Consider the following 112,411-nt stretch of genomic DNA (forward strand, 5'->3'; position numbering starts at 1 on the left):
GCAGCACGCGGCTATTCCCCCTGAGTCTTGGTATGCGCGAGTAAACCGCGGCCTGCGAGATTGCGCATGAGATCGCCGATCCCGTAATTCCACGGCGCGGCGTCCTTCGACGTGGTCACCGGATTGACCAGTGCGCCGAGCTTCGGGTTCGAGATCGTGACGATATCGCCGACCGCGTGGGTGAAGCCGCGGCCGGGCTCGTCGCGGTCCTGCGTCGGCGCGAACAGCGTGCCGAGAAACAGCACGAAACCGTCGGGATATTGGTGCTCGCTCATTGCCTGGCGGACGAGTTCCTCAGGATCGCGGCTGATCTGGTCCATCGAGCTGCTGCCTTCGAGCCGGTATCCCTCGGCGCCTTCGATCGTCAGCGCGATCTGCGCGGCACGAACGTCGTCCATGCCGAACTTGTCGTCGAACAGGCGGATGAACGGCCCGATCGAGCAGGAGGCGTTATTGTCCTTCGCCTTGCCGAGCAGGAGCGCCGAACGCCCCTCGAAATCGCGCAGATTGACGTCGTTGCCGAGCGCAGCGCCGACGGTCTTGCCGTCCCGGTCGACGATGAGCACGACTTCGGGCTCGGGATTGTTCCAGGTGGAATCGGAGCGGATGCCGATCTCGCCGCCCCAGCCGATCGTTGAAAGCGTCGGGCTCTTGGTGAAAATTTCCGCATCGGGGCCGATCGCGACCTCGAGATATTGCGACCACATGCCGTCTTCGATCAGCGCGGCCTTCAGCGCGGCGGCTTCGGGCGAACCCGGAACGACCGAGCGAATGCTGCCACCAACGCGCTCCTCGAGCCGGGCGCGGACGGCGACCGCTGCGGACGCATCGCCGCGCGCGCGTTCTTCGATCACGCGTTCCAGCGCGGAGACGGCGAAGGTGACGCCCGACGCCTTGACGCACTGAAAATCGATCGGGCTGAGCAGACGGACTTCGGCGCCCGGCTCGGGCGAAAGCGGCAGGTCGTCGAGATGGCCGAGATCGGTGCCCGCGCCGGTGTCGAAATTGCCGCTGGCGATCAGGTCGGCGACGGTCGGCGCTACATAAGACATATCATAGACGCGACCGCCACGGACGATCACCGGGGTCGGGCCGTCGCCGCTGTCGATCCGGCCCAGCAAGGCGGCCTGTTCCCAGTCGGCAGGCAACGCCCACGCCGATGCGAATGCGATCTCCACGATATCCCTCTCCATGTTGTTAGCGGTACCCTATGCGCCGTGACGCGCCCGTCAAGCCCTCGCCGTAACGGCCCGCTGTAATGATCCAACGCCTATGCGATTGCGGATCGGACTTGCGCAATGGCCAAATGCGCGACATTGATCATATAAATCCAACGAACGATCGGAAAGGGCTGCAAGCTCGCCGACGCACAGAGGAGGGCAGGATGGGCAAGCGCAATCTTCGAGCAGCGGCATTCGGCCTTTTAATGGTAACGGTATCATCGGCGACCGTTGCTCAAGAACCGGCGCGCGCGCCTTACGTCTGGCGCAACGCGACGGTCGGCGGCGGCGGTTTCGCGCCGGGCATCGTCTTCAGTACGGCCGAGCGCGGACTCGCGTATCTACGGACCGACATGGGCGGGGCATATCGATTCGATGCGGCCACCGCGCGCTGGGTGGCGTTGCAGGATGGCAATGCGGTATCGAGCTACATGGGCGTCGAGAGCGTCGCGGCCGATCCGGTCGATCCGAACATCGTATATCTGGCGGCAGGGATGTCGTGGCGGAGCGAGGCGGCGATCCTGCGCTCGAGCGATCGCGGTACGAACTGGGCGGTGACTCCGGTGCCGTTCAAAATGGGCGGCAACGAGGATGGGCGGGGGCTAGGCGAACGGTTGGCGATCGATCCGAACCGGACGTCGCGGTTGTTGTTCGGGTCGCGGCACGACGGACTGTGGCGGAGCGTCGATAGTGGCGCGCACTGGGCGAAGGTCGCGGCGTTTCCGCTGGCCGGGCTGGGCACGCCGACGATCGCGCGGACGACGCATGGCGGGTTGTCGTTCGTGCTGTTCGACACGGCGCATCCGGGCCGCGTGTTCGTGGCGAGCGCCGATCCGGGGTCGCGGCACCTGTTTCGGTCCGACGACGATGGCGCGACCTGGGTTGCCGTAGCGGGTGGTCCCGAGACGGCGATGTTGCCGGTCAAGGCCGTACTCGGGTCGGACGATGTCCTGACGATTACCTATGCGAACGGCATCGGCCCCAACGGCATCACGCGGGGGGCGGTGTGGCGGTACGATGTGACGCACGCGCGCTGGTCCGACGTGACGCCCGACAAGCGCGCGGATGTGCCGGTCGGCGGGTATATGGGCGTCGCGGTGTCGGCGCAGGATCCGCGGGTGATCGCGGTGAGTACGGTCGATCGCTACAAGCCGGTCGATACGGTGTGGCGGTCGAGCGATGCGGGCGCGCACTGGGACGAACTCTACACGCGCGGCACGCGCGACGTTGCCGCATCGCCGTTCCTGAAGCTCGCGGGCGATAAAGCGGATTTCGGGCACTGGATCGCGGGGCTGGCGATCGATCCGTTCGATGCGAACCATGCCGCTTACGTCACCGGCGCGACGATGTATGCGACCGGCTCTTTCAGTGCGCGCGGGGCGATGGCGTGGAAGCCGTGGACCGCGGGGATCGAGCAGACCGCGATCATCACGCTGACCAGCCCAACGGGTGGCGCACCGTTGATTTCCGGCTTCGGCGACATTGGCGGGTTTCGGCATGATGACCTGAGCGTGTCGCCGCCGAAGGTGCATACGAACCCGTATCTGACCAACACCAACAACCTCGATTATGCGGGCATGGCACCGCAGATCGTCGGGCGCAGCGGCAATACGCATGCGCGCGAGGCGCCGGTGACGCTGGCTTGGTCGGGCGATGGCGGCACCAGCTGGCAACCGATCGTACCGCCGAGCGTGGCACAGGCCGCCGTAGCGGGGCGCTTGCCGCCGGAGAAAACCGGCGACGCGCCGATCGTGGTGTCGGCGGACGGCTCGACGTTCATAGTTGGAACGCGGCTGGCGTTGCTGACGCGCGACCTGGGGCGGACTTGGTCTGCACCCGCGGGCCTGCCGTTCGAGACGCGGGTCACTGCGGACAAGGTCGATGCACGCAAGTTCTACGCAGTCGATACTGGCCGGCACGCCGTGTTGCGCAGCGATGATGGCGGCGCGAATTTCCGAGTGGTCGGCGGGCGCGGGTTGTCGGCGGACTTGAGCGCGGTTCGGACGACCAATCGCGAACAGCAGAATCCGCTGGTGGCCGTGCCGGGACAGGCTGGCGCGCTGTGGCTGAAGGTCGGTAGCGACCTGTATCGGTCGAGCGATGCCGGCGAGAGCTGGGTCAAGGCCAGTCATGGCTTGGCGGTCGATCTCTACGGCCTCGGCCGCGCGGCACCGGGCGCAAAATGGCCCGCGGTCTACGCGATCGGGCGGAAGGATGGCGTGCAGGCGGTGTGGCGGTCGATCGACGGCGGCGCGGGCTGGCAGCGGATCAACGACGAGCGGCATCAATGGGGACTGCGCTTCCGCGTGATCTCCGGCGATCCGAAGACCTATGGCCGGGTGTATATCGGCACCGATGGGCGGGGGATCGTCTATGGCGACCCCGCTTTTGCAAAACCCGCCTTTGCAAAACCCGGCATCACGAAGAAGGATTGATGATGGTTCGTATGAAACGCGCGCTCGCCGGACTGGCTCTGTCGGCATCGTTGATCGCCGGCGTCGCGTCCGCGCAGACCGCGACCGAGGTTCCGCGGATCGTCGCCAAGGGCGGCAGGCATGCGCTGATCGTCGACGGCGCGCCGTTCCTGATGCTGGGCGCACAGGTCAACAACAGCAGCAACTACGCGGCCGCTCTGCCGCAGGTCTGGCCGATGCTCGACCGCATCCATGCCAACACCGTGGAGATTCCGATCGCCTGGCAGCAGGTGGAGCCCGTCGAGGGCAAGTTCGACTTCTCGTTCCTGCAGACGCTGCTCGATCAGGCGCGCGCGCATGACAAGCGCGTCGTGCTGCTCTGGTTCGGGACGTGGAAGAACACGTCGCCCGGCTACACGCCGGACTGGTTCAAGGCCGACAACAAGCGCTTCCCGCGGATGAAGGCGAAGGACGGCACGGATCATTATGTTCACTCGCCGATGTTCCGCGCGACGCTGGAGGCGGACAAGCGCGCGTTCGTCGAGGTGATGAAATACCTGAAGGCGCATGACCCACAGAACACGGTCATCATGGTCCAGCCTGAGAACGAGGTCGGCAGCTATCGCTCGCCGCGCGATTACGGCGCGCAGGCCAATGCCGTGTTCGCGAAACCGGTGCCGGCGGAACTCGCGAAGGCACTAAAGAAGCCGGGCGGGAACTGGACACAGATGTTCGGCGCGCAGGCGGATCGCGCGTTCAACACCTGGCATACCGCCCGCTTCGTCGACGAGATCGCCGCGGCGGGCAAGGCGATCAAGCCGCTGCCGATGTACGTCAACGCATCGCTTGCCGGGCCGTCGAACGTGCCCGATCCAACCGGCGTCGCGAGCGGCGGGCCGCAGCAGGACGTGCTAGATATCTGGAAGGCGGCGGCGCCCGCGATCGATTTTCAGGCGCCCGATATCTACGATCGCGATGCCGCGCACGTCGCGCTCTACCTTGATGCGTATGCACGGCCCGACAACGCGCTGATGGTGCCCGAAATCGGCAACGCGAAGGAGTTCGCGAGGTTCTTCTGGGCGGCACTGGGGCGTGGGGCGATCGGCTACGCGCCCTTCGGCATGGATGACACCGGGTATTTCAACTACCCGCTCGGTGCAAAGGCGCTCGACGGTGAAACGCTCGATGCGATCGGGCTGAAATACGGCGCGCTGGCGACGATGGGCAGTGACTGGGCGAAGATCGCTTTCGAGCATCCGACCTGGGGTGCGGCAAAACCGGATGATGGCGCGGGTCAGACCACGACGATGGGCAACTGGACGATCGCCACGAGCTATGGCGAATGGCAGTTCGGGCAGAAGGACTGGACCTGGATCAAGTCCGAGCCCCCGGTCTGGGCAAAGGAAGCGGTCGGCGGCGTCGCGGTCGCGCACCTGTCGCCCAACGAGTTCCTCGTGGTCGGCGATCATGTCCGGCTGAACTTCGGCACCGCGAAGGCTGGCCTCAAGAACGGGTCGGTGTTCCGCGTCGAGGAAGGCCGCGTGGTCGATGGGCGTTGGGTCATGAGCCGCATCTGGAACGGCGACCAGACCGATTACGGGATCAACCTCATCACGCCGGTCATCCTGAAGGTGACCATGGGCAGCTACAAGTAACGAGCCTTGCGTTCGACGATTTCAAAGGGATGACGATGACGAAGGCTTTCGGTTTCGCGCTGCTGTTCGCGGGCAGTGCACTTACCCCTGTGTCGGCGATGGCGCAGGCACAGGTCGCCAAGGGCGGTTTCGAGAAGATCACGAACGGCATCGGCGTCGTGCCGTCGAGCGGCCCGGCGGGCTGGGTCGAGGTGACGGTGCACGGCGACGGGATCATCCACGTCGTCGCGAGCCCGACGCGCGTGACGACCGCGCCCAGCCTGATGGTGCCGACTCCACCGATCGCGGGTCAGTACACCGTTACGCAGGAGGGCAAGAGTGTGCTGGTCGCGACGGCACGCGATACCGCCGAGGTCGATCTGAAGACCGGCCGCGTCCGCTTCCTCGACAAGGCCGGCAAGGTCGTGCTCGATCAGGCGGCGGCGCCTGCATTCTTTCCCACCAGCGCGGACGGCAAGCCCTTCGTCGTCGCCTCGCAGCAGTTCAACCGCGGCACCGACGAGGGTCTGTACGGCCTCGGCCAGCACCAGAACGCGCAGATGGATTACAACGGCGAGGACGTCGAACTCGCGCAGCACAACATGGACATCGCCGTCCCGTTCGTCGTCTCGACGCGCAACTACGGGCTGTTGTGGGATAACGACGGCATCACCCGCTTCGGCAACCCCCGGCCATACTCATTGGTCGGCACCGATAGCCTGAAGGTGACAAGCGGCGGCAAGCCCGGCTTCACCGCGCAATATTACCTCGGCGATCCGCTTGCGGTGACGCAGCAGGAAGCGTCGATCAACTACCAGTATATCAAGGATCAGGCGAAGTGGCCCGCCGCCGCCAAGGCGCAGACCGTCGCCGCGACCGGTGGCCAGAACACCGCGGGCAATGCGGTCGAGACGCAGAAGGTGGTGTGGACCGGCGACGTGACGCCCGACGTCAGCGGCGTGCACAAGTTCCAGCTCTATGGCTCGAGCTATTTCAAGGTGTTCGCGGACGGCAAGGAAGTGCTCAACCGCTGGCGCCAGAACTGGAACCCCTGGTACGCGAATTTCGACCTGCCGATGACCAAAGGCAAGCGCGTCGCGGTGCGGGTCGAGTGGGAGCCGAATGCGGGCTATATCGCACTGCTCCACAATAATCCGCTCGCCGCGCCCGATCGCCATTCGGTGTGGTTCACCAGCGATATCGCGAAGTCGGTCAATTATTGGTACGTGCCCGGCAAGGACATGGACGAGGTCGTCGCGGGCTATCGCTCGCTCACCGGCAAGGCCGCGATGATGCCGAAATGGGCCTATGGCTTCTGGCAGTCGCGCCAACGGTACAACACGCAGGACGAGGTCGTCGACGTCGTCAACAAGTACCGCGACCTGAAGATCCCGCTCGATAACATCGTCCAGGACTGGTTCTACTGGCCCGAGAACGCGTGGGGCAGCCACCAGTTCGACGCCAAGCGCTTCCCCGAGCCGCAGAAGATGATCGACAAGATCCATGACATGAACGCGCGCTTCATGATCTCGGTCTGGCCGAAATTCTATCCGACCACGGAGAACTACAAGGAGCTGGCGGCGAAGGGCTATACCTATCGCGGCAACCTCGATTACGCGAACAAGGACTGGGTCGGGCCGGGCTATCTGAACACCGATTACGATCCCTATGCGCCCGAGGCTCGGACGATCTATTGGCGGCAGATCAAGGACAGCTTGGCGAAGATCGGCACCGACGCGTGGTGGCTCGATGCGAGCGAGCCCGACGTGCATTCGAACCTGTCGATCCCCGAGCGGATCGCGACGATGGGGCCGACCGCAGCAGGGCCCGGCGCGCAGTATTTCAATAGCTATCCGCTGGTGCATGTCGGCGCGGTCTATGACGGCTGGCGTCAGTACAAACCGGACGTCCGACCGTTCATCTTGACGCGGTCGGGCTTTGGCGGGTTGCAGCGCGAGGGTGCCGCGGTGTGGTCTGGCGACGTGGCGAGCCGCTGGTACGATCTGCGCGCACAAATCTCGGCGGGCGTGAACATCTCGATGTCGGGCATCCCCAACTGGACGCACGACATCGGCGGGTTTGCGCTGGAGGATCGCTATTCGACCAAGACGCCGACTGCGGCGAACCTCGACGAATGGCGCGAGCTGAACTTGCGCTGGTTCCAGTTCGGCGCGTTCAGCCCGCTGTTCCGCAGCCACGGCGAGGCACCGTACCGCGAGATCTACGAGATTTCGCCCGAGGGCTCGCCGATGCGGCAATCCATGGTGTGGTACGACCAGCTTCGCTACCGCCTGATGCCGTATATCTACACGGTCGCGGCGGACACGTGGTTCAAGGACGGTAGCATCATGCGCGGCCTCGTGATGGACTATCCAAACGACGTGCAGGCGCGGAAGGTGAACGACGAATACCTGTTCGGCGACAGCTTCCTCGTCGCGCCGGTCACCGAATACAAGGCACGGTCGCGGGGCGTGTATCTGCCCGGCGCAACGGTCTGGTACGACTTCAACACCGGCCAGGCGTATCGCGGCGGACAGACCGTGACGGTCGCCGCGCCGTACGAACGCATGCCGCTGTTCGTGAAGGCGGGCGCGATCGTCCCGATGGGCCCGGTCACGCAATATGTCGACCAGAAGCCCGACGCGCCGCTGGCGCTGGCAATCTATCCGGGCGCGAACGGCAGCTTCGCGCTGTACGAGGATGACGGCACCAGCGAGCAGTATCGTGGCGGCGCGTATAGCCGGATTCCGGTGACCTACGACGACACGACCGGGGTGGTTACGCTCGGGGCTCGCGAAGGGCAGGGGTATAAGGCGATGCCGGCGAACCGGACTGTGCGGGTGAAGTGGATGACGGCCGGGCGTCCACTGGATCTGGACGGGGCGGGCGATGCGACGGTGACGTATCGCGGGGCTGCGGTGGAGGTGAAGCGGCCGGCTCGGTGAGGTAAGGGGGTGTTGCGGAGGTTCGACGTCGAACAGCGATAGCGCGCACGTCCTCCCTTCTCCCGTGACCCTTCTCCCCCATCTCGTCACCCCAGCGAAAGCTGGGGTATCCCGCTTGGCGGACGCGGCGGATGCCATGGGAAGATCCCAGCTTTTGCTGGGATGACCGTCTTCGAGCGTTAGATCCCATCTACAAGCAAACCACCCCGGCCTTCGCCGGGGTGGTGTCTTCATGCGGTGGTGCATCTTTGAGGCGGTAGCTCCTTGAGATAGCAGACCACCTCTCTAGACCAGCCCGCGCCCTTCCAGCTTCAACACCGGCACGAACCCGCCGCGCGTATTCGCCGGGATCGTCACGTGCAGCCCTTTCGCATCCTGCCGATGCGCAACCACACCGCCGCCAAGCAACGTAACCCGCTCTACCACGCCGCCATTCACCGTCCGCGCCAGCGACCCGATCGTCGCAGCCCCCTCCGGCCACCCGAGGAACAGCGCGTACAGTGCGCCCTTGTTCGTCGTGAACCGGATGTCCTGCGCCGTGAACGGCTTGACCGTCTCGTTCTGCATGCCCGTCGGCAGGATCGTCGGACCCTCGCCATACCGCCGCCAAGGCCGCGAGCCGAAGATCGCTTCGCCGTTGATCGCGACCCAGTCCGTCATGCCGTCGAGGATGTGCTCGACCTCGCTGTCGATCGAGCCGTCGCCCGGCTGCGGCACCGACAGCAGCAAATTGCCGTTCTTCGATACCACGTCCGCCAGCCGCTGGATCACCTCGGGGGCGCTCTTGTAGCTTTTTTCGCGGAGGCGGGCGACGTTGTAGAACCAGTCGCCGAGGCACGTGTCGGTCTGCCACGGTTCGTCCCAGATATGGTCGGTGTAGCCGCGCTCGACGTCCTGGACCAAGCCGAAGCGCTGGTGCGGCTTCAGTTGCTTGGCGGTGAGGACGACGTCGATCTTGCCGTGCCATTGGATCGAGCGGTTGTAATAGTCGGCGAGCGATTCCAGCCCGATCGGCCCGAACGGCAGTTCGTAATCGTCGAAATAGACCATGTCCGGCTTGTACTTGTCGATCAGATCGGTCTGGCGGAGCAGCCATTTCGCCGCATAGCCCGGCGCGTCCTTCGGGCCGTGCTCCATCCACTGGCCGTCGTTCTTGTCGTGCCAGTCATTCATCGCGACAATGCTGTCGATGCCGTCGGGTGCCGCCATGTGCGCACCGGTATAAAGCTGCTGCGGGTCGAGCCCGTCCCACCATTTGCCTGCACCATCCGCCTTGCGCAGTGTCGACGCGTCATAATGCACGCCCTTCAGCGGCCCGGTCGGATCATAGGCATAGCCGGTCTGGTACCAGTGCCACGCGTGCGCGGCATGGTTCGACACGCCGAACTTCAGCCCGGCTTTCCGCGCGGCCTTTTCCCAAGTGCCGACGATGTCGCGCTTCGGGCCGACGCGCAACGAGTTCCATGCGTGATAGCGGCTATCGTAGCAGTCGAGATTGTCGTGATGGCACGCCAGCGACATGAAGTATTTCGCGCCGGCCTTCTTGTAGCGTTCGATCAGTGCGTCGGGATCCCAGCGGTCCGCGGTCCAGCGGTTCTGGATATCCATCATGCCGGTCTTCGACGGATGGCCGTAGGTCGCCAAGTGATGCTCGTACATCGGATGCCCCTGCATATACAGGAATCGGCCGTACCAATCGCCTTGCTCGGGCACCGATTGCGGGCCCCAATGCGACCACAGCCCGAGCTTCGCATCGCGGAACCAGTCGGGGTAGCGATACGCGTTGACCAGCGACGGCCAGCTGGGCTGAACCGGGCCCGCGGCAAGTCCCATCGGGCTCTGCGCCACCGCACCACGCGCCGCGCCGAGCGCCGCCATGCCGGCAAGAACCGACCTTCTATTGAAATCCATGGTCTGTCCTTATTGCCGGCCGAGCGTCTTGGTGATCGCGGCGAGCGCGAGCGGCTTCATCACTGCATAGCCTTGCGGCGTCGGGTGGACGCCGTCGCTGGCATAGCCCGGCTTCATGCCGCCATCGGGACCGGCAAGCGCGGCGTGATAGTCGACATAGGTAAAGCCGTTCTTCGCCGCATAGGCGCGCAGCCACCCGTTGAACGCGACGATCTGGCCTGCGGGCTTCATCGCCGGGCTCCAGCGGAAGGCGGCGGCCGGGGGCGTCGAGGCAAGGATCACCTTGATGCCATGCGCACGCGCCAACTCGGCCATCGTTTCGATATTGCCCTGCACCGTCTCGATCGTCGCGGCACCGGTGTTGCCGGCGATGTCATTGGTGCCCGCCATGATGTGTACGGCGAGCGGCTTCAGCGCGAGCACGTCGGCGCGAAAGCGGACCAGCATCTGCGGCGTGGTCTGGCCACTGATCCCGCGATCGACGACGCCGTTGGTAAACAGCGTGTCGTCCGCGCCGATCCAGTTGTCCGTGATCGAATCGCCCATGAACACTACGCGGGTCTTCGCGCCTGACGCGCTCAGTGCAGCGTTCTGCTTGGCGTAGCGGCACAGTTGGCCGAAATCGCGCGTCAGCATGTGCAGTTTCCAGCGATCCCAGCCGGCGCCGTCGGTTGGATTCGGATGCGTCGGGCATGGGTCTGCAATGATCCCGACTGGGTCTCCGGCGTACGGGTCCCCCGAGACCGGCGTTTGTGCGGTAACGCCGGTCGCCGTCAAGGCGAGGCACAGTGCGACGCTGGAAAGCGCTCTGATCATATAATGTCCTTCTCCAGGAGCCGGACTTCGCCGGCGAGCCTCGCGGATTACTGATTGTGACGAATTGTGTCCCAAGTTACCGTTACCGCTAGGGGCGTAACGGCAGATCATAACGCAACTGACAATAAATTCTGCTTCACAAGCGTGAACATCGTGGTAGGACAAATCAAGGCCTGTTAGCGCTAACGCGAGACAAAAGGTCGAAGGAGGGGCGGGCAGGGTCGTGAATGATCCACCGTACCATCGAAACTCAGGCGGGTGATCCCGCAATCGGGAAGCAAACGGCACTGACGCGGCGACGCGGCCTGGCCATTCGATGTGTTGAAGGGAAAATACCAATGTTCGTCCGTTCGCAACGCGCCACCGCGCTTCGCGTGCTTGCCGGTTCGTCGGCCGCCGTACTGGCGTTGAGCTTGGCGTCCGCAGCGTATGCACAGGATGCCGCCACGACGCCGGTCGCCGCCGACGCACAGGCAGCGCCAGAAGCGCAGCAGGCAAGCGGTGCCGTCACCGCACCGAGCGGCGACCAAGGCCAGGGCGTCGAAGCCGCCGCCGCTCCGGGTGGCGATGATATCGTCGTGACCGGCGTCCGCGCGAGCCTTCGCAGCGCGCAGGCGATCAAGCGCAACTCCGACCAAATCGTCGACTCGATCGTGGCCGAAGACATCGGCAAGCTCCCCGATCGTAACGTCGCCGAAGCGCTGCAGCGCATCTCGGGTATCCAGATCCAGCGCAGCTACGGCGAAGGCAGCAGCGTCGCGATCCGTGGCCTCACCCAGGTCCGCACCGAGATCAACGGCCGCGATAGCTTCACGGCAAGCGGCAGCAACGGCCTGAGTTTCGAGGACGTGCCCTCCGAACTACTGGCCGGTGTCGACGTCTACAAGAATCCCGCCGCCGACATGATTGAGGATCAGATCAGCGGCACGATCAACCTGCGCACGCGCAAGCCGTTCGACTTCGACGGCTTCCGCGCCTCGGCGAGTGTCACTAACAGTTATTTCGACCTGTATAAGAAGAGCAAGCCGTCGGGCTCGCTGCTGCTCAGCGATCGCTGGGATACGGGAATCGGCGAGATCGGCGTACTGGTCGATGTCGCGTACCAGAAGACCGCGTTCCGCCAGGACGTGATCTCGACCGAGCCGTTCTACACGCTGAACCCCGCGGTTGCCGCAGACGCTGCGACGTTGGCAGCACTCGGACGTACCGGCCAGGTGACGACGCTGCCGCACGGCACCGGCATTGGTCAGACGCTCGGCGATCGTCGCCGTCTTGGCACCGACGTCTCCATCCAGTGGCGTCCGAGCAGCACGCTGGAGTTCACCGGCGAAGTGCTCCGTTCGGATTACAAGTTCCAGTGGCAGGACTATAGCTACTTTGCCTATACCGGTGGCGACGCCATTACGCCCGCGGCTGGTGCGGCGTTCACCTACGCCCCGAACGGCGATTTTCAGAGCGGGACCTTTGCGAATGTTCCGACTGCGTCGAACACGAGCCTGACGCGCCGTCACTCGATCACGACCGACTATTCGCTTAACGGCAAATGGACGCCGTCGTCGAAGCTAACGATCACCGCTGATGGCCAGTATGTGCGCGGCACGACAAAGAATTTGCGCTCGATCGTATCGCTCGCATCGACTCCGGTGACGCTGTACCAGGATATTTCCGGTGCGGTGCCGGTCGTCAACATCACCAACGCGACCACGTTGACCGATCCGAGCCAGTATAGCGTCGGCTATTATCTCGATCACATCGATCGTTCGACCGCTACTGACAAGACTGCGCGGCTTGACGTTGAATACAAGGTTGGCGACGGCTTCCTCCAGTCGATCAAGGTCGGCGGGCGTTTTGCCGATCGCAAGAACAGCACGCAGGATGCCGGGTATCGCTTCGTCTATGTTGGCCGAGCCATCAGCGACGGCGATCAAGAGCAGGCTAACCTGAGCGACTTCTTCCGCGGCAATGCCGATCTGTTCGGCAACGTGCTCGCATTCCCGGCGGCGACGACGCTCGATTACGATGCAACGCTGAAGCAGCTTCAGATCGATTCGAAGGTCGCCTATGTTCCGAGCAGCCTCAATGAGCAGAGCCAGAAGACGTACACCGGCTACGCGACTGCCAAGTTCGCGGCGAATGACCTGTCGATTCCGATCGACGGTACGCTCGGCCTGCGTGTCGTTCGGACCGAGCTGAATACGTCGGGCTTCATTGAGAATCGCACGTACAATCCGACCACCGGTACCAACAACGATCCGACCACGACGCCGGTAAGCTATGACCAGACCTATACGTCTGTGTTGCCGAGCGCGAACATCCGCATCCACCTGACCGACAAGCTTCAGGCGCGTGTGGCGGCATCGAAGGCCATTGCACGTCCGACTTTCAGCCAGCTGAATGCCAGCGTGTCGTTCTCGGAGCCAGGCCGCAATGCCGATGGGACGGTTGTTTCGGGGCCGTACACGGCGACCTTTGGCAACCCGCTGCTGAAGCCGCTGAAGGCGGATCAGCTCGACGGATCACTGGAATGGTATTTCGCCAAGGCAGGTTCGCTGACGGGCGCGGTGTTCTACAAGAAAGTTCGCAACTTCATCCAGACCGTGTCGGTCGACCAGACCATCACCTATCCGAACGGCAACGCGTATGATTACCGCGTGACGACGTCGGCAAACGGCGACAAGGGCACGATCAAGGGCTTCGAAGTCGCGTATAACCAGTTCTTCGACTTCCTGCCGGCACCGCTCGACGGGTTCGGTGTGCAGGCGAACTTCACCTATGTCGACAGCAAGGCACCAAGCCCGCTGGCGGCGGATACCTCGGGTGCCGCATTGTCGGTGCCGCTCGAGCTGCTGTCGAAGTACAGCTACAACCTCGTCGGCATGTACGAGAAGAACAAGTTCTCGGCACGTGCTGCCTATAACTGGCGCAGCAAGTATGTCGTGACGACTGCGGGCAATGGCACGGGGTCGCTGCCGGTGATCAACAAGGGCTTCGGCCAGCTCGACGCTTCGGTGAACTACAACGTCACTGATCACTTCTCGCTCGGCGTCGATGGCACCAATCTGCTCGATACCCGCCGCGCGACCTACTTTGGCGTCGAGACCCGTCCTCGCGACGTGCAGCTCAATGATCGCCGCATCAGCGGGACCGCACGCATCACCTTCTGATCTTCTCTTTCCACGTCTCTCCCACGACTGGCCGGATCTCACGATCCGGCCATTTTTTTTGTGTCTTGTCGGAATGCGGGGGAAAGATTGGCGCGCCCGGAGGGGTTCGAACCCCCGACCGAGGAGGTAGAAGCTCCTTGCTCTATCCAGCTGAGCTACGGGCGCGCGCTGCGGCGACGACTAGCGCGGATTGTGCGGGCTTGGAACCTCGATCATAACGCGTGGATGGATATTGGTACGGCCAAAGATACGGAACTCGGGCAGCCGCCGGCGCCGGTTGCGGCGAGCGCGGTCAGCGGCGCACAGTTTCGCTATTTCGATTTCGTGATGGCGGCGTTCGTCACGATCCTGCTGCTGTCGAACGTGATCGGCGCGGGCAAGCGCGCGGTGATCGACCTGCCTTTCATTGGCGCGTGGCCGTTCGGCGCGGGCATCCTCTTCTTTCCGGTCAGCTATGTGATCGGGGACGTTCTGACCGAGGTCTATGGCTACGCTTATGCGCGGCGCTGCATCTGGGCTGGGTTCGGCGCGATGTTGTTCATGGTGTTCATGTCGGCGGTCGTCGTCGCCTTGCCGCCCGACGCTGGGTGGACGGGGCAGGCGGCGTACGAGTCCGTGTTCGGACAGGTGCCGCGGATCGTATTCGCGTCGATCTGCGCGTTCTGGGTGGGGGAGTTCGCCAACAGCTTCGTCCTCGCGCGCATGAAGATCTGGACGCAGGGGCGAATGCTCTGGACGCGGACGATCGGCAGCACGGTGGTGGGGCAGGCGTTCGACAGCCTGATCTTCTATCCGCTCGCCTTCTACGGCGCGCCGGACTGGCCGGTCGAGGCGATGCTGATGGTGATGGTCAGCCAGTTTTTGCTGAAGGTGTCGTGGGAGGTGTTGCTGACGCCGCTGACCTATTTGGCGGTGGGGTGGCTCAAGCGCCGCGAGGGGGTGGACATGTACGACCGGGGGACGAACTTCTCGCCGTTCCGCACGCGGGTTTGAGGGGGACAACCTTTACGCGTCCGTCTCCCATCCGTCCCTACACCGTTCGTGCTGAGCGAAGTCGAAGCACCTGAGACTCAGGCCCTTCGACTTCGCTCAGGGCGAACGGGGAGGGTGGGGTGAGGCAGTAGGGCTAAGCGCTCACCGCTTCGAGCAAACCTTCGAACAAGCGTCGGCCGTCCGTGCCACCGTGTGCCGCTTCGATACGACGCTCCGGATGCGGCATCATGCCAAGGACGTTGCCCTTGTCGTTCAGCAAGCCGGCAATGTTGCGCGCCGAGCCGTTGACGCTCTCCGCATAGCGAAACGCAACGCGGCCTTCGCCTTCGAGGCGGTCGAGCGTCTCGGTGTCAGCGAAGTAATTGCCGTCGTGGTGCGCGACCGGGAACGAGACGCGCTCGCCTGCGGCGTAGCCCGATGTGAAGGTCGAGCTCGCCGTTTCGACGGTCAGCGCGACGTCGCGGCAGACGAAGTTCAGGCCTTCGTTGCGCATCAGCGCGCCAGGAAGGAGCCCCGCTTCGGTCAATACCTGGAAACCGTTGCAGATACCGAGCACGGGGAGGCCCTTGCCCGCCTGCTCGACGACCGCACGCATGATCGGCGAGCGTGCGGCGATGGCGCCCGAGCGCAGGTAATCGCCGTAGGAGAACCCGCCCGGTACCGCGACCAGGCCGACGTCCGCTGGCAAGTCGGCATCACCGTGCCAGACCATCAGCGGCTTGACGCCGGTCACCGCCTCCAGCGCGACGGCGATGTCGCGGTCGCAGTTGGAGCCGGGGAAGACGATGACCGCAGTTTTCATGCTTTTTCCACGCGGTAGTTCTCGATCACCGTGTTGGCGAGCAGCTTGCGGCACATGCCGTCGATCGTCGCGTCGTCGGTGTCGTCGGCGACTTCCAGTTCGATCAGCTTGCCCTGGCGCACGTCCTGCACGCCGTCGAAGCCGAGGCTGCCGAGAGCATGGTGGATCGCCCGGCCCTGCGGATCGAGCACGCCGGGCTTCAATGTCACGAAAACCTTGAGTTTCATTTACTTGCCCCGGTTCTTGCGATGCTTTTCGAGGTCGAGGACCGAATTGTCGCCACCTTCGGGCAACAGGCCAAGACGGCGTGCAACCTCTTGATAGGCCTCGACTTCGCCGCCGAGATCGCGACGGAAACGATCCTTGTCCATCTTCTCGTTGGTTTCCATGTCCCACAGGCGGCAGCCATCGGGGCTGATCTCGTCGGCAAGGATGATGCGGCCGAAGTCGTTGTCGAAGATGCGGCCGAACTCGAGCTTGAAGTCGACGAGGCGGATGCCGACGCCGGCGAACAGCCCGCACAGGAAATCGTTCACGCGGATCGCGAGGTCGGCGATGTCGTGCATCTCCTCCTGGCTCGCCCATCCGAATGCGGCGATGTGTTCGTCGGAGATCATCGGATCGCCGAGCGCATCGTCCTTGTAGTAATATTCGATGATCGTGCGGGGCAGCTTGGTGCCCTCCTCGATCCCCAGGCGCGTCGAGATCGAGCCCGCGGCGACGTTGCGCACGACGACTTCGATCGGCACGATCTCGACCTGGCGGATCAACTGCTCGCGCATGTTAAGGCGGCGGATGAAGTGCGTCGGCACGCCGATATGATCGAGCAACGTGAAGATGTGCTCGGAAATCCGGTTGTTGAGCACGCCCTTGCCGTTGATCGTGCCCTTTTTCTGGGCGTTGAACGCGGTCGCGTCGTCCTTGAAATACTGGATCAGCGTGCCTGGCTCGGGACCCTCGTAGAGGATCTTGGCCTTGCCTTCGTAGATCTGGCGGCGGCGAGCCATGCGCGGTCCCCTGGAAATTAGCGGCGAAAAATCGAGCGGCCCCAGCCTACGCGCTATGCACCGCGAAGCCGAGGCCGGAATAGGCCGCGCCTATAGGCGAAGGGTGCGGGGGGTGCAATCGCGGCTTAGCCCGGTGTTAGGTGACAGCGAGGCGCTCGGCGAAGGCGGGGTCTCGCCAGGCTTCGGTTTCGAGCGTTTCGCGCAGAATGTCGCCGGCGCGCCAGACGTCCTGGTAGCTGAGGTACAGCGGCGTGAGGCCGAGCCGGAGGATGTCGGGGTCGCGGAAGTCGCCGATGACGCCGCGGGCTATGAGGGCTTGTGTAAGTTCGTAGGCGTGCGGATGGCGGAAGCTGATGTGGCTGCCGCGTTTGGCGGGGTCGCGGGGACTGACGCAGTCGAGGCCAAGGGCATCCCCGGCTGCCGCCAGGATGTCGAACAGTTGCGCGCTCTTGGTGGCGACGGCGTGCTGGTCGATGCCGGCCCATAGGTCGAGCGCGGTTTCGAGTGCGGCGGTCGAGAGCATCGCGGGGGTGCCCGCGAGCCAGCGCTTCATTCCAGGGGCGGGGCGGTAGGCATCCTCGAACGCGAACGGTGCGGCGTGGCCCATCCAGCCAGACAGCGGGCTGGCGAGCTTTTCCTGCCAGCGTTTGGCGACGTAGAGAAAGGCAGGCGCGCCGGGGCCGCCGTTGAGGTATTTGTAGGTGCAGCCGACGGCGAGGTCGGCATTCGCAGTCGTCAGGTCGAGAGGAACGGCCCCGACGCTGTGGCTGAGGTCCCAGAGCATGATCGCACCGGCGTCGTGCGCGCGAGCGGTCCAGGCGGGCATGTCGAAGCGGTCGCTGGTCTTGTAGTGGACGTGGGTAAGCAGGAGCACGGCGGTATCGTCGTCGAGCGCTGCGGCGAGGTCTTGGCGGGCAACGATCTTGAGGCGCGCGCCGGGTACGCAACTCACCGCCCCCTCGGCGATGTGAAGGTCGGTCGGGAAGTTACCAGCCTCGCTGAGGACGGTATGGCGTTGAGGATTGCTGCGAAGGGCAGCAACCAACGCTTTGAAAAGATGTGTGGACGTGGTGTCGCCAATGATGACCTCATCCGCTGCCGCACCGATCAGCGGCGCGATCTTGGCGCCGATCCGCTGCGGCGCGTCGATCCAGCCCTCGTTCCAGCTGCGGATCAGGCGATCGCCCCATTGGCGGGTGGCGACGTCGGCAAGCACGGCTGGCGTGGCCTTGGGCAGCGCGCCAAGCGAGTTGCCGTCGAGGTAGATCACGCCCTCGGGCAGCGCGAATTGCTCGTGATAGTGCGCCAGCGGATCTGCGACATCGAGCGCGCGGGCATGTTCGAGGGTCACTTGGCATGCCCGAAGTCGGTGAGGATAAGGCGCTTCGCCTCCGCCCAAGCCGCGGTTTCCGGTGCGATCAGCTCGACGTGACCGGTCGCGGGAATGGTGTGGAGCGTAACGCTGTCGCCGGCCGCCTCTGCCTTGGCGACATAGTCGGTCGCCATGACGAAGGGGATGATGTGGTCCTCGTGCCCGTTGATCAGGTCCTGCTTCACGCCCAGCGGTAGGAGGCGTGGCACGGACGTATCGGCATATATGTCGGGATGCTCCGCCGCGGGCTTGCCGACCAGTCCCGCGACAACTTCGGTACCGCAGCCATTGTCGGGACTTGCCGCCGTCGCTTCGAGATCGGGAAGTCCGCCGAGGCTGATGACATGCGCGATACGCAGCGGATGCGGGGTATGGAGCGGGCTGGTCGCCGGAAGCTTCGCACGGGCGGCGAGCCACAGCGCGAGATGTCCGCCCGCGGAATGGCCGACGGCGACGATCCGACGCGTATCGAGATTGAACTTACGAGCGTTCTCCGTGAGTTGGTCTGCGGCCTTCGCAGTATCCGCGAACGTGCCGGGATAGCCGCCGCCAGCGCGGTCGACGCCGCGATAGTCGATGTTCCAGACGGCGATGCCGGACTTGCGCAGGTCGTCGGCGATCCAGTTCATCAGGCTGCGATCGGCGATGCTGCTCGTCCAGCAACCGCCATGCACCATCACGACCACCGGGAACGGCCCTTTGCCACGCGGCAGCCAGACGTCGATCTTCTGCATATCGTCGGTGCCATACGCGATCGTCGCGTCGGCGATCGGCTTGGGGCGGGCGGTGAGCACGGACCAAGTCAGCAGGTCGGCAGAGGCCGGTGTCGACAAGGCGACGAGCGAGAACAGGGCGGCGGTGAGGAAAGAGCGCATTTGCGGATGCTAGCCGAGCAAGTATGCGGCTGTCGCGCGCGGCAACGTCCCCGTGCGAAATTATACCGATCGTAACGTCGCTATCGGCATAGGATGATACGGGCGAGCGCGGGCTACGGGGTGGGCGATGAAGATCTTGGTGCTGTCGAGCCTGTACCCGAACGACGTGCAGCGGCGGCATGGCATCTTCATCGAGCACCGCGTCGGTCACGTCGCCCAGCCCGAGGACGAGGTGCGCGTGGTAGCGCCGATCCCGTGGTTTCCCAGCAGCCGTCCGATGTTCGGCCGATATGCCGAGTTTGCCACCGCGCCGCACGAGGCGGTTCGGCGGGGGATCCCGATCACCTATCCCCGGTACCCGGTTCTGCCCAAGATCGGCATGACGGTGGCGCCTTGGCTGATGGCGGCCGCGCTCTACCGTCATATCGCGCGAATTCGGCGGACGTTCGATTTCGACGTGATCGATTCCTATTATCTCTATCCCGACGGCGTGGCGGCAGGATTGCTGGCCCGGCGCTTCGATCGCCCGTTCGTGATGAGCGCGCTGGGAACCGACGTCAGCCTGATCCCGCAGCATCGGGCGGAACGGGCGATGATCCTGTCCGCGATCGACCACGCCAGCGCGACGACGGCGGTTGCGGCGGCATTGCGCGACGAACTGCTGGCGATCGGTGCGGCGCCGGACAAGGTGTGTGTGGTCGAGCATGGTGTCGACCTGGAGTTGTTCTCGCCGCCTGCCGATCGCGCGGCATTGCGGGCGCGGATGGGTATCGCGGCGCCGACGGTGCTGTCGGTTGGGCATCTGATCGATCGCAAGGGGCACGACTTCGCGATCCGCGCGATTGCGACACTGCCCGACGTGCGGTTGATGATCGCCGGCGACGGACCGCGAGAGGGCGCCCTGCGCGCGCTGGTCGATAGCCTCGGCATGTCGGGGCGAGTCGATTTCCTCGGCCATGTCGACCAGCATCGCTTACCGGACCTGTACGGCGCGGCTGACGTCACGGCGAGTTGTTCGGACCGTGAGGGGATCGCCAACGTGCTGCTCGAATCGCTGGCGTGCGGAACGCCGCTGGTGGCGACACCGGTATGGGGATCGCCGGAGGTGGTGCGCGTGCGCGAGGCGGGCGTGCTGACCGCGGATCGCTCCGATGCGGCGATCGCGGACGGGATCGCACGGCTGCTCGCCGATCTGCCGGATCGTTCGGCGACAAGGGCTTACGGGGAACGGTACGACTGGCGTGAGACTGGCCGGCAGCACCGTGCGCTGCTCGTCGCGGCGGTGGCCGAGCACAGGTCCAGGCGGCGATGAGAACAAAAGGTGACGATAGCGCGCAGGAAGCTTTGATCGTTACGCGCGCGGCTGCTATCGATGCCCGCAATGGCCAGTAGCGACTTCAAAGATCCCTTCGACAGTATCGTCGACGCCCCCTTCGATAGCGCGCTCAGCGAGCGGTATCTGGTCTACGCGTTGTCGACGATCACCGCGCGGTCGCTGCCCGACGTTCGCGACGGGATGAAGCCGGTGCATCGGCGGCTGCTCTGGGCGATGCGGCTGCTGAAGCTGGACCCGGCGCAAGGGTACAAGAAGTGTGCGCGCGTCGTCGGCGACGTCATCGGCAAATACCATCCGCATGGCGACCAGTCGGTGTACGACGCGATGGTCCGCCTCGCGCAGTCGTTCGCGATGCGCTATCCGCTGGTCGACGGGCAGGGCAATTTCGGCAACATCGACGGCGATAACGCGGCTGCTTACCGGTACACCGAGGCACGGCTGACGCAGGTCGCGATCGACCTGATGGACGGGCTCGACGAGGACGCGGTCGCGTATCGCCCGACCTACAACGGCGAGGATCACGAGCCCGAGCTGTTCCCCGGACTGTTCCCGAACCTGCTGGCGAACGGAGCCAGCGGCATCGCGGTCGGCATGGCGACGAGCATTCCGCCGCACAACGCCGCCGAGTTGCTGGAGGCGGCGATCGTGCTGATCGATACGCCCGACGCTGACGACGCGGCGATCCTGGAGCATGTGAAGGGGCCCGACTTCCCGACCGGCGGACTGGTCGTCGACCCGCCTGCGGTTATCCGCGAATCCTATGCGACCGGGCGGGGCGGCTTCCGCGTCCGGGCGCGTTGGGAGACCGAGCGGGAGAAGGGCGGCGGATGGCAGCTGATCGTCACCGAAATCCCGTACGGCGTGCAGAAGGGCAAGCTGATCGAGCAGATCGCCGATCTGATCAACGCCAAGCGCCTGCCGATCCTCGCCGACGTGCGCGACGAGTCGGATACCGAGATCCGCATCGTACTGGAGCCGCGCAGCCGCACGGTCGATCCGCAGATCCTGATGGACGGACTGTTCCGGCTAACCGATCTCGAGACGCGGATCAGCCTCAACCTCAACGTGCTCGACAAGGATCGCACGCCGCGCGTGATGAGCTTGCGCGAGGCGCTGGCGGCCTGGGTCGATCATCAGTTTGTCGTGTTGCGCAGGCGAACCGAGCACCGGCTGGCGAAGATCGCCGACCGGGTCGAGCTGCTCGACGGCTATCTGATCGCGTATCTCAATCTCGACCGCGTGATCGAGATCATCCGCACCGAAGACGAGCCGAAGAAGGTGATGATCGCCGAGTTCGCGCTGACCGATCGTCAGGCCGAGGCGATCCTCAACATGCGGCTGCGCAGCTTGCGGCGCCTGGAAGAGTTCGAGATCAAGACCGAGCGCGACAAGCTCGACAAGGAGCAGGCGACGCTGGCGGCACTCCTGGCGGATCCGAAGAAGCAGCGCGCGCGGATGAAGCGCGACATGGCGAAGATCCGCGATCGCTATGGGTTGGAGACGGTGCTCGGCAAGCGGCGCACGACGATCGAGGAGGCTGCGCCGACCCGCGACATTCCGCTCGAGGCGATGATCGAACGTGAGCCGATCACCGTGATCCTGTCGCAGCGCGGCTGGATCCGGGCGATGCGCGGCCATAACGATCTCGCGAGCCCGGAAGCGCTGAAGTTCAAGGAGGGCGACGGCCCGGCGTTTGCGTTCCATGCGCAGACTACCGACAAGTTGCTGCTCGCGGCCGAGAACGGGCGGTTCTACACGCTGGCGGCGGACAAGCTGCCGGGTGGGCGTGGCTTTGGCGAGCCGGTGCGGGCGATGATCGACCTCGACGGCAGCGTCGGGATCGTCGCGTTGTTGCCCGCGAGCAAGCATCCCAAACTGCTGGTGGTCGCGACCGATGGGCGTGGTTTCTCGGTGAGCAGCGCGGAAGTGATCGCCGAAACGCGCAAGGGCAAGACGGTGGTGACGCCGCGACCAGGCGCGCAGTTGAAGATCGTCCGGCCGATCGGCCCCAACGACGATTACGTCGCGGCGATCGGCGACAACCGCAAGATGCTGGTGTTCCCGCTCGCCGAGCTGGTCGAGATGACGCGCGGGCAGGGGCTCCAGCTGCAGCGCTACCGCGATGGCGGGCTCGCGGATGCGATCACGTTCGTCTTCGCGGAAGGCCTGAGTTGGGCGATGGGCGGTGGTACCGGTCGCACGCGCACCGAATCGGACCTCGGGCCATGGCGCGCGGCGCGTGGTGCGGCGGGAAGAATGCCGCCGACGGGATTTCCGCGGGACAATCGGTTCGGATAGCAGCGTCGCTATCACGCTATAAAACCAGAAGATTGGCGTTAAACGACATAATGGAGCCATTGCGGTTCCTTCAGGACGTCTTAACGAAGCTTCGGTACGCAGGGGCATGGCATTGACCGCCCCGGATGCGATACCGCACGCGATCGTCGCGACCGAACTGGTCGCACGGGCGCTGGAACTCGTCCCGATCCCGGCCGCGCACGTGGTCGTCACCGGCGGCGTCTTCGATCTGTTCGCGATGAACCGGGCCTATCGGCTGGCGGGGCTGGGCGTCGTTGCCGAACGATCGCCGATGATCGCCGATCTAGGGCCGCGCATCATCGCGTTTCTCGATTCGGCCAGCCTGCGCGCCGATTTCGAGTGGGCGCTCGGCGACGAGATTGACTGCCGCTATTACCGGGTGACGATCGCGCGGACGTTCGCGTCGTTTCGCGATCGCTGCACGATCAGCTTCATCGATCAGACCTCGCAGATCCAGACCGAGCGCAGCCTGCGTCGCGAGATGACGACCGACAGCCTGACCGGCCTGCCGAACCGCGAAGGGTTCGAGGAACTGATCGAGGCGGTCGAGGATCGCACTGCCAGCGCCATTCTCGCGGTCGATCTCGATCGGTTCGGTCGGCTGAACTCGTGCCTCGGTTCGCTTGCAGGCGACGAATTGCTGATCACTGTCGCGCGGCGGATCAAGGGGGCATTGCGCGCGCGCGATACGCTGGCGCGCATCGGTGGCGACCAGTTCGGTATCCTGATGACGATCGACGACGATCGCGACGACGCGCATGCACTGGCCGACCGGATCCACCGGACGCTGACGACGCCGTTCCGGCTCACCGATTACGAGATCAGCGTCGAATGCTCGGTCGGCATCGCTTATGGCGCCGACGAGTCGGGCGATGTCGCCGAACTGATCCGTCACGCCCAGTTCGCGGTGAAGCGCGCAAAGGCGAGCGGTCGCGCCGAAAGCTATTTGCCGCAGGATTTCGCGATTGCCCGCGCGCAGTTCGGCATGGAGACGTCGCTACGGCGCGCGATCGAGAACCGCGAACTGCGGCTGGCGTATCAACCGATCTGCGATCTGGCGACCGGGCGGATCGTGTCGTTCGAGGCCCTCGCGCGGTGGACCGACGAACAGGGCCGTGATCACAGCCCGACCGAGTTCATTCCGGTGGCCGAGGAGTCGGGGCTGATCGTGCCGCTGGGGCGCTGGGCGATCGACGAGGCGGCACGGACGCTGGCAAGCTGGGACGCGCGGCACGGCGCACATTGCGGGGTGAAGGTCGCGGTCAATCTGTCCGCGATCCAGCTGCAGCGCGACGACATCGCACCGGTGGTCGAGTCGGCGTTGGCATCGACCGGTCTGACCGGCGATCGTTTCACGCTGGAACTGACCGAGAGCGCGATCGTCACCGATCCGGACCGGATCGCAGGCACCATGCACGCGCTGAAGGCGCTCGGGACGACGCTCGCGATGGACGATTTCGGGACCGGCTATTCGAACCTGGCGTATCTGCAGAAGCTGCCGATCGACGTGCTCAAGATCGACCGTAGCTTCGTCACCGGCATGCTGGCGGACCGCGACAAGGTGTCGATCGTCCGCGCGATCCTGAGCCTTGCGCAGGCGTTGGGAATGAGGACGACCGCCGAGGGGATCGAAACCAACGAACTCGCGCAGACGCTCGCGGCGCTGGGGTGCACGTTCGGGCAGGGGTATTTCTATGCCAAGCCGCTCGAGGCGGAGGCGGCTTACGCGATGATCGTGCCTGGGGCGATGCTGACTTAGGTCGAAGTTTGCAAACGTAGCCGCGCCTCCAATCGTCATCCCAGCGGAAGCTGGGACCTCATGATGAGGGGCTCAGCTACCGCCAAGTGGCATACCCAGCTTTCGCTGGGTGACGGTCTTCGGAGCGGACTGGTATCGGGCATTCGGCGTGCGACTTCGTTGGTTCACCGTTTAAGCCCCGAACCTATCAGCCGCTCAGCGCCTCTGTAACCAACTCGTCGGCGATTGCCGCGACCCGCGCCGCATCGGGGAAGCCTTCCGCGATCCAGCGAGTTTCGATCTGCCGCAGCATCGCCGCGACGTCGGGCCCCTTGCGGAGGCCACGTTCGACCAGGGCGCCGCCCGAGAACGGGAAGGCGGGCGGCGTCCAGTTCTCGATCGTGGAGACGTCTTTGCCCGCGATCAGCAGCCGGTCGATCGCACCGGTCATGCCGGCGCGGTAGGCGAGCGCCTGCGGGCCTTCTTCGCCGGGGCCGGCGGTGGCGGCGATCAGGCGCTTGCGGTCGATATTGGAAAGCTTGAGGCGCGCGCCGACGGCCTCGGCCGCAGTCGGCGCGATCGTCGCGGCTAGGCGACGGATCGGATCGGGTGCGACGCCGGCTGTCATTTCACGATCCGCCAGACGTGCAAGACGATCCGCCCCGGCCGCGTCGATCTCGGGCAATACCGCGCGGAAAATGCCGCGTTCGACCATCAGGGCTACGACGGACACTGCATTGGCGGCCACCAGCAGCTTGAGCACTTCGCTGGCAACGCGTTCGCGGGAGAGCGCCATCAGATCATTCGCGCGAGCCACACACGCATCGAGCCCGGCATCGTCGATCGCCGTACCGAACCGTGCGTGGAACCGGAAGAAACGCAGGATCCGCAAATGATCCTCCGCGATCCGCTGCAACGGGTCGCCGATGAAACGCACGCGGCGTGCCGCCAGATCGTCGAGCCCGCCGAAATAATCGAAGATCTCGCCCGTCACCGGATCGGCGTAGAGCGCGTTCATCGTAAAATCGCGGCGCGCGGCATCCTCGCGCCAGTCGTCGGTATAGGCGATGATCGCGTGACGGCCGTCGGTCGAGACGTCGCGGCGCAGCGTCGTCACCTCGACCGGACCACCGGCAGTCACCGCGGTGATCGTGCCGTGTGCAAGGCCGGTGGGGACCGCCTTGATCCGCGCATCCTCGACGCGTTCGATCACCTCCTGCGGTGGCAGGCGCGTGGCGATGTCGACATCGGCGACGTCGAGCCCAAGCAACGTGTCGCGCACCGCCCCGCCGACGAAGCGCGATTCGCCCTCGGCGGCACCGAGCACCTTGGCGAGCGCTTCGAGACCGTCACGTCGGCGCCATGCCGCGTCCGGCAGGATCATGACCAACGCAGACGGCGCGCAAGGTTGACGATCATCGCCGCGGTCGCGCCCCAGATACGGCGGTCGTTCCACATGATCTCGTAATAATGCCGGTCGTGGCCCTGCCATTCGACCGTCGCCTCGACATGGTTCGCGGTGTCGAGCAGGAACGCGAGCGGCACTTCGAATACGCTCGCCACCTCGGCTTCGCTGCGCGTGAAGACGAGGTCGGGCGGGATCACGCCGATGACCGGCGTTACCTGGAAGCCGGTGACCGTGCGATAGCTGTCCGCCTCGCCGATCACGCGGACCTGGTGGCGCGGCAGTGCGATCTCCTCCTCGGCTTCGCGCAAGGCTGCGGTGACCACGTCCTCGCCGGGGTCGATCCGGCCCCCCGGAAACGCGATCTGGCCCGGGTGGCGGCTCATCGTGTCGGTGCGCTGCGTCAGGATCACGCCGGGATCGGCGCGGTCGGTGACCGCAATCAGGACCGCGGCCGGCAGCAACGTCTCGGACGGCGAGAGATCGCTGTCATGCTGATCGCCGGTCAGCAGGATTATGTGCGCGCCGGTGCCCTTCGCCAGCGCGACCGTCAGTCGTTCCGCCAAGGTCATGCGGCAGGCTCGGGCGCGGCGGACTGGTGCGGCGTGGACTGGTCGGGTTGGGGCTGGGTAAGCGTCGTCGCAGAGCGTGCGGGTTCCAGCGCGAAGAACGCACCGTCGCTCCAGATCCCAGGCGGCGTGTCATCCGCCGCGATCGCGCGTTCCGCCAGCTCGTAATATACCGCGCGCGATACCAGCGCCTCCATCCCGCCACGTACGGCGAGATAGGGGCGGGGGCCGTCTGCGTCCTCGACGAAGCGCAAGGCATGGTCCGGCCCCGCGGTAACGAGGTCGCCGGTGTTGAGCCGGAACGCCAGCTTGGCATCGCGGCCGCTGCCTTCGGCCTTCATCTCGACCGCGATGAACGGCGCATCCTCGACCACGATGTCGAGCTTTTCGACGGGCGTGACGAGGACATGGCTGCCGTCGGGCTCGCGGCGCAGGATCGTCGAGAACAGGCGGACCATCGCCGGGCGGCCGATCGGCGATCCCTGGTGATACCAGGTGCCGTCGCGGGCGATCCGCATCTCGCTGTCGCCGCAGTGGGTGGGGTTCCACTTCTCGACGGGCGGAAGCTTCGCCTCTTCGACCAGTTTGGCAATCTCGGCGAGGCTCAGCGAGGCGATATCGGGGATGGGATCCATGGGCATCGCGGCGGACTAGGCGGGCGCGGGGCCGACGTAAAGCGGCGCCTTATGCGGATGCGACCGCCGGTATCGCCACCGCGCTTCGGGAGCCGAGCATGCCCGCGGATGCCGGCACCGCTGCGCCGCGTGCGAGCAGGCGGTGGCGCTCGACCGGGCCGGGGGCTTCCCAGCGCGCGGTACGGTCGGCGGTGAAGCCGAAGAAGCGACCATAATAGTCCGGATCGCCGATCAGCATCAGCGCGCCGTCGAGATTGTGCGCGGTTGCCGCGTCGATCGCCTGCGTCATCAATCGGCGGCCGATTCCGTCGCCCTGGTGCGCTGGTTCGACCGCAACCGGGCCGAGCATGACCAGCGCCGCCTGCCGTGCCCCGTCGATCAGCGCGATCGGCCAGCACTGGATCGAGCCGACCAGCACGCCGTCCTCGATCGCGGCGAAGCTGAGCGCGGTGACCGGTTCGCTGCCGCCGCGGATCGTATAGGCCGTCCGCGTGAACCGGTCCGGCCCGAACGCGCGATCCAGCAACGCCTCGACCGCGGTCGGATCGATGCTGTCGAGGGGTACGAGAGTGATCACCGATATCTCCTGCCCAGGGCGTGCCGCGTATGGACGTCGAGGGCAGCGCGCTTTAACTTCAGCGCCGCCGAACGCAAGAATAACTCAACGCACGGATGACCGAACGCCGGGAGAGCCGAACGCAGGGATGTCGGGCGGTCGCGGTTTGCGGCGTTCCCGGGCCAAGGCGTGACTTTCATCTGCGCGTACGTCTGCTAGAGGCGCGCGGATGGAAGACAGTCTTCAACTCGAAGTGCACGATCTCGAAGTCCAGGTGCTGACCGGCATCTATTCGGAAGAGACGCATCTGCCGCAGCCGCTGCGGATCTCGCTGACCATCGATCTGGTCTGCCCCAGGCGGTTCGCGCCGGACACGCCGCTGTCGGCCTCGAAGAATTATCTCGACCTGAAGAATGCGGCGACCACCGCGCTGCCGCCGGGCGTGCATTTCACGCTGATCGAGGGCGTCGCCGATCACATCTGCGAGACGCTGTTCCTCCAGGACGCCCGCGTGCTGCGCGTGAAGGTGAAGATCGTGAAGCTGGCGATCGCCGAGGCAGGCGAATCGATCGGCGTGACGCTCGTTCGTCATCGTCGCTGACGCCATGCGGCTGGTGTTGGCACCGGGTGACGATATCGCGGCGTTGGTACGACGGGCTCATGGCGAGTCGGTCGTGGTCGTGATCCCGGCGACGCTCGATCCGCTGGCGATGGCGCAGGCGAGGGCGGCAATCGGGCCGCTGGCGGTCGAACTGGCGCCCGGCTGTCGTCTGAATGCCGTCTGTCCCACGGTAGCTGCAGACCCGGTCGACGTGGAGGCCGCCATCGCGTTCCTGGAACAGGCGCGATCGACGACCGGGCAGCTGCTCGAAATCGTCTAGCTCTTCCGGGTTCTGCCGCACGGGCCGAGCGCCTTCAGCACGAATGCATAATCCTCGCGCGCGATCACCGCGTCGGCCGATTCGAGCGAGGTCGTGCTGCGCTCCGGCAGCGTCTGTGGCAGCGCGCAGGTCAGGCGGTACCACAAGAGCGTTTCGGGAGCGGGCGGGGCAGCCGATTCGTCGACGATCTCGCTCAGCGCGACCGCCCAGCGGGGCTGCTCGCCGGGCCGCCGGAGAATGGACAGGGATACCGGTCGCTGATCGGCGGTCGTCAGAAAGATCTGCGTCTCACCTTCGCCCGGCAATGCTCCGGCGACGTGGAACGCGTTGCCGACCCCCGTGATGACTGGGGGGGCTTCGGTGGCCAGCGCGTCCTGCGCGATTTTCCGTGATCGAGCGTCGGCCGTCGGCGTCCAGTCGAGTTGGGCGTCGGGCGCCACCAGCTGGACCTGGTTCGCCGCACCGGCCACCGGCCGGGCGAAGATCAGCACGCGCGCCTTCTTGAACTTGGGCACGCGACCGCGCGCATCGGGAGAGACATCCAGCAGATACCCGATTCGCGGCGGCAATCCGTCCGATCCGCGAATGAGCGCGGTTACGTCCACTTCGATATAGAGTCGGACGAGGCCCGGCGCGAGATTTGCCGCTTGGGCAGGCTTGATGCGGGTCGTCGATCGAACCACGGCATCGGCGATCACCGGCGCGGCAAGCACCAGGTCGGCCATGTCCGAGTAACCTGGTTGCGCGGCGCTTTGACCAGCCGCGCCATCGCCCTGATTTGTCTCATAACCAGGCGAAACCTGGCCCTGCGCGGCGCTTGCCGGGGCGTTGGCCATGATGATCGCAGCGGCCGAAGCCGTAACGGGAAAGAGAAGTTTCATGCCTTCCGGCTACGCGATCGAAGCTGAACGATACAGAAATAAATCTGTCATGCCGGGCTTGTACGTTTGTTGCGTCCGACAAAGCGTTTGCGTGTCGCATGACGTGGCGATAGGACTTGCGCACTGCCCCGTGGTTATTCCGGCCAACGGCAGACGTATGTGTCACGCACCTAGTGTGGGCGCTGCGTACGGAGCAGGCAGATTAAGGGAGTGTCGTTGCTGAATGGCCTATGTTGACCAGAAGATGTCCGGAGGCAAAATCGTCGCGATCGTTATCGTCGCGCTGATTCATGCGGCCTTGGGCTATGCTTTCGTCACCGGCCTCGCGTACCAGTACGTGAAAAAGGCCCAAGAAAAGCTTAATACGTTCGACGTGGAGCCGCCCCCGCCGCCGCCTCCACCCGACGAGCCCCCGCCGCCGCCGCCTGACCAGCCAAACCTGCCGCCGCCGCCGACTACGGTCGTCACGCCGCCGCCGGTGGTTGTCACGCCCCAGCCGGCGCCTGCTTTGCAGACGTCGAGCATCATCCCGCTCAGCCAGCCGACGGCTCCGCCAGCGCCTCCAGCGCCGCCGGCACCGCCAGCACCGGCGCCAGTGCCAAGGGTGTCGCAGGCTGCAGGCCTCAAGGGTAATCCGGCGCAGTATTTCGGCGCGGACAATTATCCGCCGTCGGCACAGCGCGAGGGTGCACAGGGTCGCGTATCCGCGAAGTTGACGATCGGTACGGATGGTCGCGTGACCGGCTGTACGGTGACGACGGGCAGCGGCAACACGACGCTCGATGACGCGACGTGCCGCATCTCCAAGGCTAGGGTGAGGTTCACTCCTGCAAAGGACGAGAACGGCAATCCGATGGCATCGTCGTACCAGTTGAATGTCCGGTGGGTCCTTCCAGAGGATTGATCCCACCTAACCCTAACCGCACCAGATGAAATTCAGTCAGAGGACTAACCGATCATGATCACCACCATTCTTGCAGCGGCAGCGCCCGCCGCAGCCGACGCCAACCCGTACGGCCTGCAAGCCGCACTCCGCGAAGGCGGTCTGATCTCGCAGACCGTGTTCGGCATCCTCGTGCTGATGTCGGTCGTGTCGTTCTACATCCTGTTCTCGAAGCTGTTCGAGCAGCAGAAGATCATCGGCCAGGGCAAGCGCGTCCGTCAGGCCTTCTGGTCGTCGAACTCCTTGCGCGAAGGTTCGGCCAAGCTCGACAAGAACTCGGCCTACAAGCAGATCGTCGACGACGGCCTGGCCGCTCAGGAGCAGCATTCGAAGCTGACCGATCCGGTCGAAGCGCATGACTGGCTGCACGGTTCGCTGGCGCGTTCGGAAGCCGCGATCAACTCGAAGCTGGGTGGCGGTCTCGCCTTCCTCGCGACGGTCGGTTCGGTTTCGCCGTTCATCGGTCTGTTCGGTACGGTTATCGGCATCTATCGCGCGCTCGTGAAGATCGGCGCGTCGGGTCAGGCATCGATCGACAAGGTCGCAGGGCCGGTCGGTGAAGCCCTGATCATGACCGCTCTGGGTCTGGTCGTCGCCGTTCCTGCCGTGCTGTCGTACAACTGGCTGCAGCGTCGCAACAAGTCGATCGCAGAGGACCTGTCGGCCTTCTCGAACGACGTGCTGGGCTTCCTTGCTTCGAACGGCGCCGTGCGTCCGTCGATCGCAACGGCTGCCAAGCCGGTTACGGCCAAGCCTGCCACGACGACCACGACCGCCGGCCAGACCGGTGGCGTACCGCGCGCCAACTAAGACGCGCAAAAGGCGGGGCTGCTGTTCGCAGCGGCCCTGCTTCATTGCCGCCGGCAGTTCCGGAGGCGATTAAATGGATAGGATAGTTCGCACATGGCGATGAGTGTTGGTGGCGATTCCACCGAGAGTTCGATATCGGACATCAATACGACGCCGCTGGTCGACGTCATGCTCGTGCTCCTGATCATCTTCCTGGTGACGACGACCGTCGCGGTCCAGGCGGTGCAGCTGAAGCTCCCGGAGGTTCGTTTCGATCCGACGATGACCAAGCCCGAGAACGTCTCGCTGTCGGTGACGACCAATGCCGATGGCAGCTGTGCAGTGTATTGGGGCATGAGCCCGGTCACCTCGACCGAGCTGCTCGATCGCGCGGTGACCAAGCTGAAGGCCGAGATCGATCGCCAGGGTGGCGCGAACGCAGCCGGTCTGGAATTGCCCGAGGCGCATATCCGCGGCGACGTGAACACGCCGTACAAGTGCATCGGCGGCACGATCTATACGATGCAGCGCGCCGGCTTCGCCCGCGTCGGCTTCATCTCCGAGCCGCCCCCCGGCGGCACCACCGAACGCTGATGTCGGACATTGATGGTCGCTCGGACGAATTTAGGAGTAGCATAGAATGGCAATGAGCGGCGGCAAAGAAGATGGCTCGCCGATGATGGAAATGAACATGACGCCGTTGATCGACGTCTTGCTCGTTCTCCTCATCATGTTCATCATCACGATCCCGATCCAGACGCATGCGGTGAAGGTCGACCTTCCGGTCAACAGCCCGAACCCGCCGCAGAACCCGGTCAATCCCGAGAAGAACAAGATCACGATCGATCCCGCCGGTGTTATCGCGTGGAACGGTGCGCCGGTCGACGAAGTCACGCTGCGCCAGTATCTGGATCAGTCCGCTGGCATGACGCCGGAGCCCGAACTCCACTTCCAGCCTGATCCGCAGGCGCGCTACGAAGTGGTCGATCGCACGCTGGCTGTCATCAAGCGGTCCGCGATCACCAAGCTCGGCTTCATCGGCAACGAGCAGTATCGCAACGACTTCTAAGTCGTCCTGCATACGGTATCGAGTATCTAATGGGCGGTCCTTCGGGGCCGCCCTTTTTCGTTGTCGGGGGTTTCGGAGCACAGACCGAGCGCACCGCTTGCACGATCGTCATCGAAGTGACACACTGATGTCATAAAAATGAAACCTTCCGATACGCGAAGGTCAGTGGAGATGAGCGATGCGCAATACTGTCCTGTTCGTTCTCGCAAGCCTTGGCACGGCAGTGCCGGCGTTGGCGGCACCATCGGTAACCGTTGATCGAACCGGCTACACCGCGATCGCGGCAGGTGACCTGTCAACGGCAGAACAGCGCATCGTCGCCGAGCGGAAGATCTTCCCGCAGCGTCCCGAATTGATGCTCAATTTGGCGTCTGTCTATCATCGGACCGGTCGCGATTCGGAGGCAAGGGCGCTGTATGCTGCAGTCCTGGAGCAGCCAGCGGTGGCGATGGACCTGCCGTCGGGCGCGATCGTGTCGTCGCACGACTTGGCGAGCCGCGCGCTGGCGCGCCAAACCCGACAGATCGCGACTCGCTGAACGCTTGGCTGCGGGAGCATCGGGGGGGACGTCACGTCTCCCTTGTTCTCCCGCGAAGGCTTGAGCCCAGTTTGAGTCCCCCTCCGCGAGGACACAAGGTTGGCTTGTGAGTCAGAGGCGTGGAGCGGACACCGCGTCGTGTATCGGCGCAGCCTGCATCTATACGGTCTTACGTCGCGCGCGATGCCAGCACGTCGAGGCTGCGTTGGTCGGAGCAGGTCATCGAGGCAAAAAGGCGTTTGTGCGCTTTGCGGTCTGTCCCGGCTTTGCGACTCGCAGATCAGATCTGCGCGACTGGAAGACCAGATCTGGCCGTTCCGCGCACGATCACACCGCCCCACCCCGGCGAAGGCCGGGGCCCAATTGGGGGACGTCGCCAACTGAGCGCTGAATGCCGTTACTGCGGCCTTTCCACTTGGGCCCCGGCCTTCGCCGGGGTGGTCGTGTGCGAGGCGAATGCGGTTTACGACAGCGATTTCAGGTGTTTGACGCAGCGCCCTGGGGAATGCGCACGCGTTTCGGGGGGACTCAAGCAATCTGTCCCCGCGGAGCGACGGCAGCGTTTCAGCTCTTCGCAGCTCTAACCGTCTCCCGCCAACCCTAAAGCCGCGGTAGCGTCACCCCGCGTTGCCCCATATATTTTCCCGCACGGTCGGCATAGCTCACCTCGCACGGCTCGTTCCCCTTGAGGAACAGGAACTGGCACGCGCCCTCGTTCGCATAGATCTTGGCAGGCAGCGGCGTGGTGTTGGAAAATTCCAGCGTCACATGCCCCTCCCATTCAGGCTCCAGCGGGGTCACGTTGACGATGATCCCGCAGCGCGCATAGGTCGACTTGCCGAGGCAGATCACCAGCACGTCGCGCGGCACGCGGAAATACTCGACGGTGCGGGCGAGTGCGAAACTGTTCGGCGGAATGATGCAGACGTCGGTCTTGCGATCAACGAAGCTATTCGCCGCGAAATCCTTCGGATCGACGATCGCGCTGTCGACGTTGGTGAAGATCTTGAACTCGTCGGCAACGCGCGCGTCGTAGCCATAGGACGACAGGCCGTACGAGATGCAGCCATCGCGGCGCTGCGCTTCATGGAACGGCTCGATCATCGCGTCGCCGAGCGCGCGCTCGCGGATCCAGCGGTCGGACATCACGGACATGGGTAGCTCCTCTTCGGCGTGCGCTTTCGCCCGGATGGCGCGCCACGGCAAGGGGCATGCTCCAGCCCGTCAGGGCGTAACTACCGCGGTTGCGGTATCGCATCCGGTGGATGACTTGCACGGGACGACGCCATATGCGGCAGGGCTCAACCGCAAGGACATGGCATGCGATCGTTTTTCGTTCCGATACTCGCCGGGGCCACGCTGGGCAGCCGGTTGCTTGCATGCCTCGGTGCGGGCCTGGGTATCACGCTGACCGGTATCGTGAGCGCGGCGATCATCCATCCGCATGGATCGTTGCTGCTTCTGGTGGCGCCAATGGGTGCCGCCGCCGTTCTCGTTTTCGTAGTGCCAGCCAGTCCGCTCTCGCAGCCCTGGTCGGTGATCGGCGGGAACGTGATCTCGGCGCTGGTCGGCGTCGCCGCGGTGCACCTCGTGCCGGTCCCGGTCGTCGCCGCTGGATTGGCGGTGGGCGTCGCGATCCTCGCAATGTCACTCACGCGATCATTGCATCCCCCAGCCGGGGCGGTCGCGCTGACCGCAGTGCTCGGCGGACCCGCGGTGTGGGACGCAGGGTTCTACTTTGCGCTGGTGCCGATCGCGCTGAATGCGGTCGCATTGGTCGGACTGGGCGTGGTGTTCCACCGGGTTACCGGTCAGCGCTATCCGCATCGCCCGATACCAGCGAGCGGACCGGCGTCCGCATCCGAGGGAACGATGCTGACCAGCGACGACCTAGACCGCGCATTGATCGACTTGCACGAGGCGCTCGATGTGGACCGGGAAGATCTCGACGCTCTGCTCCGCCGGGTCGAATATCATGCGATGCGCCGCCGAACGCTCTCGCCACCGGCCACACGCCGGTGACCGATGCCGTTCAGCCGATGCCGAGATCGGCAGGGCCGAATGCATCGGGAAGGAGGTCCGAAACGGCATAGGTTCGGATCGCATCGCCTTCGGCCGCACCACAATGCACGGGGAGGTCGCGCTTCCCCATCTGTGCGGCTTCGTTGATCACCTGGCGACAGCGACCACAGGGGCTGACCGGCGTCGTACCCGTGGCGCGGCCCTCGGCATCCATCGCGCCTCCGATAACGCCGATCGCGACGATATCGCGCAGCCGCCCCGCGGCGCTGGCGGTGGCGATCGCGACCGTCTCGGCGCACAGCGACAGGCCGTAGCTGGCGTTCTCGAAATTGGCGCCGGTGATGACGCTGCCGTCGTCGAGCAGCACCGCGGCCCCGACCGCGAACCGCGAATAGGGCGCATGGGCGTGTCTCGATGCATCGCGCGCGGCGGCTATCAGTCGAAGTGCGTGTTCAGTCATGATGCCACCACGTCCCAGTTCACCGGTCCCTCGATCCCGTCGATGCGGCGGAAATCGCTCGCGCGCCACATTCGCCACGGCCGCGCGGTGTAGTCGGGCTTGAGGATATTCTCCACCGCCCATAGCGGCCGCGGCACCGCGTCCGACAGCGTGTATTTCGAATCCACCGCCTTGCTGATCCGCAGCATCACCGGTTGCCGGGTATGCGTCTCGACCATCGTCACGAACTGCGCGATATCGGCGATCAGCGTCGCGCGGCCCGGCCGCGCGGTGCAATCGTCATGGAAGGCGATGTCGACCGCGGTCGGTAGTGCGTCGGACGTCCGAGGCACGAAAGTGTTGAACGCGTTCGCCTGCTCGGCCGCGCGTTGGCACAGCGAATAGACATGGACTGCGCCGCGACGCAGGCCCGCGTCGGGCAGCGCCGCCCAGTTCGCCTCGAACGCCGGGTCGCGACGGTCCATGCCAGATGTCGCGACGATATAGGCGAAGTCGGCGCCGCTCGCGCGCACCGTGCCCCATTCGACCGGACCAGGGTTTTCGGCAAGGTCGATGCCCTGCAACGGGTAGTGCTTGACGTCGGGGTGCCAGCCGGTCGCGGCGGTCCAGCCGCAGATGCCGACGAAACCGGCCGCGGCCAGCGCGCCGGCGAATTTCAAAAGTCCGTAGGCCATGGGTCTTCTAGTTGCGGATGTGGAGAACGCAGATCAGCGTGAACAGTCGCCGCGCGGTGTCGAAATCGACCTCGATCTTGCCGTCGAGGCGCTCCTTGAGCAGCTCGGCAGCCTCGTTGTGGACGCCGCGGCGCGCCATGTCGACCGTCTCGATCTGTGCGGGCGAGGATTGCCGGATCGCCTGGTAGTAACTGTCGCAGATCGCGAAATAATCTTTGATCGGTCGGCGAAAACGGCCGAGCGCGAGCACCAGTGTTTCGAGATGCGTGTCGTCCTCGCGGTGGATATGGATGCCGAGGCGCCCTTCCTCGGACTGGAGCTTGATCCGGTACGGGCCCGCATATCCGTCCGCATAGGCACGCTGCGGGGCGAAATGATTGTCCTCGATCAGGTCGAATATGGCGATCCGCCGCTCCTGCTCCACGTCGGGCGAGCGCCAGCCGAGACTGGTCTCGTCGAGTTGCACATCGATGATCCGCGGGTCGGCCATTCCGGTTCGATAGCGGGGCGCGTTCGGCCTGTCACTTATCCCCAGCATTCCGGCGCGACGGCTTGGACGCGCGCGCGCGCTTCGCGTAGGTGCAAGGAATGGCAACTCTCGCATTCCCCGTTCCCGCCGTGGCCGAGCCGCAGCAGCTTCCTCGCAACGTCGAGGCCGAGGCCGCGATGCTCGGCGCGATGATGATCGACAACCGGCTGGCGGACGATCTGGTCGACAAGCTCGAACCGGGGCATTTCTTCGAGCCGGTCCACGGGCGCATCTTCGCGGCGATCAAGACGCTGCGTGGCAACGACATGCTGGTGACGCCGGTGACGCTGCGGCCGATGTTCGATGCAGACGAAGGCATGCGCGAGCTTGGCGGGCCGGCGTATCTGGCCGGACTGACCGGCAGCGGCGCGGGGCTGATCGGTGCGCGCCAGTTCGCGCAGCAGATCTACGATCTGGCGATGTTGCGCGCGCTCGTATCGGTCGGTCGCACGCTCGTCGATCGCGCGATGGATACCTCCGAGGAGGTCAATCCGCGCGCGCAGATCGAACTCGCCGAGGAAGAGCTGTTCAAGGTTGCGGCCGATGGCGGCTCCGAGAATACGGTGAAGTCGTTCGCGCAGGCGACGACCGCGGCGGTCAAGATGGCCGAGCGCGCGCTCAATTCGGGCGGCAATCTTTCGGGCGTCACCACCGGCATCGATTCGATCAACGCCAAGATCGGCGGCATGCATCACAGCGATCTGATGATCCTCGCCGGCCGTCCGGGCATGGGCAAGACGTCGCTCGCCACCAACATCGCGTTCAACGCCGCGCGGCGCTGGATGCGCGACATGGCCGACGGCATCGCCCCGAAGGATTCGGTCGGTGCGAAGGTCGCGTTCTTCTCGCTGGAGATGTCCGCGGATCAGCTGGCGACGCGTATTCTCGCGGAGCAGTCGCAGATTTCGTCCGAATCGCTCCGCATGGGTAAGATCAGCCGGACCGAGTTCGCGCAGTTGGCGGCCGCTGCTGCCGAGCTGGAGAATTTGCCACTGTTCATCGACGATACCGGTGGCCTTTCGATCGGTGCGCTGCACACGCGCGTGCGCCGGTTGCAGCGTCGGCACAACAACGAGATCGGTCTCGTCGTGGTCGACTACCTCCAGCTGTTGTCGGGGTCGGGCAAGAGCAAGGACGGCAACCGTGTCCAGGAAATCTCCGAGATTTCGCGCGGATTGAAGACGTTGGCGAAGGACCTCAACGTCCCCGTTCTGGCGCTGTCGCAGCTGTCGCGTGCGGTCGAGTCGCGCGAGGACAAGACGCCGATGCTGTCGGATCTTCGCGAGTCGGGGTCGATCGAGCAGGACGCCGACATGGTCTGGTTCGTGTACCGCGAGGACTATTACGTCGCGTCGAAGGAGCCCAAGCGGCCGGCGGAAGGGGATAGCTCGAAGATCTTCGAGGACCATGCGTCGTGGGCGGCGGAGATGGAGCGGGTGTATGGCCTGGCGGAACTGATCATCGCCAAGCAGCGCCACGGTGCGACGGGTAAGGTCCGGATGAAGTTCGATCCGACGATCACCAAGTTCTCGGATCTCGCCGAGTATTGATTGCTCAGTCCCTCGCCCCTGCGGGGAGAGGGAAGGGGCCCGCCGCCCTTGCGGTGGGAAGGGAGAGGGGAGTGAGGCTCGGGACGTTGCATCCCAACGCCCCTCTCCCTTCCGTCGCCAAGTGGCTCCTCCCTCCCTCTCCCCGTAGGGGCGAGGGAATTGGATCAGATCATCGGATCGTAATCGGTCGGTGCGTGGATGCCGCATTCGACCTTGTCGAAGCTGCGCCAGCGGCCTGCGCGCGGGTCTTCGCCGGGGGCGACTTTGGTCGTGCACGGCGCGCAACCGATCGAGAGGTAACCTTGCGCCTCCAGCGGATGCCGCGGCAGTTCGTGCTCGGCGAAATAGGCGTCGAGCTTGGCCTTGTCCCAATCCGCCAGCGGGTTGATCTTCAGGCGGCCCTCGTCCTCCTCGAACCGGGGGAGCGCGGTACGAGTGCCCGACTGGAACCCCTTCCGCCCCGAAATCCACGCATCGAACGGCGCCAGCGCCCGGCGCAACGGCTCGACCTTCCGCAGGTCGCAGCAGCCATCGGGATCGTAGGACCAGCGCAACCCCGTCTTGTCCTTGATCGCCAGCAACCGCGGATCGGGACGGAACACGCGTAGATCGGTAAACCCCAGCTTCTCCGCCAGTTCGTCGCGATAGGCCAAGGTCTCGCCGAACATCTTCTGCGTGTTGGTAAAGATCACCGGCACGTCGACGTCGACCTGCGCGACCATGTGCAGCAGCACCGCCGACTCCGCGCCGAACGACGACACCGCCGCAATCCGCCCGCGCAATTCGCCGACGAGCAGTTCGAACAGCATCTCCTGTGCGGAGACGCCTTCGAACTGCTCCTGCATCGCCATCGCATCGGCGCGCGTGAACGCCGGCGTGACGTCGATCATGTCGAGTTGACGCGCGGGCTCACCCATGGCGCAGCTTCCACACCGGCACCGCACCATCGGCAGCCTTCTGGTACGGCGTATCGTAGCGTTCCAGGCTCGCGCGCAGCACGTCGATGTCGATCGGTGCCTGCGGCGCGAAGCTGTCGAACCCGCAGCGCCGCATCAGCGGAATCTGGTCGACCAGCACGTCGCCCTGCGCCCGCAGCTCGCCGGTATACCCCGCCTCGCGCAGGATTCGTGCGGACGAATAGCCACGCCCGTCGCGGTAACCGGGAAAGCTCACCTCGATCAGCGCAAGCTGGTCGATCTGCGGCAACAGCGCGCGTGCATCGTCGCCCGCTTCAAGGCGAACCGCCGCGGCGTTGCTCTGGCCAATTAACGAATCGAGCGTCACCGCCGGCTCGTCATGCGGCTCGTCGTCGCGGAAGCGGAGCAGCGTCTGGTCTGGATACTCAACCATAGATCGCCTCCTTAAACGTCTCGAAGCCGACGCGGCGGTAGGTGTCGAGGAAGCGTTCGCCGGGATCGCGGACCTGCAGGTACCGGTCGGTGACGCGCTCGATCGCGTCGACCACGCCGTCCTCCGAGAAACCGGGGCCAGTGATCTTCGCGAGGCTCACATCCTCCGCGCCCGAGCCGCCGAGCGAGAGCTGATAATTCTCGGTGCCCTTCTTGTCGACGCCGAGGATGCCGATGTGGCCCGCGTGATGATGCCCGCACGCATTGATGCAGCCGCTGATCTTGAGCTTCAATTCGCCCAGGTCGCGCTGGCGATCGAAGCTGCCGAACCGCGTTGCGATCTTCTGTGCGAGCGGGATCGAGCGTGCATTGGCGAGGCTGCAATAATCGAGACCGGGGCAGGCGATGATATCGCTGATCAGGTCGAGATTGGCTTCGGCGAGCCCGGCGTCGTTCAGCGCCGACCACACCGCATGCAGGTCGGCGATCCGGACGTGCGGCAGGACGATGTTCTGCGCATGCGTGACGCGCAGTTCGTCGAAGCTGTAGCGCGTGCCGAGATCGGCCATCACGTCGATCTGGTCCGCCGACGCGTCGCCGGGGATGCCGCCGATCGGCTTGAGGCTGATGTTGACGATCGCATAGCCGGGCTGCTTGTGCGCCTTCACGTTCTGGTCGAGCCAGACCGCGAAGTCGGGGTCGCTGCGGTCGAGCTCGGTCGAGGCGCTAGCGTCGAAATCGGGCGCGCCGAAGTGGCTCGTGATACGCTCCAGCTCGGCCCGCGGCGGATCGAGGCCGAGGCCCTTCACCGCGGCGAACTCCTCCTCGACCTGGCGGCGATATTCGTCGGGCCCGATCTCGTGCAGCAGGATCTTGATCCGCGCCTTGTAGATGTTGTCGCGCCGGCCGTAGCGATTGTAGACGCGTAGGCACGCCTCGAGATAGCTCATCAGGTCGTCGGCGGGGACGAAATCGCGGATCTCGTGGCTGATCATCGGCGTGCGGCCCATCCCGCCGCCGACGAAGATCTTCGCGCCGAGTTCGCCGTCGCGGACGTGCAGCCCGATGCCGATGTCGTGCAACCGCATCGCCGCGCGATCCTCGTCCGCCGCGATCACGCAGATCTTGAACTTCCGCGGGAGGTAGGTGAATTCCGGGTGGAACGTCGACCATTGGCGGATCAGCTCGGCCCAGGGGCGCGGATCGGCGACCTCGTCCGCGGCAGCGCCCGCGAATTGGTCGGAACTGATGTTGCGAATGCAGTTGCCGCTGGTCTGGATGGCGTGCATCTCGACCGTCGCGAGCTCCTGGAGGATGTCCGGGGTCTGGTCGAGCTGGATCCAGTTGAACTGGATGTTCTGGCGCGTGGTGAAGTGCCCATACCCGCGATCGTACTTGCGCGCGATATGCCCGAGCATCCGCATCTGGCGCCCGTCGAGCGTCCCGTACGGCACCGCCACGCGCAGCATGTACGCATGCAGCTGGAGGTACAGCCCGTTCATCAGCCGTAGCGGCTTGAACTGATCCTCGGTCAGTTCACCCGACAGGCGGCGGCGGACCTGATCGCGAAACTCGTCGACGCGCTGGTCGACGATCGCCTGGTCGTATTCGTCGTATTTATACATATCAGATTACCCAGCTGCCGGCGTTAGGGTCGGCGGGTTTGAGAGTCAGGTCGGGCCGCATCGTCGGGCCCAAAGCGCGGATGCGGTCCTTGATGTGGGCGGGGCGGGGGCCGTCCTCTGCCTGCGTTGCCTCGATCAAGTACGGTACGTTGACGCGGCGGGCGCCTTCCTCCGCCTGGAGGATGGATTCGCCCGCCACGCCGACGTCGACCGCGTCCTCGATGTGGCGCGACCAGCCGTTGCCGGTCCACCAGACGACGTCGCCGGTGGGAAGATCGTTTCCGGTCAACAGCTTCATGCGGCGGCGTCCTCTGCTACGCGGGCCCAGCGGGCAAGTTTGTCTTCGGCATCCGACAGTTCGACGACTTCGCCGACGACGATGATCGCAGGGCTCTGCACCGCTTCGCGCGTCACCATTGCGCCGAGATCGGCAAGCAGCGTGCGGATCGCGCGGCTACCCTTGAGCGTGCCGCGTTCGAGGACGGCTACGGGCATGTCAGGCGCAACACCATCGGCCATCAGCTTGTCGGCGATGTCGGTCGCGGTCGCGATGCCCATGTAGATCACCAGCGTGCGGCCCTGGCCGGCGAGGCCGGACCAGTCCTGCTCGGTCAGGCCCTTGCACTGGCCGGCGACGAAGCTGACCGCGCTCGAATGATCGCGGTGGGTGAGCGGCAGCATCGCTTCCGCGGCGCAACCCAGCGCAGCCGAGACGCCGGGGATCACTTCGACAGGGAGTCCAGCGGCGCGAACTGCCTCGACTTCCTCGCCGCCGCGGCCGAACACGAACGGATCGCCGCCCTTGAGGCGAATGACGATCGCGCCGGTCTTCACATGCGCGATGATCAGCGCGTTGATCGCCTCCTGCGGCAGCGTGTGGCGTGCGCGCTGCTTGGCGACCGAGATGCGCTGTGCCGAGGGCGGTGCGATATCGAGCACGCGCGGGTCGATCAGGCCATCATGCACGACGACGTCGGCAGTCTTCAGCGCCTCGACCGCGCGGACGGTGAGGAGACCGGGATCGCCCGGCCCCGCCCCGACGAGGATAACGCGCCCGCGGGCGGTAGGATCTAGAAGGCTTGCCATGCGACCGGAGATGGGCGGCAACGCGCTGCACCGCAACCGAATGATGCTTTGGCGGGAGGTAGGATTGCTTTCCGTGGTCGCTCAGCCGTCGCTGAGGCCGATGCCGATGCTCGCGCGGGCGCTTTCGGATTCGCTGCTGACGACCGGGTAGGCGCAGTAATCGGCCGCGTAATAGGCGCTGGGGCGATGATTACCCGACCAGCCGATGCCGCCGAACGGGGCGCCCGACGAGGCGCCGTTGGTCGGCTTGTTCCAGTTGACGATGCCAGCGCGGATGTTCGCCCAGAAGCGGTCGTAGAGCGCCGGCGTCTGGCTGATCAGCGAGGCGGACAGGCCGTAGCGCGTGTTGTTGGCCTCGGCGATCGCGGCGTCGAAGTCGTCGACGCGGACGATTTGCAGGATCGGACCGAACAGCTCGATGTCGGGGCGGTCGGCGATGTCGGTGACGTCGATCAGCGCGGGCTTCAGGAAAGGCAGGTTCGCGACCGGACGTTCGAGATGGCGGATCGCGCGGCCGCCCCGTGTAAGCAGTTCGAGGAAGCTCTCGCTGAGCTGGTCGGCGGCTTCGTTATCGATCACCGGGCCCATGAACGGGGAGGGGGTCGCGTGCGGTTCGCCGACGATGATCCGGCCGACCATCTTGTCGAGCGTGGCGATCAGCGGATCGTAGAGCTTGGTGTCGACGATCAGCCGGCGAGCGGCGGTACAGCGCTGGCCCGCGGTGGTGAAGGCGGACTGGATGATCAGCACCGCTGCGGTGTGAAGGTCGGGCGTGTCCCACACGACGATCGGGTTGTTGCCGCCCATCTCCAGCGCGAGGATCTTCTCCGGCTTGTCGGCGAACGCGCGGTTGAGCGCGAGGCCGGTGCGCGCCGATCCGGTGAACAGCAGGCCGTCGATATCGGGATGCGCGGCGAGCGCCTTTCCCTCGTTCGGGCCACCGATGACGAGACGGATGCATTCCGCGGGGACGCCGGCGGCCCGGAAGCACTCGACCAGGAACGCGCCGACCGCGGGAGTCTTTTCGGACGGCTTGAAGACGACCGCGTTGCCCGCGATCAGCGCGGGGACGATGTGGCCGTTGGGCAGATGCGCGGGGAAGTTGTACGGCCCCAGCACCGCGAGCACGCCGTGCGGCTTGTGACGGACGGCGATCCGCGAGCCCATCGTCGCTTCGAGACGGCGCTGCGCAGTGCGGTCGGCATAGGCGCTGACCGAGATGTCGACCTTGGCGATGACCGTCTCGACCTCGCCGCGCGCTTCCCAGATCGGCTTACCGGTCTCGCGGGCGATCAGGTCGGTAAAGGCGTCGTTGCGCTGGCGGACGATGTTGGCGAAGCGCCGCATCGTCTCGATCCGGAAGGCGAGCGGCTTCGACGCCCAGCTCGACCAGCCGGCGCGGGCGCAGGCGACCTCCGCGTCGACGTCGCCGACCGGATGGCGCCAGAGGACCGCGCCGGTGGCCGGCTCGTGGGAGATGATCTCGTCGGACATGGCGCTGCTCTTGCCTCAAATCCGGAATGATTCCAATTATTCGGCGAGCGCGTCTCCCATGCCGCGGATCGCGGCGACCTTGGCGTTCAGGCGCGTCCAATCGTCACGCTCGGCAATCGGCGCCCAGATCGCCTCCACCTCGTCGATCAGCATGCTGCACGGCTCGCCCGACCAATAGGGATGCGCGCGATCCTTGCGTGGTGCGTACGACGCGAGTGCGGTGCGGACCTCGGTCCAGGGTTCTGCGTAGGTTTCGGGCAGGTCCCCGCCGAACGCGTCGAAGAAGAAGCGGTCGATGCCGACGCCCGAGGTGCGCAGTGCGCGTTCGGTGGCCTGGACGAGGTCGCGGTCGGTGTCGGGATCACGCGAGCGGACGCCGAGGCGCCAGAGGATCGCCTGCGTGACTTCTGGTTGGTAGCGCGGGCCGAACTGGTCGAGCGCGGCCACCAGGGGATCGCTGTCGGCGATCTGGCGGAGCGCGACGGCGAGCTGCATCACGTCCCAGTGGATCGCCTCGGGCTGGCGGCCGAACGCATACAGCCCCTGGTGGTCGAAATAGGCGGCGGTGAAGGCGGGATCCCAGGTTGGGGCGAACCGCCAGGGTCCGTAGTCGAAACTCTCGCCGGTGACGTTGATGTTGTCGGAATTGAGGACGCCGTGGACGAAGCCGGCGGCCATGTAGCGCGCGGCGAGGCGGGCAGTGCGACCGACGACGAGATCGAGCAGGCGAACCGGGTCTTCGCTGTCCTCGTCGTAGAGGTTGCGCAGGGTGTAGCCGACGAGTTTACGCAATCCCGCTTCGTCGCGGTGATAGGCGAGCCGCTGGAAGCTGCCGATACGGACATGGCTGTGGTTGAGGCGGACGAGGACGGCGGAGCGCGTCGGACTGGGCTCATCGCCGCGCTGCAACTGCTCGCCGGTCTCGATCAGCGACAGCGTGCGCGAGGTCGGGACGTTCAAAGCTTCGAGCATCTCGGTTGCGAGGATTTCGCGGACACCACCCTTGAGCGTGAGCCGGCCATCGCCGGCGCGGCTCCAGGGCGTCTGGCCCGAGCCCTTGGTGCCGAGGTCCATCAGGCGACCGCGATCGTCGCGCATCTGGGCGAAGGTGAAGCCGCGGCCGTCGCCGAGATCGGGATTGTAGTTGCAGAACTGGTGGCCGTGATAGCGCAGCGCAAAGGGCTGAGGCAGCGTGCCGTGGAGCGGCTCGAACCGGCCGAAATGGCGCGTCCATTCGTCGTCGGTCAGCGTGTCGACGCCGATCTGCGCGGCGGCGCGATCGTTGCGGAAGCGGAGCCGGGTCTCGGGAAAGTCGGCGGGGGCCACGGGGTCGAAGAAGCCGTCGCCGAGCTCAAGGAGCTTTGCTTCGGGGCGATAGGCTTGCGGGGAGATAGGCATGTGGCGATATGGTGGCCGCTACCCGAAGGACGCAACCATGGCCGCTTACGAAAACCTCTATTGGTGGTCCAACGACGGCCTGAGACTGCACGCGCGGGACTATCCGGGCGGGGCTGAAGACCAGCCGCCGATCCTCTGCATGGCGGGCCTGACGCGAAATGCGCGCGATTTCGATGCGCTGGCGGCAAGGCTCGCAGGGCGGTGGCGGCTGATCGCGGTGGATTTCCGCGGCCGCGGCGAGAGCGCGTACGCGAAGGACCCGATGTCGTACGTGCCCCTGACGTACGTGCAGGACGTCGAGGCGCTGCTGACCGAACAGGGGATCGACCGGTATATCGCGTTCGGCACGTCGCTCGGCGGGATCGTGACGATGCTGATGGCAGGTCCTTCCAGAGGTCGGATGATGGCGGCGCTGCTCAACGACGTCGGCCCGGAGATCGACGCGCAGGGCCTGTCGCGGATTCGCGGCTATGTCGGCAAGGCGAGCGTGTTCCCGACCTGGATGCATGCGGCGCGCTGCGTTTCGGAGAACAACGCCGACGTCTATCCCGACTTCGCGATCGAGGACTGGCTGGCGATGGCCAAGCGGCTCTATCGGTTGAACAGTTCGGGACGGATCGTGCTCGATTACGACCTGAAGATCGCCGAGCCGTTCCGCGTGCCGGGGAACGAGGCGGGGCCGGATATGTGGCAGGCGCTGGGCTCGCTTCGCGACGTACCGACCTTGATCGTGCGCGGTGGGCGATCGGACTTGTTGTCCGCGGCGACGGCGGAACGGATGGCGGCGTCGCTCGATCGCGCCGAACTCGTGACCGTACCGGGTGTCGGTCATGCGCCGACGCTGAGCGAGCCGATGCTGCACGATTCGATCGACGGGTTGCTGGCGCGCGCGCTTGAGGGGGCCGCGATCCGCGCTTAGGGGAGGGCGAGGCCGCGTACCGCTGGCCGATAATCTGCTGAATAACCGGGATACTTGATGACCGAACTCTCCGACGCCCACACCACTGTCCGCCCGCTGAAGGGCCGCCGCGCGATCATTACCGGCGGAACCACGGGGATCGGCCGGGCGATCGCGGTGATGCTCGCGGCGGAAGGGGCCAAGGTCTTCATCTGCGGCCGCGACGAACGCTATCTGCAGGACGCGCTGGCACGGATCCGCGAGGTCGGCGAGGGCGACGGGATGGTGACCGAGCTCGCCGATCCCGACAAGGTCCGCGCGTTCTTCGATGCGGGCGAGGCGTATCTCGGCGGCTTCGACATCACCGTGGTGAACGCTGCGGTTGCGGCGGGCGGCCTGATGCAGATGAGCGAGGACGAGCTCCGCTATGCGATCGCGGTCGATTTCACCGCGTACCTGCTCAGCGCGCATCATGCTGCACACCGCATGACGCCGATCAGCGACATCGTCATCATCGGCTCGCTGAGCGCGCATATCCTCGGGCCCAGCTCGACGGTGTATGCCGGCATCAAATCGGGCATCGCCGGGTTCGCCGAGGCCCTGCGGCGCGAGGTCGGACCGAAGGGGATCAAGGTCTCGCTGATCGAGCCGGGCAAGGTCGGGTCGAACATGCAGTATCCCGACGTCCCCGACGACAAGCAGCGCCAGATGATCGAGGCGGAGCAGATGTTGCGCGCGGAGGACATCGCGGTCGGCGTGGAGTTCGTGCTGACGCAGCCGACGCGGACCGTGATTCAGCAGATCGTGATCGTGCCCCGGGCGCTGGAGGGGGAATAGGGGCCGACTAACCTCCCCAATTCCGTTCGTGCTGAGCGAAGTCGAAGCACCTTCACTTGGGGCACACCCTTCGACTTCGCTCAGGGCGAACGGAAGGGGTGGGGCGGACGGAAAAGGGTGGGTGAACGGAACTGGGCCGAACGGAACTGGGGGAGGGCGTTGAGGCCCGAACCGATTACGCATCAAAGGAGTACAGCATGTTCGATCAGCTCGTCTTCACCCCCGCCGACATCGACCTGTCGCGCTCGCCGCTGGCGGGCAAGGTCGGCGCAGAGACCTATGTGCTCGGCGCGTTCAATCCGGGGATGACGCGGCTGGCGAACGGCAATCTGCTGCTGATGGTGCGTGTGGCGGAGGCGCTGAAAAAACCGATCAGGGATGGCAACGTCCATGCGATCCGCTGGGAAGACGGCGCGTATGTGCTCGACGCCTGGCCACTGGCGATGGTGGATACGAAGGATCCGCGTAAATTCCTGATCCCCGGTGGCGGGTGGAAGGTGATGGCGCTGACGTCGCTGTCGTGGCTGTTGCCGGTCGAACTGGAGCCTGAGGGGCGCTCGGTCGTCGCGGTGCATTACGACAAGGCGATCGCGCCGCGCACCTCGTATCAATGCTACGGCGTCGAGGATGCGCGGATCTCTAAGGTCGGCGACCGCTATCTGATGACCACCTGTTCGGTCAGCCCCGAGCGCCATTCGACGACGCTGTATACGTCCGCCGATGCGCTCGACTGGCAGCTCGAGGGGATCGTGCTCGATCACCAGAACAAGGACATGCTGATCTTCGAAGGGCTGATCGACGGGCAATATTGGGCGCAGACCCGCCCGCTCGGCGACCTGTATTTCGCGTATCCGCCGGGCAGCGAATGGCGCGCGGGGCCGTCGATCAACCTGTCGCGCTCGCCCGATGCGCTGCACTGGAAGCCGCACGACAAGCCCGGGATCCGGCCGCATGCCGCCACGGTGTCGACCGCGCGAATGGGGGGAGGGGCGCCGCCGATCCTGACCGATCGGGGGTGGCTGACGCTGTGGCACGGAGTCGAGCCGTCGGGCGTGGTCGGCATCTACCGGACCTATTGGTCGATCCTCGACAAGGACGATCCGTCGATCACCGTCGCGACGCAGCATACGCCGTTGCTGGAGCCCAGCCCGGCGCTGACCGAGCCGCTGAAGGACAGCATGTACCTCGACAACGTCGTCTTCACGACGGGGATCGCGGATGCAGGCGACTTCTACGTCATCGCAAGCGGAGAGGCGGATTTAGCCTGTCGAATCACGCACATTTCGAAGACTGTGTTCGCCGCGTAGACCATATGGCCGTTCGGGAGGCGGCGGTCTTGCCGTCTTCCGAACGTTCGATCCGGTAGCGATCGAAGACTTCGAGACGAGGTGGTGGCCGGCGAGCGAGGTCGCTGCGCCGATACAGCAAGGACCAGCACGCCTCCCGCGGCGATATACTCTCGGGTCGCATGAAGTCAGTAACGCCACTGCTGCATGAGGCGCGTCGGCGTCGGGGGCGCTTCGGATTGTTGGCCTCGATCGGGCGCCCTCGAATGCTGCCGGTCCTCTTGAAAGCACAGCCGAAAATCGGCATCGCTCGGGCATGGCCGCTCCCGTGAACATCCTGCATCTCCATTCGTCGTTCAGCCTTGGCGGCAAGGAGGCGCGGGCGGTTCGACTGATGAATGCATTCGGGGATCGGGCTAAGCATACCATCGTGTCGGGCGTACCGGATGCGTTGGGGGCTCGGGATTCGATCGCGAAGGGCATCCGCTACGAGATCGCGCAGAACCCGCCGCCGCTGACCGGCAAGCCTTCGGTCAAGCGCTACGAAGCGATCGCGCAGTATATGCGGCGGTTCGATCTGGTGCTGACGTATAATTGGGGCGCGATCGACGGGGTGATGGCGCGGCGGGCGTTCGGCAAGGGCGCGCCGCCGATCGTCCATCACGAGGACGGGTTCAACGCCGACGAGGCGGGTGGCCTGAAGATCGAGCGCAACATCTATCGCCGGCTCGCGCTGGGTGCGGCACATGCACTGGCGGTGCCGTCCGAAGTGCTCGAGGGGATCGCGCTCAACACCTGGAAGCAGCCGCGCGAGCGGGTGCACCGGATCGTCAACGGGATCGGCACGGCATATTACGCGCAGAAGCCCGAGCCGAAGGCGATCCCCGGCTTCACGCCCAACCCCAAGGAAGTCGTGATCGGCGCGCTGGCGGGTCTGCGCGAGGTGAAGGACCTCACCGCGCTGGTGCGCGCGGTCGGCGGCGTGTCGGGGCGGGTGCGCCTCGTGATCGTCGGTGAGGGGCCGGAGCGCGCGAACATTCTGCAGGCGGCCGCGGCGATGGGGATGGCGGACAAGCTGGTGCTGCCCGGGTTTCTCGACCGGCCCTATCGCTATATCGGCCATTTCGACATGCTGGCCGTGTCGTCGCGGAGCGAGCAGTTCCCGATCTCGGTGGTCGAGGCGATGGCGGCGGGACTGCCGATCGCGAGCTATCCGGTCGGTGACATCAGGCGCATGGTTTCGCCGGAGAATCTGCCATTCGTGACCGAGATAGCCAACGAGGTACGGTTACGGGATGCGTTGCAGGCACTGGTGTCCGATCCGGCACTGCGCGCGTCGGTTGGTGCTGCGAACCAGGCGCGCGCGCGGGCGGAATTCGATGAAGCGGTTATGATCGCTCGCTATCGCGCACTGTACGAAGGTGCGCTCGCACGACCCGGCGCGCTAAGCTAGGTCTTAATATTGCTCGCGCCCTGCGTCCTTGCGATATAGGGGGCCGTATTTTCCGGGAGAGGTGACGTCGTGTTCAAGGGCCTGAAGCCTATCGTCTATAACGGTCGCGAAGTGTGGCCGCTGGTGGAAGGCGGCAAGGGTGTGGCCGCGACCAACCATGCCTCTGCCGGCGCATGGGCCGCAGCGGGCGGCATCGGCACGGTTTCTGCCGTGAACGCCGACAGTTACGATCCCGACGGCAAGATCATTCCGCAGGTCTATGAAGCTCTGACGCGGCGTGCCCGTCACGAGGAGCTGGTCGAATACGCGATCGAGGGCGCGGTCCAGCAGGTCGAGCGCGCGTACGAGATCGCCGACGGCAAGGGCGCGATCAACATCAACGTCCTGTGGGAAATGGGCGGTGCACAGCGCATCCTGCACGGCGTGCTGGAGCGGACTCGCGGCAAGGTGGCCGGCGTCACCTGCGGCGCTGGGATGCCGTACAAGCTGTCCGAGATCACCGCGTCCTACGGCGTCAGCTATCTGCCGATCGTCAGTTCGGGCCGTGCGTTCCGCGCGCTGTGGAAGCGCGCCTATTCGAAGGCGGCCGAGTGGCTGGCCGCGGTGGTGTATGAGGATCCGTGGCTCGCGGGCGGGCATAACGGCCTGTCGAACGCCGAAGACCCGTTGAAGCCGCAGGACCCGTATCCGCGCGTCAAGGAACTGCGCGACGTGATGCGCGAAGGCGGTATCAGCGACGACGTGCCGATCGTGATGGCGGGCGGCGTCTGGTATCTGCGCGACTGGAACGACTGGATCGACAATCCGGAGCTGGGGACGATCGCGTTCCAGTTCGGCACGCGGCCGCTGCTCACGCGCGAAAGCCCGATTCCCGAGGGCTGGAAGAACGCGCTGACACAGATTGAGGAAGGCGACGTGCTGCTGCACAAATTCTCGCCGACCGGCTTCTATTCGTCGGCAGTGCGCAATCCGTTCCTGCGCTCGCTGGAAGCGCGATCGGAGCGCCAGATCGCGTTCTCGACGCAGGAGGCGGGCGATCACGTGTTCCAGCTGGACGTCGGTGTTAAGGGCAAGAACTTCTGGGTCACGCGCAACGACCTGTTGCGAGCGCGAACCTGGTTCGGCGAGGGGCATACCGATGCGCTCAAGACGCCGGACAACACGCTGGTGTTCGTCAGCCCGGACGAGAAGGGCATGATCCGCAAGGACCAGGCCGATTGCATGGGCTGCCTTTCGCAATGCTCGTTCTCGAGCTGGGCGGATACCGAGACGAACTCGACGGGGCGGTTGGCCGATCCGCGCAGCTTCTGCATCCAGAAGACGCTGCAGGACATCGCGCATGGTGGCGATATCGACCAGAACCTGATGTTCGCGGGGCATGCGGCGTATAATTTCAAGAAGGATCCGTTCTATTCGAACGGGTTCGTGCCCAGTGTCGGGCAGCTGGTCGATCGGATCCTGACCGGGGATTGAGGTAAGGCTGAGGTCTTCCCGGTGGGCCTCGCGTTTCCCTGCTCGACACCGTCACCCCAGCGAAAGCTGGGGTCTCTCTCTCTCGTTGCGGGTGACTGGAGTTCCACGATGATACACCAGCTTTCGCTGGGGTGACGGGTTGTGGTGGGCGGAAAGGTGTTCGTACAACGTCCGTTGCCTCGACGTCTGTCGTCCCAGCGTCGTCGCCCTAACGTCCCTCATCCCAATGTCCGTCACCCCAGCGGAAGCTGGGGTACCCCTCGTGGCAGGCGAACGGCGCCACACGACGAGACCCCAGCTTTCGCTGAGGTGACGGAACTGTCGGTATGACGGGCTTGGTTGGGGTAGTTCGCTGAGAATAAGAGGCGTGAAATGACGTTGCATCTGTGGTGGTTGTTCGTGGTCGCGGTATTCCTGCTGTCGGGAACGCCCGGTCCGAACATGCTGCATGTCATGACCCGCAGCGTGGCGTTCGGTGCGCGGCGTAGCGTTGCGGCGATGGCAGGGTGTCTGACCGCGCTGGTGCTCGTGCTGGCGGCGTCGGCGGCGGGCGTGTCGGCGTTGCTGGCGGCATGGCCGCGGGTGTTCGATGCGCTTCGCTATGCAGGCGTCGCGTACCTGATCTTTCTCGGCATCAAGGCATGGCGCGGCGCCGGATCGCCGATCGACGTGGGCACTAGCGGGGGCGAGGACGTTTTGCCCGTCACACTGTCGGCGCGGCGGCTGTTCCGGGGCGGATTCGTGATCGCCGCCAGCAATCCTAAGCTCCTGCTGTTCGCCGCAGCATTCCTGCCACAGTTCGTCGATCGCGCGTCACCGCAGGCACCGCAGTTCGCGATCCTCGTCGCGACCTTCGCGGTGATCGAGAGCTTTTGGTATGGCGTCTATGCAGCGGGTGGCCAGACGCTGGCGCGGTATCTGACGCGACCGGCGTTGCGGCGCGCGTTCGATCGCGTGACGGGGGGTGTCTTCGTCGGCTTCGGGCTGGCTTTGCTGCGGGTGCGAACATGACGCGCCATTGTCGTTTCATGTCATTGCGCGCATAAGGACCTCATTGCGGCGCTTCGTACGGGCATGCCGCGACTGAGAGATGCTTTGCGCTCCCGCTCCGAGCCGGGAATGCCGCATGACCCTCTATTCTTCCATTTCGACCATGAGCTTCACGTTGTGACGACAGGCGAAACGGTCGTGCCGATCTCGCGCGCAGTCAACGTCACTGTCGAACAGCCCGCGGTTCTCGCAATGTGCAAGAAACACGACGCGATTATCAGCGCGATCGAGACGCTGCCCTCCGGCGGGACACGCGTCGTACTGATGAACAGCGATGACGCGGCCAAGATCATCAAGGCGTTCGGGTCGAAAGTGATGACCGGAACCGTGAAGCGCACACACTGGATGCGCGCAGTCTGAGGTGCCTTGGTCCTCCCCCACGAGGGGGAGGTGGCTGGCATTTGCCAGACCGACGGGGAGGAGTGGAAACCTCTGCTTCGTATCCTCCCGCCGTCGCCTTCGGCGACACCTCCCCCTGATGGGGGAGGGGCATTCATTTTACGGGCAAATCGATCAGTCGGCGACGGTGCCGACGACCGCGCCACCCGCGCCACCGACGGCCGCACCCTTCTCGACACTGCCACCGGTTGCGGCGGCGACGCCTGCGCCACCGGCTGCACCGATGCCGGCGCCCTTGAGCGTCGAGCAGGCGCTCATCGAGACGGCGGATGCGAGCAGCAGGGCGGAAACGGCGAACTTCTTCATCGGGGACACTCCATTTTCTCCGGGGGTGGCCGATAAATGCTGCACCGCGGAATCTGTTCCCGTATCTTAACCCATATTATAATTTCCGCTCACGCCCAGCCGTCGAGGACCTGATCCGGCGGGCGGTGGCCGTCGGCCCACATCCGGATGTTCTGGATGACGCGCTCGCCCGACGCCATCCGGCCTTCGAGCGTGGCGGACCCCATGTGCGGGAGCATGACGACATTGGGCAGCGCAAGCAGTCGGGGATCGATCTCCGGCTCGTGCGCCCATACGTCGAGGCCGGCGCCGGCGAGCTTGCCGTTCTCCAACGCGTCGACCAGCGCGCCTTCGTCGACGATCCCACCGCGCGCTGCGTTGATCAGGTAGACGTGCGGTCGCATCAGGCCGATCCGGCGCGCATCGATCAGGTCGCGGCTGTCGGCGTTGAGTGGCGTGTGGATCGTGACGATGTCGACGCTGCCGAGCATGTCGTCGAGCGAGGCGTGGAACGTCGCTGCGAGTTGCGCCTCGCGGACCGCGGGTAGGCGGGTGCGGTTGTGATAGTGGATCGTCAGCCCGAACGCGCGTGCCCTCAGTGCGACGGCCTGGCCGATTCGACCCATGCCGACGATGCCGAGCGCCTTGCCGCCGATCCGGTGGCCGAGCATGCCGCCGGGGCTCCAGCCCTTCCACTGGCCGGAGCGGACCAGCTTCTCGCCCTCCGCCAGCCGTCGCGGGACCGATAGGATCAGCGCCATCGTCATGTCCGCCGTGTCCTCGGTGAGGACGCCCGGCGTGTTGGTGACGATGATCCCGCGGGCGCGTGCCGCCTTCAGGTCGATGTGGTTCACGCCGGCGCCGTAATTGGCGATCAGCTTCAGCCGGTCGCCCGCGCCCGCGATCAGGTCCGCATCGATGTCGTCGGTGACAGTGGGGACGAGCACGTCGCAGTCGACCATTGCGGCGGCGAGCTGGTCGCGCGTCAGTTTCGCGTCGGCGCGGTTGTTGCTGGTGTCGAACAGCGCTTCCATCCGGTCCATCAGCGTGTCGGCCAGCTCGCGCGTAACGACGACCTTGGGGTTCGGACAGCGGCGTGTGTCGGTCATGCAGACGGCTTGGCGAAGCGGCGCGGGCGCGTCAATGATCGCGTCCCCGAAGGCGTCGCGTTGGTAGCAACGTCGGTTGAGCAAAGGGTTAGGTCGCACTAGAGAGGGGTTCGCCTGTTAGGACATGACCATGCGCATTTTCGCCGCCGCGCTCTCCGCCTTCGTTCTTGCCGCATTGGTGCCGGACCCGGCGATGGCCGCCGATGCGACGAAGAAGACGGTGCCCTATTACGCGTCCATCTCGGCATCGCGTGCGCGGATGCGGACTGGCCCTGCGCGGACGTACCCCGCGAGCTGGCTGTACCAGCGCCAGGAATTGCCGGTGAAGGTCGTCGCGATCTTCAAGGAATGGCGCAAGATCGCGGATCCCGACGGTACCGAGGGCTGGATGCAGGCGAACCTGCTGAGCGGCGCGCGTACCGGCATCGTTCGCGGCGGCGCGCCAGTCGATTTGCGCGAGCGTCCCGATGCGTCGAGCCGATTGTCGTTTCGCGCGGCGCCGGGCGTGGTCGGGCGGCTGAGCCAGTGCGGGAATGGCTGGTGCCGGATCGACGTGAAGGGGCAGGCGGGCTTCGTCCAGATCGCAGGGCTGTGGGGCGTCGAGGCTGGCGAAACCCTGCCTTGAGGGTCCGCTGACCTCCGTGCGGATCGTGCGCGACGCGCTGACGCATGCCGATGTAATCGCGCTGATCTCGCTGCATTTGCGGGAGGCCCACGCGAATTCGCCGCCGGGCAGCGTGTTTGCGCTCGACATGACGGGGTTGCGCGATCCGGCGGTGACGGTCTGGTCGGCGTGGGACGGCGAGACGCTGGCCGGAATCGGCGGGTTGAAGCACCTCGATGCGGCACACGGCGAGCTGAAGTCGATGCGGACCGCGCCGACGCATCTCCGGCAAGGTGTCGGGCAGGCGATGCTCGACCATCTGATCGCGGAGGCTCGCACGAGAGGGTATCGGCGGGTCAGCCTCGAAACCGGAACCAACGCGCCGTTCGCACCGGCGCGGGCGATGTACGAGCGATCGGGGTTCGTCGCATGCGGACCGTTTGCCGCGTATGAAGATACCTCGTTCTCGCGTTATTATACGCGCGAACTCTAAGCAGTTCGGCTTGACCTCGCTCAGTACGCGGTAGCGCGAAGGACCTTAGACCCGGCTTATGGAAACACTTATCGCCTCGCTCAAATGGTTCGCGGCCGGATCCGGCGTGATCGCCGCCTTCATGGTGTCGCTCGATTTCGGACGGCGGGTGACGGGGTGGGGGTTCGTGCTGTTCGTCGCGTCGTCGATCGCGTGGCTGAGCGGTGCGGCCTTGACCGGGGACTGGGCGCTCGGCACGCAGAACATCGTGTTGTTCGGCATCAACCTGCTCGGCGTCTACCGCTATCTGATCCGCAAGACCGGTGTCTGAGATCGGCTTCTGGGCGATGGCGCTGGGTGTGCTTGGCGCGATCCTCGGGAGTTTCATCGCGGCGCTGGTGATCCGCTGGCCCGACGAGCGATCGGTGATGCAGGGGCGATCGGCCTGTGACGGGTGCGGACGGACTCTCCGCGCGGTCGAGCTGGTGCCGTTGCTGAGCGCGCTCGTGCTGCGCGGACGGTGCCGCGGTTGTCATGCTGTGATCAGTCCGGTGCATTGGCGGATCGAACTCGCTGCGCTGGCGATCGGCGTCGCGGCTGGGATCGTCGCGCCGGGACCGGTCGGGATCGCAGGCGCTGTGTTCGGATGGCTGTTGCTTGCGCTCGCCAGCCTGGATCTGGTGGCGTTCTGGTTGCCCGACCGATTGACGCTGTTGCTGGCGCTGGCCGGATTGGCGAGCGCTGCGTTCGGCATCGATCCGCCGATTGTCGAGCGGTTGATCGGTGGAGTGGCAGGGTTCGGCGTGCTGTGGCTTGTCGCGTTCGGCTATCGGAGGATCCGCGGGCGTGACGGGATGGGGGGCGGCGATCCTAAACTGTTTGGGGCGATCGGGCTGTGGCTCGGGTGGCAGATGTTGCCGGCCGTGCTGTTGATCGCGAGCATGATCGGGCTCGGCGTCGTGCTTGCCGCGCACCTGAAGGGGCGCGCGATGGCGGCGGATACCGCGCTGCCGTTCGGCGCATTGCTGGCGATCGCGGCTTATCCGGCATGGCTCTTCATGATAGGCCTCGCGCCATGATGCTTGCTCTCGTCCTCTCCCTCCAGGCTGCTGCACCAGCGACTGCGGCCAATCCCGGCGCCAGTCCGCTCGGCGCGATCGGGCAACAGAAACTGCCCGTGCGCGGGTGCGCCGCCTATCTCTGGACGCTCGACGTCAACCGCCAGATGGTGGCGATGGCCAGCGCGGATCCGGCGCAGGTCCGGCTCGCGATCGACGGCAAGGTCGCCGATTACGCGCGTGCAACCCAGACGGATTCGATCGGGTTCGGCTTTGGCGGGATCACGCAATACCGCCGCGATGACGTGACCGCCACGCTCGACATGGCGATCGCGACGCGGGCCGATATCACCGCCGGTGCGACGGTCACCGCGGCGACGCTACGGATCGACCGTCCGGGACGCGATACCGTGGTCGTGCCGGTCGGCGGATTGATCGGCTGCGTTTGACGTAAATTTTGGTGAAACCAAGCCGTCATCCGTGCGTTACGGGACGGAGATGGGGGTTTAGTCGAACACGAACGCCTCCCATGAAGGGGATCGTGTGACAGCTTCGACTAGCCGGCATCATTGGCTCGCTCTGGCGTTGGTAGCGTCAACTACGGGATTCGCGGGATCGGTTTTCGCGCAGATTGCTAAGCCGGGCACCGCCCCGGCCAAGGGCCCCGACGCGCCAAAATCCAGTGACCAGGCGCAGTCGAGCGATCCACGGTCCGACGCGCCGATCGTGCCGGATGCCGAGTTCGACAGTGCGTTGCCGCCGCTCAGTGGCGATCTGAATGCCCCGCTCGAACCGATGTCTGCCACCACGCCGCAGGCAGCGACGCCCGCGACCGCGACGACGCCCGCGACGACGGTAACCGGAGACGTACTGCCTCCGACCGGCCCCAGCGATCCGCAACTGGCGCAACCGCTGACTCCGCTCGCGAGCTTCGATACCGTCCCCTTCGAAACCGCCGCCGACATCAAGGACAAGGACGCGCCGGAGATCCGGTACGACACCGCGATCAAGGGACTCGACAAGGCCGGCGACGGGCTGGAGGGACGCTACAAGGCGCTGTCCGCGCTGGCCGAGGGCAAGGGCAAGGCGGCGAACGCAACGCAGGTCGCCGCCCGCGCGAAGGAGGACGAGGCGCTCGCCGTGCGGCTGTTGAAGTCGCTCGGCTATTACGATGCCACAGCGATTTCGACGATCGAGACGATCCCGAACGCCGACACGACCAAGGCCAGCCGTCTTCGCGCGACCGTCAGTGCACAGCCCGGGCGGCTATATTCGCTGTCATCGGTCACCGTCACGGCGGATGCGACGACTCCGCCCGATCTGGTTCGCACGCAGCTGCCGTTGAAGGTCGGCGACCCGATCGAGGCGGCGCGTATCGAGGGGGCGGAGGCGAACGTCAGCCTGGTGCTGCCGCAACGCGGCTATCCTTTCGTCAAGGTCGGCGACCGCGACATCCTGCTCGACGACGAGACCCCGACCGGCGCGTACACGCTGCCAGTCGATACCGGCCCGCGGTCTTCGTTCGGGCAATTGCGCACCGAGGGAGATTCGGTCTTCAACCTCGAGCATCTGAACGTCTTCCCGCGGTTCAAGGCAGGCGAACTCTACGACAACCGGATGACCGACGACCTGCGCGATGCGCTGGTCGCGACGTCGATGTTCTCGACCGTGTCGGTCGAGCCGGTGCGGACCGGCACGATCAACGCCGACGGCACTGAGCAGGTCGATCTGCTGGTCCGCCAGAGCGCGGGCAAGGTCCGCACGCTCGGCGGCAATGTCGGCTATTCGACGGGGCAGGGCTTCCGCGCCGAGGGCACGTGGCAGCACCGCAACCTGTTCCCCTACGAGGGCGCGCTGATCGCGTCGGTGATCGCGGGCACGCAGGAGCAGGGCGTGTCGGGCACGTTCCGCCGCGCCAACGCAGGCCGTCGCGATCGCACGTTCAGCGTCACCGCAGGCGCGAACCACTCGAACTACGACGCGTACGAGGCGTTCACCACCAGCGTTGGGGTGCGCTGGAGCTATGATTCGACGCCGATCTGGCAGAAGCCGCTGACCTATTATTATGGTGGCGAGCTCGTCGGGACGAACGAGAGCGTCTATGATTTTGCGCAAGGCAAGAGCGTGCGGCGGACTTACGGCATTGTTGCTTTGCCGGGCCAGCTTAAGTTCGATCGTTCGGATAGCCTGCTCAACCCGACCAAGGGTTACCGCCTTACGCTGAACCTCAGCCCGGAAACGTCCGTTCAGGGGTCGGTGAAGCCGTATGTCCGGACCATGATCGAGGGGACGTTCTACTACCCCGTCTCCAGCAGCATCGTCATCGCCGGCCGCGCCAAGGCCGGCTCGATCCAAGGCGTCTCGCGTGACGACCTCGCGCCTTCACGGCGCTATTACGGCGGCGGCGGCGGATCGGTGCGTGGCTATGGCTATCAGCGGCTCGGGCCGTTCGATCCGAATGGCGATCCGGTCGGCGGGCGTTCGCTGAACGAGTTTGCGCTGGAAGCCCGCTATCGGTTCGGCGATTTCGGCATCGTGCCGTTCATCGATGCCGGCAACAGCTATGAGAGCAGCACGCCGAACCTTTCCTCGCTGCGTTATGGCGCGGGGATCGGCGGGCGTTTCTATACCAATTTCGGGCCGATGCGTTTCGATATCGCGACGCCGCTCAACCCACGCGAGGGCGACGGCAAGGTCGCCCTCTACATCTCGATCGGGCAGGCATTCTGATGGCCGACAACGGCACTCTTCCTGCTGAGCAGGTCCCGGTCGAGCAGACCGTCATCGTCGAGCGGCGACCGCTCTGGCAGCGTATCCTGAAATGGATCGCGATTTTGCTGGTCAGCCTGGTCGTGTTGATCCTGCTGGTGTTGTTCGGGATCAATACCGATCCAGGCCGTCGGCTCGTCGCGGACCAGATCGGTGGCTACACGACCGCATCCGGCTTGAACATCAAGGTTGGGCGGATCGATGGCTCGATTTACGGCGCGATGACGCTCAGCGACGTGCGCGTGTCGGATCCCAAGGGCGTCTTCCTGACGAGCCCGAAGCTCAGCGTCGACTGGCGTCCGTTCGCGTTTGCCAAGAACCATGTCGACGTGCGCTCGCTGACGACGCCGCTGGTGACGTTGCAGCGTCGTCCGATACTGAATGCGACGCCGACCGATCCGAACGCGCCGTTGCTCCCCGATCTCGACATCGACGTGAACCGGTTGGTGATCGATCGTTTCCTGATCGCCAAGCCGGTGACCGGCCAGACGCATATCGTGAAGATCGACGGCGCAGTGCACATCGCGGACAAGCGTGCGCAGTTGACGACCAACGCGGCAGCACTGACCGGGCCGGGGATCGCTGGCGGCGATCGTCTGGTGCTAAAGCTCGATGCGGTGCCGGAGCAGAACAAGCTCGACGTGAACGTGAAGCTGACCGCGCCGGTTGGCGGCGTGGTTGCAACTATGGGTTCGCTGAAGGCTCCGCTGACTGCGACCGTCGACGGACGCGGAAGCTGGGCTTCGTGGCAGGGGCGTGCGGTTGCGACGCTCGGTGGCGGACAGCTGGCGAACCTTGGGCTGGTCGCGAAGAACGGCCATATCGAAGTGCGTGGTTCGGCGCGTCCCGGCCTGTATCTCGAAGGTCCGGTCGAGCGCCTGACCGCACCGCAGTTGGACGTTGCGATCGACACGACGCTGAACGATCGCAAGGCCGACACGCGGATGACGCTCAGGTCGGACGCGCTGGCGGTCGACGCGGGCGGCCTGATCGATCTCGCGAACAGCCGGTTCGGCAATTTCGCGGTGAACGCAAAGCTGCTGACGCCGGGAGCGATCCTGCCGAACCTGCGTGGTCGCGACGTGACGGCACGCGTGGTGCTCGACGGCGCGTTCGCGACGCCGACGGTGGACTATAAGGTCCGCGCGGCGACGATCGCATTCGGCGACATGGGCGTCGAGAACCTCTACGCCGAGGGCCTCGCGCGCGTGAACTCGGACCGCATCCTGGTGCCCGTGAAGGCACGTGCGCGTCGCGTGACTGGTCTGAACGCAGCCGTCGGTGGGCTTGCGACCAACGTCGCGATCGACGGCGATTTCGCGATCTCCGGCGTCAACGTCCTCTCCGACAATCTGAAGATCCGCTCGGACAAGATCGATGCGACCGCGGTGGTCGTCGCAAACATGGCAACCGGGCGCTACACCGGCGCACTGAAGGGGCGGATCAACAATTACCGCGTCGACGGTATCGGTATCGTCAACCTGACGACCGACGCCAAGCTGGTACCGGGGCCCAACGGCGGTTTCGGGATCACCGGCCGTGTCGTCGCGCAGACCTCGCAGATCTTCAACGAAGGCGCGCGCAGCTTTCTCGGCGGCAATGCGATCGTTCGCTCGGACATCGGCTACAGTCCCGAGGGCATCGTCACCTTCCGCAATCTTCGGATGAACGCGCCACAGTTCCGCGTCACGCGCGGCGAGGGTCGATTCGATCCGGCGAGCGGCGCCGTGCTGGTGAATGCGGATGCGTATTCCACCGTCTACGGCCCGTTGTCCGCGCGCGTCACGGGTAGTGCGACCGCGCCGGTCGTGGTGCTGCGTGCACCGCGGCCAGGCGTCGGCGTCGGGCTCGTCAACCTGAACGCGCGGATCGTCGGCCGCGGTGGCGCCTATGCCGTCAACGCGAGCGGCGGTACCAATTACGGGCCGTTCACCGCCGACGTGCTGGTGACGCCGGGGACGCAACTCGCGGTCGACGTGCGCCGCGTGGTGTTCGCCGGGATCGTCGGCAGCGGCCGGATCGTGCAGACCGCCGCAGGTCCGTTTGCGGGTGCGCTCCAGTTCGCGGGGCAGGGGCTGTCGGGGAATGTCCGGCTTGCCAACCAGGGCGGCTATCAGCGCGCCGACGTCGCGGCGCGTGCCAATGGCGCCAAGATCCCCGGCATGGTCGACTTCACCATCGGCCGTGCGATCGTCTCGGCGAGCGCAGTGCTGACGCCGACACCGCAGATCGTGGCGGACGCACAGATCGCCGATATGCGCTACGGCGCGATCGTCCTCTCGGCGGCGCGTGCGAAGGTGAATTACGTCGGTGGCAACGGCACGGCGCAGGCCTTGCTGACCGGGTCGAACGGCGTGCCGTTCCGCCTCGCCGTCAACGCCAAGCTCAGCCCCGACAATTACCTCGTCGCAGCACAGGGCCAGGCCAACGGCATCGACTTCCACACCGTCAATCCGGCGCGCATCCAGGCGGCGAAGGGCGTGTACCGCCTGTCGCCGACCCGGATCGACTTCGGTGGCGCAGGCGGCGGCTCGGCGCGCTTGGCGGGCAGCTATGGTCGCGGCACGAACGCGCAGGTGCGCCTCGATCGCCTCGACCTGTCGACGTTGTCTGCGCTGGTCCCGAACCTCGGCATCGGCGGCAAGGCGACCGGCAGCCTCGACTTCTCGCAGGCGAACTCGGCCGCACTGCCGACCGCTGACGCACGCGTGACCGTGACCAACTTCACGCGCTCGGGTCTCGCCGCCGTCTCCGATCCCGTGGACATTGTGTTTGCCGGGACGCTAGGCGGCGAAGGTGGCGTCGGTCGCGCACTGGTGCGTCGCGGCCAGACGGTGGTCGGGCGGATGGTCACGAACTTGCGGCCCTTGCCGGCCGGCAGTGGCTCGTGGAGCACGCGCCTGATGGCCGCGCCGCTCTCGGGTGGGATCCGGTACAATGGCCCGTCCGCCGTACTGTTCAGCTTTGCGGCGATCCCGAACCAGCAGCTCTCGGGTCCGATCGCGATCGCGGCGGACTTCTCCGGGCGTCTGCAAGAGCCGCAGCTCAACGGCGTCGTTCGTGCCGATAACCTGACCTACGACAACGAGACCTATGGCACGCGTCTGTCGCAGATGCGGATCGTCGGACGGTTCACCAACACGCAGCTGCAACTGACGCAGCTCAGCGCAAAGGCCGGCGATGGTACCGTACAGGCACAGGGCTCGATCGGTTTCGCGGCGGACAGCGGCTTCCCGATCGATCTGCGCGCGACGCTGAACAATGCTCAGCTCGCCAAGAGCGACGCGATCAGCGCCACGACGTCCGGCACGATCCACCTGACCAACGGCGCTGATGGCGGGCTGATCCAGGGCGATCTCCAAATCCCCGAGGCCCGCTATCAGATCATTCGCCAGGGCCAGGCCGAAGTTGCCGAACTGACGGGTGTACGGCGCAAGAGCGATGTCGTGGTCGCCCGTTCAACCGATCGGTCTCAGGTGCCGGCCGTCGGGAAGTTCAAGCTCGACCTCCGGGTGCGCGCGCCGAACCAGTTGTTCGTGTCTGGCATGGGTCTCGAATCCGAATGGGAGATGGACATGCGGATCGGCGGCACGTCGGCCGCACCGATCGTCACCGGCGGGCTCGACGTCGTCCGTGGCACCTATTCGTTCTCGGGCAAGCGGTTCGAGGTCAATCGCGGCCAGGTCCGCTTCCGTGGCGGTGCGCTGACCGATCCGGACATCAACATCCAGGCGACCACCACGACCAACGGCATCACCGTCGTCATCAACGTGACGGGAACCGGCCAGAAACCGCAGATCGCGTTCACCTCGACGCCGACGTTGCCGCAGGACGAGGTGCTCAGCCGCTTGCTGTTCGGGGCGAGCCCGGCCAACCTGTCGGCGACCGAGGCGATCCAGCTGGCGTCCGCGCTGAACTCGCTGCGCGGGTCGGGCGGGGGCGGGCTGAACCCGCTCGGCAAGCTGCGCTCGGCGACCGGGTTCGACCGGTTGCGCGTGCTCGGCGCCGATGAGGCGAGCGGTCGCGGCACCAGCTTGGCGGCGGGCAAGTACCTGACCGACAACATCTATGTGGAGATCGTAACGGACGCGAAGGGCTTTACCTCGACCCAGCTCGAGATCGCGCTGACCAAGGCGCTCAGCCTGTTGTCGGCGGCGGGGTCGAGCGGCGGGCAGAGCGCCAGCCTCAAATATTCGAAGGACTATTGAGTTCGGGTCGGAGTGCGATAGGTTCGGTTATGAAACCTACGGCGTAACGCCGGGGGCGTGAGGATGCAGCATGACCGAGCATGTCGACGTGATCGTGGTGGGTGCCGGTATTTCCGGGATCGGCACCGGCTACCACCTCCAGACACGTTGCCCGGATCGGAGCTACGTGATCCTGGAGGGGCGGCAGTCGATGGGCGGGACGTGGGACCTGTTCCGCTATCCCGGCATCCGCTCCGATTCGGACATGCACACGCTGGGGTTTGCGTTCCATCCCTGGACGGCCGCAAAGTCGATCGCCGACGGTCCTTCGATCCGCGCCTATGTCGAGGAGACCGCGCGGGAGTACGGCATCGACGACAAGATCCGCTACGGCCACCACGTCAAGTCGGCGGCTTGGTCTACCGAGGATGCGCGCTGGACGGTCCAGGCGACCGGGCCGGATGGCGCGCCGGTGACGCTGACCTGCAATTTCCTGTCGATGTGCGCAGGCTATTACAATTACGCCAAGGCGTACTCGCCTGACTTCGAGGGTGCGGATAGTTTTGCCGGGCGGATCGTGCACCCGCAATTCTGGCCCGAGGACCTCGATTATTCCGGCAAGAACGTTATCGTGATCGGCAGCGGCGCAACCGCGGTGACCCTTGTGCCGACGATGGCGCAGACCGCCGCGCATGTGACGATGCTTCAGCGGTCGCCGACCTATATCGTCGCGCGACCGGGCGAGGACCGGGTTGCAAACTGGTTGCGCGGCAAGCTGCCGTCTAAGGCGGCATACGGCATCACGCGGTGGAAGAACGTGCTGATGGGGATGTTCTTCTACCGACTCGCGCGGAAAAAGCCCGCGAAGGTGAAGGAGCGGATGATCGGCATGGTCCGCGATCATCTCGGCCCCGACTACGACGTCGCGACGCATTTCACGCCGCGCTACAATCCCTGGGACCAGCGGGTGTGCCTGGTCCCCGACGGCGACCTGTTCGCAGCGATCAATGCGGGGAGTGCGTCGATCGTTACCGACACTATCGCACGGATCACGCCCGAAGGGATCCGGCTCGATTCGGGGAAGGACATGCCGGCGGACGTGATCGTCACCGCGACTGGGCTGGAACTGCAGCTGATGAGCGGCGTCGCGTTCAGTCTCGACGGGAAGCCGATCGAACTGGCGGGGCGGCTCCAGTATAAGGGCATGATGTTCGACGGCGTGCCGAACCTGTGTTCGACGTTCGGCTATACCAACGCGTCCTGGACGCTGAAGGCGGACCTGACGGCCATCTACATGTGCCGATTGCTGAACACGATGACTAAGCGCGGCCTGCGCGCGGCGACGCCGCACAACGACGATCCGACGATGAAGAGCGAATCGTTCCTCGATTTCACCTCGGGCTACGTCCAGCGCGCGGCGGCGTCGCTACCGACGCAGGGCGAACGCAAGCCTTGGAAACTCAACCAGAATTACGCGCTCGACGTGATGGCGCTGAAGTTCGGATCGATCGATGATGCGATGCGGTTCTCTAATCCGGTCCCGATAAAGGTCGCCGTGCATAGCTAAGGCGTCGGGCGGCGGCAGAGTGAGGGCCGGGTTCTGATGCAGCCGTTGGCAGGTACGGCGATAGCGCCCCGATTCTAGCAAGCCAGATCGAGCGCCGAATCGCCGCTGCACCGCGTGAACAGTATGAAGTTTGTAGAAAGTGGCCGAAGCCATCGCTAGGCGATGATCGCTTCAAGATTAGTCACGTCGAGCAGATATCAGTGGGATCGCTCAAGACTCGCAGTAGGTAATTGCCGATCCGAATACCTGAAACACACCTTTATTCAGTGCGTTATTACTATCCGGATCGGCCGAAAGCATTCACCAGGGGCGAATGTTGTCGTAAACGAGCGAGATGAGGAACTTCAGCATATTTATGCTCCCTTGTTGACACCCTTTGGGGTGTGACCCAGCCATAATGGATAACGAAACGTTAAACAATTGCATTTGTAATTTGTTAACCACGTTCCCTGGGCAAAGTATGATAGAGGCTTAAGGGTATCTTTATGCGTCGGCGGATATCGTCGATCCCATGAAAGAATTTCCGCAGTCGCAGTTCGAGCGCATGGCGCGGCCCGCCACCTTGCGGGTCGGTTCCGACGTTCGCGCGGAAATGACGCGGGACGTGCTTTCTTCAGCACTTCAAGCGGGTTGGCGGTTCGTCATCCTCGCCGAAATCGCGAACTTCGCGGTGTTGCGTCGACACATTGGCAAGCCGCGCGCGGACATGGTGATCGTCGACGTCGCTGCCAGGATCGCCGAGGCGCTGCCCGAAGCGAGGACGGTCATCGCAGGCCGCGACGTCGCCGAGATCGCGTTCGAAAGCGACGCCCGGTTCGCGCTCGACGTGGCGCTGACCGCGATCGAGATCGCGTTCGAGGAGCCGTTCGACATCGACGGCGAATCGCACATGGTTCATCTGCAATTGGGTGCCGCCGCCGCCGCAGGGCAGCGCGACGAAGTGCACCTCGTGGAGGAGGCCGAGAATGCGCTGCGCGACGCCCGGACCGAGCGCGTTGCAATCGCGCGCGACGTCACGGGCGATACCGTGGCGACTGATCGGACCGAGCTGGGCCGCGATCTGGCTGCGGCGATCGAGAAGGAGGAACTGTTCCTTCAATATCAGCCCAAGGTGCATCTGCGTCGACAGGCCGTCACCAGCGTCGAAGCGCTGGTCCGGTGGCAGCATCCGACGCGCGGTCTGGTATTGCCGGGCGACTTCATCCCGATCGCAGAAGAGTCGCGGGATATCGTCGCGCTGACACTCTGGACGATCCGTCGCTCGATCCAGGATCAGAAGACACTGGCCGAGCAGGGCCATGACCTGCGTATTTTCATCAATATTGCCGGCGTGCTGCTGGCCGACGAGCGTTTCGTCCGGCGTGCGTGCGCGCTGGTGGAAAAGAGCGGCGCGCAACTCGGTTTCGAGATCACCGAAACGTCGGTGATCCGCGACCCCGAGAGCGCGATCGCGAACCTGAAGGTGTTCGCCGCAATTGGTATCGTCATCGCCATCGACGATTACGGGGCGGGCCTGTCGTCGCTGGCGTACCTGAAGCAATTGCCGGCGCGCGAACTGAAGATCGACAAGCTGTTCGTGACGCAGTTGACCAGTTCGAACCGCGATCCGCTGATCGTGCGGTCGACCATCGATCTCGCGCATGCGCTCGAAATGGAAGTGGTCGCGGAAGGGGTCGAGACCCAAGCAGCGATGGCGTTGCTGTCGGTGATGGGCTGCGACATGATCCAGGGGTTCCTGATCAGCCGGCCGATCAATCTCGACGCGCTGATCCACTTCCTCGACGAGGGCAAGCATCTGGCCGTCGCGGCCAATATGCGCGCGCCGTTCAATCGGCTCGCGACCGTGTGGAAGCGTGGCTGACGGCTGTGCAAGTTCCTCACAGACTTGGCGTCATGTTTTTGGCGGTTGCCGCGATGGTCGTTTCGAGCGTGGGGATGGCGCAATCCGTACCGCCGACAGATACCCGTAGTAGTTACGAATCTATCATTGCGGACGCCAAGGCGGCCATGCTCGTGGATCCCGAGCTTGCCCGTGGTAAGGCGCGTGCTGCCGAAGAGCATGCGCAGAGTATGAAGGACCCGAAAGCCAGAGGCTTAGCGATCGCGACCGCGGAGTGGCTGCAGGGGGAAGCGTTTCTAAGAGCCAATAAATCCCCTCAGGCCAGCGCTCCGGTTGCCAAGGCGCTGAGCCTGGCTGCTAAGCTGGCGCCGGGTGGCAAACTGCACGCCGATATTTTGGTATCGCAAGGCGGCATCGAGAGCGATCAAGGCCGTCCCGGGAATGCCCTTCGGGATTATCAACAAGCATATGGGATATACGCCAGCCTGCATGACGCCCGTGGCCAAGCGATGGCGTTGCTGTTCATCTCGATGATCTACAACGACGGACTGGATCAGGCGTCGGCGCTAAGATATTCGAAACAAGCGCTGGAGGTCTATGATGCAGACCCTAACCTGTCGATTTCCATCTACAACAACCGCGGCGTGGTCCTAAGCGAATTGCAGCAATACGATGCTGCCGCAGAGCAATATCTGGAGGCGCTCGATCTCGCTCGGAAAGTTGGCGGAAAGGCCATCCAAGCCCGAATATTGAACAACATTGCGCGATCGCGTTTGTCGGCAGGCAAACTGGGCGCCGCGGATGCGGCGATCGCTGCTGGTCTCAAGCTAGCGACTGATCATGACGTAGGCGGGCAACGCGCAAAGCTTATCGCGTCAGCTGCGCAATCGGCTCTGCTGCATGGGCAGCCGCAACGGGCGCTGACGCTCATCACCGAAGCGCTGGTTGGTGTCGATCCACGCAAGACGGGCTTGGTCTACAAGGATTTTCATCAAACCGCCTATGATGTGTTCCGCGCGGTAGGCGACAGCAAATCGGCGCTGGTGAACCTTGAGGCGCTGAAACGGCTCGATGACAATGCGACCAAGCTTGCGACCAACACCAAGACCGCGTTGATGGCGGCGCGGTTCGACTTTGCGAACCAGGAATTGAAGATCAGCCAGTTGAAGGCCGACGAGCTGCAACGCGGCATCGCCTTCGAGCGCGCGCGGGCGCAGACGCAGCGCTATGTCTTCCTCGGGGCTGCGGGGGCGGTCGCGATCGTCATCGGCCTGCTCGCCTTCGGTATCGTCACGTTGCGTCGCAGCCGCGATCAGGTGCGTGCCGCCAATGACGATCTAGCGGTGACCAACAGCGCGCTTGGCAAGGCGCTGGCAGCCAAGACCGAATTCCTGGCCACCACCAGCCATGAGATCCGCACGCCGCTGAACGGCATCCTCGGCATGACGCAGGTGATGCTGGCGGATGCCAGGCTTTCGCCGGTGCTGCGCGATCGGCTCGACGTGGTGCACGGCGCCGGGCTGACGATGCGCGCGCTGGTCGACGATATCCTCGACGTCGCCAAGATGGAGACGGGCAACCTGACGATCGAGTCCGCGCCGTTCGATCTGTGCGCGACCGTTACCGACGCGACGCGGATGTGGGAGGAGCAGGCGCGCGCCAAGGGGCTGACGTTCGAGGTCGACCTCGGCGGGTGCCCGGCGATGATCATGGGCGACGCCGCGCGCGTGCGCCAGATCGTGTTCAACCTGCTGTCCAACGCGCTGAAGTTCACCAAGTCGGGCAAGGTGGCGCTGGCGATCGACATCCACGACGATCGGCTGCGCGTCGCGGTGAGCGATTCAGGCATCGGCATCCCGGCGGGCAAGCTGGAGGAAATCTTCGAATCCTTCCGTCAGGCCGATGCCGGCACGACGCGCCAGTTCGGCGGTACCGGGCTGGGTCTGTCGATCTGTCGCAATCTTGCCCGTGCGATGGGCGGCGACGTATCGGTCAGGAGTGTCGAGGGGCAGGGGGCCACGTTTACACTGGTCCTGCCGCTCGTCCGCGCGGCCGTCGCAGTGCGTCAGGAAGCGAACGACGAACGGGCATCCGCGACGTTGGTCGTCGATCGCAATCCGATCACGCGCAGCATGTTCAAGACATTGCTCGCGCCGCACGGTGGCCCCGTGATATTCGCGGTCTCGGCGGACGAGGCCGTGGCGCAGTTGGACGAGCATGACGTTGCACGCGTGCTGATCGACGACGCGACCATCCGGGCGAACGTCGACCCCCATGGCGCGTTGAGGCACATCGCCGCCGCCGCTGCCGCCGCCGGTACCGAAACGACCCTGCTATGGCCGGTTTCAGCGGCCTCAGAACAGGACGAACTGATTGCGACCGGGGTGACGCGCGTGGTCTCCAAACCCGTCAGCGGGGCGGCGCTGATCCGCGCAATGTTCGCCGGATCAGTTGCAAAAAACCACGTGAATCCCGACCTTGTGTCCGATGCAGCATAACGCGTAGATGCTGTATCATGTTCGTAGCGTTCCCCTCGTATCTCCTGCTGTCGAGGACGCCGCAGTGAACGTCTTGTTCATCGAAGATGACCGGATGAATCGACGTGTCGTCAAGGACATGCTCGACGTCGCAGGCGCAACGATGGTCGAGGCGGAAAGCGCCGAGCGAGGCCTCGAGATCATCGACGAACAGGATTTCGCGATCGTGCTCGTGGATCTGCGGATGCCCGGCATGGATGGGGTCACCGCGATCAAACATATTCGCGCTCGCGATGATGCGAAAGGTCGCGTGCCGATCATCGTCGTCACGGCCGATATCGCGCCCGATCTGCGCGAGCGCTGTCTCGCGGCGGGGGCCGACGACGTGATCTTCAAGCCGGTTGCGATGGATGCACTGTTCGATGCGATGGGCCGGATACTCGCCCGCGACGCCGAGGGCGAAGGGATGATCGGCTAGCGTCCGCTACGGTGGGCGCTAGCGCATGAGCGCATCGGTGAGTGACGCAGTGGCACTGCCGCGCCTCGCCGGCTTGGGCTGCGACGGATCGGGTGACCATCCCGTCAGGAACACGATCTGGAATTTCTCCTGCGTGCGACCGCGATCGTCGGCGGCGTCGGCAAAGGCCGCCATCGTCCGCGCGAATACACCCGCGGTCATCGGTTGGCGTTGCGCCAGAACGTTGCTTGCCGCCATGCCGCGCAGATCGCCCAGCAACCGGCCAAGATCACGGTAACCGACGTCAAGCGTTTCGACATCGGCGACCGGCAGCGCGAATCCCGCGCGCATGAGTAGGTCGCCAGCCGAGCGGACGTCGATCTGAGGGTGCACGCGGGCGGCGGGCCGGTCGGCTTCGGCCACCCGGAGGGCGCTCCGCAGCGCCGCCAGGCTGCCCGCACCGACGAACGCGCCGAGGAACAGACCATCGGGGCGCAGCACGCGGCGAATGAGGGACAGGGCGCCGGGCAGATCGTCGATCTGGTCGAGTACGCCGGCGCTGATCACCAGATCGAACGATGCGTCGGCGAACGGAAGGCGATCCTCGTCTGCCTGCACGCCGTGCGATCCGGCGGCAAATGCGAAGCCCGCATCGCAGCGCGCGACGCGGGCGCCGGGCGGCGGCACGAACGCGCCGTCGAAACAGCCGAGATCGAGGATGTCGTGGAACTCGCGCGTCACTGCGTCGAGGCGTTCCGCAATGCCATCGAGCATCGTCGCGCGCAGGAAATCATGCGCCGCAAAATCGGACGCGGCACGATCGCGGCGGTGGCGGCGGGCGGCGCGATCGAAGATCGCGGGCGCCGAGCTTTCGGGGGCTGCAGTGGTCACGGTCGCGCTTGTGCCGCGCGCGCGCATCCGCGACAAGCTCTGCGTTGGAGGGCGCGCGATGGTCATCGAAATGCTGCGTCACCTGGCCGGGTTCGCGTTGCCGCCACGTTGTGCCGGTTGCGGCACGCCGGTCGCCGAGGATCACCGGTTTTGCGCGCCGTGCTGGAGCAGTCTCCAGTTTCTCGGGCCGCCATGGTGTGCCGGATGTAACGTGCCCTTTTCGTTCGATCGTGGCAAGGGTGCGCGCTGCGCTGCGTGCCTGCGCGATCCTCCGTGTCACGCCGGTGTGCGTGCGGCGGTCGCCTATGGGCCGGTCGCGCGTGATCTGGCGTTGCGGTTGAAATATGGCGGGCGGATCGCCTTCGCCGAAACGATGGCGTTGCGGATGCGACGCCTGGTGCCGACCGACGCGGACATGCTCGTTCCGGTGCCGTTGCATCGCTGGCGGATCTGGTCGCGCGGATTCAACCAGGCCGCGTTGATTGCCGACGCGCTCGCTGCAGCGTCCGGGGTGCCGCACGATCGCGACGTTCTTGTGCGCAGGCGGCAGACGATGCTTTTGCGGGGGCTGGGTGGACGGCAACGGGCCGCAGCGGTCGCGGGGGCTTTCGCCGTCGCGACGCCCGCGCGGATAAAGGGCAGGGCGGTCATTCTGATCGACGACGTGTACACGAGCGGCGCCACCGCCGAGGCCTGTACCCGCGCCTTGCTGCGGTCAGGAGCCCGTTCCGTAACGATTTTATGTTGGGCGCGGGTTTTGTCCGCCAGCCGCGATGATTGACAACCGCGGGTCGAAACCACATTTCCCCAACATGGCTAAAGTTGAAATCTACATCAAGCAGTTCTGCCCCTATTGTTCACGGGCGCTGAAGCTCCTCGCGAGCAAGGGCGTCGAACCCGAAACGTTCGACGTGACCATGGGAGGGCCGAAAAAGGCCGAAATGGTCGAGCGTTCGGGAGGTCGCATGACGATGCCGCAGGTGTTCATAGACGGCGAGCATATCGGCGGATCCGATGATCTTGCGGCCCTGGACGCAAAGGGTGGCCTCGACGCGCTGCTCGCCTGATGGCATGGCGCGGGGCATGACGCGGATCGGCATCCTCCAGATGACCAGCGGGATCGATCCCGCGGTCAACGCCGCGACATTGGTCGACGCAATCCGCGCAGCGGCGGCGGGTGGTGCCCAGATGGTGTTCACCCCTGAAATGTCCGGCTTGATCGACCGTGACCGTGCACGCGGTTCTGTATCGATCGTACCCGAAGACGAGGACCCGGTGCTTGCCGCGGTGCGCCAGACGGCCGCCGATGCGGGCATGTGCGTGCATCTTGGATCGCTAGCGGTGCGGCGTTCAGACGGAAAGTTCGCCAATCGCGGTTTCGTGATCGATCCGGCCGGCAGGGTTCAGGCGCGGTACGACAAGCTCCATCTGTTCGACGTCGACCTGCCGACGGGGGAAAGCTGGCGGGAGTCCGCAGCCTATGTTGGTGGAGAGGCAGCGGTCGTCGTCGAAACCCCCATCGGCATGCTTGGTGCTTCGATCTGCTACGATCTGCGCTTTGCCGATCTGTACCGCGCGCTGAGCGACGCGGGCGCGACGGTTTTGTCCGTGCCCGCTGCTTTCACACGACCGACCGGCGCTGCGCATTGGCACGTCCTGTTGCGGGCCCGCGCGATCGAATCCGGCGCCTATGTCGTTGCGGCTGCGCAAACCGGTGTTCACGCTGACGGCCGCGCGACCTACGGCCATTCGCTGGTCGTCGATCCGTGGGGCGAGGTGGTTCTCGACATGGGCGAGGACGCGGGCCTTGCATTCGCCGATATCGACCAGGCACGCGTCGAGGCTGCCCGCTCGCGTATTCCCGTCCTCAAGCATCGCCGGGCAATTCCACCAGTCGCAATTGTCCGATGATCGTGTTCGACCTGAAATGCGCCGGAGGGCATGTATTCGAAGCATGGTTCGCATCCAGCCGCGCCTATGAAGAGCAGCGCAATGCCGGGCTGGTCCATTGCCCGCTTTGCGAGGATGACGACGTGACCAAGGCGGTCATGGCGCCGGCGATTGCAAGCAAGGGCAATCGCAAGCCGGATGCACCGACGGCCGATGCGATCAAGTCTATGATGACGCTGCTGGCGAAAAAGCAGACGGAAGCGCTGAAATCCTCGGAATGGGTCGGCCCTGCGTTTGCTGATCGTGCCCGGGCAATGCATTTCGGTGAGGAGAAGCAGACGACGATCCATGGCCATGCCAGCCTCGCCGAGGCGAAGGCGCTGGTCGAAGACGGGGTCCCGGTCGCGCCCTTGGCGATACCGGTTGCGCCGCCCGAAAAGCTGAACTGACGGTCTGAAGGCGATAGATACGTTGCGGTAAGTTCTAAGCGGAAAACCAACCGCGAATAGGATATTTTTGGCAGTTATGGGATGTCGGGTCGGTGGGACCCCGCATGACGACATTCCTTGTGTTCCATCCAGGCCGGAACCCCGAAGCCTTGGAATCGTTGGGGTGGGGCAGCCGAGCCGGTTGACGCATGAGAGAGTGACTTATGATTAAAACATGGATTCTGGGCGCGTCCGCCCTCGCGATGACCGCCATTCCCGTTGCAGCAAGCGCCGCCCCGGCAGCTTCCAACTCGGCACAGTCGCTCTCCGTATCCTCGTCCGTTCGCGCAGGCACGGCAACGAAGAAGTCGAGCAAGCTGGCCGGTGCGAGCATCGCTCCGATCGTGATCGGGGTCGGTATCCTGGCCGGCGTAACCTATCTGATCGTCGACCACGAGGACGACAACTCGGACAGCAACTAGGTAAGATGGGCCGGGTAATTCCGGCCCGTTTTATTTGCGTGAGCGCACGGCGTTCACAATTGGCGGCGATTTCGATAACGACGCCAAACGCATCGAGCAAACGCTCTGCAGATCACGCTGAATTTGCCCGCTTGCATGCGCGCATTGGCGCGGCGCAATCATACATTTCCGAAATTGCTGCGGCTCGCGCTGTAATTGCATACGTGGCCGCGGTGCTCGATTAACGGCGAACTACGGCAGGGACGGCGATACTCTGTTCGCCCGTTTATAGCGTTCGGTAGCCGAACCTCGTCGCTCTCGCGGTATAACGCGCGGTGATCGATGGTGCCCCCGGCGAGATTTGAACACGCGGCCTACGGTTTAGGAAACCGTCGCTCTATCCGGCTGAGCTACGGGGGCATCCGCTGGCGCATTACGCCGGTCGGGTAGGACGATCAAGCGTCCGACTGGATTGGATTTGCCTCGGCGGCATCCAGTCGTCGGGGCAGGTGGCCGAGCCGACGACTATCGCTTCCACACCGATCGAGCGGCAACGGGGTTCGCTGAACCGCCGTCGCCGCTCGCCGTGATGCGGCGGTTAGGCCTTTACGTGCTGCGAGATGTACTTGTTCATCTCGAACATCGTGCATTTGTCACGGCCGAAGACCTTCTTCAGCTTCTCGTCCGCGAGGATCTCGCGCTTGTTCTCAGGGTTCTGGAGGTTGTGGGCCTTGATGTAGACCCAAACCTTGCTGATCACTTCGCTGCGCGGCAGCTTGTCGTTGCCGACGATCTCGCCGAGCTCGGGAGAGGGCTGGACGGGGGCGTGGATGCCGCCGGTCTTGGGAGCTGTAGCCATAAGCATTCCTTCCTGTTCGCGTGCGTGCGTTAGGGCACTGCGCGCGTGTTCACGCTTGGTGAGCGCGTCCGCCTTTTGCGCTGCCTTTCCGCCATTGTCACTCCTTACGATGGAGAGCGGCCCCTCCTTCCACGCCGTGACGGTTCGACGATCGCGCACACTGGCGTCGGTCGATTTCCATTCAGCCTTGGCCCAAGCCATATCATCGCGCGGCCGTCGCATGGGAGGGTAGCGCAATATCGGCTATTTGAGCCTGCCATCTACTTGATTCGTAACGATCTCGTCTCTGAGCCGTGTCCTGGTCGTGCTGCCGAAGGTTGCGGAAACGGGGAGTTGGAGGCATCTGCGCGGCAGAGGGGGAAGCCGACCACCGAAGACCTGCGCTGCCCTGGTCTTCCAGGCAAAAAAACCGAACGAGATCGTCGAACTCGGCTTTGAATACCGAAATTCGGTGAAGTTCTCGGCGAAATCACGGTGACGGCCGTCTGTCGTACCGATGCGTTCAGGCGCGACGGACTTGATTCGGAAGGGCTTTTCCCGAGTGTATCGGGGCACACCGACGCGGCTATCGTCGGTGAGACCGGTGCGTAGGTAACCACGTCATCCCGCTCCACCCACCCGAATGCCGCTTGAAGGCCCCCCGGTAAGACCTGTCTCAGTCAGAGGATCGACCTGCGCGGTGGTGTATTCGACCTTCCGGTCCGCGATACTCGCGCGGCGTTCGGGCTCGGCCTGATCGGCCCGACCGTGGTACAACATGCGTGGCTTGCAGGGGGGGGGGGCATGATCATGAGCGTCGAGATCAATCCCGACAGCGAGAAACGAGGGCGCCGCTTCGGCATGACGCATGTCGCCAACTCGATCGGTGCCGGCGATATGGTTCGCCAAAGTCGTGCTGGCCGATAACGGTGCGGACCCTATGTTCGATGCGATCGGCGATACGACTGTCATGCGACAGGTGCTGGAGGCGTGCCACCGCGGCGGGGCACCTCCGTTACGATCGGCCTGGCCGGAACGGCCACGTGGCCCGTTCCAGCGCGTCACCGGGGTAGGTGGTGTGGGACGGCGTCCGGTGGCCTGCGGCGGGGGCGGGGGCGGGGCGGACCGATACGCCGAAGATCGTCTACTGGTGCATGACCAAGATCGCGATCGACGCGACGACCATGCACCGGTTGACGCTTGACGCGATCAGCAAACGCCTCAACGTGATACACGTCGGCGAGCGCATCCACTACGCCGGGACCTACTGAGGAACGGCCGATGTTCACGCATATCATGCTGGGCGCCAACGATATCGTGGCGTCGAAATCGTTCTACGACGCGGCGTTGGGGACGCTTGGCGTTCCTGAGGGCGTCGTCGATGATTGGGGGCGGGTGGTCTACGCGCATGACGGCGGACGTTTTCTGCTGACGACGCCGATTGACGGGGAGCCAGCGACGCACGGCAACGGCAGTACGATCGGGTTTGCCGCGGCTTCGACCGGAGCCGCCGATGCTTGGCACGCCGCAGGGCTGGCGAATGGCGGGACGGCTTGCGAGGATCCGCCGGGCGTGCGCGCGGCTACCGGGGGGCGGAAACTTTATCTCGCATATCTGCGTGATCCATCGGGGAACAAGATCTGCGCGCTGCACCGGATCGCGTGACGGAGGCCGTCTCCGCCAGCAAGGTTCATGGCGGCCTCCAAGGCATGTACCGCTCACGCCGCGGCTGCGACTGCGACTGCGACCGGGACCGGGACCGGGACCGATATGACCGTCGCCGTGTACGTCTCGCCGCGTGACGAGCGCGCGCTGTTGTCATGTTGTGGTGCCTGACAGGGTGACCTGTACGCACGCCAACGTCATGGACGAGGCGAGTACCGGCGGCGGGTGCCGAACCGGGCGTGATTCTGGTTGCACCGGATACATCGCCGTGCCGGGACAGCCTGCCTGAAGACGACGCGTACGACTTCGGCAAGGGCACAGGCGTCCACGTCGATGCGACCGAATAGCCCCGGTATCGCCAATTTCCGGTTGGGCCCTCCTGTCGAGGATGAATTTGTAGCGCCGATCGCGGCGGATTTGCTGATGGCCGACATGGCGAAACCCGGGATCAACAGGCATGCGATGGGAGGGCGCGCTGACGATCGTGCCGTGCGATCCCGCTGGCATCCGCAGCGGCTCTGCGATTGCCCCGATCGTGGCGCGGCTGCAGCGTCCATGGCGTGGAAAGTCGGGTCTTGACGGGTTTCCGGACCGGATCGGCCGGCGTGGCGATCGTATGACGCTTGTGCGCTGATCGAGGATGGTCCGCGGGCCGCCGAAATCCTGATCGACCTGGGTGAAGCGGACGGCCTTTTGACGGAACAACCGAAGCCGGAGTTGCCGACCGACCCAGGCAAGATGGCGGGTTGGACCTTATGCTACGGATGCAACCCGGGTACGATCACGGCTATAATTCGATCTCGACGGTCATGGCGGTGAACATCGCTCGGCTCCCCAGACGGCGGACCCGAGGTCGCGAATTCATCAATCCGACGATAGCTGAGATCGCCTCATGTGCGTGCCACGCGAGAGATCCCGACTTTCGCTGGAGGGACAGGTAGGACTTGGGCTGTACGGCCTGACTTTTCATCGGCATCCCGGCGAACGCCTGGATCTCGACGTGGGGCGGATAACGCAGGCCCCGTGTCAGACCTCAGCGCTCGCTGGGTAAACGGATCAGGGGTTCGGCCTCTAGAACTTGAACCCGGCTGCCACGCCGTAGCGGCGGGGTTCCACCGTGAAGACGTTGGTGAACAGCCCTGACGACGGATCGGTGACATATTGGCCGGTTATCGCATCGTTGCTCGTCAGGTTTTGGACGAAACCGCGAATGTAATAGCGCTCACCCGGCCCGTTCAGCTGGATCTGGGCGTTGACCACCTCATAGCCTTGAACGCGGTTGATATTCTCGTTGAAGATGCTCGCGGAGAAGCCGCCGGTATAGGCCAGATCGACCCGCGGGACGATCGTGAAGCCGCCGAAGTCCGCGACATACTGTGCGCCCGCGGAGAATTTGTAGCGCGGCGCCTGTGGCAGTTCGTTGCCGCGGATATTGACCAGCACGCCGCTGCGATCGACCACGAACGGCAACGCGCCCGCGGCGTTGGTGCCGAACCCGGCGTTGAGCGGAGCCTGCAACGCGGCGAGGGCGGGGTTGTAGTTCGCCAGCGCGCCGGCAGTTGCAGCGGCCAGCGCATCGCACACCGAATAGGCCCCGGTGGTACCGTTCGAGAGGAGCGCGGTCGGTGGACGCAGGCCCAGCGCGGAGTTCACTGCGCCAACGAACGCATTGGCCCCCGCCGCATTACCCGGCGTGGTCGGCCGTACCGCGCAGTTGGAGGCATTGGTGATATCCTTGACGATCACCGTATCGGCGCGTCCACCCGATGGGTCCTGTGGATTGCCGATGAACTTGTCACCCGTCACCTTCGACTTCAGATAGCTGAAGTTCATGTTGACGGTGAACTTGGGCGACGGCCGCATGATCGCCTCCGCCTCGACACCGTAGATGTCGGCGTCGATATTGTCGTTGACCGCGGTACGTGCCACGATCCGGCTCAGCTGGAGCCTCTTATACTTGTAGTAGAAGCCGGTAAGGTTGAATTGCAGGGTTCGGTTCAGGAAACTGTTCTTCGAACCGATCTCGAACGAATCGACCGATTCCGGCTTGAACGCCTGATCCACCGCGAAGACCGGAGACAATGGCGGGTTGATACCCCCCGATTTGTAACCGCGCGAATAGGAGGCATAGACCAGATTGTCGGGCTTGATCTTGTATTCGAGCACCGCGCGGCCGGTCAGTCGACCGAACGAGACGTTGGCGACACCGAACGGCTGATTGCCCGCCGTGAACGGATCGTAATCGAGCGAGGCATAGTTGATCGCATTCTCGAGCGCGTTGGTGCCGTAGGGGCTGAGCGCGGTCGCAACCGCAGACACCACGATCGCATTGCCCTCCGCATCGCGCACTGGCGCGCCGCCCGCACCGACCAGTGTCCGGGTCTTGTTGTCGAAGATGAACGAAGTTCGCGCCCGTACATCCTTCTCGTCATGATTGTAGCGCAGGCCGAGAGTCAGCTTCAGCTTGTCCGTAAAGTCGAAATAGGTCTCGCCGAAGATCCCGTACGACTTGAGATGTACCGAGTCCGTGAAGCTGCGATAGAACGGCGTCGAGCCGAATGCATTGGGTAGCGTCGCGCCGGCTACACGTCCGCCGAGCACGTTGGCCGCACCGATGACCGCAGCGCCGTAATCGAGCGGGAAGGCGGTCACATAATAGCTGTTGTCGCGGATTTTCTGATCAAGATAGATGCCGCCGACCAGGAAGTTGAACATCCCGTCGAAGCGACTGTCGAGATGCGCCTCGGCCGAGAATTGCCGGGAACGGGCGTTCGAGCGATCGACGTCCTGGCTGCTGGGTCCGCACAGGCGGCTGCCGCTGAAGACGCCGAGATCGGGGCCGGGTGCAGACTGGCAGATCGTGCCGGTGTTACCGTTCGGGAACAGCGTCGCGACGGCGTTGGTGAACGGGTTGATTCCGCCGGGGAAGGCCGCGCCCGGTGCGCGCGACGCACCGATCAATGTGAGTGCGCCGACATTGGCGCCCAGGGGGTTCTCGACCGCGAGATTGTAGTCGTTGGTCGAATCCACCGAGTTGCGCGCGTACCCGCCAGTGAAGTTGAACGAGACCGGTCCGAAATCGTGGAAGATCTTGGCAGTATATTGTTCTTCGTCGCTGAAATAGGTCGGCTTGTAATCGATGTTGACGGTGCGGACGTCGTTCGGGTTGACGACTCCGGTATAGGTATCGCTGCCATACAGACTTTGCAGCGCATAAGGGACGAATGCGGCGCCGAGCGCGAACCGGTAAAACTCGCTCGACGAATAGGCGGCAGCGAGCGTGGAGTTGCCGTTGGTCGTCCCGTAATCGAGCCGATCGGGAAGGCAGCCTAGCACGCCGGTGGGATCGCGGTGGCAGAGCTGTTTCTGAATGCGCGAGCGATTGTCGCGTTCGTGGAAATAATAGCCGATCAGGTCGACGCGCGTGTCGCTGTCGGGCTCCCATGACAAGGTGCCACGCACCGAATACAGATCGCGGTCGTCGATCCGACCGCCGTCGAACAGGTTCTTGGTATAGCCGTCGCGCTTCAGATACTGTCCGGCGACGCGGATGCCGATGGTATCGGTGATCGGCAGGTTGAACATGCCCTTCACCCGCTTCGAGTCATAGTTGCCGTATTCGAACTCCCCGGCCGCGTGGATACCGGACAGGTCCGGCTTGGCGGTGATGAAGTTCACCACGCCCGCGGTCGCATTGCGGCCGAACAGCGTGCCTTGTGGTCCGCGCAGAACCTCGACGCGTTCGAGATCGTAGAATTCGGACTCGAACAATCGGGTCGATACCAGTGGCATGTCGTTGACGTGGATCGCGGTGGCGCTGTCGCAGGACGCGCCGACGCAGAGATCGCCGATGCCGCGGATCGTGAAACTCGACGAGGTGAAGTTGGTCTTGGTAAAGGTCACGTTCGGCAGGGTCTGCTGAAGCGCGATCGGGTTGACGATCTGCTGTTTTTCGAGATTCTCTGCGGTGAACGCGCTGACCGCGATCGGCACGTCCTGCAAACGCTGCGATTGGCGTTGGGCGGTAACGACGATATCCTGCGAGCCATAGGCGGTCGAGGGCTGGGACGCGGTTACTGCCTCCTGGCCGGGCCCGTTCGTCGGGGCGGTGTTTTGTGCGGAACTGGTAACGGCGGTCTGTGCAACTGCCGGAACAACAGGCAGGAGTATCATCGCCGACGCGGCGAGCAGTTCGAACTTTGCCATGATCTATCCTCTCCCTGAACCGCGTCGGTCTATGCCGTTCACAGTTTCGATTATCAGGTATGTAGAATAAGCGATCAAAAAATCGGAGTCGTCAACGCTTTTCTCTTTAGGGAAACCGTGGCAAATTCAGCAGGAACGCAGGATGAAACAGTTGCAAATTCGAACTTATGTTACGGTGGGCGGACTTGACGCTACGGCAGCCAGCAATGTCGATTGAGCCGTTGCCCGCTGGCGGCGATGCGCTGGGCGAAGACGGCAAGGTCGTCGTGCCACCCGAGGTCGCCGACGCGATCAAGACGCTGATCCGCTGGTCGGGCGACGATCCGACGCGGGAGGGGCTGATCGACACGCCGCGTCGAGTCGCGCGGGCCTGGAAGGAATATTGCGCAGGCTATGGTGATGATCCCGCGAAACATCTGGAGCGCGTGTTTGAAGAGGTTGGTGGCTATGACGAGATCGTCCTGCTGAAGGACATCCCGTTCCAGTCGCACTGCGAGCACCACATGGCGCCAATCATCGGCAAGGCGCACATCGCGTACCTGCCGCGCGATCACGTCGTCGGCATCTCGAAGCTCGCGCGTGTGCTGCACGGGTTCGCGCGGCGGCTGCAGGTACAGGAGCGGCTGACCGCGGAAGTGGCGGACTGCATCTGGGATAACCTCAAGCCGCAGGGTGTCGCGGTGGTGATCGAGGCGAGCCATGCCTGCATGACTGCGCGCGGTGTGCGGACTCCCGGCGTGACGATGGTTACCAGCCGGATGATGGGGGTGTTCCGCGACGACGAACGCAGCCGCAAGGAAGTGCTGGCGCTGATGGGCCGCGGCGTTTGATGCGAGCGGTGCTGGTTACCGGCGGTGCCAAGCGGCTGGGTGCGGCGATCGTGAGGCGGCTGGCGGCGGATGGTCATGCGGTGGTCGTCCACCAGGGGCATTCGCCGGATGAGGCGGCGGCGCTGGTGGCGGAGATCGTCGCTGCCGGCGGGCATGCTGCCGCGGTTGCGGGGGACCTGAGCGATCTCGGCGCGATCAGCGACCTGTTCGCGGCGGCGCGTGCTGCGATCGGTGGACCGATTGACGGGCTGGTGAACTGCGCGTCGCGGTTCGAGTTCGATCGGCCGCCCCAGGTGGATCCGGTGCTGCTCGCCGAGCTTGGTGCGATCAATTGCGGGGCGCCGGTGCTGCTGGCGTCCGCGCTGGCCTTGCAGGACGATGTTGAGGAGGGCGCAGTGGTGAACCTGCTCGACCAGAAGGTGGCGAACCTCAATCCCGACTTTTTCTCGTATAGCTGCGGGAAGATCGCGCTTGAGGGGGCGACGACGATGCTGGCACAGGCGCTCGGGCCACGAGTTGCAGTGAATGCGGTGTCGCCCGGGTTGACGCTGCCCAGTGGCGACCAGAGCGAGGAGGAGTTCGCGGCGGTGGCAGGCGACAATCTGCTCGCGCGCCCGGTCGGAGCGGAGGCTGTCGCGGACGCGGTGGCGTGGCTGCTGACCGCGAAAGGTGTGACGGGACAGAATGTGTTCGTCGATTGTGGACAACGGTTTCTAGCGCGGGACGGCGACGTGATGTTCGAGGGTCGGCATGGCTGAGTTCATAACCATCCTGGATGGGCTCGAGGTCATGATGCGGCTCGGCATCCACCCGCATGAGGTGGCGCCGCAACGCGTGGTCGTCTCGGTCGAGATGACGGTCGTGTATCCGGGCCCGCCCGGCGGGGATGCGATCGAGGAAGTGCTCGATTACGACTTCGTGCGCGCGGGGATCCTGAAGATGGTGGCGGAGCGGCCGATTGCCTTGCAGGAGACGCTCTGCGAGGCGATCGCCGGGCTGTGCTTGGCGGACGAGCGAGTCAGGCGGGTGAAGGTCCGCACGGTCAAGGCCGACGTCTACCCGGACGCTCGTGTAGGCTGCGAGATCGTCCGCACACGCTGATCCTCCCCGCACGCGGGGAGGGGGACCAGCGTAGCTGGTGGAGGGGGCGTTCCGCGGGCGTTGCGCGAGAGGAAGCCCCCCTCCACCCCCGCCCAAGTACGCGGTGGTCCCCCTCCCCGTGCCGGGGAGAATTTGCTACCGTAGTTGTTGCACTGCTCCCTCTCCCCCTCGGGGAGAGGGCTGGGGTGAGGGGCTGTTCCGGGCGTTGCGCTGCTTGGCTGCACCTAACCCCGACCCTCTCCCCCTCGGGGAGAGGGAGTTGGCTTTCTTACGCCCGGTTCGCGGCCGACAACACTGCACGCACCGAAGCGGTCGCGATATCGGTGTCCATACCGACGCCGAACACCGTCTTGCCCTCGGCGGTCCGGCATTCGACATAGGCCGCCGCCTGCGCATCCGCGCCGTGGCCGATCGCGTGTTCGTTGTAATCGACCACGTCGAGCGTCGGCCCTGTCGACTCCGCGATCGCCGCGATCACGCCCGAGATCAGCCCGTTGCCGCGTCCCGAGATCGACCGCTCCTCGCCGTCGATCGCCACCCGGCCGATGAACACGCGCTGTCCCGAGGCACCGCTTTCCTCGTAATCGCGCAACTCCACGCGGTCGTCCGCCTGCGGCATGTAGGTCCGCTCGAACAGGCCCCAGATGTCCGCCGCGTTGAGTTCGCGGCTGGTCTCGTCGGCATAGGCCTGGACGTGCCGGCTGAAGTCCGCCTGCAACCGCTTGGGCAGCTTCAGGCCCTTGTCCTGCTCGATCACCCAGGCGACGCCGCCCTTGCCGGACTGCGAGTTCACGCGGATCACCGCCTCGTAGCTGCGACCGAGATCGGCAGGGTCGATCGGAAGATACGGCACCTCCCACAGCGTGTCGTTCTTCGCCTCCTGCGCCGCGAAGCCCTTCTTGATCGCGTCCTGATGCGACCCCGAGAACGCGGTGAAGACCAGGTCGCCGGCATAGGGCGTGCGCGGGTGGACGGGGATGTTGGTGCAGTAATTGACCGTGTTCACTACGCCGTCGATGTCCGACAGGTCGAGCTTCGGGTCGACGCCTTGCGTGTACATGTTGAGCGCGACGGTCACGAGGTCGCAATTGCCGGTACGCTCGCCATTGCCGAGCAGGCAGCCCTCGACCCGGTCAGCGCCCGCCATCATGCCGAGTTCCGCCGCGGCGACGCCGGTGCCGCGGTCGTTGTGCGTGTGCAGCGAGATCGCCACCGCGTCGCGGTTGCGGATGTTGCGCCCGAACCATTCGATCTGGTCCGCATAGATGTTGGGCGTCGCGCACTCGACGGTCGCAGGCAGGTTGAAGATGATCGGGTTGTCGGTCGTCGGCATCAGGACGTCCATCACCGCTTCGCAGACCTCGAGGCTGAAATCGAGCTCGGCAGTCGAGAAGGTCTCTGGCGAATATTCGAACTGCCAGCGGACGTTAGGCTGCTTGGCGGCTTCGTCTCGCAACACCTTGGCGCCGTCGATCGCGATCTGCTTCACCTGCGCGCGGTCCATGCCGAACACGATCTTGCGCCACGCCGGCGACACCGCGTTGTAGAGATGGACGATCGCGGTCTTCGCGCCGACCAGGCTGGCAAAGCTCGTCTCGATCAGGTCGCGGCGCGACTGCGTCAGCACCTGGATCGATACGTCGTCGGGGATCCGCCCGGTCTTCACCAGCCCGGAGATGAAGTCGAACTCGGTCGCACCCGCGCTCGGGAAACCGACCTCGATCTCTTTAAGCCCGACGTTGCAGAGCAGGTCGAAGAACCGCGTCTTCTTCTCCGCATCCATCGGGTCGATCAGCGCCTGGTTGCCGTCGCGCAGATCGGTGGAGAGCCAGCGCGGTGGCTTGACGATGGTCTTCGACGGCCATTGGCGGTCGGGCAGGTCGACTTGTGGGAAGGGTCGGTATTTGGTCGATGGGTCGCGCAGCATGGCTCGTGTCTCTCGTGTCGTCGGGAGCGTTCGGGTCAGCCCTTAGGCGCGAGGCACGGGGCATGGCCACCGCGCAAACGATCGGCGCGCCTAAGGGCGCGTAAGTCGAAGCAGCAGGAGGCGGCCATACGTCATTGATGGCGTCCTATCGCGCGGACACGTCCCGTGTCCAGCGCGATAGAAATTTTGATAGATTATTGCGCGGAGAAAGCGGCGTTGATCGTCAGGTCGACCTTGTCCGACACCACCGGCGCGTAGGCGCCGATGTTGAAGTCGCTGCGCTTGATCGAGGTCGTCGCGCGGAAGCCGAAGTTCAGCTTCTTGTTCATCGGGTTCGCGCCGGCGCCAATGAAGGTCGCCTGAAGCACCACCGGCTTGGTGACGCCCTTGAGAGTAAGGTCGCCGGTGATCGTTGCCTTGTCGCCGGTCGCGACGACCTTGGTCGAGACGAACTTGGCGGTCGGGTAGGTCGCGGCGTCGAAGAAGTTGTTCGACTTCAGATGGCCGGCGAACGGCGCTGCGGTGACCGAGAGCTGGTCGATCGCAAAGTTGACTTCGACCTTGGTCGCGGTCGGCTTGGCGGGATCGATCGTGATGCTGCCCCCCGACGCGCCGAGCTGCCCTTCGAGCATCGAGAAGCCCATGTGGTTGACCTGCCACGTGACCTGCGTGTGGTTGGGGTCGACCGCGTAGGTGCCGGCGGTGACGCGCGCCTTGACGGGGGCGCCGGGGATGGCGGCGGTCTGTGCCAGCACGGGCGCGGCGGTGAGGGCGAGGATGGTGGCTAGGACTAGGCGCATGCGGAATCTCCTGTTTGATGCGCGATGCTGGCCGAGCGGCTGCGTTGCGTCAAACGGCGTTATGCCAACGCTGTGTTTCGGATTTGGATCGGTGGTGGGGGCGCAGGCGGTTCCCTCGCGGATGCGGGGGGCCAGCTAAACCACGGTCACCGCCCGATACTCTGGGCTCCCGCCTTCGCGGGGGAACAAGAGGGGGGAGAACTGAGTCGGGAAACGAGATTAGCGGGGAACGGGAGTGGGGTAAAAACGGGAGTGTTGGGGGAGAGGAGCGCTTACCCCAAAACGCCACCACCCCGGCGAAGGCCGGGGCCCAATTGGGGGACGGCGGTAACGGAGGATTGTCCTCCGTCACTACGACCTTTCCAATTGTACCCCGGCCTTCGCCGGGGTGGGGTGAGGGGTGTGGGGCAACCGAAGCGCACTCCCCACGCCCGTCCGTCGGCCACGGCGAAACCGCGCCCTATGGGCGGGCTCCGTCGTGCCGGCCGGTCGATAAAGCGAAAACTGACGCCGTCAGTTTTTCGCCTTATCGACGAGCGCATTCTTCCCAATCCAAGGCATCATCCCGCGCAGTTCCGACCCAATCTTCTCGATCGGATGCGCCAGCGCCTGCTTCCGCGCCGCCTTCAACTCAGGCTGACCCGCGCGGTTGTCGAGGATGAAGTTCTTCACGAACCGACCCGACTGGATGTCGGCCAGCACGCGCTTCATCTCGGCCTTGGTCTCCGACGTGATGATCCGCGGCCCCGTCGTGATGTCGCCATACTCCGCCGTGTTCGAGATCGAATAGCGCATGTTGGCGATGCCGCCCTCGTACAGCAGATCGACGATCAGCTTGGTCTCGTGGAGGCACTCGAAATACGCCATTTCGGGCGCGTAGCCGGCCTCGACCAGCGTCTCGAACCCGGCCTGAATGAGGTGGGTGATGCCGCCGCAAAGGACTGCCTGCTCGCCGAACAGGTCGGTCTCGCATTCCTCGCGGAAGTTGGTCTCGATGATGCCCGAGCGACCGCCGCCGACGCCGCTGGCATAAGCGAGCGCGATGTCGTGCGCGTTGCCCGACTTGTCCTGGTCGATCGCGATCAGGCAGGGGACGCCGCCACCGCGGACATACTCGCTGCGCACGGTGTGGCCGGGGCCCTTGGGCGCGATCATGATGACGTCGAGATCGGCACGGGGCTCGATCAGGCCGAAATGCACGTTGAGGCCGTGGGCGAACGCGATCGTTGCGCCCTGCTTGAGGTTGTCGTGCAGGTCGGCAGCGTAGATCGCCGCCTGATGCTCGTCGGGCGCGAGAATCATGACGATGTCGGCCCAGGCGGCAGCTTCCTTGTTCGACTTGACCGCGAAGCCCGCCTCGATCGCCTTCTTGGCGGTCGCCGAGCCTTCGCGAAGTGCGATCGCGACGTCCTTGACGCCCGAATCACGGAGGTTTTGCGCGTGGGCGTGGCCCTGCGAGCCGTAACCGACGATCGCGATCTTCTTGTCGGTGATGAGGTTCAGATCGGCGTCGCGATCGTAATAGACACGCATTGAAATGGTCCTTTCTGGAAGAATTGGGTCATGAAGCGTCGGAGCCCGCAAAATCGTCATGCCAGCGAAAGCTGGTATCTCATGCGGCTCTTGCGGGACAGGAGCCGGGGGAGACCCCAGCTTTCGCTGGGGTGACGAATGGGGGGACGGGTTAGGTAAAATTGAGGTCGGTCGGGAAACTCAGGCCGGCTCTTTGCCGCGGGCGATCGCGACGATGCCGGTTCGGGCGACTTCGATCAGACCGACTTCACCCATGAGTTCGACGAACTTGTCGATCTTGTCGATGCCGCCGGTAACCTCGAACACGAAGCTCGACGTCGTCGCATCGACGACGCGCGCGCGGTAGACGTCGGCGAGGCGCAGCGCCTCGATCCGGTGGTCGCCGGTGCCGCGGACCTTCACCAGTGCGAGCTCGCGTTCGACGTGCGCGCCCTGTGCCGTGAGGTCGGTGACCTTGTGCACGGGGACGAGCCGGTCGAGCTGGGCGAGGATCTGTTCCATCGTCGCCGGCGAAGCGCTGGTGACGATGGTGATCCGGCTGACCGACTTGTCCGCGGTGATCTCGGACACCGTCAAGCTCTCGATATTATAGCCGCGCGCGGTGAACAGGCCGGCGATCCGGGCGAGGATGCCCGGTTCGTTGTCGACGATGACGGCGAGCGTGTGCCGCTCGGCCTTTTCCTGGGGAATGTGCATGGTTCAGTCTCCCCCCCGCCCGCTTGCGGGAGGGGGTAGGGGGTGGGCGCGCGGATGGCCGCTAGCGATGCCGGTCGGGGTTGAGCGCGAGCCCACCCCCGGCCCCTCCCGTTCACGGGAGGGGGGAAGAAGTGACTGCGCCATCAAACCAGCGCCTTCGCTTCGTCGTCCATCGTGCCGGACACTTCGTTCGCCTGCAGGATCATGTCGGTATGCGCCGCGCCCGACGGGATCATCGGGAAGCAATTGGTCAGCTGCGAGACGCGGCAATCAACGATCACCGGGCCGTCATGGGCCAGCATGTCCGCGATGCCGCCGTCGAGCTGGTCGCGCGTCTCGATCAGGATGCCCTTCCAGCCATACGCCTCGCCGAGCTTCACGAAATCGGGCAGGGAATCCGAATAGCTCTCGGCATAGCGGCTCTCATAGGTGAGCTCCTGCCACTGGCGGACCATGCCCATATACTGGTTGTTGAGGATGAAGATCTTCACCGGCAACCGGTATTGCGACGCGGTCGCCAGCTCCTGGATGTTCATCTGGATCGAGGCTTCGCCGGCGATGTCGATGACCAGCGCGTTCGGGTTGCCGAGCTGCGCGCCGATCGCGGCGGGCAGGCCATACCCCATCGTCCCGAGACCGCCGCTGGTCAGCCACTTGTTCGGCTTCTCGAACCCGAAATGCTGCGCCGCCCACATCTGGTGCTGGCCGACCTCGGTCGTGATGATCGGCGAGCGCGCGTGCGTCGCATCGAACAGCGCCCGGATCGCACGCTGCGGCATGATCTCGTTCGGGTCGTTCTCGGGGAAGTCGAGACACTTCACCGCGCGCCAGCCGGCGATCCGCCGCTGCCAGTCGGTCGTGTCGGGCTTCGGATGCTGGCGGCTCTTCCAGATCCGGACCATGTCCTCGAGCGCATGGCCGACATCCGCGATGATCCCGAGATCAACGCGCACGGTCTTGTTCACCGACGAGCGGTCGATGTCGATATGCACTTTCCGCGAGTTCGGGCTGAACGCGTCCAGCCGCCCGGTCACGCGGTCGTCGAAGCGCGAGCCGAGCGCGACGACGAGGTCGGCCTGGTTCATCGCCATGTTCGCTTCGTACGTGCCGTGCATCCCGAGCATGCCGAGCCACTGCGGCCCGGACGCGGGATAGGCACCGAGACCCATCAGCGTCGACGTCACCGGCGCGCCGGTGATGCGGACGAGCTCGCACAGCAACTGGCTTGCGGCGGGCCCCGAGTTGATGATGCCGCCGCCGGTATACAGGATCGGACGCTCGGCCGCGGCGAGCATGTCGACGAGCTGCTCGATCTGCGACTGGTCGGCCTTCACCTGCGGGCGATAGGTCTTGTGCTGGATCGGCCCCGGCTTCTTGTAGCGCGCGGTCGCGACCTGCACGTCCTTGGGAATGTCGACGACCACCGGGCCGGGACGCCCCGAGGTGGCGATATGGAACGCCTCGTGGATCACGTCGCCAAGCTTGGCGGGATCCTTCACGAGATAATTATGCTTCGAGCAATGACGCGTGATGCCGACGGTATCGGCTTCCTGGAACGCGTCGGTGCCGATCAACGCGGTCGGCACCTGGCCGGTGATCACGACCATCGGGATCGAATCCATCAGCGCGTCGGTGATCCCCGTGACCGCATTGGTCGCGCCAGGGCCCGAGGTGACGAGCACCACGCCGGGCTTGCCGGTCGAGCGGGCATAGCCTTCCGCGGCATGCGTTGCAGCCTGTTCGTGGCGCACGAGGATGTGCTTGATCCGACCCGAGCGAAACAACGCGTCGTAGATCGGCAGCACGGCGCCACCCGGATAGCCGAAGACGACCTCCACGCCGAGATCGCACAGCGCCTCGATCAGGATATCGGCTCCACTCTTCTCGGTCATTTCATATCATCCTTTGCGAGAACACTGCCTTTAGCGTCTCGTGGAGGGGCCGGCTACCGATATAAAAGATGCGTGTCAAACATCATTTGAGCAATATAGTTTCAAATTGCTGCAGGCGCGTTGAGAGATCGAGGGCTTCGGTGCGCGTCCAGATGGCGGGAGGCTGGTGCCTTAGCCAAGTGTATTGTCGCTTGGCGTAGCGCCGCGTGGCGAGCGATCCGGCGGCGATGGCGTCGGGTTTCGAGGTCTCGCCGCGAACGAGCGCGGCAATCTCGGGCACGCCGATCGCGCGGCGGATCGGGGCGTCCTGCGGGATGTCGGTGCGGGCAAGCAGCGCGGCGATCTCCTCCCGGCTGGTATCGGCCATCTCGGCGAAACGCTGGTCGATGCGCGCGTTGAGCCAGTCGCGGTCGGGGATCAGGATGAGCGCGCGGACGTCGATCGTCTCGCCGATCCCGCCGACTTTCTCCGTCTGCCAGTCGGCGAGCGTGCGGCCGGTGCCGCGGACGACCTCAAGCGCGCGGGCCACGCGGGTAGTGTCGGCTGCGTTGAGCTTGGCGGCGGCTTGTGGGTCGAGTTGCGCGAGCGCGGCGTGTGCCTCGGCGACGGGGAGCGCGCGGACTTGCTCGCGAAGGGCCGGGTCGATTGCGGGAACAGGCGCGATACCGTCGAGCAAGGTGCGGATGTAGAGCCCGGTGCCGCCGACCAGGATCGGGAGCTTGCCCTCGGCCAGCGTGTCTTGGATCGCCTGCGTCACCTCGGCGGCCCAGCGTGCGGCGGAGTAGCTCGCGTCGGCGGCGTCTACATGGCCGAACAGGCGGTGCGGCGCGCTCGCCTCTTCTTCGACCGAAGGCCGCGCGGTGAGAACGCGGAGGTCGGCATAGACCTGCGCGGAATCGGCATTGACGACGACGCCGTCGTGGCGGGCGGCTACGGCCAGCGCGAGCGCGGACTTGCCGCTCGCGGTCGGCCCTGCGATGAGCGCCACCTTCGGGAGAGTTTCTATGTTCACGGCAACGCTTATAGCCTCGGGCACGCTGACCGCAGGCGATATTTCGACCGCGATGGACCGCCTGCGCGACGCCGTCTGCGCACCGGGCGTCAGCGGCTGGATCGACGAAGGCGACGCTGCCGACCTGATCTTCGGGATGGCGCCGGATGCGGCTCGGACCGCGCTCGAGGGGGCATTCCCCGCGACCGACGTCGTCGTGCAATCGAGCCTGACGCGCACGAAGACGTTGCTCGTAGCCGACATGGACTCGACGATGATCACTGTCGAATGCATCGACGAACTCGCCGACTACGCTGGCATCAAGCCGCAGATCGCCGAAATCACCGAACGCGCAATGCGCGGCGAATTGGACTTCGAAGCGGCGCTCGACGCCCGGGTGGCTCTGCTGAAGGGGCTAGCCGAAAGCGACATCGAGCGCTGCCTGGCCGAACGCGTGAAGATCATGCCTGGCGCGAAGGCGCTGGTGCGGACGATGCGCGCAAGGGGCGCTCTGGCAGTACTGGTGTCGGGCGGCTTCACGCGGTTCGCCGAGCCGGTGGCGAAGGCGATCGGGTTCGATCGCGCGATCGCCAACGTGCTGGAGATCGAGAGTGGCGTGCTGACGGGGACGGTGACCAAGCCGATCGTCGGGTCGAATACGAAGCTGACGACGCTCCACGCCGCGATCGCCGAGCGGGGGATCGCGGTTGAGGAATCACTCGCGGTCGGTGATGGCGCGAACGATCTGGCGATGATTGAGGCGGCCGGGCTTGGTGTGGCCTATCACGCCAAGCCGATCGTCGCGGCGGCAGCCGCGGCGCGGATCAATCATGGGGATCTGACGGCGCTTCTCTATGCGCAGGGTATCGCGAAGCAGCACTGGGTGCTGGACTAGCCGCCCTTACGATCCTCCCCCGCCAGGGGGAGGAGGCGACGGAGGGAAAGGACATGGAACGCTGGTTTCCCTTACCCCCCCCTCCGACTGGCAAGAGCCAGCCACCTCCCCCTGGCGGGGGAGGATGCAAATCGGGTCAGCCCTTCGCCAACGGCGTACCGCTCGCGTTGCACACATAGGTCGCAAGCTCCTCGCGCAACGGCAGGCCCTTGATAGGCCGCAGCGGGCCGTCATGCGCTACGTTGGTCTCGACCAGTGCGCGGTTCGGGCCGACGCCCAGCACGTGGAACAGGCGGTTGGCGCAATCGGTCTCGGTCCGTGCATAGGCGACCTTGCCGCCATGCTCCTGGCGCAGGATCGCGATGATCGTGCCGCCGACGGCTTTCCGCTCGCGCAACAGGAAATGCCGCGAAGTCGGATCGGATGGGGTAGGGATCAACCGGCCCTTGACGGTAAGCTGTTCTGGCTTGGGGACGGCTACGTCCGTCTCGGCGAGGTTGCGCAGCGATACGCCATTGTCCGCCACCGCATCATTGGTCGTGGTCGTCGCAGGCTGCTGGCCAGAACACGCGGCCAACAGCGTTGCGCCGGCAAGTGCCAGCGCCAAGGTCTTCGAATTCATGCATCTAGCTCCCGGTCGATGTCGGGACATAACGACAGGGTCGAGGTTTCGATCCCGGAGACGCGTAATCGGGCTTAGCGTGATCGCTTGTCGGCGGTACGTCGATCCACCTGCTTGGACTGGCGAACGGGCTCGCAGACCCGGCGGATCGGCTGGCAGGCGATGCCGACCGAAGAGCATCCCTGTTTGCCGTCGGTCGGGCAGGCCCGGCATTGCTGCCTGGTCTCTACGCAGGATTGCGGTGTCGGCAGCAGGGCGAAAGCCAGCAGCAGCATCGGGGTCAGACTTTCCGCGAGAGGATCAGGGCGCGACCACGACGCAGGGCGTCCCCGCGGCGGCACAGGCGCGCGTCGCCTCCGCCTTCGAGGCGAAACCGCCGGCCTGAAGCCGCGTCACGCTACCGGCCTTCGGGTAGAAGGGCTGGGCGCCGCGAAGCTTGCCGCGGACACGGTTCCAGAGCGTCTCGGCATTGCCCTGGTCGCGGAAGGCGCCGAGCTGGATGCGCCAGTTGCCGGCCGCCCGCGCGGGTGTCGGGATCGGCTTTGCGGCAACGGGTTTGGGCGGGATCGATTTAGGCGGGACAGGTTTGGCCGTGACGGGCTTCGGCGGTAGCGGCTTGGGCGCAGGCTCGCGCACCGGTTCACGCGTGGGCACCGGAACGCGGGCAGGAAGCGAACTTGGTGCGATCCTCGACGGGCGCGGTGTCTCGGCCACACGCGATGGCGGAACGTCGGACTGGCCGATCGTCGAGCGCGGCGGCCCCTGTGGCTTGGCCTGCAGCGCATATTGCTGGGCGAGCGCAGTACCCTTCTCGCGATCCGCCGGGGAAATGTAATGGTCCATCTGCGCCAGTGTCTGCGAGGCGGACTGCAGACCCGATGCCGAGGCGCGCGTCATCAGTGCATAGGCGCGAGAGAAATCGCGGGGTATGCCGTCGCCGTTGAACAGCATCGTGCCGAGTACGAGCTGGGTCCGCGGCTCGCCGCGCGCGACCGACTTTTCAAGCCAGGGCAGCGCATCCGTCTTCTTGCCGGCCTGGAACAGCGCGAGCCCGTAATTGTCCTCGGCCTGCTGGTGGCCCTGCATGGCGGCCTTGCGGAACCAGCTTTCGGCGAGCGCGGGATCGAGCGGTACGCCGCGGCCGAGCTTGTAGGCCTGCGCCAGATTGAACTGCGCGTCGGCGTCGCCGGCAATGGCAAGCGGGCGCCATTCGCCGACCGCGCGCGGGAAATCGCCCTTGGCCCAGGCATCGACGCCAGCTTTCACGTCGGCCATCGCGGGAACGGCGACGAGCAGGCTGCCCATCGCGACCGTCCCTAAGAGAAGCTTCCCAATCGTCATCGCTCTACCTCAACATCCGCTCGTCGCCACCCTGCCGCCGTTCGTCGCGCAAGGCAAAGCCGAAGCAGCCGGGAGTGCGGTAATATCCAGCTAATATCGCTCGATACGCACCCATTATGAAGCGACGTTAACCGGTTCTTAGACCGCCGCGTGCCATTCCCGTCGCGAATACCAGGGGTTCGGGGACTTATGCGCGTTCTAGCGTTCGCATCGCAGAAGGGGGGATCGGGGAAGACGACCTTGACGGGTCATCTCGCCGTCCAGGCGGAGCGTGCCGGCCACGGACCCGTGGTGCTGATCGACATCGATCCGCAGGGCTCGCTGTCGGACTGGTGGAACGAGCGCACCGCCGAGGAGCCGGCGTTCGCGCAGACCACCGTGTCGCGGCTCGCGGCCGATCTCGAAATTCTCCGCCAGCAGGGCTTCAAACTGGCGATGATCGACACCCCGCCCGCGATTACGATGGCGATCCAGAGCGTGATCCAGGTCGCCGAACTGATCGTCGTGCCGACCCGGCCGAGCCCGCACGACCTTCGCGCGGTGGGTGCCACCGTCGACATGTGCGCGCGCGCCGGCAAGCCGCTGATCTTCGTCGTCAACGCCGCGACGCCGAAAGCCCGCATCACCGCGGACGCCGCGCTCGCGCTGTCGCAGCACGGTACCGTCGCCCCGGTCATCGTCCACCAGCGCACCGACTTCGCCGCCTCGATGATCGACGGCCGCACCGTCATGGAGGTCGATGCGAAGAGCAAGTCGACTGCCGAGATCGAAGCGCTGTGGACCTATGTCTGCGACCGGCTCGAGAAGAATTTCCGTCGCACCGTGTTCAGCGTGCCGACCGCCGCCGGGCAACGCCCGACCGCGGGTGGCTTCGGTCGTCGGGTGGTCGGCTGATATCATGGTGCAGCCAAAGCCTCTCGCGTCGCTGTCGTCGTCGCTGCTGGCCCGCAAGGGTGCCGCGCGTCCGGCGATGCGGCCGCAGGACCTGACCCTGCCGCCAGCGCCCGAAGCAAGCGACGATCTGGGCTGGAACGACATGGGCTCGCCGGTTCCGCCGGTGCTGGTCGAACGCGAGGCGTTGAAAGTCGAGATCGAGGCGCGGCCGGTCGCCGTCAAATCGGTGTCGGTCGCGACCGCGACGCGGATCGGCCGGGAGAGCGCGTCGAAGACCAAGGGGGCGAAGGCCGCCTTCACGCTCAGGCTCGATACCGAACGGCATCTCCGTCTGCGGCTGGCGAGCGCGGTCACCAATCTCTCGTCGCAGCAACTGGTTACGCAGGCGCTCGACGCCTTTCTGCACTCCTTGCCGGAGGTGGAGGCGCTCGTCGCGCAACTGCCGCCGATCAAGCCACTTCGTTAGAACAGGGATCATCCCGATGAAAACGCGCGCACTTCTTCTCGGTGGCATGTCGGCTCTCCTGCTCGGCGGTACGATGGTCGGCTGTGCGGCCAATGGCGGTGCCGTTGCCTCGGCCAGTGATCGCAGCGCAGCGCTGTCCGCCAAGAACGCCGCGACGAATGCGGGCAAGGCACAGACCGCGCTTGCTAAGCGCGACGGGACGGTGGCGATCGGGTATGCGGAGGGCGCCGTTGCGCTGATGCCGCAATCGGCAGACTACCGCATGCTGCTCGGCCAGAGCTATCTGCAGGGTGGTCGTTTCGCATCGGCGTCGCGCGCGTTCGCCGACACGCTGCAACTGTCGCCCGGCAACGGAAAGGCGGCGTTGAACCTGGCCCTGGCACAAGTCGCTACGGGCGATTGGCAGGCGGCCCGGCTGACCCTGGCGGCGAACGCGGCGATCATCCCGGCGGTGGACCGCGGGCTGGCGATGTCGCTGGCTGGCGACACGGCGGGCGGCATCGTCGTGCTGACCGAAGCGGCGCGCTCGCCCGAATCGAATGCCAAGGTTCGCCAGAACCTCGCGCTGAGCTTTGCCCTGGCCGGACAATGGCAGGCGGCACGCGTGGTCGCGGCGGCGGACATGGCGCCGGCGGACGTCGATGCGCGGCTCGAGCAATGGGCGGCGTTCGCGCAGCCCGCCAACGCGTCGGATCAGGTGGCGGGGTTGCTCGGCGTTCGGGCGGTGGCGGATGCCGGCCAGCCCGTCGCACTGGCGCTGAATGCGGCGGCACCCGTCGTACCGGGCCTGCCCGAACAGGCTGTGGCGGCCGCGGATCCGGTCGTGATGGCCGCTCCGGTCGAGGTGGCCGCGGTCTCGGCCGCGGGTGCTGTGACGGCGCCGGCGGCCGGGTTCTCGAAGGTGTCGTTCGGGCCGCGGCAGGAGGTCGTCCAGTCGCTGCCGACGATGATGCTGCGTCCCACCGGCGGGCCGATAAAGGTCGCGTCCGTACCGGTCGCGTCGGCGCGCGGGATGGCGACGTCGGCGTATGAAGTGAAGGCACCGGCGGCGGGCAATTGGTACGTCCAGCTCGGCGCGTTCGAGAGCGCCGGCGTCGCCAAGGATGCGTGGGGCCGAGCATCCCGCCGGTTCGCCGCGCTCGCCGGCTACACGCCGAACGGAATGAACTTCAAGGCGCGCGGCGAGGACTATTATCGGCTTTCGGTCGGTGGCTTCACGCGATCGGCGGCGGATGCGATGTGCCGCCAATACCGGGCCAAGGGCGGTGCCTGCTTCGTCCGCATGGGGGCAGGCGATGCGATGGCGCAGTGGCTCCGCAAGTCCGAGATGCAGATGGCGTCGCGGTCTTGAGGGCTTAGGCTACCACCCCGGCGAAGGTCGGGCCCAATTGGGGGACGTTCCCGACGAAGGACTGCGCTCAGTTACGCCGACCTTTCCCATTGTACCCCGGCCTTCGCCGGGGCGGGGTATTGATCGGGGCAGTCAACTTCAAAGAACCTCGCGGCCACCCTTCCACAGCCGCAACACGCGACCCTGTACCGGCAGGCCGTCGAACGGCGTATTGCCCGCTTCGGCCTTGAATGCGTCGCCGACGATCTGCCACGGCGCCTGGCTGTCGAAGAGCATCAGATCGGCAGGCTTGCCGATCTGCAGCGTGCCCGTATCGAGCCCCAGGACCCGCGCTGGATTCCGCGCCAGCAGGGCAAACAGCCGCTCGAGCGTCAACAGCTCGTCGCGGACCAGCATCAGCGCGAGCGGCAAAAGCGTCTCCGCGCCCGCCATCCCGCTGCTCGAATCGGTGAACGGCAGCCGCTTCTCCTCCGGTCCGCGCGGTTCGTGACCCGAGCACAGGACGTCGATCGTACCGTCGGCTATAGCATCCAGCGCCGCGCGTCGGTCACTCTCCGCTCGCAGCGGCGGAGACAGTAGCGCGAACGAGCGGAAATCGCTGACCGCGATCTCGGACAGGTGCAGATGCGCCGGGGTGATGCCGCAAGTGACGCCGACGCCGCGACGCTTGGCGGCGCGGATGAGGTCGAACCCGGCCGCGGTTGTCACCTGGCGGATGTGGATACGCGCGCCGGTATCCTCGGCGAGCATCAGGTCGCGTGCGATCGCCAACGCCTCGGCTATCGCGGGTGCGGCGGGAAGTCCCAGTCGCGTCGCCGTTTCACCCTCGGTGGCGACCGCGCCCGCAGTGAGGCCGGCGTCCTCGGCATGCGCGATGACCGTCACGTCGAGATCGCGTGCATAGGCCAGCACGCGCCGCATCACGCCGCTGTCGGCAATCCAGTGCTTGCCCGTTCCAACCGCCTTCGCACCAGCAGAGAGGCAGATCGCCATCTCGGCGAGATCATGGCCTTCAAGGCCGCGCGTGGCGGCGGCGATCGGGTGGATCCAGAGGTCTGGCTTGCCGATCAAGGCGGCGCGCTGGACGATGCCGGGGTCGTCCAGCACCGGCGACTGATCGGGCATGAGACCGATCCGGACGATACCGCCTGCGCGGAAGGCTGCGCGATCGACCTTCGCCACGCCGAGATCGACGATGCCAGGCGCTACGGTCTGGCCAGCACAGTCGACGATTTGGGCGTCCGCGGGAATGTCGACGATCCCGGTCGCGACGATCACGCCGTCGCGAACCAGCACATTGCCCTTCGTCACGCCGCCGACGGGGCAGGCGAGGGTTGCGTTCGTCAGTGCGAGGATCATGCCCACCCCTCCACGCCGCGCGCTCTTCGCGTCAGCACGTCGAGGCAGGCCATGCGGACGGCCACCCCCATCTCGACCTGTTCGGTGATCGCCGAGCGCGCGTGATCCGCCACAGCGGAGTCGATCTCGACGCCGCGGTTCATCGGGCCGGGATGCATCACCAGCGCATCGGGCGCCGCCTTCGCCAGCCGGTCGAGCGTGAGGCCGTAGCGCATCCGGTATTCGCGCGTGGAGGGGACGTACGCGCCGTCCATTCGTTCGTTCTGGAGCCGGAGCATCATCACCACGTCCGCACCCTCCAGCGCCTTGTCGAAATCGGTGAACGCGGTGACCCCCATCCGCTCGATCATCGGCGGCATCAGCGTCGATGGCGCACACACGCGCACCTCGGCGGCCAGCGCGGTGAGCGCGAGGATGTTCGACCGCGCGACCCGGCTGTGCAGCAGATCGCCGCAGATCACGACGCGCTGCCCGGCGATCGAGCCCTTCCGCCGTCGGATCGTCAGCGCATCGAGGAGAGCCTGCGTGGGATGTTCATGCCGCCCGTCGCCCGCGTTCAGTACCGGGCAATCGACCTTGTCCGCGATCAAGCGCACCGCGCCCGACGACATGTGCCGGATGACGATCACGTCGGCGCGCATCGCGTTGAGCGTCATCGCCGTATCGATCAGCGTCTCGCCCTTCTTCACGCTCGACTGCGCGGCGTGCATGTTGACGACATCGGCGCCGAGCCGCTTGCCGGCGATTTCGAACGACAGCAGGGTACGCGTCGAGTTCTCGAAGAACGCGTTGATCTGGGTGAGCCCGGCCAGCCGCTTGTCGGGCGTGGCGTGCGTCCGGTTCGCGCCGACCCACGTCTCCGCCTCGTCGAGCAGGAACGCGATCTCGTGTGGCTGGAGCCCGTCGATGCCGGTGAGATGCCGGTGCGGGAAGACGGCGCCGCCTTCGATGAGGGCGGCGGGGCGGTGATCTGAGGTTCGCATTAAAGCTGCGGGATAGTGGCCGCGTTGACGAGGGGCAAGGGGTCGAGCGTATCGATCCATGGCGCGATGGTTAACCGGAATTTAGCACGGGCATGGGATTCGGTTTGCGGACAGGGGGATTGATGCAGGACGACATGATCAACGGGACCGGCGGCCGGTGGTGGGAAACGCGCTGGTTCGCCATCGTACTGATCCTGCTGTCCGCTGTGCCGCTGTTGTCGCCGGCGCTGCCTCCGCTGGGCGATTTGCCCGGACACATGGGCCGCTGGCATATCGCGATGGCGCTCCCGACTTCGCCGGATCTTCAACGCTATTACGCGTATCGCTGGGCACTGATCCCCAATCTCGGAATGGACCTGCTCGTTCCGACCCTGGCGTGGCTGACCGGTCTGGAAACCGCGACCAAGCTCATGGTGACGGCGATCCCGATGCTGACCGTCGCCGGCCTGTGGTGGACCGCGCGTGAGACACATGGACGCGTGCCGTCAACCGCGATCTTCGCGCTCCCACTGGCCTATGCATGGCCCTTCCAGTTCGGCTTCGTCAATTTTGCGCTGTCGCAGTCGTTGGCTTTTTGCGCGCTGGCGTTGTGGATCAGGCTTGGGCGGCAGAATTGCCTGCTGGTGCGCGCGATCGTCTTCGTGCCGATTTCGTGCGCGGTGTGGATCTCGCACAGCTTTGGCTGGGGGCTCCTGGGGTTGATGGCGGCTGGGGCGGAACTGGCACGATTCCGCGCCGCCGGGCGACGCTGGCCTGTTTCCTTTGGGCTTGCGGCGCTCCAGTGTGTGTCGCTCGCGATGCCGTCGATCATCATGGCTGCGTCCACCGGCAAGGGGGCGGGGGGGCTCGGTGCAGCCGACTGGTTCAACGTGCCCGTCAAGGCGCTGTGGCTGTTGTCGCTGTTTCGCGATCGCTGGCAGTGGTTTGATCTGCTGTCCTTGGTGCCGATCGTTCTGCTGTTGTACCTCGTATCGCGAAGCCGGCGGATGGGGTTTTCGCCTCTGCTCGGCTGGCCCGCGCTGTTGTGCCTAGGCGCGTTCGTCGTCCTGCCGCGCTTGTTGATGGGCGGGGCCTATGTCGACATGCGGATGGCGCCTGCGACCATGATGCTCGGGCTGATCGCGATACGGCCGACCGATGGCGTCCGGTCGAGGATCCTCGCGACGATGGCAGTCGCGTTCGCGTTGATTCGTTTGGCCGGCACGACGGCAAGCTTTGCCGAGCGATCAGTGGAGCAACAGCGCGAACTCGCGGCCATCGCCGTGATCCCACAGGGCGCCGCGGTGCTGTCGCTTATCGCCCGGCCCTGCAACGGGGAATGGACCGATCTTCGGCGCGATCACCTTCCCGGTTTGGCGATCGTCCGACGTGACGCGTTTACCAACGAGCAATGGGCGATCGAGGGGCAGCAGGCGGTGCACATTCGCTACGCCGTCGCCGCACCCTATACCTCGGACCCCAGCCAGAGCGTCTATCCGTCGATCTGTCCCGACATCGGTTCGAACTTCAAGACGGCGATCGCGGAGTTCCCCCGTGCCGCCTTCACGCATGTCTGGACGATCGGTTTTCCGCCCGGCGCAGCGAAGGCCGCGGATCTGCGCCTGATCTGGACCAACGGCGGATCGGCGCTCTACCGGGTCGAGCGCCGCTAGATCTGTGCCGTCACCAGCGCGTCGATCGCGCCCTGGAGGATGTAGGCGGCGGCCATCTTGTCGACGAGTTCGGCGCGTTTGGCGCGGCTGGCGTCCTGTTCGATCAGCGTGCGGGTGACCGCGACGGTCGACCAGCGTTCGTCCTGGAGCAGGATCGGCATACCCATGTCCTTCAGGTTCTGCGCGAACGCCCGCGTCGATTGCGAGCGCGGGCTCTCGCTGCCGTCGAGGTTGATCGGCAGCCCGATGACGAGACCGACGACCGCCTGCGCCTTGATGATCTCGGCAAGCGCGGCCTTGTCCTTCTGGAACTTGGTGCGGCGGATCAGGAGCGCGGGGCTCGCGAACGACCATCCGGCGTCGCAGAGCGCGGTGCCGATCGTCTTGGTGCCGACGTCGAGGCCGATCAGCCTGCCGCCATTGGGGAGCGCATCGCGGAACTGCGCGGCTGAGAGCGTGATCATTGCGCGAAAGCCTTCAGGCGGCGGTTGGCGTCGGCGCGGATGTTCGCCCAGAACAGGCTGTAGTCATAGACGTGGTAATTGTTGCCGGGCAGCACGTACGGCCCGAGGTTCGGACCCTCGCCGATCAGCAGGAAGCCGCGGTCGGCACAGCGTGCGGGGACGCTGCCGATCGCCATCGTCGCGGTCTTGAGGTCGGCGGACGGGACGAGCGTGCCGAGATTGGCGGTGGCGGGTGCGGTCGCGTCGGCAGTGCCGGTCAGCGGGTTGGTGCAGATCATAGGCGTGGCCTTGCGCGGCTGGCCGTCGAAGCCGGTGGTCTGGTCGTAGGTGTCGACGATCAGCGACGGATCGGCGGGTTCGGCGAAACTCTCCCACGACAGGATGCAGCCGGTTTGGTCGGCGGTCCGGCATTCGACGAGACCCATCTTAGGAAGATCAGTCGCGCGTGAGACGGGCCAGCCGACGACATACGCTGCGACGATCCGTGCCTTCAGCTTGGGATCGGTAGCGATGCGGTCGCGCAGCAGGCGGGTGAGGTGGAGCGCGCCCTGGCTGTGGCCGGCGAGGATGATCGGGCGGGTCGGGCCGGCTTCCTTGAGGAACCGGTCGAACGCGGCGGAGACATCCCCGTACGCCAGCGCCAGCGCGCGTTCGCTATCTGCGGCGCTGGTCAGGAACGCGCCGAACGTCGCCTGGCGATATCGTGGCGCCCAGATGTCGCCGGCCTGGTTGAACGCGCTTGCCTGGCCCCGAAGGAAGAGTTCCGCCCGCGCATTGGTCTCCGGATCGTCGATCGGCGCGTTCCAGTGATCGCGGTTGATGTACGAGGTCGGGTGAATGAAAAAGATCGCCGCGCCTGTGCCGGGCTTGCCTGGCGTGTAACCGGGCGGCGTCCAAAGCGCGGGGTTGCCGGGCGCGTCGGGGCGGGCGAGCCACATGATTTTCCGCGCGTAGATGTTGCGCGGGGCTTCGCGTTGCGCCTGGAAAGTCTCGCTCGGGACCATCGCCACGCGCATCAACTGCGTGCCGAACAGGCGGTAGGCGAGCAGCGCGGCGATCGCGAGGACGATCATCGCGGCGACGAAATAGAGAAACTTGCGGGCCAAGCGGGACCTTCCGTGCAGGCGGTCCGGCTCCCGTGCCGGAAGCGGGGGAAGGTTGCAACGGGCTCCCTCACGATCCTCCCCCGCCAGGGGGAGGTGGCTGGCTCTTGCCAGACGGAGGGGGAGGACAGGGTAACCGAGGTTCCGCGTCCTCCCCCTCCGACGCTTCGCGCCACCTCCCCCTGGCGGGGGAGGATACGAATATGCCAGGGAAACATATTGCGCGCCCGCGCCACGCGGTGCTAGCCGCACGGCATGTCCGTAGATACTGCAACCGTGAAGCGGATCGCGAGCCTTGCGCGCATCGCGATCACCGACGAGGACGCCGCCCGCATGGCGCCGGAACTCGGAAACATCCTTGGCTGGATCGAGATGCTCGAAGAGGTCGACACGACCGGTATCGAGCCGATGACCGCCGTCATCCCGAACACGCTGCGGCTGCGCGACGACGTCGTCAACGCCGACCCGCTGACCGGCGGCGGGATCCGCGAGCAGGTCTTGGCCAATGCCCCGGTGGCAGAGCATGGCTTCTTCGCCGTGCCGAAGGTGATCGAATAATGACCGACCTTACAGATCTCGGCATTGCCGGCATCCGCGACGGCGTTCGCGACGGTTCCTTCAAAGCCCGCGAAGTCGCCGATGCGTTCATCGTAAAGGTGAGCCAGGCCAAGGCGTTGAACGCGTTTCTTGTCGAGACGCCCGAACACGCGATCGCCGCCGCCACCGCGGCCGATACCGCGCGCGAAGCCGGCGAGACGCTCAAGCCGCTGGCCGGCGTGCCGATCGGCATGAAGGACCTGTTCTGCACGAATGGCGTCACGACGACCGCGGCGAGCCACATCCTCGAAGGCTTCACGCCGACCTATGAGTCGACCGTTTCGCAGAATCTTTGGGACGCGGGCGCGGGGATGCTCGGCAAGCTGAACATGGACCAGTTCGCGATGGGCTCGTCGAACGAAACGTCTGCGTTCGGCAACGTGATCTCGCCGTGGAAGCGCAACGATGGCGGTAATGCGTCGCTGGCACCCGGCGGCTCGTCCGGTGGCTCATCGTCGGCTGTAGCCGCACGGCTCTGTCCCGGCGCGACCGGCACCGACACCGGCGGTTCGATCCGCCAGCCTGCCGCCTTCACGGGCATCAGCGGCATTAAGCCGACCTATGGCCGCTGCTCGCGTTGGGGGACGATCGCGTTCGCCTCGTCGCTCGACCAGGCGGGGCCGATGGCGCGCGACGTCAAGGACTGCGCGATCCTGCTCGAGGCGATGGCCGGGTTCGACGCCAAGGACGGCACCTCGTTGCAGCTCGACGTTCCCAAATGGGAAGCGGGTTTATCGGGCAATCTCAACGGCCTGCGCGTCGGCATTCCCAAGGAATATCGCGTCGACGGGATGCCCGAGGAGATCGAGGCGCTCTGGCAACAGGGCATCGCCTGGATGAAGGATGCCGGCGCGACGATCGTCGAGGTCTCGCTCCCGCACACCAAATACGCGTTGCCCGCTTATTACATCATCGCGCCCGCCGAAGCGTCGTCGAACCTCGCGCGCTATGACGGCGTCCGCTACGGGATCCGCGACCTGCCGACCGGCGCCGGCTTGCAGGACATGTACGCCGCGACCCGCGCCGACGGCTTTGGCCCCGAGGTCAAGCGCCGCATCATGATCGGCACCTACGTTCTCTCGGCCGGCTTCTACGACGCGTATTATACGCAGGCGCAGAAGGTCCGGACGCTGATCGCGCGCGATTTCGAGCGGGCTTGGGAGACGTGCGACGTCCTCCTCACCCCGACTGCACCTTCGGCGGCTTTCGCGCTCGGCGAGAAGTCGGCCGATCCGATCGCGATGTATCTGAACGACGTCTTCACCGTGCCGTCGTCGCTCGCTGGGTTGCCGGCGATGTCGGTGCCGGGTGGCCTCGACAAGCAGGGTCTGCCGCTCGGGCTGCAGATCATCGGCAAGCCGCTCGACGAGCAAGGCGTGCTGAACGCGGGTCTCGCGATCGAACAGCGGGCGGGGTTCGTCGCGCGTCCGGATGTTTGGTGGTGAGTTGGATCGGCGAGATGTTTTTCCAAGTCATTGGAGAAGGTCTCGCCGAGAGCTTTAAGCGGTTACGCTTCGGTCGATCGCGATCGACGCCCATTAGCCGAGAACGACAGAAAACGCTGAAACGGCGCGCGCTGCAGCGCCAGAACAGACGGAAGAACCGATGAGCGATTACAGAATCCAGGGCGAAACCGGCGAGTGGGAGGTCGTTGTCGGCCTCGAAGTGCACGCGCAGGTGACGTCGAACGCCAAGCTCTTCTCGGGCGCGGCGACCGCATTCGGCGCGGAGCCCAACACGCAGGTGTCGCTGGTCGATGCGGCGATGCCGGGGATGTTGCCGGTGCCGAACCGCGAGTGCATCCGCCAAGCGGTCCGCACCGGCATGGCGATCGAGGCGCAGATCAACAAATGGTCGCGGTTCGACCGTAAGAATTACTTCTACGCCGACCTGCCGCAGGGCTATCAGATCAGCCAGCTCTATCATCCGATCGTCGGTGAGGGCGCGATCGACATCAGCCTCGACGAGAAGAACCCCGATGCCGCGGGCAAGCGGATCGGCGTCGAGCGCATCCATGTCGAGCAGGATGCGGGCAAACTGATGCACGACCAGCATCCGACCCAGTCGTACGTCGATCTCAACCGCTCGGGCGTCGCGCTGATGGAAATCGTGTCGAAGCCCGATCTCGCGTCTCCTGCGGAAACAGGCGCTTACCTGCGGAAGCTGCGATCGATCCTGCGCTATGTCGGGTCGTGCGACGGCAACATGGAAGAAGGCTCGATGCGCGCCGACGTCAACGTCAGCGTGCGGAAGCCCGGCGACGAGCTGGGCACGCGGACCGAGACGAAGAACGTCAATTCGGTGCGCTTCGTGATGGCGGTGGTCGAGCAGGAGGCCAAGCGCCAGGTCGAGGTGCTCGAAGCCGGCGGCAAGATCCAGCAGGAAACGCGGCTTTACGATCCCGATCGCAACGAGACGCGGTCGATGCGGTCGAAGGAAGACGCGCATGATTACCGCTACTTCCCCGATCCCGATCTGTTGCCGCTGGTGCTCGACGACGCGTTCCTGGCCGAGTGCCGCGCGTCTCTGCCGGAACTGCCTGATGCGAAGCGGGCTCGGTACGAAGCGCTGGGGATCACGGCGTATCAGGCGACGGTGCTGACCGCCGAAGTCGAGGCGGCACGGTGGTTCGATGCGTTGCTTGACGCAGGCGTGAAGCCGGCGGCGGCGGCGAACTGGACGACGTCGGAGCTGTTCGGGGCATTGAACCGGACCGGCAAGGATATCGAGAACTCGCCGGTGTCGCCTGCTCAGGCGGCGGAATTGCTGGGCCTGATCGCGGACGGCACGCTGTCGGGTAGCCTCGCGAAGCAGGTGTTCGAGGTGATGCTCGAGACTGGTGACGGCGCGGCGAAGGTGGTCGAGGATCGCGGGTTGAAGCAGACCAGCGATACCGGCGCGATCGAGGCTGTGATCGCCGACGTGATGGCGGCGAACGCGGACAAGGTCGCGGATTATCGTGGCGGCAAGGACAAGCTGTTCGGCTTCTTCGTGGGCCAGACGATGAAGGCTATGGGGGGGAAGGCCAACCCTGCCGTGGTGAACGAGGTGTTGAAGGGGATGCTTGGAGAGTCGGTGGCTTCGTAAAGCTACCCCTGAGCGACTTGACCGATCTCCCGCCCGTATCTGTTCTCCCGCGAAGGCGGGAGCCCAGGGTAACCGCGCGCAGCGCTGCTTGATTCCTGGGACCCCGCGTTCGCGAAGGAACAGAAGGGGGGAATCTCCCCCATCACCACCACCCCGGCGAAGGCCGGGGCCCAGTTGGGGGACGTTGCTGACTGAGGGGGGCGCTTCGTTACTGCGACCTTTCCAACTGGGCCCCGGCCTTCGCCGGGGTGGCGGCAGTTGGGTAGGATCGGGGAGCAGCGGAGGGCGGGAGGCGCGTTACGCGTCCACCTTCTGTGGATGATGCGGCACGAGGATCAGCGTATTCTCCTCCACGCGCCACGACGCCAGCCGCGACAGGAAGTTCATCCCCAGCACGTTGGTGTCCCCAAACGCCGGCGACACCACCACCTGCAAGTCCCGCGCGACGATCGCGCCCAGCTTCAGGTCCGCGATCTTGCCGGTCTTAGCCGCGATAGATCCATTGGCGGTCTGCAAGACGATTGGCACCACACCGACCCGCGCCTCGATCCCGGCCGCATCCGCCGTCTGCTCCGAAATCGCGGTAATCGTTGCGCCGCTGTCGATCAGCAGCCGCTGACTCACCCCGTCGATCGTCGCCCGCGCCCAGAAGTGCCCATCCGGCGACATGCGGATACGAACCTCGCCGCCAACCACCTGCTGATCCTCGATCTTCAGGAACCGCGCGATCTTGCTCACATAGGGATCGAACTGCCGGCGCTGATCGACCGCGACGAACAGCAGGCCGACCAGCACCAGCGTCATGCCGATATTCACGAGCGTGCGCACGATCGGAATGCGCTGCGCGACCACCAGCACAACGAGAGCAATGCCGAGCGCAATATAGAGCGTGTGCGGTTGGCCGGTGTTGGGAAGCGTAAAGATCGGAGGGTCCTGAAACGTGGGGATAGCAATGTCTTAGCGTAGTCGCAGCAACCTGTATCGGTGCTGACCAAGCAGGGGTGAGCTGAACCTATCGAAGGGACCGATCCGAAACCGGTCAGATTGCGGTACCGCTGGATTGCGCGCTTCCCTCCTACCGGCTCCACTGACTCGGGGGAGCGATACATGGCGATCAAATTGGCAATGACGATCGCGTTATCGATGCTCGGCTCCGGACAAGCGTCGGCCGCAATACGCGGGTCCGGCGACGCCCGGCGCTTGGCCAACATGACGCCTGGGCAATTTCAGGCCCGTGCCACACTGCACGACGACGATCTCGACACGGTCGCGACGATCACCACCGCAGACGGGTTTGTCGAGCGACGGCCGCTGCTGAGCTTGGCGCCCGACGACGTCTTTCTCCGAGCATTTATCGATAAGAAAACGGGACGAGCAGCCTACCAAGTCTACGCCACGATGCGGTATCGCGGCTATGGGTGGGCGGATTGGAAGGTGGCGAACTACGCCACGCCAACCGGGCCTCGATCGATACCGACCCGGAGCATCGCACGCCTGCGCGCGTCATGCTCACGGAGCCTTCCATGCCCCCGGTCGGAAACTATCGGCTTTGCCGTCGATGCCGCACTGCTCAAGGAAGTTGCCGCGCTGTATTCTGCTGACGTGATCACGTCCTGGCGCTTCAAGGTTCTAGCGCAAGACGGTCAAGAACGTGGCTTGTTGCTCTCGACGGCGGAGATTTCCGGACTGCTGATGGCGGTCGACGCGTATCGCACCGACCGCCGCCTGCCGAAGTTCTGAAGCCAATTTCGACGTTTACTGTGCGTCACTGTCCTGATTCTTCACGACGCCACCAGTGCCACCCACACCATCGTGTAGCCCGCTATCGGTGAACGTCTCGGGCTCGTCGCCGCCCTCGCCGCGCTCGACCGCGTCGGAACGCGACTCCACCGCCTGTTCGATGTCGCTGCGGGTGTCCTCGTAACGGTCCTCGGGGAGCGTTTCGGGGTTCGTGCCGGAATGCGGATCGCTCATGCTCAAAACTCCGGCTGGACGGGGGCGGGGTCGTTCGACGGCGTTCCAGGGGCGGGTACGTCTATATCCGGCGCGGGCGGATTGAACTCGGGCGGCGGCGCGGTCGGCTCGACGGGCGACGTCGGGGTCGGGAATTCTGCCGGGGGTTGGGTAGCCATGATGTCTCTCCTTCTGGGTGTTCAACGCCCGTAATCATCGGGAGTTGCCTATCTGCTTGCCCCCGCATGCAACGTTGGTATAGACGCGGCCGCTACGGCGATGTCCTGTGCGGGCGTGGCGGAACTGGTAGACGCGCTTGGTTTAGGTCCAAGTATCGCAAGATGTGGGGGTTCGAGTCCCTTCGCCCGCACCAGCCCGCCGCGCAGGCGAGGCGACCGCCCGAAGAATTATCCTGAATGCTCTTTTAGACAAAGGCCGGACATGCAGACTGTCGAGACGTTGAACGAGGGCCTCAAGCGCGCCTTTACGCTCACCATCACCGCGAAGGATATCGATGCCAAGGTCGATGTCGAGCTGAAGCGCCTCGCGCCGCAGATGAAGATGCCGGGCTTCCGTCCGGGCAAGGTGCCGGCGAACCTCATCCGCAAGATGCACGGCCCGGCGCTGACGCAGGACGCGCTGAACGCGGCGATCCAGGAGAGCGTCCAGACGCTCGTCGCCGAGAAGCAGCTTCGCCCCGCGATGCAGCCTTCGGTCGAGCTGGAAGACGGCTATGACCTCGGCAAGGATGCCGTGGTCAAGGTCGAGATGGAGGTCCTCCCGCAGGTTCCCGCACCCGCGATCGACGGCATCAAGCTCGAGCGCCTGACCGTGCCCGTCGCCGACGACGCGGTCACCGAGCAGCTCCAGAAGTTTGCCGACCAGCAGAAGAAGTGGGACGACGCAGCTGACGATTACGTCGCCAAGATGGGCGATCTCGTCACCGTCGATTTCGTCGGCAAGACCGCGGACGGCGTTGCGTTCGACGGCGGCACCGGCACCGACATGGGCGTCGAGCTCGGTTCGGGTCGTCTCATCCCCGGCTTCGAGGATCAGCTCGTCGGCGTGAAGACCGGCGACGACAAGGTCCTCAACGTCACCTTCCCCGAGGAGTATCAGGAGAAGTCGCTCGCAGGCCAGCCGGCGACGTTCGACATCACCGTCAAGTCGGTGAAGACCGCGGGCGAGAGCAAGATCGACGAGGATCTGGCGAAGTCGCTGGGTCTCGAGAGCCTCGAGCAGCTCACGGGGCTGTTGAAGGGTCAGATCGAGCAGGAGCATAACGGTCTCACGCGCACGCACATGAAGCGCAAGCTGCTCGACCAGCTCGCCGAGGGTCACGACTTCGAGGTTCCGCCGTCGATGGTCGAAGCCGAGTTCAACCAGATCTGGTCGCAGCTCCAGCACGAAGCCACGCACGAAGCCGATCCCGAGGCCGCGATGGCCGAGATGGAAGGCGAGCGCGACGATTACCGCAAGATCGCCGAGCGTCGCGTACGCCTTGGCCTGCTTCTGTCCGAGATCGGCCAGGCGAACGGCGTCGAGGTTTCGAACCAGGAAATGCAGCGTCTGCTCGCACAGGCGGCTCAGCAGTATCCGGCCGAGCAGCGTCAGCAGTTCATGCAGTACATCCAGCAGGAGCCGATGGCGGCCGCCCAGCTGCGTGCGCCGCTGTATGAGGACAAGGTCGTCGACTTCCTGTTCGAGAAGGCCGAGATCACCGACCGCGAAGCCACGCGCGAGGAGCTTGAGGCCGCGATCGAGAGCGAAGACGGGTTCGCTAGCGGCACGCACACGCATGATCACGACAACCACAAGCCGAAGAAGAAGGCCGCAGCCAAGAAGAAGGCAGCACCTGCCGACGACGCCGCTGCTTCGGACGAAACCGTGACGGAAGAAGCACCGGCTTCGGACGCAGCTGACGACGCTAAGCCTGCGAAGAAGGCGCCTGCCAAGAAGAAGGCGGCTCCGGTCGAAGCAGAGACCGCCGTGACGGAATCGTCGCCGGTCGCTGCCGAGAACGCAGAGGGCACCGAGGCTGCCGACGCACCGGTGAAGAAGCCGCGCACGAAGAAGGCTCCGACCAAGACCGAGGCGTAATCGTCGTGCGAGCGCCTCAGGGTTGAGGCGCTCGACCCATAATCGGGTCACTTCCCCGGCGGAGGCCGGGGCCCAGTTGGAAAGGTAGCTGTAACGGCGCGCAAAGCTCCGTTATGGACCTTCCCCAACTGGGCCCCGGCCTTCGCCGGGGAAGTGCGTTTTGGGATGGTTCGGTGACTGACGTTTCGACTGCTGCTCGATCTCCGATCCCGTCTATCAACTTCGCAGGGCAGGTCATGACCGAACCGAGAATCGCCGTCCTGCTCCCATGCTACAACGAGGACGCCGCGATCGCGCAGACGATCGCGGGCTTCCGCGCCGCGCTGCCCAGCGCCACCATCTACGTCTACGACAACAACAGCGCCGACCGCACGGTCGAGGTCGCACGCGCCGCGGGTGCCGTCGTCCGAACCGAACGCATCCAGGGCAAGGGCGCTGTCGTCCGCCGCATGTTCGCCGACATCGACGCCGATATCTACGTCATGGCCGATGGCGACGCGACCTACGACGCGGCTTCCGCCCCAAATCTGGTCGCTCGCGTCCTCGAAGAGCAGCTCGACATGGTCGTCGGCTCGCGCATCAGTCAGGTCCAGGAAAGCTATCGCCGCGGTCATCGGTTCGGCAACGCGCTGCTCACCGGTATGCTCGCCCGCCTGTTCGGCCGCAGCTTCACCGACATCCTCTCGGGTTACCGCGTCTTCTCGCGCCGGTTCGTGAAGAGTTTCCCATCGCTGTCGGCCGGGTTCGAGATCGAGACCGAGATCAGCGTCCACGCGCTCGAATTGAAGATGCCGATCGGCGAGGTCGAGACGCCCTATTACGCGCGCCCCGAAGGCTCCGAATCGAAGCTCAGCACCTACGGCGACGGCTGGCGCATCCTCCGCACGATCATGACGCTCTACCGGATCGAGCGCCCGCTCTGGTTCTTCGGTGCGATCGGCAGCGTGTTCGGCCTGCTCGCGCTGATCCTCGGCATCCCGCTGGTGCTGACGTATATCGAGATCCACCAGGTCCCGCGCTTCCCGACCGCGATCCTGATCACCGGCCTCGGCATCTTCGCTGCGCTCAACGTCTTCACCGGCCTGATCCTGGACACGGTCGTAAGAGGCCGCCGCGAAGTCCGCCGCCTGGCCTACCTGGCCTACCCCGCCCCAGGCATCTGACTCCCTCGCCCCTCCGGGGAGAGGGAAGGAGGAGCCGCTTGGCGACGGGAGGGTGAGGGGCGGTTGGCGGATCCCAACCGCCCCTCACCCTCCCACCCGCAAGCGCGGGCGGGCCCCTCCCTCTCCCCGGAGGGGCGAGGGGTTAAGCAGGGCTTGAACTCCCCTCCCGGACCGCCGATGTTAGCGGTTCACTGGGGCATAAGAGAGATTTCCATGCACAATCCGTTCGAGACCGGCGATTTCGCGAGCCCGTTGGCCAGCGCCGGGCTCGGCCTGCAGCAGACGCACGCAGGCCTGGTTCCCATCGTCATCGAGCAGTCGAACCGCGGCGAGCGTTCGTTCGACATCTTCTCGCGCCTGCTCCGCGAGCGCATCATCTTCGTGACCGGTGGCGTCGAGGACGGCATGGCCTCGCTGATCACCGCGCAGCTGCTCTTCCTCGAGTCCGAGAACCCGAAGAAGGACATCTTCATGTACATCAACTCGCCGGGCGGCGTCGTTACGGCGGGCATGGCGATCCACGACACGATGCGGTACATCCGTCCGCGCGTCGGCACCGTCTGCATCGGCCAGGCCGCCTCGATGGGCAGCTTCCTGCTCGCGAGCGGCGAGCCCGGCATGCGCGTCGCAATGACCAACGCGCGCATCATGATCCATCAGCCATCGGGTGGTGCACAGGGCATGGCCAGTGACATCGAGATCCAGGCGCGCGAGATCCTGCGCATCCGCAAGCGCATGAACGAGCTGTATTCGCAGTATACCGGCCAGCCGATCGAAGAGATCGAGCGCCGGATGGACCGCGATACGTTCCTCGAAGCGAACGAAGCGAAGGAATTCGGACTGATCGACGAGGTGTTCGACAAGCGTCCGGCGGTATCCGAGGATGCCCCGAAACCCGCTTGAACGAGACGGGCATGGGGTGAATCGTAAACCCCGCCGGTTTATTTGATTGTAGGAACTCCGGGGTGCGTTACGGTAGCGGCCCCGGAAACGGCACGTGCACCGACATGCGCGAGAGGTGATTGAATGACGAAGCTGAGCGGTGGCGACTCGAAGAGCACCCTCTATTGCTCGTTCTGCGGCAAGTCGCAGCATGAGGTGCGCAAGCTGATCGCGGGTCCAACCGTGTTCATCTGCGACGAGTGCGTCGAACTTTGCAACGACATCATCCGTGAGGAGACGAAGTCGGCGCTGGTGTCCAAGAAGGACGGCGGCGTGCCGACTCCGCAGGAGATATGCGACGTCCTCGACGATTACGTGATCGGCCAGAAGCGCGCCAAGCGCGTGCTGTCGGTGGCGGTGCACAATCATTACAAGCGGCTCAACCACGGCGCCAAGGGTGCCGATGTCGAGCTGTCCAAGTCGAACATCTTGCTGGTCGGCCCGACCGGTTGCGGCAAGACTCTGCTCGCGCAAACGCTCGCGCGCATCCTCGACGTGCCGTTCACGATGGCCGATGCGACGACGCTGACCGAAGCGGGTTACGTCGGCGAGGACGTCGAGAACATCATCCTCAAGCTGCTCCAGGCGTCGGACTACAACGTCGAGCGGGCGCAGCGCGGGATCGTCTATATCGACGAGATCGACAAGATCTCGCGCAAGGCCGAGAATCCCTCGATCACGCGCGACGTGTCGGGCGAGGGCGTACAGCAGGCCTTGCTGAAGCTGATGGAAGGTACCACCGCATCGGTGCCGCCGCAGGGTGGTCGTAAGCATCCGCAGCAGGAATTCCTGCAGGTGGATACGACCAACATCCTGTTCATCTGTGGCGGTGCGTTCTCGGGTCTCGAGAAGATCATCGGCGATCGCCTCCAAGGCAAGTCGATCGGCTTCGGCGCGTATGTCGCCGGGCCCGACGAGCGCAAGACGGGCGAGACGCTGAAGTCGGTCGAGCCCGAGGATCTGTTGAAGTTCGGGCTCATCCCCGAGTTCGTCGGCCGTCTGCCGGTGATCGCGACGCTCGAGGATCTCGATGTCGACGCGCTGGTGAAGATCCTGAAGGAGCCGAAGAACGCGCTGGTCAAGCAGTACCAGAAGCTGTTCGAGATGGAGGACGTCGCGCTCGGCTTTACCGACGACGCGCTGGTGTCGGTCGCCAAGAAGGGCATCGAACGCAAGACGGGCGCGCGCGGGCTTCGCTCGATCCTGGAGAGCATCCTGCTCGACACGATGTTCGACCTGCCCGGCATGGACGGCGTCGACGAGGTGATGATCGACAAGGACGTGATCGAAGGCCGCAAGGAACCGATCCGCGTCTATGCCGAGAAGAAGAAGACCGGCGACGCTGCTTAAGCGCGGGGTTGGTTTGGGATACGGGAAAGGGCGTCGAGCGATCGGCGCCCTTTTTCGTTTTGCCTGAGGAGGGTGGTCCGCAGAGACCGACCCACGGATGAAACTCGCGCATAAAAACCCGGTCCGTCATCCTGATTTCGTCAGGATGACGGACGGCATCAGCCTGGCAAAGATCACTTCGTTTCCCTCCTGGAAGGGGAGGTGGCAGCGCCTGGCGCTGACGGAGGGGTGACCCGCTATCGATAGGCCATCACCCTCCGTCGCTTCGCGCCTCCTCCCCTTTCCGGGGAGGATCTCGCGGCGACCCTGATCCACCACCTGGTTGTCACCCATCGCCGCCTCTGCGTCTCTCCCTCTTCCGATTGGAAGGGGAAGGAGGCCGCGGCAACATCGTGGCGGAAGGGTGGGGGCGGTCCTGTAACTACATCTGCAACGTCAAAAGCCGAGCGCGCTCCAGATCCTTTGGGCGCCCGAACAGCCTGAGCATCCCGGCTAACTCTGCGCGCTCAGGTACATAGATAGCGCACCTCTCGACAAGGACAGGCATGCGCGTCCTCGGCAAAAGCTCCGTCCACCCAGCCGCCGCCGCAACATGAAACCCCGCCATGATCTCGACGACCAGAGGTGGCGTCTTCCACCGTCCGAACAGCGTCGATCTAAAGAGCGAACTCACGTCGTCCTCGATCGGTGGGATGCCGAGCGCATCCATCAACCGCCGAG

At 65.1% G+C, this 112,411-nt stretch carries 104 protein-coding genes, 3 tRNA genes and 1 pseudogene (2 of these 108 cut by a window edge); 59 read left to right on the forward strand and 49 right to left on the reverse strand.

Features of this window, described 5'->3' with window-relative positions; translation table 11 throughout:
• Positions 1-7: the 5' end (the start) of a D-xylose 1-dehydrogenase gene (gene xylB, locus AC3D24_RS01730; protein ID WP_489027640.1), read on the reverse strand. It extends 779 nt beyond the left edge of the window; the window shows 7 of its 786 coding nt (coding positions 1-7); its start codon is at positions 5-7; its stop codon lies beyond the left edge, outside the window.
• A 4-nt stretch (positions 8-11) separates the two neighbouring features.
• Positions 12-1,193: a fumarylacetoacetate hydrolase family protein gene (locus tag AC3D24_RS01735; protein ID WP_489027642.1), complete on the reverse strand. Its 1,182-nt coding sequence runs from the start codon at positions 1,191-1,193 to the stop codon at positions 12-14.
• Between the two features lie 233 nt (positions 1,194-1,426).
• Here AC3D24_RS01735 and AC3D24_RS01740 point away from each other — a divergent pair, with 233 nt between their 5' ends.
• Genes AC3D24_RS01740 through AC3D24_RS01750 form a run of 3 tightly spaced genes read left to right on the forward strand, consistent with a single transcriptional unit; the run spans position 1,427 to position 8,213 of the window.
• A complete protein-coding gene (locus AC3D24_RS01740) occupies positions 1,427-3,655 on the forward strand; it encodes a WD40/YVTN/BNR-like repeat-containing protein (RefSeq protein WP_489027644.1) in 2,229 nt (742 codons plus the stop codon).
• Positions 3,656-3,666: 11 nt separating this feature from the next.
• Entirely contained in the window at positions 3,667-5,289 is a 1,623-nt protein-coding gene (locus tag AC3D24_RS01745; RefSeq protein ID WP_489033010.1) for a DUF5597 domain-containing protein, read from the forward strand.
• 35 nt (positions 5,290-5,324) lie between these two features.
• Positions 5,325-8,213 (forward strand): TIM-barrel domain-containing protein, encoded by a 2,889-nt coding sequence (locus AC3D24_RS01750; protein ID WP_489027646.1) that lies wholly within the window; start codon positions 5,325-5,327, stop codon positions 8,211-8,213.
• Between the two features lie 285 nt (positions 8,214-8,498).
• On the opposite strand, the gene AC3D24_RS01755 is transcribed toward AC3D24_RS01750, so the two are convergent.
• Positions 8,499-10,124 carry an alpha-L-fucosidase gene (locus AC3D24_RS01755; protein WP_489027648.1) on the reverse strand — a complete coding sequence of 542 codons (1,626 nt, stop codon included), beginning with the start codon at positions 10,122-10,124 and terminating at the stop codon, positions 8,499-8,501.
• A 9-nt stretch (positions 10,125-10,133) separates the two neighbouring features.
• Complete coding sequence (locus AC3D24_RS01760; protein WP_489027650.1) at positions 10,134-10,940, reverse strand: SGNH/GDSL hydrolase family protein; 807 nt, start codon at positions 10,938-10,940, stop codon at positions 10,134-10,136.
• 338 nt (positions 10,941-11,278) lie between these two features.
• On the opposite strand from AC3D24_RS01760, the gene AC3D24_RS01765 reads away from it, so the two are divergent.
• Complete coding sequence (locus AC3D24_RS01765) at positions 11,279-14,104, forward strand: TonB-dependent receptor (protein WP_489027652.1); 2,826 nt, start codon at positions 11,279-11,281, stop codon at positions 14,102-14,104.
• An 88-nt stretch (positions 14,105-14,192) separates the two neighbouring features.
• Here the strand turns inward: AC3D24_RS01765 and AC3D24_RS01770 are convergent.
• Positions 14,193-14,269 (reverse strand) — tRNA-Arg (locus AC3D24_RS01770).
• A 60-nt stretch (positions 14,270-14,329) separates the two neighbouring features.
• Here AC3D24_RS01770 and AC3D24_RS01775 point away from each other — a divergent pair.
• Positions 14,330-15,097 (forward strand): queuosine precursor transporter, encoded by a 768-nt coding sequence (locus AC3D24_RS01775; RefSeq protein ID WP_489027654.1) that lies wholly within the window; start codon positions 14,330-14,332, stop codon positions 15,095-15,097.
• A 133-nt stretch (positions 15,098-15,230) separates the two neighbouring features.
• On the opposite strand, the gene purQ is transcribed toward AC3D24_RS01775, so the two are convergent.
• The 5 genes from purQ to AC3D24_RS01800 form a co-directional block, all read right to left on the reverse strand.
• A complete protein-coding gene (gene purQ, locus AC3D24_RS01780; protein ID WP_489027656.1) occupies positions 15,231-15,899 on the reverse strand; it encodes a phosphoribosylformylglycinamidine synthase subunit PurQ in 669 nt (222 codons plus the stop codon).
• Entirely contained in the window at positions 15,896-16,126 is a 231-nt protein-coding gene (gene purS, locus AC3D24_RS01785; RefSeq protein WP_031439802.1) for a phosphoribosylformylglycinamidine synthase subunit PurS, read from the reverse strand. Before purS ends, purQ begins: the two co-directional genes overlap by 4 nt.
• Entirely contained in the window at positions 16,127-16,906 is a 780-nt protein-coding gene (purC, locus tag AC3D24_RS01790; RefSeq protein ID WP_055876188.1) for a phosphoribosylaminoimidazolesuccinocarboxamide synthase, read from the reverse strand.
• A gap of 136 nt (positions 16,907-17,042) precedes the next feature.
• Entirely contained in the window at positions 17,043-18,257 is a 1,215-nt protein-coding gene (gene kynU, locus AC3D24_RS01795) for a kynureninase (protein ID WP_489027659.1), read from the reverse strand.
• On the reverse strand, positions 18,254-19,153 hold the full coding sequence (locus AC3D24_RS01800; protein WP_489027661.1) for an alpha/beta hydrolase: 900 nt from the start codon (positions 19,151-19,153) through the stop codon (positions 18,254-18,256). The genes kynU and AC3D24_RS01800 overlap by 4 nt, the downstream gene beginning before the upstream one ends.
• Before the next feature lie 127 nt (positions 19,154-19,280).
• Between AC3D24_RS01800 and AC3D24_RS01805 the strand changes: the two genes are divergently transcribed.
• The 3 genes from AC3D24_RS01805 (at position 19,281) to AC3D24_RS01815 (ending at position 24,567) form a co-directional block, all read left to right on the forward strand.
• The gene (locus tag AC3D24_RS01805) at positions 19,281-20,465 is read left to right on the forward strand and encodes a glycosyltransferase (RefSeq protein WP_489027663.1); all 1,185 of its coding nucleotides are present in this window, start codon (positions 19,281-19,283) and stop codon (positions 20,463-20,465) included.
• A 69-nt stretch (positions 20,466-20,534) separates the two neighbouring features.
• Positions 20,535-22,787 carry a DNA topoisomerase IV subunit A gene (gene parC, locus AC3D24_RS01810; RefSeq protein WP_489027665.1) on the forward strand — a complete coding sequence of 751 codons (2,253 nt, stop codon included), beginning with the start codon at positions 20,535-20,537 and terminating at the stop codon, positions 22,785-22,787.
• A 106-nt stretch (positions 22,788-22,893) separates the two neighbouring features.
• On the forward strand, positions 22,894-24,567 hold the full coding sequence (locus AC3D24_RS01815; RefSeq protein ID WP_489027667.1) for a putative bifunctional diguanylate cyclase/phosphodiesterase: 1,674 nt from the start codon (positions 22,894-22,896) through the stop codon (positions 24,565-24,567).
• A gap of 187 nt (positions 24,568-24,754) precedes the next feature.
• On the opposite strand, the gene AC3D24_RS01820 is transcribed toward AC3D24_RS01815, so the two are convergent.
• The 4 genes from AC3D24_RS01820 to AC3D24_RS01835 are packed head-to-tail and all read right to left on the reverse strand — an operon-like array spanning position 24,755 to position 27,732.
• Positions 24,755-25,930 (reverse strand): CCA tRNA nucleotidyltransferase, encoded by a 1,176-nt coding sequence (locus AC3D24_RS01820; RefSeq protein WP_489027669.1) that lies wholly within the window; start codon positions 25,928-25,930, stop codon positions 24,755-24,757.
• A complete protein-coding gene (locus AC3D24_RS01825) occupies positions 25,927-26,523 on the reverse strand; it encodes a CoA pyrophosphatase (protein WP_489027671.1) in 597 nt (198 codons plus the stop codon). The genes AC3D24_RS01820 and AC3D24_RS01825 overlap by 4 nt, the downstream gene beginning before the upstream one ends.
• Positions 26,520-27,161: a DUF1285 domain-containing protein gene (locus tag AC3D24_RS01830; RefSeq protein WP_489027673.1), complete on the reverse strand. Its 642-nt coding sequence runs from the start codon at positions 27,159-27,161 to the stop codon at positions 26,520-26,522. Before AC3D24_RS01830 ends, AC3D24_RS01825 begins: the two co-directional genes overlap by 4 nt.
• 43 nt (positions 27,162-27,204) lie before the next feature.
• Positions 27,205-27,732, reverse strand: coding sequence for a GNAT family N-acetyltransferase (locus AC3D24_RS01835; RefSeq protein WP_489027675.1), 528 nt, complete (start codon positions 27,730-27,732; stop codon positions 27,205-27,207).
• Between the two features lie 208 nt (positions 27,733-27,940).
• On the opposite strand from AC3D24_RS01835, the gene AC3D24_RS01840 reads away from it, so the two are divergent.
• Together AC3D24_RS01840 and AC3D24_RS01845 are read left to right on the forward strand one after the other, a co-directional pair.
• Positions 27,941-28,312, forward strand: a complete 372-nt coding sequence (locus AC3D24_RS01840; RefSeq protein ID WP_489027677.1) for a dihydroneopterin aldolase — start codon at positions 27,941-27,943, stop codon at positions 28,310-28,312.
• 4 nt (positions 28,313-28,316) lie between these two features.
• On the forward strand, positions 28,317-28,592 hold the full coding sequence (locus tag AC3D24_RS01845) for a Rossmann fold domain-containing protein (protein ID WP_489027679.1): 276 nt from the start codon (positions 28,317-28,319) through the stop codon (positions 28,590-28,592).
• On the opposite strand, the gene AC3D24_RS01850 is transcribed toward AC3D24_RS01845, so the two are convergent.
• Entirely contained in the window at positions 28,589-29,473 is an 885-nt protein-coding gene (locus tag AC3D24_RS01850) for a hypothetical protein (protein ID WP_489027681.1), read from the reverse strand. The two genes, AC3D24_RS01845 and AC3D24_RS01850, sit on opposite strands and share 4 nt — an antisense overlap.
• A 223-nt stretch (positions 29,474-29,696) precedes the next feature.
• On the opposite strand from AC3D24_RS01850, the gene AC3D24_RS01855 reads away from it, so the two are divergent.
• From AC3D24_RS01855 to AC3D24_RS01875, 5 genes are all read left to right on the forward strand, one after another.
• Entirely contained in the window at positions 29,697-30,377 is a 681-nt protein-coding gene (locus AC3D24_RS01855; RefSeq protein ID WP_489027683.1) for an energy transducer TonB, read from the forward strand.
• Positions 30,378-30,431: 54 nt separating this feature from the next.
• The gene (locus AC3D24_RS01860) at positions 30,432-31,226 is read left to right on the forward strand and encodes a MotA/TolQ/ExbB proton channel family protein (RefSeq protein WP_489027685.1); all 795 of its coding nucleotides are present in this window, start codon (positions 30,432-30,434) and stop codon (positions 31,224-31,226) included.
• A gap of 93 nt (positions 31,227-31,319) precedes the next feature.
• The gene (locus tag AC3D24_RS01865; protein ID WP_489027687.1) at positions 31,320-31,799 is read left to right on the forward strand and encodes an ExbD/TolR family protein; all 480 of its coding nucleotides are present in this window, start codon (positions 31,320-31,322) and stop codon (positions 31,797-31,799) included.
• Between the two features lie 46 nt (positions 31,800-31,845).
• On the forward strand, positions 31,846-32,274 hold the full coding sequence (locus tag AC3D24_RS01870; protein WP_489027689.1) for an ExbD/TolR family protein: 429 nt from the start codon (positions 31,846-31,848) through the stop codon (positions 32,272-32,274).
• A gap of 178 nt (positions 32,275-32,452) precedes the next feature.
• Positions 32,453-32,812, forward strand: a complete 360-nt coding sequence (locus AC3D24_RS01875; RefSeq protein WP_489027691.1) for a tetratricopeptide repeat protein — start codon at positions 32,453-32,455, stop codon at positions 32,810-32,812.
• Between the two features lie 600 nt (positions 32,813-33,412).
• Here the strand turns inward: AC3D24_RS01875 and dcd are convergent.
• The gene (dcd, locus tag AC3D24_RS01880; protein ID WP_055878967.1) at positions 33,413-33,967 is read right to left on the reverse strand and encodes a dCTP deaminase; all 555 of its coding nucleotides are present in this window, start codon (positions 33,965-33,967) and stop codon (positions 33,413-33,415) included.
• Positions 33,968-34,132: 165 nt separating this feature from the next.
• Between dcd and AC3D24_RS01885 the strand changes: the two genes are divergently transcribed.
• Entirely contained in the window at positions 34,133-34,834 is a 702-nt protein-coding gene (locus tag AC3D24_RS01885; protein WP_489027695.1) for an HPP family protein, read from the forward strand.
• 10 nt (positions 34,835-34,844) lie between these two features.
• Here the strand turns inward: AC3D24_RS01885 and AC3D24_RS01890 are convergent, their stop codons facing one another.
• Genes AC3D24_RS01890 through AC3D24_RS01900 form a run of 3 tightly spaced genes read right to left on the reverse strand, consistent with a single transcriptional unit; the run spans position 34,845 to position 36,458 of the window.
• Complete coding sequence (locus AC3D24_RS01890; protein WP_489027697.1) at positions 34,845-35,294, reverse strand: cytidine deaminase; 450 nt, start codon at positions 35,292-35,294, stop codon at positions 34,845-34,847.
• Positions 35,291-35,968: a glycoside hydrolase family 25 protein gene (locus AC3D24_RS01895; RefSeq protein ID WP_489027699.1), complete on the reverse strand. Its 678-nt coding sequence runs from the start codon at positions 35,966-35,968 to the stop codon at positions 35,291-35,293. Before AC3D24_RS01895 ends, AC3D24_RS01890 begins: the two co-directional genes overlap by 4 nt.
• A gap of 7 nt (positions 35,969-35,975) precedes the next feature.
• On the reverse strand, positions 35,976-36,458 hold the full coding sequence (locus AC3D24_RS01900; protein WP_489027701.1) for a UPF0262 family protein: 483 nt from the start codon (positions 36,456-36,458) through the stop codon (positions 35,976-35,978).
• Between the two features lie 98 nt (positions 36,459-36,556).
• On the opposite strand from AC3D24_RS01900, the gene AC3D24_RS01905 reads away from it, so the two are divergent.
• Positions 36,557-38,047 carry a replicative DNA helicase gene (locus AC3D24_RS01905; protein ID WP_056063049.1) on the forward strand — a complete coding sequence of 497 codons (1,491 nt, stop codon included), beginning with the start codon at positions 36,557-36,559 and terminating at the stop codon, positions 38,045-38,047.
• A gap of 164 nt (positions 38,048-38,211) precedes the next feature.
• Here AC3D24_RS01905 and AC3D24_RS01910 read toward each other — a convergent pair whose 3' ends face one another.
• From AC3D24_RS01910 to AC3D24_RS01940, 7 genes are all read right to left on the reverse strand, one after another.
• Positions 38,212-38,964, reverse strand: coding sequence for a phosphoadenylyl-sulfate reductase (locus tag AC3D24_RS01910; protein WP_489027703.1), 753 nt, complete (start codon positions 38,962-38,964; stop codon positions 38,212-38,214).
• Positions 38,957-39,397: a DUF934 domain-containing protein gene (locus tag AC3D24_RS01915; RefSeq protein WP_489027705.1), complete on the reverse strand. Its 441-nt coding sequence runs from the start codon at positions 39,395-39,397 to the stop codon at positions 38,957-38,959. The genes AC3D24_RS01910 and AC3D24_RS01915 overlap by 8 nt, the downstream gene beginning before the upstream one ends.
• Complete coding sequence (locus AC3D24_RS01920) at positions 39,390-41,021, reverse strand: nitrite/sulfite reductase (protein ID WP_489027707.1); 1,632 nt, start codon at positions 41,019-41,021, stop codon at positions 39,390-39,392. Before AC3D24_RS01920 ends, AC3D24_RS01915 begins: the two co-directional genes overlap by 8 nt.
• 1 nt (position 41,022) lies before the next feature.
• Positions 41,023-41,319, reverse strand: coding sequence for a DUF2849 domain-containing protein (locus AC3D24_RS01925; RefSeq protein WP_489027709.1), 297 nt, complete (start codon positions 41,317-41,319; stop codon positions 41,023-41,025).
• Positions 41,316-42,107: a uroporphyrinogen-III C-methyltransferase gene (gene cobA, locus AC3D24_RS01930; protein ID WP_489027711.1), complete on the reverse strand. Its 792-nt coding sequence runs from the start codon at positions 42,105-42,107 to the stop codon at positions 41,316-41,318. Before cobA ends, AC3D24_RS01925 begins: the two co-directional genes overlap by 4 nt.
• 81 nt (positions 42,108-42,188) lie before the next feature.
• Complete coding sequence (astD, locus tag AC3D24_RS01935) at positions 42,189-43,601, reverse strand: succinylglutamate-semialdehyde dehydrogenase (protein ID WP_489027713.1); 1,413 nt, start codon at positions 43,599-43,601, stop codon at positions 42,189-42,191.
• Between the two features lie 36 nt (positions 43,602-43,637).
• Complete coding sequence (locus tag AC3D24_RS01940) at positions 43,638-44,999, reverse strand: protein adenylyltransferase SelO family protein (protein ID WP_489027715.1); 1,362 nt, start codon at positions 44,997-44,999, stop codon at positions 43,638-43,640.
• A 37-nt stretch (positions 45,000-45,036) separates the two neighbouring features.
• Here AC3D24_RS01940 and AC3D24_RS01945 point away from each other — a divergent pair, with 37 nt between their 5' ends.
• From AC3D24_RS01945 to AC3D24_RS01975, 7 genes are all read left to right on the forward strand, one after another.
• On the forward strand, positions 45,037-45,918 hold the full coding sequence (locus tag AC3D24_RS01945) for an alpha/beta fold hydrolase (RefSeq protein ID WP_489027717.1): 882 nt from the start codon (positions 45,037-45,039) through the stop codon (positions 45,916-45,918).
• A 57-nt stretch (positions 45,919-45,975) separates the two neighbouring features.
• Positions 45,976-46,734 (forward strand): SDR family oxidoreductase, encoded by a 759-nt coding sequence (locus AC3D24_RS01950; RefSeq protein ID WP_489027719.1) that lies wholly within the window; start codon positions 45,976-45,978, stop codon positions 46,732-46,734.
• A 197-nt stretch (positions 46,735-46,931) separates the two neighbouring features.
• Positions 46,932-48,041 carry a glycoside hydrolase family 130 protein gene (locus tag AC3D24_RS01955; protein WP_489027721.1) on the forward strand — a complete coding sequence of 370 codons (1,110 nt, stop codon included), beginning with the start codon at positions 46,932-46,934 and terminating at the stop codon, positions 48,039-48,041.
• A gap of 295 nt (positions 48,042-48,336) precedes the next feature.
• Positions 48,337-49,473 carry a glycosyltransferase gene (locus AC3D24_RS01960; RefSeq protein WP_489027723.1) on the forward strand — a complete coding sequence of 379 codons (1,137 nt, stop codon included), beginning with the start codon at positions 48,337-48,339 and terminating at the stop codon, positions 49,471-49,473.
• Positions 49,474-49,542: 69 nt separating this feature from the next.
• Complete coding sequence (locus AC3D24_RS01965) at positions 49,543-50,946, forward strand: NAD(P)H-dependent flavin oxidoreductase (protein ID WP_489027725.1); 1,404 nt, start codon at positions 49,543-49,545, stop codon at positions 50,944-50,946.
• A gap of 372 nt (positions 50,947-51,318) precedes the next feature.
• On the forward strand, positions 51,319-51,957 hold the full coding sequence (locus tag AC3D24_RS01970; RefSeq protein WP_489027727.1) for a LysE family translocator: 639 nt from the start codon (positions 51,319-51,321) through the stop codon (positions 51,955-51,957).
• A gap of 156 nt (positions 51,958-52,113) precedes the next feature.
• Positions 52,114-52,356 carry a hypothetical protein gene (locus tag AC3D24_RS01975; protein ID WP_489027729.1) on the forward strand — a complete coding sequence of 81 codons (243 nt, stop codon included), beginning with the start codon at positions 52,114-52,116 and terminating at the stop codon, positions 52,354-52,356.
• Positions 52,357-52,509: 153 nt separating this feature from the next.
• Here AC3D24_RS01975 and AC3D24_RS01980 read toward each other — a convergent pair whose 3' ends face one another.
• A complete protein-coding gene (locus tag AC3D24_RS01980; RefSeq protein WP_055879018.1) occupies positions 52,510-52,701 on the reverse strand; it encodes a YMGG-like glycine zipper-containing protein in 192 nt (63 codons plus the stop codon).
• Between the two features lie 89 nt (positions 52,702-52,790).
• On the reverse strand, positions 52,791-53,789 hold the full coding sequence (locus AC3D24_RS01985) for a 2-hydroxyacid dehydrogenase (protein ID WP_489027732.1): 999 nt from the start codon (positions 53,787-53,789) through the stop codon (positions 52,791-52,793).
• Positions 53,790-53,919: 130 nt separating this feature from the next.
• On the opposite strand from AC3D24_RS01985, the gene AC3D24_RS01990 reads away from it, so the two are divergent.
• The 11 genes from AC3D24_RS01990 (at position 53,920) to AC3D24_RS02040 (ending at position 69,241) form a co-directional block, all read left to right on the forward strand.
• Positions 53,920-54,414: an SH3 domain-containing protein gene (locus AC3D24_RS01990; protein WP_489027734.1), complete on the forward strand. Its 495-nt coding sequence runs from the start codon at positions 53,920-53,922 to the stop codon at positions 54,412-54,414.
• A 16-nt stretch (positions 54,415-54,430) separates the two neighbouring features.
• Complete coding sequence (locus tag AC3D24_RS01995) at positions 54,431-54,886, forward strand: GNAT family N-acetyltransferase (protein WP_489027736.1); 456 nt, start codon at positions 54,431-54,433, stop codon at positions 54,884-54,886.
• A 58-nt stretch (positions 54,887-54,944) separates the two neighbouring features.
• Positions 54,945-55,196 (forward strand): hypothetical protein, encoded by a 252-nt coding sequence (locus tag AC3D24_RS02000; RefSeq protein ID WP_489027738.1) that lies wholly within the window; start codon positions 54,945-54,947, stop codon positions 55,194-55,196.
• A gap of 16 nt (positions 55,197-55,212) precedes the next feature.
• The gene (locus AC3D24_RS02005) at positions 55,213-55,944 is read left to right on the forward strand and encodes a prepilin peptidase (protein WP_489033012.1); all 732 of its coding nucleotides are present in this window, start codon (positions 55,213-55,215) and stop codon (positions 55,942-55,944) included.
• Positions 55,941-56,372: a hypothetical protein gene (locus AC3D24_RS02010; RefSeq protein ID WP_489027740.1), complete on the forward strand. Its 432-nt coding sequence runs from the start codon at positions 55,941-55,943 to the stop codon at positions 56,370-56,372. Before AC3D24_RS02005 ends, AC3D24_RS02010 begins: the two co-directional genes overlap by 4 nt.
• A gap of 94 nt (positions 56,373-56,466) precedes the next feature.
• Positions 56,467-58,653 (forward strand): autotransporter assembly complex protein TamA, encoded by a 2,187-nt coding sequence (locus AC3D24_RS02015; protein WP_489027742.1) that lies wholly within the window; start codon positions 56,467-56,469, stop codon positions 58,651-58,653.
• Positions 58,653-62,900 (forward strand): translocation/assembly module TamB domain-containing protein, encoded by a 4,248-nt coding sequence (locus AC3D24_RS02020; RefSeq protein WP_489027744.1) that lies wholly within the window; start codon positions 58,653-58,655, stop codon positions 62,898-62,900. The genes AC3D24_RS02015 and AC3D24_RS02020 overlap by 1 nt, the downstream gene beginning before the upstream one ends.
• A 70-nt stretch (positions 62,901-62,970) precedes the next feature.
• On the forward strand, positions 62,971-64,446 hold the full coding sequence (locus AC3D24_RS02025; protein WP_489027746.1) for a flavin-containing monooxygenase: 1,476 nt from the start codon (positions 62,971-62,973) through the stop codon (positions 64,444-64,446).
• A 511-nt stretch (positions 64,447-64,957) separates the two neighbouring features.
• The gene (locus tag AC3D24_RS02030) at positions 64,958-66,307 is read left to right on the forward strand and encodes an EAL domain-containing protein (RefSeq protein WP_489027748.1); all 1,350 of its coding nucleotides are present in this window, start codon (positions 64,958-64,960) and stop codon (positions 66,305-66,307) included.
• Positions 66,308-66,795: 488 nt separating this feature from the next.
• Positions 66,796-68,784: an ATP-binding protein gene (locus AC3D24_RS02035; RefSeq protein WP_489027751.1), complete on the forward strand. Its 1,989-nt coding sequence runs from the start codon at positions 66,796-66,798 to the stop codon at positions 68,782-68,784.
• A 64-nt stretch (positions 68,785-68,848) separates the two neighbouring features.
• Positions 68,849-69,241: a response regulator gene (locus AC3D24_RS02040; protein ID WP_489027753.1), complete on the forward strand. Its 393-nt coding sequence runs from the start codon at positions 68,849-68,851 to the stop codon at positions 69,239-69,241.
• Positions 69,242-69,259: 18 nt separating this feature from the next.
• Here AC3D24_RS02040 and AC3D24_RS02045 read toward each other — a convergent pair whose 3' ends face one another.
• Complete coding sequence (locus AC3D24_RS02045; protein WP_489033013.1) at positions 69,260-70,138, reverse strand: class I SAM-dependent methyltransferase; 879 nt, start codon at positions 70,136-70,138, stop codon at positions 69,260-69,262.
• A gap of 31 nt (positions 70,139-70,169) precedes the next feature.
• Between AC3D24_RS02045 and AC3D24_RS02050 the strand changes: the two genes are divergently transcribed.
• The 5 genes from AC3D24_RS02050 (at position 70,170) to AC3D24_RS02070 (ending at position 72,911) form a co-directional block, all read left to right on the forward strand.
• Positions 70,170-70,892 (forward strand): double zinc ribbon domain-containing protein, encoded by a 723-nt coding sequence (locus AC3D24_RS02050; protein WP_489027755.1) that lies wholly within the window; start codon positions 70,170-70,172, stop codon positions 70,890-70,892.
• Positions 70,893-70,923: 31 nt separating this feature from the next.
• On the forward strand, positions 70,924-71,178 hold the full coding sequence (gene grxC / locus AC3D24_RS02055; protein ID WP_489033015.1) for a glutaredoxin 3: 255 nt from the start codon (positions 70,924-70,926) through the stop codon (positions 71,176-71,178).
• Positions 71,179-71,194: 16 nt separating this feature from the next.
• Complete coding sequence (locus tag AC3D24_RS02060) at positions 71,195-72,022, forward strand: carbon-nitrogen hydrolase family protein (protein ID WP_489027757.1); 828 nt, start codon at positions 71,195-71,197, stop codon at positions 72,020-72,022.
• Positions 72,019-72,450 (forward strand): DUF1178 family protein, encoded by a 432-nt coding sequence (locus AC3D24_RS02065; protein WP_489027759.1) that lies wholly within the window; start codon positions 72,019-72,021, stop codon positions 72,448-72,450. Before AC3D24_RS02060 ends, AC3D24_RS02065 begins: the two co-directional genes overlap by 4 nt.
• Before the next feature lie 203 nt (positions 72,451-72,653).
• A complete protein-coding gene (locus tag AC3D24_RS02070) occupies positions 72,654-72,911 on the forward strand; it encodes a hypothetical protein (protein WP_489027761.1) in 258 nt (85 codons plus the stop codon).
• A 322-nt stretch (positions 72,912-73,233) separates the two neighbouring features.
• Here the strand turns inward: AC3D24_RS02070 and AC3D24_RS02075 are convergent.
• Positions 73,234-73,310, reverse strand: a tRNA-Arg gene (locus AC3D24_RS02075).
• Positions 73,311-73,488: 178 nt separating this feature from the next.
• Positions 73,489-73,749 (reverse strand): SWIB/MDM2 domain-containing protein, encoded by a 261-nt coding sequence (locus AC3D24_RS02080; RefSeq protein ID WP_031394799.1) that lies wholly within the window; start codon positions 73,747-73,749, stop codon positions 73,489-73,491.
• A gap of 343 nt (positions 73,750-74,092) precedes the next feature.
• On the opposite strand from AC3D24_RS02080, the pseudogene AC3D24_RS02085 reads away from it, so the two are divergent.
• Both AC3D24_RS02085 and AC3D24_RS02090 read left to right on the forward strand, forming a co-directional pair.
• Positions 74,093-74,999 (forward strand): annotated as a pseudogene (locus AC3D24_RS02085) (zinc-binding dehydrogenase).
• Between the two features lie 10 nt (positions 75,000-75,009).
• Positions 75,010-75,393 (forward strand): VOC family protein, encoded by a 384-nt coding sequence (locus AC3D24_RS02090; RefSeq protein ID WP_489027764.1) that lies wholly within the window; start codon positions 75,010-75,012, stop codon positions 75,391-75,393.
• A gap of 1,071 nt (positions 75,394-76,464) precedes the next feature.
• Here the strand turns inward: AC3D24_RS02090 and AC3D24_RS02095 are convergent.
• Complete coding sequence (locus AC3D24_RS02095) at positions 76,465-79,599, reverse strand: TonB-dependent receptor (protein ID WP_489027766.1); 3,135 nt, start codon at positions 79,597-79,599, stop codon at positions 76,465-76,467.
• Positions 79,600-79,805: 206 nt separating this feature from the next.
• Between AC3D24_RS02095 and folE the strand changes: the two genes are divergently transcribed.
• From folE to AC3D24_RS02110, 3 genes are read left to right on the forward strand one after another with little or no spacing between them, the layout of a single operon-like run.
• Positions 79,806-80,429 carry a GTP cyclohydrolase I FolE gene (folE, locus tag AC3D24_RS02100; protein WP_489027768.1) on the forward strand — a complete coding sequence of 208 codons (624 nt, stop codon included), beginning with the start codon at positions 79,806-79,808 and terminating at the stop codon, positions 80,427-80,429.
• Entirely contained in the window at positions 80,429-81,187 is a 759-nt protein-coding gene (locus AC3D24_RS02105) for an SDR family NAD(P)-dependent oxidoreductase (RefSeq protein ID WP_489027770.1), read from the forward strand. Before folE ends, AC3D24_RS02105 begins: the two co-directional genes overlap by 1 nt.
• A complete protein-coding gene (locus tag AC3D24_RS02110) occupies positions 81,180-81,530 on the forward strand; it encodes a dihydroneopterin aldolase (RefSeq protein WP_489027772.1) in 351 nt (116 codons plus the stop codon). The genes AC3D24_RS02105 and AC3D24_RS02110 overlap by 8 nt, the downstream gene beginning before the upstream one ends.
• A 268-nt stretch (positions 81,531-81,798) precedes the next feature.
• On the opposite strand, the gene leuA is transcribed toward AC3D24_RS02110, so the two are convergent.
• From leuA to miaA, 6 genes are all read right to left on the reverse strand, one after another.
• A complete protein-coding gene (leuA, locus tag AC3D24_RS02115; protein ID WP_489027774.1) occupies positions 81,799-83,457 on the reverse strand; it encodes a 2-isopropylmalate synthase in 1,659 nt (552 codons plus the stop codon).
• Positions 83,458-83,651: 194 nt separating this feature from the next.
• Entirely contained in the window at positions 83,652-84,257 is a 606-nt protein-coding gene (locus tag AC3D24_RS02120) for a YceI family protein (protein ID WP_489027775.1), read from the reverse strand.
• 513 nt (positions 84,258-84,770) lie between these two features.
• The gene (ilvC, locus tag AC3D24_RS02125; protein WP_120299962.1) at positions 84,771-85,790 is read right to left on the reverse strand and encodes a ketol-acid reductoisomerase; all 1,020 of its coding nucleotides are present in this window, start codon (positions 85,788-85,790) and stop codon (positions 84,771-84,773) included.
• A gap of 180 nt (positions 85,791-85,970) precedes the next feature.
• The gene (ilvN, locus tag AC3D24_RS02130; RefSeq protein WP_380778862.1) at positions 85,971-86,486 is read right to left on the reverse strand and encodes an acetolactate synthase small subunit; all 516 of its coding nucleotides are present in this window, start codon (positions 86,484-86,486) and stop codon (positions 85,971-85,973) included.
• Between the two features lie 143 nt (positions 86,487-86,629).
• Positions 86,630-88,378 (reverse strand): acetolactate synthase 3 large subunit, encoded by a 1,749-nt coding sequence (locus AC3D24_RS02135; protein ID WP_489027778.1) that lies wholly within the window; start codon positions 88,376-88,378, stop codon positions 86,630-86,632.
• A gap of 82 nt (positions 88,379-88,460) precedes the next feature.
• Entirely contained in the window at positions 88,461-89,390 is a 930-nt protein-coding gene (gene miaA / locus AC3D24_RS02140; protein WP_489027780.1) for a tRNA (adenosine(37)-N6)-dimethylallyltransferase MiaA, read from the reverse strand.
• Between miaA and serB the strand changes: the two genes are divergently transcribed.
• Complete coding sequence (gene serB / locus AC3D24_RS02145; RefSeq protein WP_489027782.1) at positions 89,383-90,264, forward strand: phosphoserine phosphatase SerB; 882 nt, start codon at positions 89,383-89,385, stop codon at positions 90,262-90,264. The two genes, miaA and serB, sit on opposite strands and share 8 nt — an antisense overlap.
• 136 nt (positions 90,265-90,400) lie before the next feature.
• On the opposite strand, the gene AC3D24_RS02150 is transcribed toward serB, so the two are convergent.
• From AC3D24_RS02150 to AC3D24_RS02160, 3 genes are all read right to left on the reverse strand, one after another.
• Complete coding sequence (locus AC3D24_RS02150; RefSeq protein ID WP_489027784.1) at positions 90,401-90,886, reverse strand: hypothetical protein; 486 nt, start codon at positions 90,884-90,886, stop codon at positions 90,401-90,403.
• Positions 90,887-90,960: 74 nt separating this feature from the next.
• The gene (locus tag AC3D24_RS02155) at positions 90,961-91,161 is read right to left on the reverse strand and encodes a hypothetical protein (protein WP_489027786.1); all 201 of its coding nucleotides are present in this window, start codon (positions 91,159-91,161) and stop codon (positions 90,961-90,963) included.
• Between the two features lie 25 nt (positions 91,162-91,186).
• On the reverse strand, positions 91,187-92,191 hold the full coding sequence (locus tag AC3D24_RS02160; RefSeq protein WP_489027787.1) for an SPOR domain-containing protein: 1,005 nt from the start codon (positions 92,189-92,191) through the stop codon (positions 91,187-91,189).
• 225 nt (positions 92,192-92,416) lie between these two features.
• Between AC3D24_RS02160 and AC3D24_RS02165 the strand changes: the two genes are divergently transcribed.
• From AC3D24_RS02165 to AC3D24_RS02175, 3 genes are read left to right on the forward strand one after another with little or no spacing between them, the layout of a single operon-like run.
• Positions 92,417-93,121 carry an AAA family ATPase gene (locus tag AC3D24_RS02165; RefSeq protein ID WP_489027789.1) on the forward strand — a complete coding sequence of 235 codons (705 nt, stop codon included), beginning with the start codon at positions 92,417-92,419 and terminating at the stop codon, positions 93,119-93,121.
• Positions 93,122-93,125: 4 nt separating this feature from the next.
• A complete protein-coding gene (locus AC3D24_RS02170; RefSeq protein WP_489027790.1) occupies positions 93,126-93,587 on the forward strand; it encodes a hypothetical protein in 462 nt (153 codons plus the stop codon).
• Between the two features lie 16 nt (positions 93,588-93,603).
• Complete coding sequence (locus AC3D24_RS02175) at positions 93,604-94,938, forward strand: SPOR domain-containing protein (RefSeq protein ID WP_489027792.1); 1,335 nt, start codon at positions 93,604-93,606, stop codon at positions 94,936-94,938.
• A 138-nt stretch (positions 94,939-95,076) separates the two neighbouring features.
• Here AC3D24_RS02175 and AC3D24_RS02180 read toward each other — a convergent pair whose 3' ends face one another.
• Together AC3D24_RS02180 and AC3D24_RS02185 are read right to left on the reverse strand one after the other, a co-directional pair.
• Positions 95,077-96,297, reverse strand: a complete 1,221-nt coding sequence (locus AC3D24_RS02180) for a dihydroorotase (protein WP_489027793.1) — start codon at positions 96,295-96,297, stop codon at positions 95,077-95,079.
• The gene (locus tag AC3D24_RS02185) at positions 96,294-97,280 is read right to left on the reverse strand and encodes an aspartate carbamoyltransferase catalytic subunit (RefSeq protein ID WP_489027794.1); all 987 of its coding nucleotides are present in this window, start codon (positions 97,278-97,280) and stop codon (positions 96,294-96,296) included. Before AC3D24_RS02185 ends, AC3D24_RS02180 begins: the two co-directional genes overlap by 4 nt.
• A gap of 122 nt (positions 97,281-97,402) precedes the next feature.
• Here AC3D24_RS02185 and AC3D24_RS02190 point away from each other — a divergent pair, with 122 nt between their 5' ends.
• On the forward strand, positions 97,403-98,932 hold the full coding sequence (locus AC3D24_RS02190) for a hypothetical protein (RefSeq protein ID WP_489027796.1): 1,530 nt from the start codon (positions 97,403-97,405) through the stop codon (positions 98,930-98,932).
• Here AC3D24_RS02190 and ruvX read toward each other — a convergent pair.
• Together ruvX and AC3D24_RS02200 are read right to left on the reverse strand one after the other, a co-directional pair.
• A complete protein-coding gene (gene ruvX, locus AC3D24_RS02195) occupies positions 98,929-99,396 on the reverse strand; it encodes a Holliday junction resolvase RuvX (RefSeq protein WP_489027797.1) in 468 nt (155 codons plus the stop codon). The two genes, AC3D24_RS02190 and ruvX, sit on opposite strands and share 4 nt — an antisense overlap.
• Positions 99,393-100,502 (reverse strand): DUF3089 domain-containing protein, encoded by a 1,110-nt coding sequence (locus AC3D24_RS02200; RefSeq protein ID WP_489027799.1) that lies wholly within the window; start codon positions 100,500-100,502, stop codon positions 99,393-99,395. Before AC3D24_RS02200 ends, ruvX begins: the two co-directional genes overlap by 4 nt.
• 252 nt (positions 100,503-100,754) lie before the next feature.
• Between AC3D24_RS02200 and gatC the strand changes: the two genes are divergently transcribed.
• The 3 genes from gatC to gatB all read left to right on the forward strand — a co-directional run bounded on the left by gatC (position 100,755) and on the right by gatB (position 104,183).
• Positions 100,755-101,057, forward strand: coding sequence for an Asp-tRNA(Asn)/Glu-tRNA(Gln) amidotransferase subunit GatC (gatC, locus tag AC3D24_RS02205; protein WP_056048145.1), 303 nt, complete (start codon positions 100,755-100,757; stop codon positions 101,055-101,057).
• On the forward strand, positions 101,057-102,541 hold the full coding sequence (gatA, locus tag AC3D24_RS02210; RefSeq protein WP_489027800.1) for an Asp-tRNA(Asn)/Glu-tRNA(Gln) amidotransferase subunit GatA: 1,485 nt from the start codon (positions 101,057-101,059) through the stop codon (positions 102,539-102,541). Before gatC ends, gatA begins: the two co-directional genes overlap by 1 nt.
• A 160-nt stretch (positions 102,542-102,701) precedes the next feature.
• Entirely contained in the window at positions 102,702-104,183 is a 1,482-nt protein-coding gene (gene gatB / locus AC3D24_RS02215) for an Asp-tRNA(Asn)/Glu-tRNA(Gln) amidotransferase subunit GatB (protein WP_093397113.1), read from the forward strand.
• A 297-nt stretch (positions 104,184-104,480) separates the two neighbouring features.
• Here gatB and AC3D24_RS02220 read toward each other — a convergent pair whose 3' ends face one another.
• Positions 104,481-105,137, reverse strand: a complete 657-nt coding sequence (locus tag AC3D24_RS02220; protein ID WP_489033017.1) for a retropepsin-like aspartic protease family protein — start codon at positions 105,135-105,137, stop codon at positions 104,481-104,483.
• Between the two features lie 153 nt (positions 105,138-105,290).
• On the opposite strand from AC3D24_RS02220, the gene AC3D24_RS02225 reads away from it, so the two are divergent.
• Positions 105,291-105,923, forward strand: coding sequence for a hypothetical protein (locus tag AC3D24_RS02225; protein ID WP_489027802.1), 633 nt, complete (start codon positions 105,291-105,293; stop codon positions 105,921-105,923).
• Between the two features lie 15 nt (positions 105,924-105,938).
• Here AC3D24_RS02225 and AC3D24_RS02230 read toward each other — a convergent pair whose 3' ends face one another.
• Positions 105,939-106,157 (reverse strand): hypothetical protein, encoded by a 219-nt coding sequence (locus tag AC3D24_RS02230; RefSeq protein ID WP_489027803.1) that lies wholly within the window; start codon positions 106,155-106,157, stop codon positions 105,939-105,941.
• Between the two features lie 2 nt (positions 106,158-106,159).
• A complete protein-coding gene (locus AC3D24_RS02235) occupies positions 106,160-106,315 on the reverse strand; it encodes a hypothetical protein (protein ID WP_168371595.1) in 156 nt (51 codons plus the stop codon).
• A gap of 109 nt (positions 106,316-106,424) precedes the next feature.
• Here AC3D24_RS02235 and AC3D24_RS02240 point away from each other — a divergent pair.
• The 5 genes from AC3D24_RS02240 to clpX all read left to right on the forward strand — a co-directional run bounded on the left by AC3D24_RS02240 (position 106,425) and on the right by clpX (position 111,691).
• Positions 106,425-106,509: transfer RNA gene (locus AC3D24_RS02240), tRNA-Leu, on the forward strand.
• A 68-nt stretch (positions 106,510-106,577) separates the two neighbouring features.
• Positions 106,578-108,236, forward strand: coding sequence for a trigger factor (gene tig, locus AC3D24_RS02245; RefSeq protein WP_489027805.1), 1,659 nt, complete (start codon positions 106,578-106,580; stop codon positions 108,234-108,236).
• Between the two features lie 236 nt (positions 108,237-108,472).
• Positions 108,473-109,399 (forward strand): glycosyltransferase family 2 protein, encoded by a 927-nt coding sequence (locus AC3D24_RS02250; protein WP_489027807.1) that lies wholly within the window; start codon positions 108,473-108,475, stop codon positions 109,397-109,399.
• 213 nt (positions 109,400-109,612) lie between these two features.
• Positions 109,613-110,302: an ATP-dependent Clp protease proteolytic subunit gene (locus AC3D24_RS02255; RefSeq protein WP_489027808.1), complete on the forward strand. Its 690-nt coding sequence runs from the start codon at positions 109,613-109,615 to the stop codon at positions 110,300-110,302.
• Between the two features lie 123 nt (positions 110,303-110,425).
• Positions 110,426-111,691, forward strand: a complete 1,266-nt coding sequence (gene clpX / locus AC3D24_RS02260) for an ATP-dependent Clp protease ATP-binding subunit ClpX (protein ID WP_056048170.1) — start codon at positions 110,426-110,428, stop codon at positions 111,689-111,691.
• Between the two features lie 421 nt (positions 111,692-112,112).
• On the opposite strand, the gene AC3D24_RS02265 is transcribed toward clpX, so the two are convergent.
• Positions 112,113-112,411: the 3' portion of a hypothetical protein gene (locus tag AC3D24_RS02265; protein ID WP_489027810.1), read on the reverse strand. Its footprint extends 160 nt past the window's final position; 299 of the gene's 459 nt are visible here — the last part of the coding sequence; its start codon lies off the right edge, out of view; the stop codon is at positions 112,113-112,115.

The sequence above is a fragment of the Sphingomonas sp. SL1004 genome (assembly GCF_057815015.1).

Excerpts from the sequence above, each read along its gene's own strand:
- AC3D24_RS02235 (WP_168371595.1), bottom strand. The coding sequence starts at position 106,315 with ATGGCTACCCAACCCCCGGCAGAATTCCCGACCCCGACGTCGCCCGTC.
- AC3D24_RS02105 (WP_489027770.1), top strand. The coding sequence starts at position 80,429 with ATGCGAGCGGTGCTGGTTACCGGCGGTGCCAAGCGGCTGGGTGCGGCG.
- AC3D24_RS01765 (WP_489027652.1), top strand. The coding sequence starts at position 11,279 with ATGTTCGTCCGTTCGCAACGCGCCACCGCGCTTCGCGTGCTTGCCGGT.
- AC3D24_RS02050 (WP_489027755.1), top strand. The coding sequence starts at position 70,170 with ATGGTCATCGAAATGCTGCGTCACCTGGCCGGGTTCGCGTTGCCGCCA.
- AC3D24_RS02110 (WP_489027772.1), top strand. The coding sequence starts at position 81,180 with ATGGCTGAGTTCATAACCATCCTGGATGGGCTCGAGGTCATGATGCGG.
- purS (WP_031439802.1), bottom strand. The coding sequence starts at position 16,126 with ATGAAACTCAAGGTTTTCGTGACATTGAAGCCCGGCGTGCTCGATCCG.
- AC3D24_RS02190 (WP_489027796.1), top strand. The coding sequence starts at position 97,403 with ATGCAGGACGACATGATCAACGGGACCGGCGGCCGGTGGTGGGAAACG.
- AC3D24_RS01905 (WP_056063049.1), top strand. The coding sequence starts at position 36,557 with ATGGCAACTCTCGCATTCCCCGTTCCCGCCGTGGCCGAGCCGCAGCAG.
- gatC (WP_056048145.1), top strand. The coding sequence starts at position 100,755 with ATGTCCGTAGATACTGCAACCGTGAAGCGGATCGCGAGCCTTGCGCGC.
- AC3D24_RS02185 (WP_489027794.1), bottom strand. The coding sequence starts at position 97,280 with ATGCGAACCTCAGATCACCGCCCCGCCGCCCTCATCGAAGGCGGCGCC.
- AC3D24_RS02255 (WP_489027808.1), top strand. The coding sequence starts at position 109,613 with ATGCACAATCCGTTCGAGACCGGCGATTTCGCGAGCCCGTTGGCCAGC.
- AC3D24_RS02175 (WP_489027792.1), top strand. The coding sequence starts at position 93,604 with ATGAAAACGCGCGCACTTCTTCTCGGTGGCATGTCGGCTCTCCTGCTC.
- AC3D24_RS02090 (WP_489027764.1), top strand. The coding sequence starts at position 75,010 with ATGTTCACGCATATCATGCTGGGCGCCAACGATATCGTGGCGTCGAAA.
- AC3D24_RS02065 (WP_489027759.1), top strand. The coding sequence starts at position 72,019 with ATGATCGTGTTCGACCTGAAATGCGCCGGAGGGCATGTATTCGAAGCA.
- AC3D24_RS02080 (WP_031394799.1), bottom strand. The coding sequence starts at position 73,749 with ATGGCTACAGCTCCCAAGACCGGCGGCATCCACGCCCCCGTCCAGCCC.
- AC3D24_RS01875 (WP_489027691.1), top strand. The coding sequence starts at position 32,453 with ATGCGCAATACTGTCCTGTTCGTTCTCGCAAGCCTTGGCACGGCAGTG.
- cobA (WP_489027711.1), bottom strand. The coding sequence starts at position 42,107 with ATGGCAAGCCTTCTAGATCCTACCGCCCGCGGGCGCGTTATCCTCGTC.
- clpX (WP_056048170.1), top strand. The coding sequence starts at position 110,426 with ATGACGAAGCTGAGCGGTGGCGACTCGAAGAGCACCCTCTATTGCTCG.
- AC3D24_RS01740 (WP_489027644.1), top strand. The coding sequence starts at position 1,427 with ATGGTAACGGTATCATCGGCGACCGTTGCTCAAGAACCGGCGCGCGCG.
- AC3D24_RS01820 (WP_489027669.1), bottom strand. The coding sequence starts at position 25,930 with ATGATCCTGCCGGACGCGGCATGGCGCCGACGTGACGGTCTCGAAGCG.
- AC3D24_RS01815 (WP_489027667.1), top strand. The coding sequence starts at position 22,894 with ATGGCATTGACCGCCCCGGATGCGATACCGCACGCGATCGTCGCGACC.
- AC3D24_RS02030 (WP_489027748.1), top strand. The coding sequence starts at position 64,958 with ATGAAAGAATTTCCGCAGTCGCAGTTCGAGCGCATGGCGCGGCCCGCC.
- AC3D24_RS01745 (WP_489033010.1), top strand. The coding sequence starts at position 3,667 with ATGAAACGCGCGCTCGCCGGACTGGCTCTGTCGGCATCGTTGATCGCC.
- tig (WP_489027805.1), top strand. The coding sequence starts at position 106,578 with ATGCAGACTGTCGAGACGTTGAACGAGGGCCTCAAGCGCGCCTTTACG.
- AC3D24_RS02070 (WP_489027761.1), top strand. The coding sequence starts at position 72,654 with ATGATTAAAACATGGATTCTGGGCGCGTCCGCCCTCGCGATGACCGCC.
- AC3D24_RS01805 (WP_489027663.1), top strand. The coding sequence starts at position 19,281 with ATGAAGATCTTGGTGCTGTCGAGCCTGTACCCGAACGACGTGCAGCGG.
- AC3D24_RS01990 (WP_489027734.1), top strand. The coding sequence starts at position 53,920 with ATGCGCATTTTCGCCGCCGCGCTCTCCGCCTTCGTTCTTGCCGCATTG.
- AC3D24_RS01885 (WP_489027695.1), top strand. The coding sequence starts at position 34,133 with ATGCGATCGTTTTTCGTTCCGATACTCGCCGGGGCCACGCTGGGCAGC.
- AC3D24_RS01910 (WP_489027703.1), bottom strand. The coding sequence starts at position 38,964 with ATGGGTGAGCCCGCGCGTCAACTCGACATGATCGACGTCACGCCGGCG.
- serB (WP_489027782.1), top strand. The coding sequence starts at position 89,383 with ATGTTCACGGCAACGCTTATAGCCTCGGGCACGCTGACCGCAGGCGAT.
- AC3D24_RS01945 (WP_489027717.1), top strand. The coding sequence starts at position 45,037 with ATGGCCGCTTACGAAAACCTCTATTGGTGGTCCAACGACGGCCTGAGA.
- AC3D24_RS02165 (WP_489027789.1), top strand. The coding sequence starts at position 92,417 with ATGCGCGTTCTAGCGTTCGCATCGCAGAAGGGGGGATCGGGGAAGACG.
- AC3D24_RS02180 (WP_489027793.1), bottom strand. The coding sequence starts at position 96,297 with ATGATCCTCGCACTGACGAACGCAACCCTCGCCTGCCCCGTCGGCGGC.
- AC3D24_RS02000 (WP_489027738.1), top strand. The coding sequence starts at position 54,945 with ATGGAAACACTTATCGCCTCGCTCAAATGGTTCGCGGCCGGATCCGGC.
- AC3D24_RS01890 (WP_489027697.1), bottom strand. The coding sequence starts at position 35,294 with ATGACTGAACACGCACTTCGACTGATAGCCGCCGCGCGCGATGCATCG.
- AC3D24_RS01865 (WP_489027687.1), top strand. The coding sequence starts at position 31,320 with ATGGCGATGAGTGTTGGTGGCGATTCCACCGAGAGTTCGATATCGGAC.
- purQ (WP_489027656.1), bottom strand. The coding sequence starts at position 15,899 with ATGAAAACTGCGGTCATCGTCTTCCCCGGCTCCAACTGCGACCGCGAC.
- grxC (WP_489033015.1), top strand. The coding sequence starts at position 70,924 with ATGGCTAAAGTTGAAATCTACATCAAGCAGTTCTGCCCCTATTGTTCA.
- AC3D24_RS01925 (WP_489027709.1), bottom strand. The coding sequence starts at position 41,319 with ATGAAGCTGTTGACCGGAAACGATCTTCCCACCGGCGACGTCGTCTGG.
- AC3D24_RS02155 (WP_489027786.1), bottom strand. The coding sequence starts at position 91,161 with ATGCTGCTGCTGGCTTTCGCCCTGCTGCCGACACCGCAATCCTGCGTA.
- AC3D24_RS02135 (WP_489027778.1), bottom strand. The coding sequence starts at position 88,378 with ATGACCGAGAAGAGTGGAGCCGATATCCTGATCGAGGCGCTGTGCGAT.
- AC3D24_RS02095 (WP_489027766.1), bottom strand. The coding sequence starts at position 79,599 with ATGGCAAAGTTCGAACTGCTCGCCGCGTCGGCGATGATACTCCTGCCT.
- AC3D24_RS02225 (WP_489027802.1), top strand. The coding sequence starts at position 105,291 with ATGGCGATCAAATTGGCAATGACGATCGCGTTATCGATGCTCGGCTCC.
- dcd (WP_055878967.1), bottom strand. The coding sequence starts at position 33,967 with ATGTCCGTGATGTCCGACCGCTGGATCCGCGAGCGCGCGCTCGGCGAC.
- AC3D24_RS02060 (WP_489027757.1), top strand. The coding sequence starts at position 71,195 with ATGACGCGGATCGGCATCCTCCAGATGACCAGCGGGATCGATCCCGCG.
- AC3D24_RS01760 (WP_489027650.1), bottom strand. The coding sequence starts at position 10,940 with ATGATCAGAGCGCTTTCCAGCGTCGCACTGTGCCTCGCCTTGACGGCG.
- AC3D24_RS02025 (WP_489027746.1), top strand. The coding sequence starts at position 62,971 with ATGACCGAGCATGTCGACGTGATCGTGGTGGGTGCCGGTATTTCCGGG.
- AC3D24_RS01940 (WP_489027715.1), bottom strand. The coding sequence starts at position 44,999 with ATGCCTATCTCCCCGCAAGCCTATCGCCCCGAAGCAAAGCTCCTTGAG.
- ilvN (WP_380778862.1), bottom strand. The coding sequence starts at position 86,486 with ATGCACATTCCCCAGGAAAAGGCCGAGCGGCACACGCTCGCCGTCATC.
- AC3D24_RS01920 (WP_489027707.1), bottom strand. The coding sequence starts at position 41,021 with ATGTATAAATACGACGAATACGACCAGGCGATCGTCGACCAGCGCGTC.
- AC3D24_RS01750 (WP_489027646.1), top strand. The coding sequence starts at position 5,325 with ATGACGAAGGCTTTCGGTTTCGCGCTGCTGTTCGCGGGCAGTGCACTT.
- AC3D24_RS01955 (WP_489027721.1), top strand. The coding sequence starts at position 46,932 with ATGTTCGATCAGCTCGTCTTCACCCCCGCCGACATCGACCTGTCGCGC.
- AC3D24_RS02035 (WP_489027751.1), top strand. The coding sequence starts at position 66,796 with ATGGCGTTGCTGTTCATCTCGATGATCTACAACGACGGACTGGATCAG.
- parC (WP_489027665.1), top strand. The coding sequence starts at position 20,535 with ATGGCCAGTAGCGACTTCAAAGATCCCTTCGACAGTATCGTCGACGCC.
- leuA (WP_489027774.1), bottom strand. The coding sequence starts at position 83,457 with ATGCTGCGCGACCCATCGACCAAATACCGACCCTTCCCACAAGTCGAC.
- AC3D24_RS01985 (WP_489027732.1), bottom strand. The coding sequence starts at position 53,789 with ATGACCGACACACGCCGCTGTCCGAACCCCAAGGTCGTCGTTACGCGC.
- AC3D24_RS01825 (WP_489027671.1), bottom strand. The coding sequence starts at position 26,523 with ATGACCTTGGCGGAACGACTGACGGTCGCGCTGGCGAAGGGCACCGGC.
- AC3D24_RS01900 (WP_489027701.1), bottom strand. The coding sequence starts at position 36,458 with ATGGCCGACCCGCGGATCATCGATGTGCAACTCGACGAGACCAGTCTC.
- AC3D24_RS02150 (WP_489027784.1), bottom strand. The coding sequence starts at position 90,886 with ATGAATTCGAAGACCTTGGCGCTGGCACTTGCCGGCGCAACGCTGTTG.
- ilvC (WP_120299962.1), bottom strand. The coding sequence starts at position 85,790 with ATGCGTGTCTATTACGATCGCGACGCCGATCTGAACCTCATCACCGAC.
- AC3D24_RS01735 (WP_489027642.1), bottom strand. The coding sequence starts at position 1,193 with ATGGAGAGGGATATCGTGGAGATCGCATTCGCATCGGCGTGGGCGTTG.
- AC3D24_RS01950 (WP_489027719.1), top strand. The coding sequence starts at position 45,976 with ATGACCGAACTCTCCGACGCCCACACCACTGTCCGCCCGCTGAAGGGC.
- AC3D24_RS01775 (WP_489027654.1), top strand. The coding sequence starts at position 14,330 with ATGGATATTGGTACGGCCAAAGATACGGAACTCGGGCAGCCGCCGGCG.
- AC3D24_RS01870 (WP_489027689.1), top strand. The coding sequence starts at position 31,846 with ATGGCAATGAGCGGCGGCAAAGAAGATGGCTCGCCGATGATGGAAATG.
- AC3D24_RS01830 (WP_489027673.1), bottom strand. The coding sequence starts at position 27,161 with ATGCCCATGGATCCCATCCCCGATATCGCCTCGCTGAGCCTCGCCGAG.
- AC3D24_RS02005 (WP_489033012.1), top strand. The coding sequence starts at position 55,213 with ATGGCGCTGGGTGTGCTTGGCGCGATCCTCGGGAGTTTCATCGCGGCG.
- AC3D24_RS01845 (WP_489027679.1), top strand. The coding sequence starts at position 28,317 with ATGCGGCTGGTGTTGGCACCGGGTGACGATATCGCGGCGTTGGTACGA.
- AC3D24_RS02170 (WP_489027790.1), top strand. The coding sequence starts at position 93,126 with ATGGTGCAGCCAAAGCCTCTCGCGTCGCTGTCGTCGTCGCTGCTGGCC.
- AC3D24_RS01755 (WP_489027648.1), bottom strand. The coding sequence starts at position 10,124 with ATGGATTTCAATAGAAGGTCGGTTCTTGCCGGCATGGCGGCGCTCGGC.
- folE (WP_489027768.1), top strand. The coding sequence starts at position 79,806 with ATGTCGATTGAGCCGTTGCCCGCTGGCGGCGATGCGCTGGGCGAAGAC.
- AC3D24_RS01855 (WP_489027683.1), top strand. The coding sequence starts at position 29,697 with ATGGCCTATGTTGACCAGAAGATGTCCGGAGGCAAAATCGTCGCGATC.
- AC3D24_RS02010 (WP_489027740.1), top strand. The coding sequence starts at position 55,941 with ATGATGCTTGCTCTCGTCCTCTCCCTCCAGGCTGCTGCACCAGCGACT.
- AC3D24_RS02120 (WP_489027775.1), bottom strand. The coding sequence starts at position 84,257 with ATGCGCCTAGTCCTAGCCACCATCCTCGCCCTCACCGCCGCGCCCGTG.
- AC3D24_RS02250 (WP_489027807.1), top strand. The coding sequence starts at position 108,473 with ATGACCGAACCGAGAATCGCCGTCCTGCTCCCATGCTACAACGAGGAC.
- AC3D24_RS01850 (WP_489027681.1), bottom strand. The coding sequence starts at position 29,473 with ATGAAACTTCTCTTTCCCGTTACGGCTTCGGCCGCTGCGATCATCATG.
- AC3D24_RS02230 (WP_489027803.1), bottom strand. The coding sequence starts at position 106,157 with ATGAGCGATCCGCATTCCGGCACGAACCCCGAAACGCTCCCCGAGGAC.
- AC3D24_RS01970 (WP_489027727.1), top strand. The coding sequence starts at position 51,319 with ATGACGTTGCATCTGTGGTGGTTGTTCGTGGTCGCGGTATTCCTGCTG.
- AC3D24_RS01895 (WP_489027699.1), bottom strand. The coding sequence starts at position 35,968 with ATGGCCTACGGACTTTTGAAATTCGCCGGCGCGCTGGCCGCGGCCGGT.
- gatB (WP_093397113.1), top strand. The coding sequence starts at position 102,702 with ATGAGCGATTACAGAATCCAGGGCGAAACCGGCGAGTGGGAGGTCGTT.
- purC (WP_055876188.1), bottom strand. The coding sequence starts at position 16,906 with ATGGCTCGCCGCCGCCAGATCTACGAAGGCAAGGCCAAGATCCTCTAC.
- AC3D24_RS01860 (WP_489027685.1), top strand. The coding sequence starts at position 30,432 with ATGATCACCACCATTCTTGCAGCGGCAGCGCCCGCCGCAGCCGACGCC.
- AC3D24_RS02020 (WP_489027744.1), top strand. The coding sequence starts at position 58,653 with ATGGCCGACAACGGCACTCTTCCTGCTGAGCAGGTCCCGGTCGAGCAG.
- AC3D24_RS01980 (WP_055879018.1), bottom strand. The coding sequence starts at position 52,701 with ATGAAGAAGTTCGCCGTTTCCGCCCTGCTGCTCGCATCCGCCGTCTCG.
- AC3D24_RS01800 (WP_489027661.1), bottom strand. The coding sequence starts at position 19,153 with ATGCGCTCTTTCCTCACCGCCGCCCTGTTCTCGCTCGTCGCCTTGTCG.
- AC3D24_RS01840 (WP_489027677.1), top strand. The coding sequence starts at position 27,941 with ATGGAAGACAGTCTTCAACTCGAAGTGCACGATCTCGAAGTCCAGGTG.
- AC3D24_RS01960 (WP_489027723.1), top strand. The coding sequence starts at position 48,337 with ATGGCCGCTCCCGTGAACATCCTGCATCTCCATTCGTCGTTCAGCCTT.
- AC3D24_RS02045 (WP_489033013.1), bottom strand. The coding sequence starts at position 70,138 with ATGCGCGCGCGCGGCACAAGCGCGACCGTGACCACTGCAGCCCCCGAA.
- astD (WP_489027713.1), bottom strand. The coding sequence starts at position 43,601 with ATGTCCGACGAGATCATCTCCCACGAGCCGGCCACCGGCGCGGTCCTC.
- gatA (WP_489027800.1), top strand. The coding sequence starts at position 101,057 with ATGACCGACCTTACAGATCTCGGCATTGCCGGCATCCGCGACGGCGTT.
- AC3D24_RS02160 (WP_489027787.1), bottom strand. The coding sequence starts at position 92,191 with ATGGGCAGCCTGCTCGTCGCCGTTCCCGCGATGGCCGACGTGAAAGCT.
- ruvX (WP_489027797.1), bottom strand. The coding sequence starts at position 99,396 with ATGATCACGCTCTCAGCCGCGCAGTTCCGCGATGCGCTCCCCAATGGC.
- AC3D24_RS01915 (WP_489027705.1), bottom strand. The coding sequence starts at position 39,397 with ATGGTTGAGTATCCAGACCAGACGCTGCTCCGCTTCCGCGACGACGAG.